Annotated in this window: 105 protein-coding genes, 4 tRNA genes and 1 riboswitch (1 of these 110 running past the window's edge); of the genes, 42 read left to right on the top strand and 67 right to left on the bottom strand. The window is 62.9% G+C overall.

Going from position 1 to position 113282, the window contains the following annotated elements; genetic code table 11:
* Positions 1-2: 2 nt before the first annotated feature.
* The 4 genes from tuf (PCJ21_RS02550) to rpsL form a co-directional block, all read right to left on the bottom strand.
* Positions 3-1178, bottom strand: coding sequence for an elongation factor Tu (tuf, locus tag PCJ21_RS02550; protein WP_269929822.1), 1176 nt, complete (start codon positions 1176-1178; stop codon positions 3-5).
* A 67-nt stretch (positions 1179-1245) separates the two neighbouring features.
* Complete coding sequence (gene fusA / locus PCJ21_RS02555; protein ID WP_269929823.1) at positions 1246-3336, bottom strand: elongation factor G; 2091 nt, start codon at positions 3334-3336, stop codon at positions 1246-1248.
* Positions 3337-3368: 32 nt separating this feature from the next.
* Positions 3369-3839: a 30S ribosomal protein S7 gene (rpsG, locus tag PCJ21_RS02560; protein ID WP_269929824.1), complete on the bottom strand. Its 471-nt coding sequence runs from the start codon at positions 3837-3839 to the stop codon at positions 3369-3371.
* Positions 3840-3917: 78 nt separating this feature from the next.
* Positions 3918-4289 carry a 30S ribosomal protein S12 gene (rpsL, locus tag PCJ21_RS02565; protein WP_008837709.1) on the bottom strand — a complete coding sequence of 124 codons (372 nt, stop codon included), beginning with the start codon at positions 4287-4289 and terminating at the stop codon, positions 3918-3920.
* A 475-nt stretch (positions 4290-4764) separates the two neighbouring features.
* Here rpsL and PCJ21_RS02570 point away from each other — a divergent pair, with 475 nt between their 5' ends.
* On the top strand, positions 4765-5046 hold the full coding sequence (locus PCJ21_RS02570; RefSeq protein WP_269929825.1) for a transcriptional regulator: 282 nt from the start codon (positions 4765-4767) through the stop codon (positions 5044-5046).
* Positions 5047-5161: 115 nt separating this feature from the next.
* On the opposite strand, the gene PCJ21_RS02575 is transcribed toward PCJ21_RS02570, so the two are convergent.
* The 16 genes from PCJ21_RS02575 to PCJ21_RS02650 form a co-directional block, all read right to left on the bottom strand.
* A complete protein-coding gene (locus PCJ21_RS02575; RefSeq protein ID WP_269929826.1) occupies positions 5162-6583 on the bottom strand; it encodes an APC family permease in 1422 nt (473 codons plus the stop codon).
* 220 nt (positions 6584-6803) lie between these two features.
* Entirely contained in the window at positions 6804-7898 is a 1095-nt protein-coding gene (locus PCJ21_RS02580; RefSeq protein WP_269929827.1) for an esterase-like activity of phytase family protein, read from the bottom strand.
* Positions 7899-8032: 134 nt separating this feature from the next.
* Complete coding sequence (gene rpoC, locus PCJ21_RS02585; RefSeq protein WP_269929828.1) at positions 8033-12229, bottom strand: DNA-directed RNA polymerase subunit beta'; 4197 nt, start codon at positions 12227-12229, stop codon at positions 8033-8035.
* A gap of 194 nt (positions 12230-12423) precedes the next feature.
* Complete coding sequence (gene rpoB, locus PCJ21_RS02590) at positions 12424-16560, bottom strand: DNA-directed RNA polymerase subunit beta (RefSeq protein WP_269929829.1); 4137 nt, start codon at positions 16558-16560, stop codon at positions 12424-12426.
* Between the two features lie 198 nt (positions 16561-16758).
* Positions 16759-17130 (bottom strand): 50S ribosomal protein L7/L12, encoded by a 372-nt coding sequence (gene rplL, locus PCJ21_RS02595; protein ID WP_269929830.1) that lies wholly within the window; start codon positions 17128-17130, stop codon positions 16759-16761.
* A 54-nt stretch (positions 17131-17184) separates the two neighbouring features.
* Positions 17185-17703, bottom strand: coding sequence for a 50S ribosomal protein L10 (gene rplJ, locus PCJ21_RS02600; protein ID WP_067961867.1), 519 nt, complete (start codon positions 17701-17703; stop codon positions 17185-17187).
* 382 nt (positions 17704-18085) lie between these two features.
* Positions 18086-18784, bottom strand: coding sequence for a 50S ribosomal protein L1 (rplA, locus tag PCJ21_RS02605; protein WP_269929831.1), 699 nt, complete (start codon positions 18782-18784; stop codon positions 18086-18088).
* A gap of 4 nt (positions 18785-18788) precedes the next feature.
* On the bottom strand, positions 18789-19217 hold the full coding sequence (gene rplK / locus PCJ21_RS02610; RefSeq protein ID WP_269929832.1) for a 50S ribosomal protein L11: 429 nt from the start codon (positions 19215-19217) through the stop codon (positions 18789-18791).
* A gap of 155 nt (positions 19218-19372) precedes the next feature.
* Positions 19373-19900 carry a transcription termination/antitermination protein NusG gene (gene nusG, locus PCJ21_RS02615; RefSeq protein WP_269929833.1) on the bottom strand — a complete coding sequence of 176 codons (528 nt, stop codon included), beginning with the start codon at positions 19898-19900 and terminating at the stop codon, positions 19373-19375.
* Between the two features lie 26 nt (positions 19901-19926).
* Positions 19927-20127: a preprotein translocase subunit SecE gene (gene secE / locus PCJ21_RS02620; protein ID WP_269929834.1), complete on the bottom strand. Its 201-nt coding sequence runs from the start codon at positions 20125-20127 to the stop codon at positions 19927-19929.
* Positions 20128-20431: 304 nt separating this feature from the next.
* Positions 20432-20507, bottom strand: a tRNA-Trp gene (locus tag PCJ21_RS02625).
* A gap of 184 nt (positions 20508-20691) precedes the next feature.
* Positions 20692-21198, bottom strand: coding sequence for a metal-dependent hydrolase (locus PCJ21_RS02630; protein ID WP_269929835.1), 507 nt, complete (start codon positions 21196-21198; stop codon positions 20692-20694).
* 141 nt (positions 21199-21339) lie between these two features.
* Positions 21340-22947: a hypothetical protein gene (locus tag PCJ21_RS02635; protein ID WP_269929836.1), complete on the bottom strand. Its 1608-nt coding sequence runs from the start codon at positions 22945-22947 to the stop codon at positions 21340-21342.
* Positions 22948-23073: 126 nt separating this feature from the next.
* A complete protein-coding gene (tuf, locus tag PCJ21_RS02640) occupies positions 23074-24249 on the bottom strand; it encodes an elongation factor Tu (protein ID WP_269929822.1) in 1176 nt (391 codons plus the stop codon).
* Positions 24250-24444: 195 nt separating this feature from the next.
* A tRNA-Gly gene (locus tag PCJ21_RS02645) sits at positions 24445-24518 on the bottom strand.
* A gap of 29 nt (positions 24519-24547) precedes the next feature.
* Positions 24548-24632: transfer RNA gene (locus PCJ21_RS02650), tRNA-Tyr, on the bottom strand.
* A 201-nt stretch (positions 24633-24833) separates the two neighbouring features.
* Between PCJ21_RS02650 and rlmB the strand changes: the two genes are divergently transcribed.
* Both rlmB and PCJ21_RS02660 read left to right on the top strand, forming a co-directional pair.
* Positions 24834-25682 carry a 23S rRNA (guanosine(2251)-2'-O)-methyltransferase RlmB gene (rlmB, locus tag PCJ21_RS02655; protein WP_269929837.1) on the top strand — a complete coding sequence of 283 codons (849 nt, stop codon included), beginning with the start codon at positions 24834-24836 and terminating at the stop codon, positions 25680-25682.
* Between the two features lie 82 nt (positions 25683-25764).
* A complete protein-coding gene (locus PCJ21_RS02660) occupies positions 25765-26640 on the top strand; it encodes a WD40/YVTN/BNR-like repeat-containing protein (RefSeq protein ID WP_269929838.1) in 876 nt (291 codons plus the stop codon).
* A gap of 109 nt (positions 26641-26749) precedes the next feature.
* Here PCJ21_RS02660 and PCJ21_RS02665 read toward each other — a convergent pair whose 3' ends face one another.
* The 3 genes from PCJ21_RS02665 to gcl are packed head-to-tail and all read right to left on the bottom strand — an operon-like array spanning position 26750 to position 30289.
* Complete coding sequence (locus tag PCJ21_RS02665; protein ID WP_269929839.1) at positions 26750-27667, bottom strand: 2-hydroxy-3-oxopropionate reductase; 918 nt, start codon at positions 27665-27667, stop codon at positions 26750-26752.
* A gap of 23 nt (positions 27668-27690) precedes the next feature.
* Entirely contained in the window at positions 27691-28488 is a 798-nt protein-coding gene (gene hyi, locus PCJ21_RS02670) for a hydroxypyruvate isomerase (RefSeq protein WP_269929840.1), read from the bottom strand.
* A 19-nt stretch (positions 28489-28507) separates the two neighbouring features.
* Positions 28508-30289 (bottom strand): glyoxylate carboligase, encoded by a 1782-nt coding sequence (gcl, locus tag PCJ21_RS02675; protein ID WP_269929841.1) that lies wholly within the window; start codon positions 30287-30289, stop codon positions 28508-28510.
* A gap of 27 nt (positions 30290-30316) precedes the next feature.
* On the opposite strand from gcl, the gene PCJ21_RS02680 reads away from it, so the two are divergent.
* Complete coding sequence (locus PCJ21_RS02680; protein ID WP_269929842.1) at positions 30317-30463, top strand: hypothetical protein; 147 nt, start codon at positions 30317-30319, stop codon at positions 30461-30463.
* A gap of 21 nt (positions 30464-30484) precedes the next feature.
* Positions 30485-31321, top strand: coding sequence for an HTH-type transcriptional regulator BhcR (gene bhcR / locus PCJ21_RS02685; protein ID WP_269929843.1), 837 nt, complete (start codon positions 30485-30487; stop codon positions 31319-31321).
* 54 nt (positions 31322-31375) lie between these two features.
* On the opposite strand, the gene PCJ21_RS02690 is transcribed toward bhcR, so the two are convergent.
* Positions 31376-31699 carry a BA14K family protein gene (locus PCJ21_RS02690; RefSeq protein WP_269929844.1) on the bottom strand — a complete coding sequence of 108 codons (324 nt, stop codon included), beginning with the start codon at positions 31697-31699 and terminating at the stop codon, positions 31376-31378.
* Positions 31700-31899: 200 nt separating this feature from the next.
* Here PCJ21_RS02690 and PCJ21_RS02695 point away from each other — a divergent pair, with 200 nt between their 5' ends.
* Both PCJ21_RS02695 and PCJ21_RS02700 read left to right on the top strand, forming a co-directional pair.
* Positions 31900-32388 (top strand): YbaK/EbsC family protein, encoded by a 489-nt coding sequence (locus PCJ21_RS02695; protein ID WP_269929845.1) that lies wholly within the window; start codon positions 31900-31902, stop codon positions 32386-32388.
* Between the two features lie 33 nt (positions 32389-32421).
* Positions 32422-33408: a glycosyl transferase family 90 gene (locus tag PCJ21_RS02700; protein ID WP_269929846.1), complete on the top strand. Its 987-nt coding sequence runs from the start codon at positions 32422-32424 to the stop codon at positions 33406-33408.
* 160 nt (positions 33409-33568) lie between these two features.
* On the opposite strand, the gene PCJ21_RS02705 is transcribed toward PCJ21_RS02700, so the two are convergent.
* The 4 genes from PCJ21_RS02705 to PCJ21_RS02720 form a co-directional block, all read right to left on the bottom strand.
* Positions 33569-34264: an outer membrane protein gene (locus tag PCJ21_RS02705; RefSeq protein WP_269929847.1), complete on the bottom strand. Its 696-nt coding sequence runs from the start codon at positions 34262-34264 to the stop codon at positions 33569-33571.
* A gap of 542 nt (positions 34265-34806) precedes the next feature.
* Positions 34807-35154, bottom strand: coding sequence for a hypothetical protein (locus PCJ21_RS02710; RefSeq protein WP_269929848.1), 348 nt, complete (start codon positions 35152-35154; stop codon positions 34807-34809).
* A gap of 365 nt (positions 35155-35519) precedes the next feature.
* The gene (locus PCJ21_RS02715) at positions 35520-35759 is read right to left on the bottom strand and encodes a hypothetical protein (protein ID WP_269929849.1); all 240 of its coding nucleotides are present in this window, start codon (positions 35757-35759) and stop codon (positions 35520-35522) included.
* A gap of 348 nt (positions 35760-36107) precedes the next feature.
* Positions 36108-36248 carry a hypothetical protein gene (locus PCJ21_RS02720; RefSeq protein ID WP_269929850.1) on the bottom strand — a complete coding sequence of 47 codons (141 nt, stop codon included), beginning with the start codon at positions 36246-36248 and terminating at the stop codon, positions 36108-36110.
* 240 nt (positions 36249-36488) lie between these two features.
* Here PCJ21_RS02720 and PCJ21_RS02725 point away from each other — a divergent pair, with 240 nt between their 5' ends.
* Together PCJ21_RS02725 and PCJ21_RS02730 are read left to right on the top strand one after the other, a co-directional pair.
* Positions 36489-36803, top strand: coding sequence for a hypothetical protein (locus tag PCJ21_RS02725; protein WP_269929851.1), 315 nt, complete (start codon positions 36489-36491; stop codon positions 36801-36803).
* Between the two features lie 94 nt (positions 36804-36897).
* Positions 36898-37110, top strand: coding sequence for a hypothetical protein (locus PCJ21_RS02730; RefSeq protein WP_269929852.1), 213 nt, complete (start codon positions 36898-36900; stop codon positions 37108-37110).
* A gap of 153 nt (positions 37111-37263) precedes the next feature.
* Here PCJ21_RS02730 and PCJ21_RS02735 read toward each other — a convergent pair.
* Positions 37264-37339, bottom strand: a tRNA-Thr gene (locus PCJ21_RS02735).
* 156 nt (positions 37340-37495) lie between these two features.
* Between PCJ21_RS02735 and PCJ21_RS02740 the strand changes: the two genes are divergently transcribed.
* The 3 genes from PCJ21_RS02740 to PCJ21_RS02750 all read left to right on the top strand — a co-directional run bounded on the left by PCJ21_RS02740 (position 37496) and on the right by PCJ21_RS02750 (position 40236).
* Positions 37496-37663: a hypothetical protein gene (locus PCJ21_RS02740; protein WP_269929853.1), complete on the top strand. Its 168-nt coding sequence runs from the start codon at positions 37496-37498 to the stop codon at positions 37661-37663.
* Positions 37664-37747: 84 nt separating this feature from the next.
* Positions 37748-38521 (top strand): NAD kinase, encoded by a 774-nt coding sequence (locus PCJ21_RS02745; protein ID WP_269929854.1) that lies wholly within the window; start codon positions 37748-37750, stop codon positions 38519-38521.
* 140 nt (positions 38522-38661) lie between these two features.
* Positions 38662-40236, top strand: coding sequence for a DEAD/DEAH box helicase (locus PCJ21_RS02750; protein ID WP_269929855.1), 1575 nt, complete (start codon positions 38662-38664; stop codon positions 40234-40236).
* A 72-nt stretch (positions 40237-40308) separates the two neighbouring features.
* Here the strand turns inward: PCJ21_RS02750 and PCJ21_RS02755 are convergent, their stop codons facing one another.
* The 5 genes from PCJ21_RS02755 to PCJ21_RS02775 all read right to left on the bottom strand — a co-directional run bounded on the left by PCJ21_RS02755 (position 40309) and on the right by PCJ21_RS02775 (position 47044).
* Positions 40309-40956: an OmpA family protein gene (locus PCJ21_RS02755; protein ID WP_269929856.1), complete on the bottom strand. Its 648-nt coding sequence runs from the start codon at positions 40954-40956 to the stop codon at positions 40309-40311.
* A 167-nt stretch (positions 40957-41123) separates the two neighbouring features.
* Positions 41124-42255 (bottom strand): peptide chain release factor 2 gene (gene prfB, locus PCJ21_RS02760; protein WP_269929857.1). Its coding sequence is split into 2 segments (ribosomal slippage): positions 41124-42188 and positions 42190-42255, totalling 1131 coding nucleotides; the frame shifts between segments, so codons are not numbered across the junction.
* 145 nt (positions 42256-42400) lie between these two features.
* Positions 42401-42856 carry a VOC family protein gene (locus PCJ21_RS02765; RefSeq protein WP_269929858.1) on the bottom strand — a complete coding sequence of 152 codons (456 nt, stop codon included), beginning with the start codon at positions 42854-42856 and terminating at the stop codon, positions 42401-42403.
* Between the two features lie 251 nt (positions 42857-43107).
* Positions 43108-45561 carry a penicillin-binding protein 1A gene (locus PCJ21_RS02770; RefSeq protein ID WP_269929859.1) on the bottom strand — a complete coding sequence of 818 codons (2454 nt, stop codon included), beginning with the start codon at positions 45559-45561 and terminating at the stop codon, positions 43108-43110.
* 211 nt (positions 45562-45772) lie between these two features.
* Complete coding sequence (locus tag PCJ21_RS02775; protein ID WP_269929860.1) at positions 45773-47044, bottom strand: N-acetylmuramoyl-L-alanine amidase; 1272 nt, start codon at positions 47042-47044, stop codon at positions 45773-45775.
* A 659-nt stretch (positions 47045-47703) separates the two neighbouring features.
* Between PCJ21_RS02775 and PCJ21_RS02780 the strand changes: the two genes are divergently transcribed.
* Together PCJ21_RS02780 and PCJ21_RS02785 are read left to right on the top strand one after the other, a co-directional pair.
* Positions 47704-50619 carry an Rne/Rng family ribonuclease gene (locus PCJ21_RS02780; RefSeq protein ID WP_269929861.1) on the top strand — a complete coding sequence of 972 codons (2916 nt, stop codon included), beginning with the start codon at positions 47704-47706 and terminating at the stop codon, positions 50617-50619.
* Positions 50620-50774: 155 nt separating this feature from the next.
* Complete coding sequence (locus PCJ21_RS02785; protein ID WP_269929862.1) at positions 50775-51215, top strand: MucR family transcriptional regulator; 441 nt, start codon at positions 50775-50777, stop codon at positions 51213-51215.
* A gap of 41 nt (positions 51216-51256) precedes the next feature.
* Here the strand turns inward: PCJ21_RS02785 and PCJ21_RS02790 are convergent, their stop codons facing one another.
* Complete coding sequence (locus PCJ21_RS02790; protein WP_269929863.1) at positions 51257-51547, bottom strand: Dabb family protein; 291 nt, start codon at positions 51545-51547, stop codon at positions 51257-51259.
* A 100-nt stretch (positions 51548-51647) separates the two neighbouring features.
* Entirely contained in the window at positions 51648-51776 is a 129-nt protein-coding gene (locus PCJ21_RS02795; protein ID WP_269929864.1) for a hypothetical protein, read from the bottom strand.
* A gap of 349 nt (positions 51777-52125) precedes the next feature.
* Between PCJ21_RS02795 and PCJ21_RS02800 the strand changes: the two genes are divergently transcribed.
* Complete coding sequence (locus tag PCJ21_RS02800; protein ID WP_269929865.1) at positions 52126-53379, top strand: SAM-dependent methyltransferase; 1254 nt, start codon at positions 52126-52128, stop codon at positions 53377-53379.
* 253 nt (positions 53380-53632) lie between these two features.
* On the opposite strand, the gene PCJ21_RS02805 is transcribed toward PCJ21_RS02800, so the two are convergent.
* Positions 53633-55609, bottom strand: a complete 1977-nt coding sequence (locus PCJ21_RS02805; protein WP_269929866.1) for a bifunctional 2',3'-cyclic-nucleotide 2'-phosphodiesterase/3'-nucleotidase — start codon at positions 55607-55609, stop codon at positions 53633-53635.
* A 237-nt stretch (positions 55610-55846) separates the two neighbouring features.
* On the opposite strand from PCJ21_RS02805, the gene PCJ21_RS02810 reads away from it, so the two are divergent.
* The gene (locus PCJ21_RS02810; RefSeq protein ID WP_269929867.1) at positions 55847-56509 is read left to right on the top strand and encodes a 5-formyltetrahydrofolate cyclo-ligase; all 663 of its coding nucleotides are present in this window, start codon (positions 55847-55849) and stop codon (positions 56507-56509) included.
* Positions 56510-56518: 9 nt separating this feature from the next.
* On the opposite strand, the gene PCJ21_RS02815 is transcribed toward PCJ21_RS02810, so the two are convergent.
* A complete protein-coding gene (locus PCJ21_RS02815) occupies positions 56519-56992 on the bottom strand; it encodes an Lrp/AsnC family transcriptional regulator (RefSeq protein ID WP_269929868.1) in 474 nt (157 codons plus the stop codon).
* A gap of 155 nt (positions 56993-57147) precedes the next feature.
* Here PCJ21_RS02815 and ald point away from each other — a divergent pair, with 155 nt between their 5' ends.
* Together ald and PCJ21_RS02825 are read left to right on the top strand one after the other, a co-directional pair.
* Positions 57148-58263 (top strand): alanine dehydrogenase, encoded by a 1116-nt coding sequence (ald, locus tag PCJ21_RS02820; protein ID WP_269929869.1) that lies wholly within the window; start codon positions 57148-57150, stop codon positions 58261-58263.
* 182 nt (positions 58264-58445) lie between these two features.
* The gene (locus tag PCJ21_RS02825; protein WP_333474379.1) at positions 58446-59810 is read left to right on the top strand and encodes an outer membrane protein; all 1365 of its coding nucleotides are present in this window, start codon (positions 58446-58448) and stop codon (positions 59808-59810) included.
* Positions 59811-59873: 63 nt separating this feature from the next.
* Here PCJ21_RS02825 and PCJ21_RS02830 read toward each other — a convergent pair whose 3' ends face one another.
* The 7 genes from PCJ21_RS02830 to PCJ21_RS02860 all read right to left on the bottom strand — a co-directional run bounded on the left by PCJ21_RS02830 (position 59874) and on the right by PCJ21_RS02860 (position 65242).
* Positions 59874-60374 (bottom strand): DUF1203 domain-containing protein, encoded by a 501-nt coding sequence (locus tag PCJ21_RS02830; RefSeq protein ID WP_269929870.1) that lies wholly within the window; start codon positions 60372-60374, stop codon positions 59874-59876.
* A 67-nt stretch (positions 60375-60441) separates the two neighbouring features.
* The gene (dapB, locus tag PCJ21_RS02835) at positions 60442-61344 is read right to left on the bottom strand and encodes a 4-hydroxy-tetrahydrodipicolinate reductase (RefSeq protein WP_333474380.1); all 903 of its coding nucleotides are present in this window, start codon (positions 61342-61344) and stop codon (positions 60442-60444) included.
* A gap of 23 nt (positions 61345-61367) precedes the next feature.
* Positions 61368-61925 (bottom strand): OmpA family protein, encoded by a 558-nt coding sequence (locus PCJ21_RS02840; protein ID WP_269929872.1) that lies wholly within the window; start codon positions 61923-61925, stop codon positions 61368-61370.
* A gap of 109 nt (positions 61926-62034) precedes the next feature.
* Positions 62035-62598, bottom strand: coding sequence for a GNAT family N-acetyltransferase (locus PCJ21_RS02845; protein WP_269929873.1), 564 nt, complete (start codon positions 62596-62598; stop codon positions 62035-62037).
* A 2-nt stretch (positions 62599-62600) separates the two neighbouring features.
* Complete coding sequence (gene sseA, locus PCJ21_RS02850; protein WP_269929874.1) at positions 62601-63452, bottom strand: 3-mercaptopyruvate sulfurtransferase; 852 nt, start codon at positions 63450-63452, stop codon at positions 62601-62603.
* Between the two features lie 15 nt (positions 63453-63467).
* Positions 63468-64211 (bottom strand): alanyl-tRNA editing protein, encoded by a 744-nt coding sequence (locus tag PCJ21_RS02855; protein WP_269929875.1) that lies wholly within the window; start codon positions 64209-64211, stop codon positions 63468-63470.
* Positions 64211-65242, bottom strand: coding sequence for a cysteine synthase A (locus PCJ21_RS02860; RefSeq protein WP_269929876.1), 1032 nt, complete (start codon positions 65240-65242; stop codon positions 64211-64213). Before PCJ21_RS02860 ends, PCJ21_RS02855 begins: the two co-directional genes overlap by 1 nt.
* A gap of 189 nt (positions 65243-65431) precedes the next feature.
* On the opposite strand from PCJ21_RS02860, the gene PCJ21_RS02865 reads away from it, so the two are divergent.
* On the top strand, positions 65432-66253 hold the full coding sequence (locus PCJ21_RS02865; RefSeq protein WP_269929877.1) for an SDR family NAD(P)-dependent oxidoreductase: 822 nt from the start codon (positions 65432-65434) through the stop codon (positions 66251-66253).
* Between the two features lie 38 nt (positions 66254-66291).
* Here the strand turns inward: PCJ21_RS02865 and PCJ21_RS02870 are convergent, their stop codons facing one another.
* The 5 genes from PCJ21_RS02870 to cckA form a co-directional block, all read right to left on the bottom strand.
* Positions 66292-66456: a hypothetical protein gene (locus PCJ21_RS02870; protein ID WP_269929878.1), complete on the bottom strand. Its 165-nt coding sequence runs from the start codon at positions 66454-66456 to the stop codon at positions 66292-66294.
* A gap of 103 nt (positions 66457-66559) precedes the next feature.
* Positions 66560-67948, bottom strand: coding sequence for a DEAD/DEAH box helicase (locus tag PCJ21_RS02875; RefSeq protein ID WP_442865947.1), 1389 nt, complete (start codon positions 67946-67948; stop codon positions 66560-66562).
* 333 nt (positions 67949-68281) lie between these two features.
* Positions 68282-68461, bottom strand: coding sequence for a hypothetical protein (locus tag PCJ21_RS02880; protein ID WP_269929879.1), 180 nt, complete (start codon positions 68459-68461; stop codon positions 68282-68284).
* A gap of 189 nt (positions 68462-68650) precedes the next feature.
* Complete coding sequence (deoD, locus tag PCJ21_RS02885) at positions 68651-69388, bottom strand: purine-nucleoside phosphorylase (RefSeq protein WP_269929880.1); 738 nt, start codon at positions 69386-69388, stop codon at positions 68651-68653.
* 71 nt (positions 69389-69459) lie between these two features.
* Entirely contained in the window at positions 69460-72060 is a 2601-nt protein-coding gene (gene cckA / locus PCJ21_RS02890) for a cell cycle histidine kinase CckA (protein WP_269929881.1), read from the bottom strand.
* A gap of 209 nt (positions 72061-72269) precedes the next feature.
* Here cckA and PCJ21_RS02895 point away from each other — a divergent pair, with 209 nt between their 5' ends.
* Entirely contained in the window at positions 72270-72989 is a 720-nt protein-coding gene (locus tag PCJ21_RS02895) for a flagellar biosynthetic protein FliO (RefSeq protein WP_269929882.1), read from the top strand.
* Positions 72990-73096: 107 nt separating this feature from the next.
* On the opposite strand, the gene dksA is transcribed toward PCJ21_RS02895, so the two are convergent.
* Positions 73097-73513, bottom strand: coding sequence for an RNA polymerase-binding protein DksA (gene dksA, locus PCJ21_RS02900; protein WP_269929883.1), 417 nt, complete (start codon positions 73511-73513; stop codon positions 73097-73099).
* A 244-nt stretch (positions 73514-73757) separates the two neighbouring features.
* Between dksA and PCJ21_RS02905 the strand changes: the two genes are divergently transcribed.
* The 4 genes from PCJ21_RS02905 (at position 73758) to PCJ21_RS02920 (ending at position 77523) form a co-directional block, all read left to right on the top strand.
* Positions 73758-74261 carry a SixA phosphatase family protein gene (locus tag PCJ21_RS02905; protein ID WP_269929884.1) on the top strand — a complete coding sequence of 168 codons (504 nt, stop codon included), beginning with the start codon at positions 73758-73760 and terminating at the stop codon, positions 74259-74261.
* A gap of 79 nt (positions 74262-74340) precedes the next feature.
* Positions 74341-75816 (top strand): YcjX family protein, encoded by a 1476-nt coding sequence (locus PCJ21_RS02910; RefSeq protein WP_269929885.1) that lies wholly within the window; start codon positions 74341-74343, stop codon positions 75814-75816.
* Positions 75813-76892 (top strand): YcjF family protein, encoded by a 1080-nt coding sequence (locus PCJ21_RS02915; protein WP_269929886.1) that lies wholly within the window; start codon positions 75813-75815, stop codon positions 76890-76892. The genes PCJ21_RS02910 and PCJ21_RS02915 overlap by 4 nt, the downstream gene beginning before the upstream one ends.
* A 73-nt stretch (positions 76893-76965) precedes the next feature.
* Positions 76966-77523, top strand: coding sequence for a hypothetical protein (locus PCJ21_RS02920; RefSeq protein WP_269929887.1), 558 nt, complete (start codon positions 76966-76968; stop codon positions 77521-77523).
* A 64-nt stretch (positions 77524-77587) separates the two neighbouring features.
* Here PCJ21_RS02920 and PCJ21_RS02925 read toward each other — a convergent pair whose 3' ends face one another.
* The gene (locus tag PCJ21_RS02925) at positions 77588-77854 is read right to left on the bottom strand and encodes a hypothetical protein (RefSeq protein ID WP_269929888.1); all 267 of its coding nucleotides are present in this window, start codon (positions 77852-77854) and stop codon (positions 77588-77590) included.
* A gap of 265 nt (positions 77855-78119) precedes the next feature.
* Here PCJ21_RS02925 and PCJ21_RS02930 point away from each other — a divergent pair, with 265 nt between their 5' ends.
* Both PCJ21_RS02930 and PCJ21_RS02935 read left to right on the top strand, forming a co-directional pair.
* A complete protein-coding gene (locus PCJ21_RS02930; protein WP_269929889.1) occupies positions 78120-79976 on the top strand; it encodes a monovalent cation:proton antiporter-2 (CPA2) family protein in 1857 nt (618 codons plus the stop codon).
* 2 nt (positions 79977-79978) lie between these two features.
* Positions 79979-80530: a DUF924 family protein gene (locus tag PCJ21_RS02935; protein WP_269929890.1), complete on the top strand. Its 552-nt coding sequence runs from the start codon at positions 79979-79981 to the stop codon at positions 80528-80530.
* 109 nt (positions 80531-80639) lie between these two features.
* Here the strand turns inward: PCJ21_RS02935 and PCJ21_RS02940 are convergent, their stop codons facing one another.
* Positions 80640-81215, bottom strand: coding sequence for a GNAT family N-acetyltransferase (locus PCJ21_RS02940; RefSeq protein WP_269929891.1), 576 nt, complete (start codon positions 81213-81215; stop codon positions 80640-80642).
* Positions 81216-81282: 67 nt separating this feature from the next.
* Between PCJ21_RS02940 and PCJ21_RS02945 the strand changes: the two genes are divergently transcribed.
* Positions 81283-82611, top strand: coding sequence for a DNA polymerase IV (locus tag PCJ21_RS02945; RefSeq protein WP_269929892.1), 1329 nt, complete (start codon positions 81283-81285; stop codon positions 82609-82611).
* 15 nt (positions 82612-82626) lie between these two features.
* Here PCJ21_RS02945 and PCJ21_RS02950 read toward each other — a convergent pair whose 3' ends face one another.
* The 5 genes from PCJ21_RS02950 to dnaE form a co-directional block, all read right to left on the bottom strand.
* Positions 82627-82935 (bottom strand): hypothetical protein, encoded by a 309-nt coding sequence (locus PCJ21_RS02950; protein ID WP_269929893.1) that lies wholly within the window; start codon positions 82933-82935, stop codon positions 82627-82629.
* Between the two features lie 44 nt (positions 82936-82979).
* A complete protein-coding gene (locus PCJ21_RS02955) occupies positions 82980-83660 on the bottom strand; it encodes a L,D-transpeptidase (RefSeq protein ID WP_269929894.1) in 681 nt (226 codons plus the stop codon).
* A 30-nt stretch (positions 83661-83690) separates the two neighbouring features.
* Positions 83691-84641, bottom strand: a complete 951-nt coding sequence (locus PCJ21_RS02960; protein ID WP_269929981.1) for an ABC transporter substrate-binding protein — start codon at positions 84639-84641, stop codon at positions 83691-83693.
* A gap of 105 nt (positions 84642-84746) precedes the next feature.
* The gene (locus PCJ21_RS02965; RefSeq protein ID WP_269929895.1) at positions 84747-85751 is read right to left on the bottom strand and encodes a methyltransferase; all 1005 of its coding nucleotides are present in this window, start codon (positions 85749-85751) and stop codon (positions 84747-84749) included.
* A 293-nt stretch (positions 85752-86044) separates the two neighbouring features.
* Positions 86045-89575, bottom strand: coding sequence for a DNA polymerase III subunit alpha (gene dnaE, locus PCJ21_RS02970; protein WP_269929896.1), 3531 nt, complete (start codon positions 89573-89575; stop codon positions 86045-86047).
* A 223-nt stretch (positions 89576-89798) separates the two neighbouring features.
* On the opposite strand from dnaE, the gene PCJ21_RS02975 reads away from it, so the two are divergent.
* The 9 genes from PCJ21_RS02975 to gcvP all read left to right on the top strand — a co-directional run bounded on the left by PCJ21_RS02975 (position 89799) and on the right by gcvP (position 99198).
* Positions 89799-90926 carry an S-(hydroxymethyl)glutathione dehydrogenase/class III alcohol dehydrogenase gene (locus PCJ21_RS02975; RefSeq protein ID WP_269929897.1) on the top strand — a complete coding sequence of 376 codons (1128 nt, stop codon included), beginning with the start codon at positions 89799-89801 and terminating at the stop codon, positions 90924-90926.
* On the top strand, positions 90926-91399 hold the full coding sequence (locus PCJ21_RS02980) for a GNAT family N-acetyltransferase (RefSeq protein WP_269929898.1): 474 nt from the start codon (positions 90926-90928) through the stop codon (positions 91397-91399). Before PCJ21_RS02975 ends, PCJ21_RS02980 begins: the two co-directional genes overlap by 1 nt.
* Before the next feature lie 170 nt (positions 91400-91569).
* On the top strand, positions 91570-92043 hold the full coding sequence (locus PCJ21_RS02985; protein WP_269929899.1) for a YaiI/YqxD family protein: 474 nt from the start codon (positions 91570-91572) through the stop codon (positions 92041-92043).
* Positions 92040-92693, top strand: coding sequence for a DUF1345 domain-containing protein (locus PCJ21_RS02990; protein WP_269929900.1), 654 nt, complete (start codon positions 92040-92042; stop codon positions 92691-92693). Before PCJ21_RS02985 ends, PCJ21_RS02990 begins: the two co-directional genes overlap by 4 nt.
* Positions 92694-92858: 165 nt before the next feature.
* Positions 92859-93734 carry a cytochrome b/b6 domain-containing protein gene (locus PCJ21_RS02995; protein ID WP_269929982.1) on the top strand — a complete coding sequence of 292 codons (876 nt, stop codon included), beginning with the start codon at positions 92859-92861 and terminating at the stop codon, positions 93732-93734.
* Between the two features lies 1 nt (position 93735).
* Positions 93736-94527 carry a molybdopterin-binding protein gene (locus PCJ21_RS03000; protein WP_269929901.1) on the top strand — a complete coding sequence of 264 codons (792 nt, stop codon included), beginning with the start codon at positions 93736-93738 and terminating at the stop codon, positions 94525-94527.
* Positions 94528-94663: 136 nt separating this feature from the next.
* A riboswitch (glycine riboswitch) is annotated at positions 94664-94750 on the top strand.
* Between the two features lie 148 nt (positions 94751-94898).
* Positions 94899-95999, top strand: coding sequence for a glycine cleavage system aminomethyltransferase GcvT (gene gcvT / locus PCJ21_RS03005; RefSeq protein ID WP_269929902.1), 1101 nt, complete (start codon positions 94899-94901; stop codon positions 95997-95999).
* A 5-nt stretch (positions 96000-96004) separates the two neighbouring features.
* On the top strand, positions 96005-96373 hold the full coding sequence (gcvH, locus tag PCJ21_RS03010) for a glycine cleavage system protein GcvH (RefSeq protein ID WP_269929903.1): 369 nt from the start codon (positions 96005-96007) through the stop codon (positions 96371-96373).
* Between the two features lie 14 nt (positions 96374-96387).
* Positions 96388-99198 (top strand): aminomethyl-transferring glycine dehydrogenase, encoded by a 2811-nt coding sequence (gene gcvP / locus PCJ21_RS03015; protein ID WP_269929904.1) that lies wholly within the window; start codon positions 96388-96390, stop codon positions 99196-99198.
* Positions 99199-99308: 110 nt separating this feature from the next.
* Here gcvP and PCJ21_RS03020 read toward each other — a convergent pair whose 3' ends face one another.
* Entirely contained in the window at positions 99309-100484 is a 1176-nt protein-coding gene (locus PCJ21_RS03020) for a GGDEF domain-containing protein (RefSeq protein WP_269929905.1), read from the bottom strand.
* Positions 100485-100740: 256 nt separating this feature from the next.
* Here PCJ21_RS03020 and parE point away from each other — a divergent pair, with 256 nt between their 5' ends.
* Complete coding sequence (parE, locus tag PCJ21_RS03025; RefSeq protein WP_269929983.1) at positions 100741-102801, top strand: DNA topoisomerase IV subunit B; 2061 nt, start codon at positions 100741-100743, stop codon at positions 102799-102801.
* Positions 102802-102815: 14 nt separating this feature from the next.
* On the opposite strand, the gene PCJ21_RS03030 is transcribed toward parE, so the two are convergent.
* On the bottom strand, positions 102816-103937 hold the full coding sequence (locus tag PCJ21_RS03030; RefSeq protein ID WP_269929906.1) for a DUF2336 domain-containing protein: 1122 nt from the start codon (positions 103935-103937) through the stop codon (positions 102816-102818).
* Positions 103938-104064: 127 nt separating this feature from the next.
* Here PCJ21_RS03030 and PCJ21_RS03035 point away from each other — a divergent pair, with 127 nt between their 5' ends.
* From PCJ21_RS03035 to PCJ21_RS03045, 3 genes are read left to right on the top strand one after another with little or no spacing between them, the layout of a single operon-like run.
* On the top strand, positions 104065-104538 hold the full coding sequence (locus PCJ21_RS03035; RefSeq protein ID WP_442865948.1) for a MaoC family dehydratase: 474 nt from the start codon (positions 104065-104067) through the stop codon (positions 104536-104538).
* A complete protein-coding gene (locus tag PCJ21_RS03040) occupies positions 104538-105410 on the top strand; it encodes an HpcH/HpaI aldolase/citrate lyase family protein (RefSeq protein ID WP_269929908.1) in 873 nt (290 codons plus the stop codon). Before PCJ21_RS03035 ends, PCJ21_RS03040 begins: the two co-directional genes overlap by 1 nt.
* Before the next feature lie 51 nt (positions 105411-105461).
* Positions 105462-106037, top strand: coding sequence for a hypothetical protein (locus PCJ21_RS03045; RefSeq protein WP_269929909.1), 576 nt, complete (start codon positions 105462-105464; stop codon positions 106035-106037).
* On the opposite strand, the gene PCJ21_RS03050 is transcribed toward PCJ21_RS03045, so the two are convergent.
* Entirely contained in the window at positions 106034-106639 is a 606-nt protein-coding gene (locus tag PCJ21_RS03050) for a flavin reductase family protein (protein WP_269929910.1), read from the bottom strand. The genes PCJ21_RS03045 and PCJ21_RS03050 overlap by 4 nt on opposite strands.
* Positions 106640-106643: 4 nt before the next feature.
* Positions 106644-107228, bottom strand: coding sequence for a nitroreductase family protein (locus PCJ21_RS03055; protein ID WP_269929911.1), 585 nt, complete (start codon positions 107226-107228; stop codon positions 106644-106646).
* Positions 107229-107363: 135 nt separating this feature from the next.
* On the opposite strand from PCJ21_RS03055, the gene PCJ21_RS03060 reads away from it, so the two are divergent.
* Positions 107364-108332, top strand: a complete 969-nt coding sequence (locus PCJ21_RS03060) for a hypothetical protein (protein ID WP_269929912.1) — start codon at positions 107364-107366, stop codon at positions 108330-108332.
* Between the two features lie 86 nt (positions 108333-108418).
* Here PCJ21_RS03060 and thrS read toward each other — a convergent pair whose 3' ends face one another.
* From thrS to PCJ21_RS03080, 4 genes are all read right to left on the bottom strand, one after another.
* Positions 108419-110398 carry a threonine--tRNA ligase gene (thrS, locus tag PCJ21_RS03065; protein ID WP_269929913.1) on the bottom strand — a complete coding sequence of 660 codons (1980 nt, stop codon included), beginning with the start codon at positions 110396-110398 and terminating at the stop codon, positions 108419-108421.
* Positions 110399-110543: 145 nt separating this feature from the next.
* Positions 110544-111374, bottom strand: coding sequence for a class D beta-lactamase (gene blaOXA, locus PCJ21_RS03070; protein WP_269929914.1), 831 nt, complete (start codon positions 111372-111374; stop codon positions 110544-110546).
* Between the two features lie 134 nt (positions 111375-111508).
* On the bottom strand, positions 111509-111874 hold the full coding sequence (gene yidD, locus PCJ21_RS03075) for a membrane protein insertion efficiency factor YidD (protein ID WP_269929915.1): 366 nt from the start codon (positions 111872-111874) through the stop codon (positions 111509-111511).
* Between the two features lie 96 nt (positions 111875-111970).
* Entirely contained in the window at positions 111971-112135 is a 165-nt protein-coding gene (locus PCJ21_RS03080) for a hypothetical protein (protein ID WP_269929916.1), read from the bottom strand.
* A gap of 93 nt (positions 112136-112228) precedes the next feature.
* Between PCJ21_RS03080 and PCJ21_RS03085 the strand changes: the two genes are divergently transcribed.
* Positions 112229-113143 carry a LysR substrate-binding domain-containing protein gene (locus tag PCJ21_RS03085; protein WP_269929917.1) on the top strand — a complete coding sequence of 305 codons (915 nt, stop codon included), beginning with the start codon at positions 112229-112231 and terminating at the stop codon, positions 113141-113143.
* Here the strand turns inward: PCJ21_RS03085 and PCJ21_RS03090 are convergent.
* A protein-coding gene (locus PCJ21_RS03090) for an iron-sulfur cluster assembly scaffold protein (RefSeq protein WP_269929918.1) crosses the window boundary here: on the bottom strand, positions 113140-113282 show its final stretch. Its footprint extends 298 nt past the window's final position; the window shows 143 of its 441 coding nt (coding positions 299-441); its start codon lies off the right edge, out of view; it ends in the stop codon at positions 113140-113142. The two genes, PCJ21_RS03085 and PCJ21_RS03090, sit on opposite strands and share 4 nt — an antisense overlap.

Here is a 113282-nt window from a genome sequence, read left to right on the forward strand (position 1 = left end):
GATTATTCTTTGATCGAAGCGACGATGCCGGCGCCGACGGTGCGGCCGCCTTCACGGATAGCGAAGCGCAGCTTCTCTTCCATGGCGATCGGCACGATCAGCTCGACGTCGACGGTGATGTTGTCGCCGGGCATGACCATCTCGGTGCCTTCCGGCAGCGTGACGATGCCGGTCACGTCAGTCGTACGGAAGTAGAACTGCGGACGGTAGTTGGTGAAGAACGGCGTGTGACGGCCACCTTCTTCCTTGGTCAGGATGTAGGCTTCGGCAACGAACTTCTTGTGCGGCTTGACGGTGCCCGGCTTGGCCAGAACCTGGCCGCGCTCGACGTCTTCACGGCCAACGCCACGGATCAGCGCGCCGATGTTGTCGCCGGCCTGGCCCTGGTCGAGCAGCTTGCGGAACATTTCAACGCCGGTGCAGGTCGTCTTCGAGGTCGGGCGGATGCCGACGATCTCGAGTTCTTCGCCGACCTTGACCACGCCGCGCTCGACGCGGCCGGTGACGACCGTGCCGCGGCCCGAGATCGAGAACACGTCCTCGATCGGCATCAGGAACGGCTTGTCGATCGGACGCTCAGGCGTCGGGATGTAGGAATCGACGGCTTCCATCAGCGCGCGGATCGCGTCTTCGCCGATCTTCTTATCCGAATCATTGAGCGCAGCGACAGCCGAACCCTTGATCATCGGGATGTCGTCGCCGGGGAACTCGTACTTCGACAGAAGTTCGCGAACCTCAAGCTCAACCAGCTCGAGCAGCTCTTCGTCGTCGACCAGGTCGACCTTGTTGAGGAACACCACCAGGGCCGGAACGCCGACCTGACGGGCGAGCAGGATGTGCTCGCGGGTCTGCGGCATCGGGCCGTCGGCAGCCGAAACCACCAGGATCGCGCCGTCCATCTGGGCAGCGCCGGTGATCATGTTCTTCACATAGTCGGCGTGGCCGGGGCAGTCGACGTGAGCGTAGTGGCGCGCAGGCGTCTCGTATTCGACGTGCGCCGTCGAAATCGTGATGCCGCGGGCCTTTTCTTCCGGCGCTGCGTCGATCTGGTCGTAGGCCTTGAACTCGCCGAAATACTTCGTGATCGCCGCCGTCAGCGACGTCTTGCCGTGGTCGACGTGACCAATCGTGCCAATGTTCACATGAGGCTTATTACGCTCGAATTTACCTTTTGCCATGTGACGTCTCCATTCCTGCTAGCCCAATAAGGGCGTTGAATTAATAAAACGCTGCAATTCCTTGGAATTACGCGTATTTCTTCTGAACTTCCTGGGCCACGGCGGTCGGGACCGGCTCGTAGTGGTCGAACTGCATCGTGTACTGGGCGCGGCCCTGCGACATCGAGCGCAGGCTGTCCACGTACTTGAACATGTTGGCCAGCGGAACCATCGCGTTGACGACGACGGCGATACCGCGGCTTTCCTGGCCCTGGATCTGGCCACGACGGCTGTTCAGATCGCCGATGACGTTGCCGACGTAGTCTTCCGGCGTAACGACCTCGACCTTCATGATCGGCTCGAGCAGCTGGACACCCAGCTTCGGAGCTGCTTCGCGAAGGCAGGCGCGGCCGGCGATTTCGAAGGCCAGAACCGACGAGTCGACGTCGTGGTATGCACCGTCGATCAGGGTCGCCTTGACACCGATCATCGGGAAGCCGGCGAACGGACCCGAAGAAAGAACGCTGCGCAGCCCCTTGTCGACGCCCGGGATGTATTCCTTCGGAACAGCACCACCGACGATCTTCGACTCGAACACGAAATCTTCGCCCTCGGGGTTCGGCTCGAACACGATCTTGACGCGAGCGAACTGGCCCGTACCACCCGACTGCTTCTTGTGGGTGTAGTCCTGCTCGTGGGTGCGGGTGATCGTCTCGCGATACGCAACCTGCGGCGCGCCGACGTTGGCCTCAACCTTGAACTCGCGACGCATGCGGTCGACGATGATGTCGAGATGCAGCTCGCCCATGCCGGCGATGATCGTCTGACCCGATTCTTCGTCCGACTTGACGCGGAAGGAAGGATCTTCGGCAGCCAGGCGGTTGAGCGCGAGGCCCATCTTTTCCTGGTCGCCCTTGGTCTTCGGTTCGATCGCGATCTGGATCACCGGCTCGGGGAACTCCATGCGCTCGAGGATGACCGGGTGCAGCGGATCGCAGAGCGTGTCGCCGGTGGTCGTTTCCTTGAGGCCAGCCAGAGCGACGATGTCGCCAGCATATGCCTCTTCGATGTCGGCACGGGAATTCGAGTGCATCTGCAGCATGCGGCCGAGACGCTCTTTCTTGCCCTTGACGGTGTTTTCGAGCGAAGCGCCCTTGACCACCTTGCCCGAATAGATGCGGCAGAAGGTGAGCGAGCCGACGAACGGATCGTTCATGATCTTGAACGCAAGCATCGACAGCGGCTCGTTGTCGTCAGCGTGACGCTCGATCTCGGCTTCGGTCTTGGCGTCGATGCCCTTGATGGCCGGAACGTCGATCGGCGACGGCAGGAATTCAACGACGCCGTCGAGCAGCGGCTGAACGCCCTTGTTCTTGAAGGCCGAGCCGCAGAACATCGGGAAGAACTTGACGGCGATGGTGCCCTTGCGGATCAGCGCGCGCAGTTCGTCGTTCGACGGCATCTTGCCTTCGAGGTAGTTCTCGAGGGCCTGCTCGTCCATTTCGACGGCGGACTCGATCATCTTGTCGCGGAATTCGGCGGCCTTTTCCTTCAGGTCATCCGGGATCTCGACGACGTCCCAGGCAGCACCCAGGCTTTCGTCGCGCCAGACCAGCGCGTTCATTTCGATCAGGTCGACAACGCCCTTGAACTCGGACTCGGCGCCGATCGGCAGCTGGACGGCAACGGCGGTGGCACCGAGGCGCGACTTGATCATCTCATACGAGCGATAGAAGTCAGCGCCGATCTTGTCCATCTTGTTGCAGAAGATCATGCGCGGGACGTGGTACTTGTCCGCCTGGCGCCACACGGTCTCGGTCTGCGGCTCAACACCGGCGTTGGCGTCGAGCAGCGCGATGGCGCCGTCGAGAACGCGCAGCGAACGCTCGACTTCGATGGTGAAGTCGACGTGGCCGGGGGTGTCGATGATGTTGAAGCGGCGCTGCTTGCCGTCACGGCCCTTCCAGAAGGTCGTGGTGGCAGCGGAGGTGATCGTGATGCCACGCTCCTGCTCCTGCTCCATCCAGTCCATGGTGGCCGCGCCATCGTGGACTTCGCCGATCTTATGCGACTTGCCCGTGTAGTACAGGATGCGCTCGGTCGTCGTCGTCTTGCCGGCGTCGATATGCGCCATGATACCGAAATTGCGGTAGTCTTCGATTTTGTATTCGCGGGCCATGGAAGGTGCCTCTCAGTCGTTCGTTCGCGCTGTTACCAGCGGTAATGCGCGAAGGCGCGGTTGGCTTCCGCCATCTTGTGGGTGTCTTCACGTTTCTTCACGGCGGTGCCGCGGTTGTTGGCCGCGTCCATCAGCTCACCGGAGAGGCGATCGACCATGGTGGTCTCATTGCGGTTGCGGGCTGCAGTGATCAGCCAGCGAATGGCCAGAGCCTGACGGCGCTCGGGGCGCACATCGACCGGAACCTGGTAGGTCGCACCGCCGACGCGACGCGAACGGACTTCCACGTGCGGCGCGACATTGTCGAGCGCCTGATGGAAGACAGAGACCGGCTCCTGCTTGGTCTTAGCCTGGACCTGGTCGAGAGCACCGTAGACGATCGTTTCAGCGATCGACTTCTTTCCGTCATACATGACGGCATTCATGAACTTGGTGACGACCAGATCGCCAAACTTGGGATCCGGGTTGATTTCGCGCTTGTCTGCACTGTGACGACGGGACATGGTTCTTGTCTCTCAAACTTTGACCGGCACTCTATTACGCGGAGAACCTCGCGCAGTGCCTAAATTGCAGAACCCGAATTACTTCGGACGCTTCGCACCGTACTTCGAACGGCGCTGCTTGCGGTTCTTCACACCCTGCGTGTCGAGCACGCCGCGGATGATGTGATAGCGCACGCCCGGAAGATCCTTCACGCGACCGCCGCGGATCATAACCACGGAGTGCTCCTGAAGGTTGTGACCTTCGCCGGGGATGTAGCCAATCACTTCGAAGCCATTGGTCAGGCGAATCTTCGCGACCTTACGCAGAGCCGAGTTCGGCTTCTTCGGCGTCGTCGTGTAGACGCGCGTGCAAACGCCCCGCTTCTGCGGGTTGGCCTGCATGGCCGGAACCTTGTTGCGCTTCACCGGCGCAATGCGCGGCTTGCGGATCAGCTGGTTGACGGTAGGCATTAAACCCTCTTGTCTCTCAAATTCCGTGTCTCAAGCCCGTTCGGGGCGGCTTAAAGCGCGATTTCCATACGCAAATTCGGGCCACGAACCGCGTAAGCGGTCTTGCCCGAACAAACCGCAGAGGAAGCGTTTCCGCTTCATGCACGACAGAAATGTCATTTCGCTCGTAAAACGAACCCTGTTTGAGGTGAACTCCAGAGCGTGTCGCTCTGAAAAAGCCAACCTCACATCGGCTCAGACGAGGCGGTATCTACTCGCAAGCCCTGGAACCGTCAAGCCCGTCCGTCCAAAAACCTTAACGAAACAGGGGCTCTGCCCGCCTGGACGGGCGCAGCGCAATTTTATTGCGCTGCAACAGAGGTTAACGGGGGATTTATAACAGTGTTTACGCTGTCGTGGCCCCCTCCTTCGTGCGAAAGTCGGGGAAACAGGCACGAATCTCCGTGTCTTGCGAATCTAGCGCAAGGAATCACTGATGAACGACAATGACGAACGCCCGGTGACAATCATCACGGGGCGAGTCTGGAGACGCAAGGGCGGTGTTTCCGAGGGCGTCCACATCATGCTTGTAGCCCCCGACGACGACTCGGCGGTCCGCCAGGCGCTCGAGGCCCTGGCCAAGGAAGGTTACGCCGAAGCCGAGCTCGACCAGATCGGCGACCTGCAGGGCGAGCCGGACGAGGAACCGCATGTCTCCGCCTATCAAGGCGCGCTCGAAGGTGAAGTCTCGATCGTTACCTTCGACGAACCCAAATAGTCCAGGCGCTGCCTAGCGCACCGGCCCGAAATTCGGACCCGATTTTCGGAAAGCACGATGCGCCAACTCAATAAGTTAGAGCGTCCTTTGTGCGTCCATTCGGACGCACGGCGCTCTAGTTGACCGGCCCCATCCCGCCGATGTCGGCCATGGTGGGTTCGGCCGGCTTCTGGCCGGTGGCCCGGTTGACCAGCACGGTCACGAACCACAACACCACGCCAATCGCGATCAAGATGCCGGCGATCTTGTATTGGACAAGGTCGCGGCCCGTCCACGGTCCGGCGAAGAACGCGCAGGCCAGTCCTCCCACGATCGGCAGCACCGTCGGCGTGCGAAAGTGATCGTGCCCTACCCTGTCCTTGCGCAGCGCCAGCACGGCGATGTTGACGACGGTAAAGACGCACAGCAGCAGCAGCGCCGTCGTGCCGCCGAGCGCCGGCACTTCACCGACAAAGGTGATCAGGGCAAAGGCCAGCAAGGTGGTGAAGCCGATTGCGACATAGGGCGTGCGACGGGTCGCATGGACCTTGCCGAGGACGTTCGGCAACACATGCTCGCGGCTCATGCCATAGACCAGCCGGCTGGCCATCAGCATGTTGATGAGCGCGCTGTTGGCGACCGCAAACATGGTGATGAAACCGAATATCCAGACGGGAAAGTTCGGCGCGCCAGCCTGGACCACCTTGAGCAGCGGCGTCTCGCCCTCGCCCAGTTGATCCGGCGGCACCAGCGTGATCGCCGAGATCGACACCAGTACGTAGATAATGCCGGTTATCAGCAACCCCGCCAGCAACACCTTGGGAAAGATGCGCGTCGGGTCCTTGCACTCCTCGGCCATGTTGACCGAGTCCTCGAAGCCGACCATGGCGAAGAAGGCGAGCGTCGTCGCCGCGATCACCGACCAGAAGGCGGTGCGGTCGGGCGACGAATGGAACTGGGTGATGCGGGATACATCGCCCTCGCCCGCGCCGATCGCCCACAACCCGATGACGATGATGATCATCAGGCCGGTAAACTCGACGCATGTCAGCACGACATTGGCTTTCAGGCTCTCGCCGACACCGCGGAAGTTAACGGCCGCCACCAACGCCATGAAAGCAAGGCCGATCAGAGTGATGCCATAGGTTCCGGAAAGCCCGAGGTCGAAGGCGCTGGAAAGGTTGGCGGCAAAAGCACGAGATGCGGTCGACGCCGAGGTAATACCCGAGCACATGACCGCAAAGGCCACGATGAATGTGACGAAGTGGATGCCGAACGCCTTGTGGGCATAAAGCGCGGCTCCCGCCGCCTTCGGGTATTTGGTGACCAGCTCGAGATAGCTGAAGGCCGTGATGACCGCGACGATGAAGGCGACAAGAAACGGCAGCCAGACCACGCCGCCGACCTGCCTGGCGACCTGGCCGGTCAGGGCGTAGATGCCCGTTCCGAGGATATCGCCGACGATGAAGAGCAACAGCAGCCACGGGCCCATGACACGATGGAGGCTGGGCTCGACCGATACCGCCTGTCCTTTCACATCGGAGGGGACGTCGGTCATCGGGCACTCCTCTCAGGGCTGATGAGCTTCAAGGAGAAGGCTATTTTCGTACGTTCACGATGTCAAACGTCCCGATACATTAGCTAGCCTTATGTTGCGGAAGGCGGAACAACCCGCCAATCGGCTCAAGACCGGCGGGATTGAAAAGAAGCCGCCGGATCACTCCGGCGGCATTCTGTAAAGGATCGACACGTTTGCAGCCAACAGGGCCACGGCCAGATCAATTCGTGGCAGGGTCCAGCTTCAGCACAACGAACTGCGTGAACTGCTCCGGGCTGAAGTTGTTGTCGGAGGCAATGACCAACGTGCGCTGGCCGTCTACTTCGGGTCCCCATGTCATCGACTCGATGTTGTCGATGTCGAGACCGAAGTCGCCCTCGCCGATCTTAAGTACCTTGCGCTTGGACATCGCCTTTGCCGCAATGTCCTTGAGCGAGGCAGTTCCCTTGACGTCTGTCGCACCGGCGAAGCTCGCCAGGTAGAAATTGATCTCGCTGCCGATACCAAGCGCGAAGGAACGTTCGATCGTCAGAAGCTCGTCAGGTCCCAAAAACAGGAATTCGGAGAGGCCGTTGTCGTTGTAATACGGGTCCTTGGTCGCCTTGGTGAAGATCGGACCGTTGTCATAGACGTATTCCGCCGAGACAGTGCCGCTGGCGATATCGAAGCCGACGATGCGCGATGGGCTGCCAGCCTCCAACGTCGCCTTTTCGCCGTCTTGCGTCAGCGCGTTTTCGGTCCCCGCCCAAAGGGTCTTGCCGTCAGGTGAAATGGCGAGGCTTTCAAACGAAAGGTTGCCGCGCACGCCGCGCGTCTTGTCGGCATTGGGAAGATAGGCTTCGGGAATGGCGAAGCTCCTGATGTGGCTGCCATCGGGCTTGGCTTCGTAAATCGCCGGCCGGCTATCTGCATCGCCCTCACTCGACCAGAAGACCCGGCTTGCCGAAGCATCGAAGCGGATCGCCTCAGGGTCGACGTCCTTCTTGGCAAAGGCAGCCCCTTCAGCGTTACGCAACTCAGAACTCGACACGATATCGATGCCGTGGACGCCTTTGCCGTCGATCGCAAGCTTGAGCGTGTAAAGCCGCGCTGGCGCTCGCTCCGAGCGGTCGTCCGAAATGGCGTAGAACAGCCCGCTCGCCGCATCGTGGTCGAGGCCGGAAATGCCGCCGAACTCAGTTCCCGCAATTTTCAGTCCGGTCGGCAGAACGACCTGGCCGAACAACGTTGCCTTGAACGGCGCGGCATCCTGCGCATGCGCGCAGATCACTGACGATGCCAGCACGGCAGCGATTGGGGAGAGAACAAACTTCATGATGCGGTCACCTGTGATGCACGTTGGACCCCAATTGCTACCGGCCGCATGTGACGGCGCCATGAAACTTAGGTGGCACCCAAATGAAAAAAGGGGGCCGAAGCCCCCTTTCCCAGTTCTTTCCGACGACGCCCTTACTGAGCGGCGTTGACCATGTCGGTCAGGATCGGCTCTGCCACTTCCGCGCCCGAGAGCTTGCGGCGCTCGTCGAGGATCAGTTCGTCGCGCGAGGTGGCGATGCGCCGGATCTGGCTCATCATGCCGCCCGTGCCGGCCGGGATCAGGCGACCGACGATGACGTTTTCCTTCAGGCCCTGCAGCATGTCGGTCTTGCCGGCAACTGCTGCTTCGGTGAGCACGCGGGTCGTCTCCTGGAAGGAGGCGGCCGAGATGAAGGAAGGCGTCTGCAGCGATGCCTTGGTGATGCCGAGCAGAACCGGCTGACCTTCGGCAGGCTTCTTGCCTTCCTCGATCAGACGATCGTTGATCTCGTCGAACTCGATGACGTCGACGTGGTCGCCCGGGATGTAGACCGAGTCACCCTGAGCGGTGATTTCGATCTTCTGCAGCATCTGGCGAACGATGACCTCGATGTGCTTGTCGTTGATCGACACGCCCTGCAGTCGGTAGACTTCCTGGATTTCGTTGACGAGGTAGGAAGCAAGCGCTTCCACGCCCTTGATCGCCAGGATGTCGTGCGGCGCAGGATTGCCGTCGAGGATGTAGTCGCCCTTCTCGATCGCGTCGCCGTCCTGGAGGTGGAACGGCTTGCCCTTCGGGATCAGGTATTCGACCGGCTCAAGCGTCGAGTCATGCGGCTCGATGATGATGCGACGCTTGTTCTTGTAGTCGCGACCGAAGCGAACCGTACCGTCGATCTCGGCGATGATGGCGTGATCCTTCGGGCGGCGGGCTTCGAAGAGCTCGGCAACACGCGGCAGACCGCCGGTGATGTCCTTGGTCTTCGCGCTTTCCATCGGGATACGCGCCAGCACGTCGCCAGGACGGACCGTGGCACCCGGTTCCACCGACAAGATCGCCTCGACCGAGAGCAGGAAGCGTGCGTCGCCGCCCTTGGCGAGCTTGCCAACCTTGCCCTTGGCATCGTGGACCGCCAGCGCCGGCTTGAGATCGTTGCCGCGCGGCGTCGAACGCCAGTCGATGACCTCACGCTTGGTGATACCGGTCGACTCGTCGGCAGTTTCCTGAACGGATATGCCATCGACCAGATCTTCGAAGACCACGCGGCCTTCGATTTCGGTGAGGATCGGACGGGTGTACGGGTCCCACTCGGCGATACGCTGGCCGCGCTTCACCTTGTCGCCATCGTCCACGAAGATACGCGAACCATAGGTGACGCGGTGCGTGGCCCGTTCCTTGCCGGCTTCATCGAGGATCAGGATCGCCATGTTGCGGCCCATGACCACGAGGTTGCCGTCGGAGTTGCGAACCACGTTGCGGTTGCGGATCTCGACCTTGCCCTCATAGGAGGCTTCGAGGAACGAGCTGTCGACCACCTGCGCGGTACCACCCATGTGGAACGTACGCATGGTAAGCTGCGTGCCCGGCTCGCCGATCGACTGCGCGGCGATGACGCCGACAGCCTCGCCCTGGTTGACGGGAGTACCGCGCGCCAGGTCGCGACCGTAGCAGACCGCGCAGACGCCGACCTTGACTTCGCAGGTCAGCGCTGAACGGATGCGGACCGACTGAACGCCAGCCTTCTCGATCACCTCGATGTCGCGCTCGTCCATCAGCGTGCCGCCCTTGACCAGCAGGTCGCCGGTGACCGGGTGGTTGATGTCGTCGAGCGCGGTACGGCCGAGGATACGCTGGCCGAGCGAGGCAACCACCTGGCCGGCATCGACGATCGGCTGCATGGTGAGGCCCTTGTCGGTGCCGCAATCAACCGAGTTGACGATGCAATCCTGCGCCACGTCGACGAGACGACGGGTCAGGTAGCCGGAGTTTGCCGTCTTCAGAGCCGTATCCGCGAGACCCTTGCGGGCGCCGTGGGTCGAGTTGAAGTACTCAAGAACGGTCAGACCTTCCTTGAAGTTCGAGATGATCGGCGTCTCGATGATTTCGCCCGACGGCTTGGCCATCAGGCCGCGCATGCCGGCGAGCTGACGCATCTGGGTGGGCGAACCTCGCGCACCGGAGTGCGACATCATGTAGATCGAATTCATCGGCTTCTGACGGCCGTTGTCTTCGAACTCCACCGCCTTGATGCGGGCCATCATTTCGTCGGCGACCTTTTCCGAGCACTTGGCCCAGGCGTCGACGACCTTGTTGTACTTCTCGCCCTGGGTGATCAGGCCGTCATTGTACTGCTGCTCGTATTCCTTGGCGAGCGCTTCGGTCTGCTCGACCAGGCCGTGCTTGGTGTCCGGGATCAGCATGTCGTCCTTGCCGAACGAAATGCCGGCGCGGCAGGCGTGAGCGAAGCCGAGAGCCATGATGCGATCGCAGAAGATGACCGTCTCTTTCTGACCGCAGTGGCGGTAGACGGTGTCGATCATCTTGGAGATGTTCTTCTTGGTCATCTCCTGGTTTGCGGTCTCGAACGGCACATTGACGTTCTTCGGCAGCAGTTCGCCGAGGATCATGCGGCCAGGCGTCGTGTCGTAGATCTTCGACACTTCGTTGCCTTCGGCGTCGACCGTCTTGAAGCGGCCCTTGATCTTGGCGTGCAGCGTGACGGCCTTGGTCTCAAGCGCATGCTGGAGTTCGCCCATGTCGGCAAACACCATGCCCTCGCCCGGCTCGTTCTGGTTGACGATCGAGAGATAGTAGAGACCGAGAACCATGTCCTGCGACGGCACGATGATCGGCGCGCCGGAAGCCGGGTGCAGGATGTTGTTGGTCGACATCATCAGCACGCGCGCTTCGAGCTGAGCCTCGAGCGACAGCGGAACGTGGACAGCCATCTGGTCGCCGTCGAAGTCGGCGTTGAAGGCCGTGCAGACGAGCGGGTGCAGCTGGATTGCCTTGCCTTCGATCAGGGTGGGTTCGAAGGCCTGGATGCCCAGGCGGTGCAGCGTCGGTGCGCGGTTGAGCAGAACCGGATGCTCGCGGATGACCTCGTCGAGGATATCCCAGACTTCCGGCTTTTCCTTCTCGACCAGCTTCTTGGCCTGCTTGACGGTCGAGGAATACCCCTTGGCGTCGAGGCGGGCGTAGATGAACGGCTTGAACAGCTCAAGCGCCATCTTCTTGGGCAGACCGCACTGGTGCAGCTTCAGCTCCGGACCGGTCACGATGACCGAACGGCCGGAGTAGTCGACGCGCTTGCCGAGCAGGTTCTGACGGAACCGACCCTGCTTGCCCTTGAGCATATCGGACAGCGACTTCAGCGGACGCTTGTTGGCGCCGGTGATGACGCGGCCACGGCGGCCGTTGTCGAACAGAGCGTCGACGGCCTCCTGCAGCATGCGCTTTTCGTTGCGGATGATGATGCCGGGCGCGCGGAGTTCGATCAGGCGCTTCAAGCGGTTGTTGCGGTTGATGACGCGACGGTAGAGATCGTTCAGGTCGGAGGTCGCGAAGCGGCCGCCGTCGAGCGGGACGAGCGGACGCAGGTCGGGCGGGATCACCGGCACGACCTTCATGATCATCCACTCGGGACGGTTGCCCGATTCCATGAAGTTCTCAACCACCTTGAGGCGCTTGAGATACTTCTTCTGCTTGAGCTCGGACGTCGTGGTGGCCAGTTCCGAACGCAGGTCGCCCGCGATCTTCTCCAGGTCCATGCTGGCGAGCAGATCGTGGATCGCCTCCGCACCGATCATGGCGGTGAAGCTGTCTTCGCCATACTCGTCGACGGCGAGCATGTACTCTTCCTCGCTCAGGAGCTGGTGCTCCTTGAGCGCGGTCAGGCCCGGCTCGGTGACGATGTAGTTCTCGAAGTACAGGACGCGCTCGATATCCTTGAGCGTCATGTCGAGCAGCGTGCCGATGCGGCTCGGCAGCGACTTCAGGAACCAGATGTGGGCGACGGGCGCTGCCAGCTCGATGTGGCCCATGCGCTCGCGGCGAACGCGCGACAGCGTGACTTCAACGCCGCACTTTTCGCAGATGACGCCCTTGTACTTCATGCGCTTGTACTTGCCGCACAAGCATTCGTAGTCCTTGATCGGGCCGAAGATGCGGGCGCAGAACAGCCCGTCGCGCTCCGGCTTGAAGGTACGATAGTTGATCGTCTCCGGCTTTTTGATTTCGCCGAACGACCAGGACAGAATCTTCTCAGGGCTGGCGAGCGAAATCCGGATGGAATCGAACACCTGCGCAGGCGCCTGGGGGTTGAAGAGATTCATGACCTCTTGGTTCATGCCGTTCTCCTTTTCGGGGCCCTCGAAAGCCCCTTTGCATCTTGTGCGGGCCAGAGCGCCCGCCAGCTGTGCCGGCCAGTAACCGGCGGAATTTCATCGCTTGGCTTGATCAGCACCAAAACGCACCGGGGTGCGCATCGGGATCAGGCCTTGTGGCGCGCCGCAGGTTCGATCCCGCGGCGCGCCATCGGTACTTACTCGGCCGCGTCGGGCAGCCGCTGCTGGTGCTCGTCGACCTTGGTGTTTTCCAATTCGACGTTGAGGCCCAGAGAGCGCATTTCCTTGACGAGAACGTTGAAGCTCTCGGGGATGCCCGCTTCGAACGTGTCGTCGCCGCGCACGATGGCCTCGTAGACCTTGGTACGGCCAGCCACGTCGTCCGACTTCACGGTCAGCATTTCCTGCAGCGTGTAGGCGGCACCATAGGCTTCGAGTGCCCAGACCTCCATTTCGCCGAAGCGCTGACCGCCGAACTGCGCCTTACCGCCCAACGGCTGCTGGGTGACAAGCGAGTACGGGCCGATCGAACGGGCGTGGATCTTATCGTCGACCAGGTGGTGAAGCTTGAGCATATAGATATAGCCCATGGTCACCTTGCGATCGAACGGCTCACCCGTACGTCCGTCATAGAGCTGCGACTGGCCGGATGTGTGCAGGCCAGCCTGCGACAGCATCTCGTTGATGTCGGCCTCATGCGCACCGTCGAACACCGGGGTCGCAATCGAGACGCCGCGGCGCATCTGTTCGCCGAGGCGAACAACGCTTTCGTCGTCATAGTTGCGGACCGGCTCGTTGCGGTCGTTCGCCGGAATGATGCTCTCGATGGTCTCACGCAGCGGCTTGATATCGCCCGCTGCCTTGTAGGCATCGATCATCTCGCCGATCTTCCGGCCCATGCCGGCGCAAGCCCAGCCGAGATGGGTTTCGAGAATCTGTCCGACGTTCATGCGCGAAGGCACGCCCAGCGGGTTCAGCACGATGTCAGCATGCGTACCGTCTTCGAGGAACGGCATGTCCTCGACCGGAACGATGCGCGACACGACACCCTTGTTGCCGTGACGGCCGGCCATCTTGTCGCCGGGCTGCATCTTGCGCTTCACCGCGACGAAGACCTTGACCATCTTCATCACGCCGGGGGGCATCTCGTCGCCGCGCTGTACCTTTTCGACCTTGTCCATGAAGCGCTGCTCGAGCTGCTTCTTGGAATCGTCGTACTGGCCGCGCAGAGCTTCGAGTTCGCCCTGCATCTTCTCGTCTTCGACAGCGAACTGCCACCACTGCGAACGCGGATAGTCGTCCAGCGTCTCCTTGGCGATGTTCGAGCCCTTCTTGAAGCCCTTAGGCCCGGCAATCGCGTCCTTGCCGATGAGCATGTCGCTCAGGCGGCTGTAGACGTTGCGGTCGAGGATCGCCTGCTCGTCGTCGCGGTCCTTGGCGAGACGCTCGATTTCCTCGCGCTCGATCGCCATGGCGCGTTCGTCCTTCTCCACGCCGTGGCGGTTGAAGACGCGAACTTCGACGATGGTGCCGTAGGTTCCGGGCGGCATGCGCATGGAGGTGTCACGGACGTCCGACGCCTTTTCACCGAAGATCGCGCGCAGAAGCTTCTCTTCCGGCGTCATCGGGCTTTCGCCCTTCGGCGTGATCTTGCCGACCAGGATGTCTCCCGGCTGAACTTCGGCGCCGATGTAGACGATGCCTGCTTCGTCGAGGTTCTTCAGCGCTTCTTCCGAAACGTTCGGAATGTCGCGGGTGATTTCCTCCGGCCCGAGCTTGGTGTCGCGGGCCATGACCTCGAACTCCTCGATGTGGATCGAGGTGAAGACGTCGTCGGCCACGATACGCTCGGAGAGCAGGATCGAGTCCTCGTAGTTGTAGCCGTTCCACGGCATGAACGCGACGAGCACGTTGCGGCCGAGCGCCAGATCACCGAGTTCCGTGGACGGACCGTCGGCAATGATGTCGCCCTTGTTGACCCGGTCGCCCATACGCACCAGCGGACGCTGGTTGATGCAGGTGTTCTGGTTCGAACGCTGGAACTTCATCAGGCGGTAGATGTCGACGCCGGACTTGCCCGGATCGAGATCTTCGGTCGCACGGATAACGATACGGGTCGCGTCGACCTGGTCCACGATACCGCCGCGGCGAGCGCCGATGGCAGCGCCCGAGTCACGAGCAACGATCGGCTCCATGCCGGTACCGACGAACGGAGCCTCGGCGCGCACCAGAGGCACGGCCTGACGCTGCATGTTCGAGCCCATCAGAGCGCGGTTGGCGTCGTCGTTTTCAAGGAACGGGATCAGCGCTGCGGCGACCGACACCATCTGCTTGGGCGAAACGTCCATAAGGTCGACGTTTTCGCGCGGCGCCATCATCACTTCGCCAGCGTTACGGCAAATGACGAATTCGTCGACGAAATGGCCGTTGGCGTCGAGCTCGGCGTTGGCCTGAGCAACGAAGTGCTTGGCCTCTTCCATAGCCGACAGATAGACCACTTCGTTGGTCAGCTTGCCGTCAACGATCTTGCGGTACGGGCTCTCGATGAAGCCGTACTTGTTGACGCGGGCAAACGTCGCCAGCGAATTGATCAGGCCGATGTTCGGGCCTTCCGGCGTTTCAATCGGGCAGATACGGCCGTAATGGGTCGGATGCACGTCGCGGACTTCGAAGCCGGCGCGCTCGCGGGTCAGACCACCGGGTCCAAGCGCCGAAAGACGACGCTTGTGGGTGATTTCCGACAGCGGGTTGGTCTGGTCCATGAACTGCGACAGCTGCGAGGAACCGAAGAACTCGCGAACGGCGGCAGCCGCCGGCTTGGCGTTGATCAGATCCTGCGGCATGACCGTGTCGATCTCGATCGAGGACATACGTTCCTTGATCGCGCGCTCCATGCGGAGCAGACCGACGCGGTACTGGTTCTCCATCAATTCGCCGACCGAACGGACACGGCGGTTGCCGAGGTTGTCGATGTCGTCGATTTCGCCCTTGCCGTCACGCAGTTCGACCAGCGTGCGGACCACGGCAAGGATGTCTTCCTTGCGCAGCACGCGAACCGTATCGGCAGCGTCGAGCTCGAGACGCATGTTCATCTTGACGCGGCCGACGGCCGAAAGGTCGTAGCGCTCCGCGTCGAAGAACAGCGAATTGAACATCGCATCGGCGGTGTCGATGGTGGGCGGCTCACCCGGGCGCATGACGCGGTAGATGTCGAACAGGGCGTCCTGACGGCTCTCGTTCTTGTCCACGGCCAGCGTGTTGCGGATGTAGCCACCGACGTTGATGTGGTCGATGTCGAGGATGTTGATTTCTTCCTCGCCAGCCGCCAGCAGCGTCTTGAGCGTCTTTTCGTCGATCTCGTCGCCGGCTTCGAGATAAATCTCGCCGGTAGCGTAGTTGACGACGTCTTCGGCGAGATAGGAACCGTAGAGATCGTCCTCGGTCGCCTTGATCGCCTTGAGGCCCTTTTCGGCCAACTGCTTGGCCTGGCGCGCGGTGATCTTCTTGCCAGCTTCGACAACGATCTCGCCGGTGTCGGCGTCAACCAGGTCGCCGACAGCCTTCAGGCCGCGGAAACGGTCGACCGAGAACGGAATGCGCCAGTGATCGCCCGACTTCTTGTAGGTGATCTTGTTGTAGAACGTCGACAGGATCTCTTCGCCGTCCATGCCCAGCGCCATCAGCAGCGACGTCACCGGAATCTTGCGGCGACGGTCGATACGGGCGTGGACGATGTCCTTGGAGTCGAACTCGATGTCGAGCCAGGAACCGCGATAGGGAATGACGCGGGCAGCAAACAGCAGCTTGCCCGACGAGTGCGACTTGCCCTTGTCGTGATCGAAAAAGACGCCCGGCGACCGGTGCATCTGCGAAACGATGACGCGCTCGGTGCCGTTGACGATGAAGGTGCCGTTGGACGTCATGAGCGGCATGTCGCCCATGTAGACGTCCTGCTCCTTGATGTCCTTGATCGACTTCGCGCCGGTATCCTCGTCGATATCGAACACGATGAGGCGCAGCGTCACCTTGAGCGGCGCGGCAAAAGTCAGGTCGCGCTGACGGCACTCGTCAACGTCGAACTTCGGTGCTTCGAACTCGTACTTGACGAACTCCAGCATCGACGCGCCAGAGAAGTCCGAGATCGGGAAGACCGACTTGAAAACGGCCTGCAGTCCTTCGTCCGGACGACCGCCCTTCGGCTCGTCGACCATCAGAAACTGGTCATAGGATGCCTTTTGAACCTCGATGAGGTTCGGCATCTCCGCAACTTCGGGGATCTTTCCGAAGAACTTGCGTACGCGTCTGCGGCCATTGAAAGTCTGGGTCTGGGCCATCGTCGCTCCTTGCTGCCTTCTTGGGATGAGCTTCGCTACTGCTCACCTTGCATACGAGCCGCCTCGGCGGCCTATCCAAAACGGGCGAAAACCCGTTTCCTGAAAGCCGCCTGGCGGCACTCAGGAAATAGGTTCCCTCTATCCCCCGATCACGGGAGCCGGTGGGCGACGCTAGCGCCGCCCACCGAAACCGTGAGCTTACTTAAGCTCGACCTTAGCGCCAGCTGCTTCCAGCTGAGCCTTGAGCTTCTCGGCGTCAGCCTTCGAGACGCCTTCCTTGATCGGCTTCGGAGCGCCTTCGACGAGGTCCTTGGCTTCCTTGAGGCCCAGGCCGGTGATGGCGCGGACTTCCTTGATGACTTCGATCTTCTTGTCGCCGGCCGAAGCCAGGATGACGTCGAATTCGGTCTTCTCTTCAGCCGGAGCAGCGGCAGCGCCAGCAGCAGCAGCAACTGCAACCGGAGCAGCAGCCGAAACGCCCCACTTCTCTTCGAGGAGCTTCGACAGCTCAGCCGCCTCGAGGACGGTCAGGGCCGACAGGTCGTCAACGATCTTTGCGAGATCAGCCATTTTTCTATTCCTTCAATCAGTTCGAACGTGTGTTGATGATAGCGAGGAACGGCCTCATGCCGCCTCGTCCTTCCGGGCATAAGCGCCAATGACGCGCGCGACCGAAGCCGCCGGCGCATTGACGATCTGGGCGATCCGGGTAGCCGGGGTGGCGATCATGCCAACCAGCTTTGCACGCAGCTCGTCGAGCGACGGGAGCGAGGCGAGAGCCTTCACACCGTCGGCGTTGAGCAAGGTCGTGCCCATCGAACCACCAAGGATGACAAGCTTGTCATTGGTCTTGGCGAATTCGGACGCGACCTTCGGCGCTGCAATCGGATCTTCCGAATAAGCAACCAGCGTCTGTCCCTTGAACAGATCGATGATGTTTTCGGATTCCGTGCCCTGAAGAGCGATTTTGGCGAGACGGTTCTTCGCGACTTTGACGGTGCCGCCGGCCTGACGCATCTTCACACGAAGATCGTTCATCTGCGCGACGGTGATACCGGCATAGTGGGCCACTACGACTGAACCTGCGTTCGAGAACGCGTCATTCAGGCCGGTGACGAGTTCGCGTTTTTCCGCTCTGTCCACTGCCTATCTCCAGTTGACCGCCTCCCATTTGCGGGGTGAGCGGTCGGGTTGCCTTTTGCCGGGCGGCCAATCCAGAAGTTCCAGATCACCCGAACGGCGCTCGAGGATCCTGCCCCCTTTCGCCACACCTGACGGACTTGCGATCCGGCGCGGTGCGCAGACAAAAGGCAAACACGGTTCGAACCTTTCATTGGAGCCCAGGCTCCTTTGTCTGGTCTTCACCCGTCTCATGCAGGCCCATAAGAATTAAGGACCAAGGGTCGCTTGGACCGCCTGCAATCTCGGACAGGATTTCGGAAGCTGCTTCCAACTTCCGAGTTCCGGGCCCGGAGGCCCGGAATTCTTCCCGGATCAGGCCGTTGCCGGCCGATCCGAATTCAACTTACGACGCAGCGACCGTCGACAGATCGAGCTTGAGGCCCGGGCCCATCGTCGAGGAAACCGAGACCTTGCGGACATAGACGCCCTTGGCGCCAGCCGGCTTGGCCTTGTTCACCGCATCGGTGAAGGCGCGGACGTTCTCTTCCAGCGCCTTGACGTCGAAGGAGACCTTGCCGACGCCGGCATGGATGATGCCGGCCTTCTCGACGCGGAACTCAACGGCGCCGCCCTTGGAAGCCTTGACGGCTCCGGCGATGTCGGTGGTGACGGTGCCGACCTTCGGGTTCGGCATCATGCCGCGCGGACCGAGAACCTTACCGAGACGGCCGACCAGCGGCATCATGTCGGGAGTCGCGATGCAGCGGTCAAAGTCGATCTGGCCCTTCTGGACGATGTCGACGAGGTCTTCCGCACCAACGATGTCGGCGCCGGCCGCGCGGGCTTCGTCAGCCTTCGCATCCTTGGCGAACACGGCGACGCGGACGGTACGGCCCGTGCCGTTCGGCAGGTTGACCACACCGCGGACCATCTGGTCTGCGTGACGCGGGTCGACGCCGAGGTTCATGGCGACTTCGATGGTCTCGTCGAACTTGACCGACGAACGGGACTTCAGCAGCTCGAGAGCTTCCGACAGACCGTAGGCCTTGTTCGCATCGATGCCCTCGCGGGACTTGGCAACACGCTTTGCAATCTTAGCCATGATCTCAGCCCACCACTTCCAGACCCATCGAACGGGCGGAGCCCTCAACCATCTTGATGGCTGCCTCGACGTCGTTGGCGTTCAGGTCCTTCATCTTGGCCTGGGCAATTTCACGCACCTTGGCGGCGCTGATTTCACCGGCCTTGACCTTGCCCGGCTCCTTCGAGCCCGACTTCAGGTTGGCAGCCTTCTTCAGGAAGTAGGACACCGGCGGCGTCTTCATGACGAAGGTGAACGACTTGTCCTGATAGTAGGTGATCACGACCGGGATCGGCGACCCCTTCTCGAGTTCCTGGGTCTGCGCGTTGAACGCCTTGCAGAATTCCATGATGTTGATGCCACGCTGACCAAGCGCAGGACCGATCGGGGGCGACGGCGTCGCCGAACCCGCGGAAACCTGGAGCTTGAGCTGGCCCGCTACTTTCTTAGCCATCTCTTACCTGCCTTTGTTGTGCCGATATATTCCGGCGGTTGCAGTTCGGTGGTGCGATATCGGCGACCGGCTAAGCCGCTTCCTCTCCCACCATGCTTGCGCCAGGCATGCGCCCGGCGCCGCCATCGCCCGAAACAGGGCGACGGACCCTTCGATCAGCCCTTTTCGACCTGACCGAATTCCAGATCGACAGGCACAGCGCGCCCGAAGATCGAAACTTCCACCTTGAGACGCGCCCGCTCCTCGTCGACTTCCTGGACGAAACCATTGAAGGACGCAAAGGGACCGTCGGAGACGCGAACCGCCTCGCCGATCTCGAAGGTAACCGACGGCTTTGGCCGCTCAACGCCCTCCTGAACCTGATTCAGGATGCGCTGCGCCTCGGATTCGGTAATCGGCACCGGCTTCGAATCACCAAGGAAACCAGTGACTTTCGGGGTGTTCTTGACCAGCGAGAACACGGCGTCGGTGAGATTAGCCTTCATCAGCACGTAGCCCGGGAAGAACTTGCGCTCGGCATCGACCTTGCGGCCGCGACGAATCTCAACAACCTTCTCGGTCGGAACCACGATCTGCTCGATCTGGTCGCTCAGGCCCTTCTGCTTGGCCTTGTGCTCGATATCCTCGGCAACCTTCTTTTCGAAGTTCGAATAGGCGTGGACGATGTACCAGCGCGAAGTCATCTCAGGTCGTCTCCGTAGTCGCAGCCTTAACGGCCCATGCCCAGGATCTGCTCGACGGCGAATGCCATGAGCTGGTCGGCGGCGAAGAAGAAGATCATCGCAACAACAGCAAAAGCGAGAACCATGACGGTGGAAATCATCGTCTCGCGCCGCGACGGCCACGTAACCTTCGCCGTTTCCGACCTTACCTGCTGCAGAAAGGTGAAGGGGTTCGTGGTTTTCGCCATGTGCCGCTCTGCTTTCAACGTCCGTTGACCGGACTTCTGGATGATCCCGTGACCGGGAGATGCCGCTGCATGATCTCAAATCCGCGCCGAATCAGCGCAACATTTCGCCCATGCAATTCGGACGCGTAAAGCCGGCTACCCAGCTCCACGCGCCGCGTGTCTGTTTCGCTTACATAAAACCGATTCTCTTTCCACGCAAGTGGCTGAAACCCGCTTCATGCTTAAACGCCGTATCGGAACCATCCAGTCGTTCCGTTCCGGCTATAGAAGTCTGTATGCCTGAATTAGCGCCTTCTGGCAAGACTGGCACGGGCAGCAGGGCTCGAACCTACGACCTGCGGTTTTGGAGACCGCCGCTCTACCAACTGAGCTATGCCCGTACACGTGTGCCGCGTCACGTCCGCAGCACCGGCTTCCTAAGGGCTTCGGCGCCGTCTGTAAAGAGCGGATTGCGCGATGTTGTGAACAATCGAACGAACGGTGCCGCAAGCCGCGAACGCATTGTGTATCGGCGCTTGAGTGCGCACCGACGGCTCGTTAGCCGGGTGCCGTCATCCTGTGCCTTCAAGGCGCGCCCTTCAATAATTCACGCCGCGCGGCATTCTTCACTGCCATCCATATGGCGACCGCGCAGACGCCGATCTCCAGGGCAAAGGACCAATGCAGCACAAAGCTCAGCACCCAATGCGAATGGGCCGGCGGGATGGGAACGAGTTCGACCGCCCTGCCATCGAAAGGCATCAGCCAGAACATAGGCGCGGTGACCGAATCGAGGACCATGTGCGAGAACACAGCGAGGAAGAAGACCGCGCTCGCTGCGCTCCAGCGCCTCGCCGTCGCCGCGACAAGCGGCATTGCGACGATCGCCACAACGGCCCAGAACAGCGGCCAATGCGTCGGATAGGTGCTGTGATGGACGGCGCCATTGTCGGCCAGCCAGAACCAGGCAATGTCAAAATCGGGGGCAACGCTGCCCGCAAGGGCAGCGAACATCACGCCGGGCGCCACGGGAACGGCTTTTCGGGCCACGGAGCCGATGATGTAGCCGGCAGGCAGGTGAGCGATCAGCATGGTCCCCTCCTCCACGCAACCTACTCTTCTCTGCGAGACTGGCAGAAGGAAGGCGAGAGTTGGGCCTTTCGCGACCAGACAGCAAAGGGACTCGACTCAAGGATGCCGCCTAGCGCGGCGCCGTCAGGCTACATCGAGCCGTCACTGCGCCCACTCGCCACCTGCAACCCGGCAGTTCCTGGGGACCCAATCAAACTTGCAGATATCGCCATCAACTACGAACGCCACGGAACCACCCTGGCTGAGCAGCCTGGACTGGATCAGGAGCACTTGGCCCTTGGCATCCAGCAGGGCATTCGGTCGTGCCTGCGCAAACTCCATATCCACAGCAACCTGGCGCGCATAGTCGGGCAGAGCCTCGCCCGTTGGCAAGGCATCCCAGCCAAACAAGGCGCCGCCGCCCGCAAGCCTGAGGCGCCCCGCCGCGAGAACCAACACACAGTTGCCTGCACATTCAGCGCCGGCCGAAACGGCATTGCCAAGGTAGGGCATGCCACCCGCCCTTTTGTCCGGGCAGGCTTCACGAGGTTTGCAGCCAACGAAGATTGTACTCCCTATGGCGACATCCAATCCGTTTTCGCGGACGATCCGTCCCATCTTCATCGCTGCCGGGAGGTCGCCGCCAGTCGTCGACAAGACCAGTGGCAGCTTGCGATCGCCTAGTGCATCCACAATCGAAGCCAGGCGCTCCGCAGCTTTGGCGTCGATCACCCCTTCCGCCGATATCCATTCAGGGCATTTGGGCTCGCAACCTGCCTCCGTGGATCTCACTACGGCAAGCCACATGGCTTCACCGACAGGCACCAACGGCTTCGGATACGGCGAACGCGGCATTTTCGCCCCCGGCGCCAGAATGCAGTTCTGCGCCGGCGCCGCTGTCTTGCAGTTCTCGATGCTCACCAGCACGTCCGCGGCGTCCAGACTGGTGATCAGGTTCATATTGAGCATCTCGACCGGCGCCAATTGGCGCATGCTAGTCGCCGGCGTGCTCTGGCTGGCTTCGTACATCGCCTCCTTGACGCCCATGTCCTTGTAGTAGGCCAGCATCTTGGCCTTGAAGGCTTTGCCCATCTTGGTGGTGGTGTAGCTGCCAACGGTCTTGCGGCCGACGACCTTGCGCCCAACGGTCTTCTTCTTGCCTTTCACGACACGATAGGTCTCGCGGTAGGTAATCTTTTGCTGCGTGACATAGGACGTCACCTGATGCACGCCCATGTAGGCCCATTGCCCGACATGCCGGCGAACGCCGCCGGCGAACATCATCGAACAGGCGGAGGCGCAACTGGCGCCGGCCGAATACAACGCCCCTTGGTAGACACCCTTCCTGGCCGGATCGAGCTTGCATCCCTTCTGCTCGGGCGCGCACTCGACGAACCGAGTCAGCCCGACGCCGATGTCCAGCTTGCGGGCGCGCAAGATGCGTCCCAACTCCAGAGCGGACTCGACCCGACCACCGGGCGACGTCACGATGACAGGCAAGCGCTTGTTGCCCAGCTTCTTGAGGAATTTCTTGAACGCCGCAGGCGTGGCCAGGGTGATCGCGCCTTCAGCGGATATCCACTCCGGGCAAAACGGCTCGCATCCCGGCGAGGCGCTGCGCACGACGACGAAGCGCATCGGCGGCCCATCATTCTCGGGCGGCTTGCTCTTGGCCGCTTCCGACGCAACGGGCAACGACAGGACGGCCACGGCGACAATGGCAAATGCGAGGACGACTCCCCGCCACACCGCGCAGACGCCCTCACCCATGGCAGATCCCCCAACCGCCCGCTTTGGCCAGATAGTAATGCGGGATCGGCGGCACGCAATGCGCAAGCACAAACAAAAAGGGCGGCCCGAGGGCCGCCCTTGATGCATTCGACGATGGGACGTCGATTATTCTTTGATCGAAGCGACGATGCCGGCGCCGACGGTGCGGCCGCCTTCACGGATAGCGAAGCGCAGCTTCTCTTCCATGGCGATCGGCACGATCAGCTCGACGTCGACGGTGATGTTGTCGCCGGGCATGACCATCTCGGTGCCTTCCGGCAGCGTGACGATGCCGGTCACGTCAGTCGTACGGAAGTAGAACTGCGGACGGTAGTTGGTGAAGAACGGCGTGTGACGGCCACCTTCTTCCTTGGTCAGGATGTAGGCTTCGGCAACGAACTTCTTGTGCGGCTTGACGGTGCCCGGCTTGGCCAGAACCTGGCCGCGCTCGACGTCTTCACGGCCAACGCCACGGATCAGCGCGCCGATGTTGTCGCCGGCCTGGCCCTGGTCGAGCAGCTTGCGGAACATTTCAACGCCGGTGCAGGTCGTCTTCGAGGTCGGGCGGATGCCGACGATCTCGAGTTCTTCGCCGACCTTGACCACGCCGCGCTCGACGCGGCCGGTGACGACCGTGCCGCGGCCCGAGATCGAGAACACGTCCTCGATCGGCATCAGGAACGGCTTGTCGATCGGACGCTCAGGCGTCGGGATGTAGGAATCGACGGCTTCCATCAGCGCGCGGATCGCGTCTTCGCCGATCTTCTTATCCGAATCATTGAGCGCAGCGACAGCCGAACCCTTGATCATCGGGATGTCGTCGCCGGGGAACTCGTACTTCGACAGAAGTTCGCGAACCTCAAGCTCAACCAGCTCGAGCAGCTCTTCGTCGTCGACCAGGTCGACCTTGTTGAGGAACACCACCAGGGCCGGAACGCCGACCTGACGGGCGAGCAGGATGTGCTCGCGGGTCTGCGGCATCGGGCCGTCGGCAGCCGAAACCACCAGGATCGCGCCGTCCATCTGGGCAGCGCCGGTGATCATGTTCTTCACATAGTCGGCGTGGCCGGGGCAGTCGACGTGAGCGTAGTGGCGCGCAGGCGTCTCGTATTCGACGTGCGCCGTCGAAATCGTGATGCCGCGGGCCTTCTCTTCCGGCGCTGCGTCGATCTGGTCGTAGGCCTTGAACTCGCCGAAATACTTCGTGATCGCCGCCGTCAGCGACGTCTTGCCGTGGTCGACGTGACCAATCGTGCCGATGTTCACGTGGGGCTTGTTACGCTCGAATTTACCTTTTGCCATTGTCTCTTTCCTTGAGCATCGGGACCTTGGTTCCGGTCGGATGCGGGGCGATTACCGATAAAGGGCGAAAAAGACAAGCATCTTTTGGCCAAACGCTGAGCTTGGACCAAAAGCAGCGATTCTCTTTCAGTACAGGACGCACATATGGGGGCAACCAGATGCAAATAAAAGGCTTCCCGCGGCGGGCGGGAGCCCTGGAGCGGGTAGCGGGAATCGAACCCGCGTATTCAGCTTGGAAGGCTGCTGCTCTACCATTGAGCTATACCCGCGTCTTCTATCATGGCTTCCCGGCCGGCAGTGGTGGAGGAGGTTGGATTCGAACCAACGTAAGCTGAGCTAACGGATTTACAGTCCGTCCCCTTTAACCACTCGGGCACTCCTCCAACTGCTATGCCGGAGCCATGCAACGAGGCATTTCTTGCGATCCCGGTGCGTGGCGAAGCGCCCTGCCCCGAAATCTGGATGGGCTTATGGCGACAAGGATTTGGCCTGTCAACCGGACAAGATGCGATTTCATGCGGATTATTCAGGGCGCCGACCAGCGAGCGGTATCCAAAGCCCGATGCGGCCGCTATAGCAGGCGCATGAACGATACAAAGAAGCCCGGAACCCCCAAGGACAGCCACTACGCCAAGCTGCGCCGCACATTTCGCGATCAGAAAAGCGGTGGCGCGCCCGCGTTCAGGCCGAAGCGGCCACTGCCGCCCGGCGACAGCGCCCCTGACGGGCTGGTGCGGCTTTATGGCCTGCACACGGTGCGCGCCGCACTCGACAATCCACTGCGCAAGGTCAAGCGCATGCTGGTGACGCGCAACGCCGCCGAGCGGCTGGAGATTGCCGACATCAACGCCCTGCCCTTTGCCACCGAACTGGTCGAGCCCAGGGACATCGACAAGATAACCGGCACCGACGCCGTGCACCAGGGCGTGCTGATCGAAGCAGAGCCGCTGAAGCCCAAGGTGCTTTCGGCGCTCGGCGATTCGCCGCTGATTCTCGTGCTCGACCAGGTGACCGACCCGCACAATGTCGGCGCAATCATGCGTTCGGCCGTGGCTTTCGGCGCCGGCGCGCTGATCACGACGTCGCGCCACAGCCCGCACGAGACCGGCGTGCTCGCCAAGTCAGCCTCCGGCGCGCTCGAACACATCGACCTGATCGAGGTGCGCAACCTCGCCGACGCGCTGGAACAGTTGCACGAGGCGGGATTCCAGACGATCGGCCTCGATTCGGACGGACCGGCAGAGCTGGAAAAGACTTTTTCCGAGAAGAAGGTGGCGCTGGTGCTGGGTGCCGAAGGCAAGGGCCTGCGCCAGAAGACGCGTGAGACCGTGACCTCGCTTGCACGCCTCGACATGCCGGGCGCGATCCGTTCGCTGAACGTCTCGAACGCCGCTGCCGTGTCGCTCTACGCCGCGCGGCTGTGGCTGCGATAGCCGAAGCTTTTTTTCACCTCCAGCCGGCTTGACCTTCCACCTGGCGGAAGCCTTAGTTTCCATGGCGCAACGGAGTTACGCCATGGCCTGCCGCCCCGGACTTTTCGCCTTCCTGTCGGCCCTTATGGCGCTCGGCTCGGCCCTGCCCGTCCCGGCACAGGGAATGAGCGTCGCCGATCTCGCCGGCAAGACGCATATCCATGGGTTGGCCTTCGATCGCGCCGACCCAACCAGCGTGCTGGTCGCCACCCATCACGGGCTGATGAAGGCGGCGGCCGACGGCACGGTTTCACCTGTGTCCGACAGCCGCGACGATTTCATGGGATTTGTGCCGCATCCCAGCGATGCTGCGATCCTGTTCGCCAGCGGGCACCCCCAGTCCGGCGGCAATCTCGGCTTCATCAAGTCGACCGATTCGGGAAAGAGCTGGCAACAGATCGCGCCCGGCATCGACGGGCCGGTCGATTTCCACCAGCTGGCGGTCAGCCCGACAAGCCCCGACGTGCTCTACGGCTCCTACGGCGCGATCCAGACCAGTCGTGACGGCGGCAAGAGCTGGGCGATCGCCGGCGACGGTCCGGCCAAGCTGATCGATCTTGCGGTTTCGCCGGCAGATCCTGACATCGTCTACGCGGCAACCGAAAACGGGTTGATGGTGAGTCGGGATGGCGCCAAAGGCTGGCAACAGCCGATCTTGGCCGGCGAGCCGGTCACCACAGTTGAATTGGCCTCGGACGGCACGATCTATGCTTTCGTGCCGGGGCGCGGCCTGTTGCGCGCTACCGAGGCGGCGCCTGACTTCAAGACGGTGGGCGAAGGTCCCGATCCAGCCGGCTACATCCTGCACCTGGCCCTGGACGCGCAGGCGCCCAACCGCATGGTCGCGGTCACCGGCACCAGCGCCATCGTCGTTTCGAGCGATGCCGGAGCGACATGGTCGGTTCTCGGCAGCAAGTGAAATCGCCCTGCCGAAACGCGGAACGAGCACCAGCGTCGCCGCTGGAGCCCGGTCCTCGACAGTGCTGGGACGATCACGGCGTGGGAACGTTGCGCCGTGGCTTCCCCACCTATGCCGCCTTGCCTTTGGTGTCAGCGGTTTCCGAGCCGACCTCGAAATTCGCCATTCGCTCGAGCGCACGCACCAGCGCCGAGTGATCCTCCTTCGCCCCGCCATTGGCGGCGCAGGAGTTGAACAGCTCCTGCGTCATCGAGGTGTTGGGCAAGGACACGCCGAGCGCCTTGGCGCCCTGAAGCGCCAGGTTGAGGTCTTTCTGGTGCAATTCGATGCGGAAGCCCGGCGCAAAGGTGCGCTTGACCATGCGCTCACCATGCACCTCGAGAATGCGCGAAGCGGCCAGGCCACCCATCAGCGCCTGGCGAACCTTGGCCGGATCCGCACCCGCCTTGGCGGCGAAGACGAGGGCCTCGGCGACAGCCTCGATGGTCAGCGCAACAACGATCTGGTTGGCGACCTTGGTCGTCTGGCCGACGCCATTGGGTCCGACGAGCGTGATGTTCTTGCCCATCTTCTCGAACACTGGGCGGGCGCGCTCGAACGGCTTGTCCTCGCCACCGACCATGATGGTCAGCGACGCGGCCTTGGCGCCGACCTCGCCACCCGACACCGGCGCGTCGAGATAATCGCAGCCGAGCGCATTGATCTTCCTGGCGAACTCCTTGGTCTCGATCGGCGAGATCGAGCTCATGTCAATCACGAGCTTACCCTTGGAAAGGCCTGACGCAACACTGTTTTCGCCGAACAGTACGTCGGCTACCTGCGGCGTATCCGGCACCATCAGGATGACGATGTCAGAAGCCTTGGCCAGCGCCTGGTGTCCGGTGACAGCCTTCAGCCCTTTGCCAACCAGCTCTTTTGGCAGCGCGCCGCGATGGTCGCTGGCAATAACTTCGTAGCCGGCGTCAAGCAGATGGCCAGCCATTGGCGCGCCCATGATACCGAGCCCGACAAATCCGATCTTTTCCATTTTCTCAGTCCTTCAAATTTCGTTCAGGCGGCGGCGCTGCCCTTGTCGGCAAAGCCCGCGAACCAGCCTAGCCCCTCGACCGTACCGGCCTTCGGCTTGTATTCGGCCCCGACCCAGCCGGCGTAGCCGATGCGGTCGAGGTGCTCGTAGAGGAACGGGTAGTTGATCTCGCCGGTGCCCGGCTCGTGGCGGCCGGGATTGTCGGCGAGTTGCACATGGGCGATGCGGGCGAGATTGGCCTCGATGGTGCGGGCCAGATCGCCCTCCATGACCTGCATGTGGTAGATGTCGTATTGCAGGAACAGGTTGTCCGAACCGACCTTGTCGATGATACCAAGCGCCTGGCTGGTGTTGGTCAGGAAGAAGCCCGGAATATCGCGCGTGTTGATCGGCTCGATCAGCAAGCGAATGCCTGCTGCCTTGAGCTTTTCTGCCGCGAAGGCGAGATTTTCGACAAACACTGCCTCGAGCGCCTCGGGAGCCGTGCCGGCAGGCGCAATGCCAGCCAGGCAATTCACCTGTTCGCAGCCCAGCGCATGGGCAAAGGTGATCGCCTTGGCGACGCCCTGGCGGAACTCGTGGATGCGGTCGGGCAGCACGGCGATGCCGCGCTCGCCTGCCGCCCAATCGCCGGGCGGCAGGTTGAACAGCGCCTGGGTCAGGCCGTTCTTCTTGAGGCGCGCGGCAACGACGTCGGGCGCGTGATCGTAAGGTGCGATGTACTCGACGCCCTTGAAGCCGGCACGCGCTGCGGCATCGAAACGGTCGAGGAAATCATGCTCGCCGAAAAGCATCGACAGATTGGCTGAAAACTTTGGCATTGGTCTGTTCCCTGGAAACTCAATCGAGCAGCATGATTGCGGTCGGTGCGTCTTCGTTGCTCTCGGCAAGCTCTTCGAACTCGACGACATTGTCGATCTCGACGCCCATGGAGATGTTGGTGACGCGTTCGAGGATGAACTCGAGGACGACGGGCACCTGGTGCTCCTTCATCAGTTGCCTGGCCTGCTTGAAGGCGGCGGCGAACTCCTCCGGCTTGCGCACGCGGACCGCCTTGCAGCCCATGGCCTCGGCAACCGCGACGTGGTCGACACCATACCCCGCTTCGAGGTCGCCTGAACGATTGATGTTTTCGAACGACAGGCTGACTTCGAAATCCATCGCGAAGCCGCGCTGCGCCTGGCGGATCAGGCCGAGATAGGCGTTGTTCACGACGACGTGGATGTAGGGCAGCTTGTGCTGGGCGCCGACCGCCAGTTCCTCGATCATGAACTGGAAGTCGTAGTCGCCGGACAGAGCGACGATGTCACGGTCCGGATCGGCGGCACGAACACCGAGCGCTGCCGGCAGCGTCCAGCCGAGCGGGCCGGCCTGGCCGCAGTTGATCCAGTTGCGCGGCTTGTAGACGTGCAGGAACTGCGCGCCGGCGATCTGCGACAGGCCGATGGTGGTGACATAGGTGGTGTCGCGGCCGAACGCCTTGTTCATCTCTTCGTAGACGCGCTGCGGCTTGAGCGGCACCTGCTCGAAATGGGTCTTGCGCTTCATCGTCTTCTTGCGGCCCTGGCATTCCTTGGCCCAACCGGACCAGTCGCGCAGCTTGCCCGCGGTCTTCCACTCGGTGGCGACGTCGAGCAGCATCTTCAACGCCGCACCGGCATCCGAGGTCACGCCGAGATCAGGCGCAAAGACGCGGCCGATCTGGGTCGGCTCGATGTCGATATGGATGAACTTGCGGCCGGCGGTATACTTGTCGACCGAGCCGGTGTGGCGGTTGGCCCAGCGGTTGCCGACGCCAAGGACGAAGTCCGAGGCCAGCATCGTCGCATTGCCATAGCGGTGCGAGGTCTGCAGGCCGCACATGCCGGCCATCAGGCGATGGTCATCGGGGATAGCGCCCCAGCCCATCAGGGTGGGAACGACCGGAACGCCGGTGATCTCGGCAAATTCGATGAGCAGGTCCGACGCGTCGGCATTGATGACGCCACCACCAGCGACGATCAGCGGCCTTTCCGCCTCGTTGAGCATCGACAGCGCCTTTTCGGCCTGGGCGCGCGTCATCGCCGGCTTGTGGACCGCGAGCGGCTCATAGGCGTCGATGTCGAATTCGATTTCCGCCAACTGGACGTCGACGGGCAAATCGACAAGCACCGGACCGGGCCGCCCCGAGCGCATCAGGTGGAATGCCTTCTGCAGCGTCATCGGAACCAGGTATGGCTCCATGACGGTGACGGCCCACTTGGTGACGGGGGCGGCGATCGCTGCGATGTCGACCGCCTGGAAATCCTCCTTGTTCAGCCGGGCACGCGGCGCCTGGCCGGTGATGCACAGAATCGGGATCGAGTCTGCGGACGCCGAATAAAGACCGGTGATCATGTCGGTGCCGGCCGGACCCGAGGTGCCGATGCACAGGCCGATGTTGCCGGCCTTGGCGCGAGTATAGCCCTCGGCCATGTGCGAGGCGGCCTCGACGTGACGGGCCAGAACGTGGCGAACGGTACCGCGCGCCTTCAGCGCCGAATACAACGGGTTGATGGCCGCTCCCGGCACACCGAAGGCGCACGAGATGCCTTCCTTCTCGAGAACGAGAACCGCTGCATCGACAGCGCGCATCCTGGCCATGGTCGTACCTCCAACTGGAAACTGATGTTGGCTGATGGTGTCATCGGAGGCGGTATTTTGCAATTTTTTCAAAATATTTTTTCATTCGCAAATACAGGTGATTACTATCTGATTTTGCTTTGGTTTCCATTTTTCGTTGCAAAGCCAGCCAGCTTGTATGAAAAAGTTTTTTGAAGAAATCGCGGAGCAAACGTCATGGCAACGATGGAAAAGCGACAACGCGGGCGGCCTCGCGCATTCCAGCCCAGCCCGGACGCCGGATCGGTGCAGTCGCTCGACCGGGCGCTGCGCATCCTGGCGATCGTCGCGCATGGCGACGGCCTGTCGCTGAGCGAGATTTCAGCGGCCTCCGACCTCGCCGCGGCAACGGCCTATCGCATGCTGACGACCTTGCAGAACCACGGAATGGTCGAGTTCGACGGCGACGGCCAGCTCTGGTCGATCGGGGTCGAGACCTATCGCATGGGGGCGGCCTTCCTGCGCCGGCGCAAGCTCGTCGACCGCGCCCGCACGGTGATGCAGGAGCTGATGGAAAGAACAGGCGAGACCGCCAATCTCGGCGTCGCCGAGGACGATTGCGTGGTCTTCGTCAGCCAGGTCGAGACGCATCAGGCGATCCGCGCCTTCTTCCGGCCGGGCACGCGCAGCCCCTTCCATGCCTCGGGCATCGGCAAGGCGGTGCTTGCCCATCTCGACCGCGAGCGCGTCAACGCCATCGTCCGCAAGGCCGGGCTCGATGCGTATACGGAAAGGACGCTGTCGGAACCGGCGCTGCTTGCCCGCGACCTCGATCAGATCCGCACCCGTGGCTGGTCGGTCGACGACGAAGAGCGCTATCCCGGCATGCGCTGCATCGCCGCCGCAGTGTTCAACGAATTCGGCGAACCCATTGGTGGCGTTTCGGTTTCCGGACCGACGGTGCGCGTGACATCGGAACGCCTCGGCGAAATCGGCCCGATCGTCCGCGACGCGGCGGCGGAGTTGACCCGAATGATCGGTGGCTCGCCCGAAGGCACTGTGCCTGGCCTCTGAAACGGCTTGTGGGAGAAGGGTTGCCCCCTCTCCCTCAGTGTATTTCGGTCTCGACTACAGGCGGCAGTAGCGCAGACGGCCATCATAGCCGACATAGGTGTCGGTACGCGGATCGTAGCTGCGGTAGCGCGCGAAGCAGCGCTGGACATTCGCGTCGTACGGGTCGGCTTCGTAGTAGACGTCATAGTAGGGCGCAGGCGCCGGTCGCGCGCCGCCGGCAATGATGGCACCGGCGATGAACCCGCCGGCCCCGGCGAGTGCTGCGGCCTCGGCCTTGGTCAGGCTGCCTGCCGACGACTGCTGGACGGTGGCAACGAGGCCGGTCGCGACCACGGCGGCGGCAATCAGTCCTGATATCATCTTGCTCTTGAACGACATGGTGCTCTCCTTCGATTGACAAGGGAGGCGATCCATCCGCCTCTTGACCGTCAGTCGCGGCCGCTGGCCAAATGGTTCACGCCGTGGCGAAGAAAGCTCATGGCGCAGCGCCATGAGGCGCGCCGCGGCGCTTGGCTTGACTCGCGCCGCGCAAAATCCGAAGTCAGTTCCATTGGAACGACACGATCGAGCACGCGAACATGAGCCTGCAGTCCGTCAAAGCATTCTTCGCTGAACACGCCCCAGACATCGTGGTGATCGAGACCGCGACCAGCTCGGCAACGGTGGCGCTGGCCGCCGAAGCCCATGGCGTCGAGACCGGCCAGATCGCCAAGACGATCTGCCTGCGCGCCGGCGACCGGGTGATTCTGATCGTCGCCGGCGGTGACGCCCGCATCGACAACCGCAAGTTCCGCGAGGCATTCGGCGGCAAGGCCCGCATGCTCGAGGCCGAACAGGTGGTCGAACTGACCAGCCATCCGATCGGCGGGGTCTGCCCCTTCGGCCTGCCGGCGCCGCTGCCGATCTACTGCGACGCATCGCTGCGCGCCTATGACGAAGTGGTTCCGGCGGCGGGCGCGACAAACGCCGCGGTCAGGATCGGCGTCGGCCGGATGGCGGCGCTCGTTGCTGCCGAATGGTGCGACGTCTGCCAGGACAGCCAGCCCGGCTCGCAAGCAGCGGAATAACAGTCAGCCCTCGCCTGCCCTCGAGGACCGTTGATGTACATGTCCGATATCGAGCGTGCCGCTCGACGCCTTCACTACTATTTCCGCAACATCGCCCGCGATGGCGCACCCCAGGCCTATTTTCGGAGCCGGCTCGAACGCCTCCTCGCCGATTTTTCCGCGGCGGAGGCGCCGGCGCTGTCGCGTCGGCTCAACTACTACAACAAGCTGACGCATGTCCGGCTGCCCGATGGCCTCGCTTCTACCGTCGCCGGCATCCCGATGCGCAGCAGCCGCTACTACTATGATCTCAAGGAGCACGCCCGATACTTTCCGCGGGATTTTCGCCTGAACCATCTGTTCGGCGACATCACCCTGGTTCCCGACGTGCCCGCGATCGTCAAGAGCCGGCCGATTGGCGATGCCAACGAAAACTCGGTGCTGATGAAACTCGACAAGTTTCGACATTTTCGACTGTATCGAGATGACATTGCGTTTGGCGACAAACTTCCCAAGGCCGTATGGCGCGGAAGCGACAACAACCCCAAACGCACGGCCTTGATAGAGCGGTACCAGGGTCACCCCCTCTGCGATGTCGGCCTGAACGGCAGCGACGCATCAGATAGAAGGAGCAGGCCGTTCCTCTCGCCTGTCGACCAGATGCGCTATCGCTACATCATTTCGATCGAAGGCATCGACGTTGCAACCAATCTCAAATGGGTGATGGCAAGCAATTCGCTGTGCATGATGCCCGAACCGGTCTTCGAAACATGGTTCATGGAAGGGGCGCTCGAGCCTGGCAGCCACTATGTCCGGCTCAGGCCGGATTGCGCCGACCTGGAGGAAAAGATCCTCTACTATGAAGCTCATCAGGACGAAGCCAGGGCCATCGTTCAACAAGCCAATGCCCATGTCGCGCAATTCGCCGACGAGACGCGCGAGCGGCAACTTTCGCTTCTGGTGCTTGCCAAATACTTCGCCTTGACCGGACAGCTTGCGCCCGAGGCCAAGATCGCCGCATTGTGGCAGCCGCAAAAGTAGCTTTCGCGCCGGGGCACTCGAAGGAGAGACAAACGGGCTTGGAGATCGCAAAAGCTAGCTAAACGCCTGTGTACTAAGGGACATCGCCTTCTCTCTTCGCAAGAAACGAAAAACCCCGGCGCGAGGCCGGGGTCTATAGTTCGTATCGGATACGCGCCGATTAGAACTTGTAACTCACGCCCACCCGCACGGCGTGGAACTTGGGGTCGTGATCGTAGGTGAAGCCGGGGAATGCCACGGCCGAGAGATTGGAGACATCCCCGAAGTCCGTGTAGCGATACTCCAGCCGGGCCGTCAGGTTGTCGGTGAACGCGTATTCGGCACCGGCACCAACCGTCCAACCGACTTCCGTCGAACTAAAGCTTTCGAAGATCGTTTCAGCCTGCACGTAGGTGTATTCGAGATCGCCGAATGCCACACCGGCGGTGCCATAGATAAGCAGACGCTCGGTCGGAACATAGCCGAGGCGACCCCTGATGGACCCCTGCCAGTTCAAGTCGAAATCGGTGCCGTCAGGTCCAGCGACCCGATAACTCCCGTCAACTGTCGAGAACTCAAGATCGGCTTCCGCGCCGTAGACGAATTGGCCGTTCTGCCAGTTGTAGCCAACGTGAACGCCGCCGATGAAGCCATCGCTGTCAAGGTCTTCATCGAAGCCGGTCGGCACACCGCCGGTGCTCTCGGCCGTGTGGTCGCGGCCCCACTGCCAGCCGCCTTGAAGGCCGATATAGCCGCCGGTCCAGTTGAAGCCAGCGGGAGCAATTTCGGGAGCAGATTCCGTCACGATCACATCGGCCGCGAATGCCGCGCCTGTGGCCGCTACGAGTATGGTGGATGCGAGCAGAAGTGATTTCATGACCATCCCCTAGTCAAAGACGTACAGACGGTAACCCGTTCGCCCTGTGCGGTGAAGTTTCTAAATATCGCTAAAGTTGCAATTTGGGCGCACCGTCACTTTCCTGCAACTGTGCCGCCGCCTTATGGCCGCGAGGGTGCCCGGATAGGGTTAACGCACCGTTTTGACGGCAGTCTCGAAATACCCTGCGGCTCTGGCTGGTCGTACCTGCTGCCTTTGATCGCCGCCTAGGCTAGCTGCGCACTATCCGCATACCCGGACACCGCCCCGATGTCGATTGTCATCGCCGAAGGCTTGGAAGGCCCAGAACCATTTGCCGGCAGTGGGGCCGTGGTCGTGCCGATAGATGCGTCCAACAGAGCCTTTGTAGGACGTGACCTCGGCCGCGAACTCGTTCTCTCGCGGTCCGGTCACGTCTGTCGCCAACAAAGCCGCAGCGGGATCGTTTCGGAGGTGTCGGGTGCGTCAGAAGGCGTGTCAGTGGCCATCCCCGAACGGCATCATCGTCATCAGAATGAAACAAGAACACGTCCTATTGCCGGCTAGACACGACGGAACCCTTTCGCGACCCAGCCTACGATGACGCCAACCACCAACAAGATAGTCGGCAACATGACCATGGCTGTTAGTGCGTTTCGTGCGTCATTGCCTCGCCATATGCGTTTGACTAAGCGATCTGCTTCCTCAAGGCCTTTGTAATAGGCGTCGGGATTTTTCGGATCGTAGGGCTGGACGCCCCCGCCAGAAGCTATCTCGCGGCGGGCCTCCCAGCCATCCGCCATTTCAAACCAAAGAGCAGTTGGTCCCTTCTGCTGCTCCATAACCAGCAACCCCACCCAAAACAGCGAGACCACGATCCATAGCCGCCAGAAACCGCGCCGAAAATTCATGCCATCACCCCGCCTAAGGCTACGGCCGGTCCCTCCAGCGTCGCCGTGGATTTCGCTCCCAAGCTAGCTGTCGCCGCAAATCACCCCAACTGCCATCCAGAGCAAAGCAGCTACGGCAATGATGGCGTGATGCTGTTCGTCCAGCCGCCTAACGCAGGAGGCCCGAGTTCGAACAAGAATGCCCCTGAGGGCAGCCATTTCATCAGTGCAATGACAGCATAGTCACCCGGCAGCATAGCACACACTACGCCCGGCTCCTGCTCCCTACTAATCCGCAGCCGCCTGTCCCACCACCACCCAACTCGGACCCCTTACGCTCTCGTGTAAGAGGACCCCTTTATATCAGAGCGTAGTGGGTAGAGTGGTTACTGGGGGGCGGGCGAGCGGCCACCGGGCCGATCAATGTTCAGGGTCCATTCCACATGACGATGGTCGTAGTTCGGTTGTTCCGCGCTGCTATCGCTGGAGAGCATTGGCAGCTTGCGGTATTTCCCGTCGTTCCAACCATCAATCAAATCATCGATGGCTGCTCTTAGGGCCTCCAGCGCCCGCTTCGCGTTAATGTGGTTCCGTGAGTAGACATCGACCTTGAGGGTCGTAGACATGTTGTCAATCTCGCTAACGCAAACCATCGTCTCTATGTTCCGGTCATCTTGGAAAACTGCTGCTGGGGACGCCATCAATCGTTCCTCCCGTTGATGGCGGGCAGCTTAGCGTCAACGGCATTCCCGATCCATCGGGCCTTGCCCTGACGACCAGTTTGTTTTTGGGAAGGAAGCCAAGCATAGCCGGTCTCTTGGAGCTTGGCCCCCTTGGCACTCTTCCAGATATCCTGAAGGGGCCCGGTCTTCTTCGAAGAAGGCCAAGAGAAACCCCAAAAAGTCAAAAGAGTGCCAAAAAATAGTGTGAGGGGGTCTCCTTCGGGGGGGGGGTGGCCCGCTTCCGCTAGCGGATCAATGGACTGTCGGTCCGCTGTCCGGCAGTTCCCACGACCAATGCCCAGCCATGGTCTTGGTCTCCTTTTTGGGCTGGACGCCCAGTTGCTCCTTGGCGCGCTTGAGGGTCCGCGAGCTGATACCTTCGTCTTCTGCCATCTGCTCGATCTCCCTAGCCGGCACCGGGCCGTCCTTCAGGGTTGCGCGCAAGAAGGCAGTTGCGCGCCCCAATTTGCTCGAACCCTCGGCGTGGCCCTCCTCGACCTCGTGCCGGGGCGTCACCCGCTCCCAACAACTCGCCAGTGCGCGCCGGATGCTATCGGCCGGGCTGGAACGCTACCTGTCGGCTGCGGAGCGTCGTTGGCTCCAAGAAGCCGAAGACGAGAAGGAACCAGACAAATGGCTGTGACAGTCTCAACCAGCATCAGCAACAACGGAACCCAGATCGCCCGATGGGTCGGGGACGCCGGAGCCGGAAACGGACCGGGCGTCATGTTCGGCGCGAACAGCAAGAAGACCGTCCAGCGAGTTTCCGGGTCGGGCACCTTTACGGTCGAGGGCTCGCTTGATGGGGCTACATGGGGCGCGCTCGCCACGGCCATTTCTGCCGTCAACGACGACAACTGCCGCGCGATCCCCGAAAACACGCTCTTCCTCCGCGTGGTCACGGCTTCGGCTGCGGCCACTGTCGTAATCGTCGGGGATCGCGGGTGAGGCCGAGCGCCGCATCCTGCAGAGCTTCCCCAGCGTAACCACCTGATTTGGGATAGCACCGCATGGTGCGGTGCTCTTCACAGGAGTTACGGCAATGGCCGATACTTCCCATACTATGTCCCTGCATCGCATGCGGTTTGGCTACACCGATAAAGCTGGCAATGAGCATCCGCCAGCACGCAATTTTCCCAAACCACTCAATTTCGGAACCGAAAAGCACCCCAAGCCGATGTGGCGTTTGAGCGAGCTTGTAGCTTGGGAAAATAGCCGGCTGAGAATGCTTTTCTGCCTGACACTCGCCACCTAGCAGGCAGTTTTTCTCCCCCACTGATACCGCAAATGGCCCTGCTTCGCCACGAAGCGGGGCTTTTGCTTTGCGCCACGCGCGTTACCCCAGCGCTACCCGTGAAGCGCAGAGTTAAGGTACTACTTTATTATCCATGCATAAGACTTTGGGAAGTGGTGCCCCCGGCAGGAATCGAACCCGCGACCTTCGGTTTACAAAACCGCTGCTCTACCAGCTGAGCTACAAGGGCAATGCGCTCCGGTTAGCATATTTTCGGGCGCAGTAAAGACAATTTCGGACCTGTTTCTTGCGCATTCCCCACCTCTGGCGTGCGAAAGGCCTAAAACTCGCTGTTGCGCTCACTACATCATTGACGAGAGCCGATCAGGCTTGGGGAGGACGATGGATGATCAGGTTTGTCATCTTGGCGGTGGTGGTCCTGGTGGGCTGGCTTGTGATGCTCAAGCTGTACCGCCAGGTGAAGCAACCGCGGCTCGACTGGACCGGCATTGCAGCGATCATCGGCTTCATCGCGCTCGCTTTTTATTTGCGTTACGCCACGGGCTTCGGCTGAGGCTGGTTCTTTGCTTCGCAGGACCATCATGCTAACCCGTTGCCGACGGCCGACATCGGCGTTCGGATCGCTGGCAGGGAATACATGGACGCCAAGTCGCTGACATTTTCATTCGTCTCCTCCGGCACCGCGGAAGCAGATGCCGCAGCCAAGCGTCTGACCAAACGTTATGGCCAGATGCCGGCCGGCCAGGCCGATGTCGTGGTTGCCCTCGGCGGCGACGGCTTTCTTTTGCAGACGCTGCGCGAAACGATGAGCACAGGCAAGCGCGTCTACGGCATGAACCGCGGCACGGTCGGCTTCCTGATGAACGAGTACCGTGAAGACGCCCTGCCCGAGAGGCTGGCGGCTGCGATGGCCGAAACGATCCGCCCGCTCGAGATGGAAACCACGGACAATGCCGGCGAAACCACCCAGGCATTGGCCATCAACGAGGTCTCGCTGCTGCGCCAATCCTACCAGGCGGCGCGCCTGCGCATCACCATCGACGACAAAGTGCGCCTCGACGAGCTGATCTGCGACGGCGTCATGGTGGCGACCCCCGCCGGATCGACAGCCTACAACCTGTCGGCGCATGGCCCGATCCTGCCGCTCGATGCTCCCCTGCTGGCACTGACCCCGGTCAGTCCCTTCCGCCCCCGCCGCTGGCGCGGTGCCTTGCTGCCCAAGACCGCGGTGGTGCGCTTCGACGTGCTGGAGGAGCCCAAGCGACCGGTCAACGCCGTTGCAGACCACACCGAGGTCAAGTCGGTGGTGTCGGTGGTGGTCAAGGAATCGGCCTCGCACACCGCCACGCTGCTGTTCGACGCGGGCCATTCGTGGAGCGAACGCATCCTGGCCGAGCAATTCAAGTACTGACCATCGCGCCACGGGCGCAAGTAATCGGCCGCAATGTCCCGATGAGTGCCAGTTTGAGTTGACAAATCGCAGACTTACGCCTATCGCGTTGCGGCATATTGCAGGCGGTTTGCGCCTGTCGTGGCTAGATCGCCGCGCCCATGAACGAGCAAAGACAGCCAACACACTTGTCCGAAGACATTCAGACCGCTCCAGAAGCGTTGACCTTCGCAGACCTCGGCCTGTCGCCGAAGGTCCTTTCCGCAGTCACCGACGCGGGCTACACCCAGCCCACGCCGATCCAGGCTGGCGCCATTCCGCACGCCTTGCAGGGCAAGGATGTGCTAGGCATCGCCCAAACCGGCACCGGCAAGACGGCCTCATTCGTTCTGCCGATGCTGACGCGACTCGAAAAGGGCCGCGCCCGGGCACGCATGCCGCGTACGCTGATCCTTGAGCCGACGCGCGAACTCGCCGCACAGGTCGAAGAGAACTTCGTCAAGTACGGCAAGAACCATCGCCTCAACATTGCACTGCTGATCGGCGGCGTATCGTTCGACGAACAGGAAAAAAAGCTGGAACGCGGCGCCGATGTGCTGATCGCGACGCCCGGACGCCTGCTCGATCATTTCGAACGTGGCAAGCTCCTGCTTTCGGCCGTCGAGATCCTTGTCATCGACGAAGCGGACCGCATGCTCGACATGGGCTTCATTCCCGACATCGAGCGTATCTGCAAGCTGATCCCGTTCACCCGGCAGACGCTGTTCTTCTCGGCGACCATGCCGCCCGAGATCACCAAGCTGACAGAGCAGTTCCTGCACGCACCGGTTCGCGTCGAGGTCGCCAAGGCCGCTTCCACCGCCACCAACATCACCCAGCGGCTGGCCAAGTCAGGCCCCAAGCCCTGGGACAAGCGTGAGACGCTGCGACGCCTGATCCGCGCCGAGGGCGACGAGATCAAGAACGCGATCATCTTCTGCAACCGCAAGGTCGACGTCTCGGAGCTGTTCCGCTCCCTGGTCAAGCACGACTTCAATGCGGGTGCCCTGCATGGCGACATGGACCAGCGCGCGCGCATGACCATGCTGTCCAACTTCCGCGACGGCAAGCTGCAGTTGCTGGTGGCCTCCGACGTCGCCGCGCGCGGCCTCGACATCCCCGATGTCAGCCACGTATTCAACTACGACGTGCCGATCCACTCGGAAGACTATGTCCACCGCATCGGCCGCACCGGTCGCGCCGGCCGCTCGGGCAAGTCGTTCACCATCGCGACGCGCTCCGACACCAAATATGTCGACGCGATCGAGAAACTGATCGGCCAGAAGATCGAATGGCATGACGGCGATCTTTCCACGGTCGTTGCCAGCGAAGGCGACGACGAGGCGCCGCGTCATGGCCGTGGCAATTCGCGCCGCGGCGGCAAGGAACGTCACGGCAGGGATCGCGACCGCAAGCCGCGTGAAGACACTGCTCCGGTGGCTGAAGCGCAGGCGGCTGCCGAAACCCCTGCTCCTGTCGACAATGTCGTAGCCGACATCGACGAGCGCCGTGTGCGCAAGGAAGCGATCAGGAGCGGCAACGCGGATCGCAAGCCGCGTACCGAGCACGACGACAAGCCGCGTCGCGACGATCGTGGCAACCGCCGCAACAATCGTGACCGCGACGAAGACAACGACCGCACGGTTGGCTTTGGCGACGACATGCCTGCCTTCATGCTGATCGCCACCAACGTCTAGGCGATCTGCTGTCCCTTAAACGAAAAACGGCCCCTTGCGGGGCCGTTTTCTTTTGTGCCGGCAAGCTTGCGATCAGGTCAGCGGCGACAGCTGGATTTCGACGCGGCGGTTCTGGGCGCGCCCTTCAGGCGTCGCGTTCGATGCGATCGGGCGGTCTGCACCAAAGCCGGTCACTGCAAAGCGGCGCGCATCCACGCCCTGACCTTCGAGATAATTGGCGACCGACAGCGCACGGCGCTGCGACAGGTCGAAATTGTGCTGCGCCGAGCCGGTCGAATCGGTGTGGCCGAACACGTCGACGGTGGTCTGCTTGTACTTCTGCAGAACCAGGGCGACCGAATTGAGAGTCTGGTAGAAGGCCGACTTCACCGCGTCCTGGTCGGTGGCAAAGGTGATGTTGGACGGCATGTTCAGGATGATCTGGTCGCCGGCGCGGGTAACGCTGACGCCTGTACCCTGGAGCTGCGCGCGCAGTTCCGATTCCTGCCTGTCCATGTAGCCGCCAGCCAGGCCGCCGGCGAGCGCGCCGACACCGGCGCCAATCAACGCGTTGCGGCGATCGTTGCCGCCGGCGAGCAGGCCAAGGCCCGCACCGGCAAGAGCGCCGATACCCGCGCCGGCTGCAGTATTCGAAACCTTCTGCTGGCCGGTAAACGGATCGGTCGTGCAGGCGCCGACAAACATGCTGGCGGCCAGCACGCCGATTACAGTCTTCTTCATAGGATATTCCCTCTCCGTAGCCGCGAAGCGCAACAATGCTTCGCCCAAATCCCGAGCCCGCCTTGTAGCACGAAATACGGCGAAAAACGGAACAATGCAGCCTGCCGGCGCCCGCCCGGTCGCCAGCCGAAATCGGCTGAAGACCGGGGGCATGCTTGGCGGCTGGATCAGTCGAGATCGGCGACGGCCTGCCCTGCCCCGCCATCGATGCGCTGCGACAGCGATGCTTCCATGAAGTCATCGAGATCGCCGTCGAGAACGTCGGACGGGCTCGTGCTTTCGACGCCGGTGCGCAGATCCTTGACCAGCTGATAGGGCTGGAGAACGTAGGACCGGATCTGGTGGCCCCAACCGATGTCGGTCTTGGCCGATTCCGTTGCGTTGGCGACGGCTTCGCGCTTCTTCAGCTCTTCCTCGTAGAGGCGCGAGCGCAGCATTTCCCAGGCCTTGGCCTTGTTCTTGTGCTGCGAGCGTTCAGCCTGGCAGGCAACGGCAATGCCGGTTGCGATGTGGGTGATGCGAACCGCCGAGTCGGTGGTATTGACGTGCTGTCCACCGGCTCCCGACGAGCGATAGGTATCGATGCGGACATCCGATTCCGAGACGTCGATCTCGATCGAATCGTCGACCACGGGGTAGACCCAGATGCTCGAGAACGAGGTGTGGCGGCGCGCATTGCTGTCGTAAGGCGAGATTCGTACGAGGCGATGCACGCCCGATTCCGTCTTCAGCCAGCCATAGGCGTTGTGGCCCTTGATCAGCAGCGTCGCCGACTTGATGCCAGCTTCTTCGCCGTCATGGACCTCCAGCACCTCGACCTTGAAGCGGCGGCGTTCGGCCCAGCGCGTGTACATGCGCAGCAGCATGTTCGCCCAGTCCTGGCTCTCGGTGCCACCGGCGCCGGCGTGCACTTCGAGATAGGTGTCATTCTGGTCGGCTTCGCCCGACAGCAGCGACTCGATCTGGCGCGCGCGGATCTCGCCCGAAAGCGAGCGAATGGCGGTTTCCGCTTCGCTGATGATGTCAGCGTCGCCTTCTTCCTCGCCCATCTCGATCAGGCCGATGTTGTCGTCGAGCGCCTGGCTCAGGCCCTTGATGGCCTTGATGCTGTCATCGAGCGACTGGCGCTCGCGCATCAATTTCTGGGCTTCCTGCGGGTCGTTCCAAAGGGTTGGATCCTCAGCCCGCATGTTCAGGTAATCAAGTCGTTTTACCGCTTGATCCCAGTCAAAGATGCCTCCTCAGCAGGCTTATGGCCTGCCTGATTTCGTCGACGATGTTCTGCGTTTCCGCGCGCATGGAGATTGCTTCTTTTTGCTTGTTTCGCGCCCGAAGGCGGCTTGTTGAATCCGGGCGGAACATAGGGATGGGGCCGGCCCCTGTAAAGCAAAATGGGCAGGCGCCGCAGCACCCGCCCATCACATTCCGCCGTGTCGCCGCACGGTTAGCCGGCGCAGGCCTGTTCGAGCCTGTCGACCTCTATCTTCGTCATCTGCATCATCGCCTGCATGACCCTGCTGGCCTTGGCGGCATCGGGGTCGTTCAGCAGGCGAGGCAGAGCTTCCGGCACGATCTGCCAGGACAGCCCGAACTTGTCCTTCAGCCAGCCGCACTGCCCGGGCTGGCCGCCGCCGCTGGTCAACCTCTCCCAGTAGTAGTCGACCTCGGCCTGGTCCTTGCAGTCGACTGACATCGAGATCGCCTCGGTGAATTTGAAATGCGGTCCACCATTGAGAGCGATGAAGTGCAGCCCCTCAAGCTCGAACTCGGCGACCATGACCTTGCCGCCCGGCCCCGGCGTCATGCGCCTGACCTTGGAGTTCTTGAACACCGATGCGTAGAAATTGACGGCCTCCTCGGCCTGGCTGTCGAACCACAGGAACGGGCTGATCTTCTGCATCTGTCTCTCCCCTTTTGCCGGTTTCGCCGACGCGAACGTGCCGGCACTGCTGCAAGGACGTACGGCGAACGGCAATCCCGACACGCCGGACAACTATGAAGCAATTTCCATAACAGATACTCTATATAACTTATTGGCTATATACAAGGCAAGCTCCGGCAAAGGCTGCGCTACGGCGGAACCCGGTTGCAACGAAAATGCGCGCGGCCAGGCCGCGCGCATCCGACAGTTTACGGGGATTTCGGCTTGGCCTAGTAGAGGCCGCCGCCGCCTTCGCTGATGGCCTTGCTGGCCTGCGGCGACAGCGCTTCGCCATAACCGTTGCTGCCGTCCTCGCCCATGCCGATGACCCAGTAGCTGTCAGCCGGGCCGGTGCCGGGCTTGAAGGCCTCGAGGATCGTGCCGGGCGCACCTTCCCCGGCCTGCATGCCGGTCTTGCGGTCGATGGAGATCAGCTTCATGCCCTCCGGCACGACGAAATCGGCCTTCGGTACGCCCTGCATGGCAATCGTCATGAAGTCCTTGAACACCGGAGCCGCGAGACCGCCACCGGTCGTGCCCTTGCCCAGGCCTTGCGGCTTGTCGTAGCCGAGATAGAGGCCGACGACGAGGTTCGGCGTGTAGCCGACGAACCAGGCGTCCTTTTCGTCGTTGGTCGTGCCGGTCTTGCCGGCAACCGGGCGGCCAAGCTCCTGCAACGTCGTGGCGGTGCCGCGCAAGACAACCCCTTCCAGCATCGAAGTGATCTGATAGGCAGTCATGGGATCGAGCACCTGCTCGGAATTGTCGACCAGTTCCGGTTCGGGCTGATTGGCCCATTCGGTGGCGACGCAACCTTCACAGCCGCGCTCGTCATGCTTGAACACGGTCTTGCCGTAGCGGTCCTGGATACGATCGATCAGCGACGGCTTGATCTGCCGGCCGCCATTGGCCATCACGGAATAGGCCGAGACCATGCGCATGACGGTGGTTTCGCCCGCGCCCAGCGCCATCGGCAGATAGGGCGCCAGCTTGTCGTAGACGCCAAAGCGCTCGGCATATTCGGCAACCGTCTTCATGCCCATGTCGTTGGCGAGGCGCACTGTCATCAGGTTGCGCGAGCGCTCGATGCCGGCGCGCAGCGTCGAGGGACCGGCTGCCTTGCCGTCATAGTTCTTGGGCGACCATGTGGTGTTGCCCGACTGGATGGTGATCGGGCCGTCCATGATGACAGAAGCCGGAGTGTAGCCATTGTCGAGAGCAGCCGCGTAGACGAACGGCTTGAACGCCGAGCCGGGCTGGCGCATCGCCTGGGTCGCGCGGTTGAACTCCGACTGCGAGAAGGAGAAGCCGCCGACCATGGCGAGCACGCGGCCGGTGTGCGGATCCATGGCGATCATGCCACCGGAAACCTCGGGCACCTGGCGGAGCGCATAACCGCCGCCCTCTGCATTCTTTTCGACGAAGACAACGTCGCCGGGCTTCAGTACTTCGGAAGGCGAGTTGGCCTTGACGCGCTTGCCGTCGACGACATGGCGCATGGCGAAACTCATGTCATCCTTGGAAACGGAGGCTTCGTCGCGATCCTTGGACAGCGCGCCGGAAACCTCACGCCTGGGCTGCAGGCCGATGCGCAGACCGGTCTTGGAGCTGTCGAGAACAACCGCGAGCTGCCACTCGGGCACGTCGTCCAGCCCCTTGACCTCGCCCAACTGGACGCCCCAGTCGCCGGAAACGTCGATGCTCTTGACCGGGCCACGATAGCCGCGCAGGCGGTCGTATTTCAGCAGGCCCGACTGCATCGACTTGCGCGCCATCGCCTGCATCTTGGGATCGAGCGTGGTACGCACCGACAGGCCGCCCTCGTAGAGCGCGTTCTGGCCATAGCGCGCGATCAGTTCGCGACGAACTTCTTCGGTGAAGTATTCGCCGGCGAAGACATAGTTGCCGGTGCGGCGCGGGGTGACGCCGAGCGGCGAAGCCTTGGCCTTGTCGCCTTCCTCGCGCGACACGTAGCCGTTCACCACCATCTGGTCGATGACCCAGTTGCGGCGCTCGATCGCGCGATCGGCATAGCGGAACGGATGGTAGTTGGACGGACCCTTGGGCAGCGAAGCGAGATAGGCGGCTTCCGCAACGGTCAGTTCGTTGACCGACTTGTCATAATAGGTCAGGGCCGCGCCGGCGATGCCGTAGGCGCCGAGACCGAAGAAAATCTCATTGAGATAGAGCTCGAGGATACGATCCTTCGAATAGGCCTGCTCGATGCGGAAGGCCAGGATCATTTCCTTGATCTTGCGCTCGTAGGTCTGGTCGGCGGTCAACAGGAAGTTCTTCGCCACCTGCTGGGTGATCGTCGAGGCGCCAACCTGGCGGCGGCCCGAGCCGGCGTTCTGGAAATTGGTCAGAACGGCGCGACCGAGACCGGTCACATCGATGCCGGGATGGTTGTAGAAATTCTTGTCTTCGGCCGAAAGGAAGGCCGCCTTGACCCGGTCGGGAACGGCCTGGATCGGCAGATAAAGCCGGCGCTCGCGGGCGAACTCGCCCATCAGCGCGCCATCGGAAGCATGAATGCGGGTGGTGACCGGGGGCTCGTATTTGGCGAGCACCTCGTAGTCGGGAAGCTCCTTGGTCAGCTGGCCGACATAGATCGCCACGCCCGCCGCCACAATCAGCGCAAGGGTCGTGCCGATGCCGAAGAAATAGCCGATAAGACGAATCATGCCCGCTCCAGTCGTAGGTTCGGGGATTCCCTAAACAAACCCGCCACCTTCGCAAGCCGCAGGAACCGTCCCGATCCGCAATCGGCCACCCATGTCGTGCGGTTGTGGGCAAAATACGGCAACAGGCCAGATGCGCCAAAGATTTTGGCCAGAACAACCACAATTGCCTGGAGCGTGGCGTGACGGCAACGCCGACGTCCCTCAGGTTCCATCAGCCGCCTGTGCCACCGCGCTGGGCGACAAACGCACCGATCGCCTTGGCGATGCTGGAGGCAGCCTTCTCGCGCCACTCGGCACTGCGCAGTTGCTCCTCGTCCTTGGCGTTGGACAGATAGCCCAGTTCGACGAGCACCGAAGGCACATCCGGCGCCTTGAGTACCCGGAAGCCAGCCGAACGATGCGGATTGTTGATCATGCCGACCGTCGGCGACAGTTCGCTGACCAGCGAACGGGCAAAGCGGGTCGAGAAGCCGTGCGTTTCACGCCGGATCAGATCGACCAGGATGTCAGAAACCTCATGATTTTCTTCGGCGACATCGACGCCGGCCAGTTGGTCGGAAAGGTTTTCACGGTCAGCGAGTGCCTGCGCGTCGGCATCGGATGCCTTGTCGGACACGGTATAGACCGTGGCGCCGCGAATCCCTTTCAGCCTGATGGTGTCGGCATGGATGGAAATGAACAAATCGGCGGCATTCTGCCGGGCGATGCGGACCCGGTCGTCGAGCCGGAGGAAGTCGTCGCCTTCGCGGGTCAGCACCACCTTGTAGGCGCCGCCATCGTCGAGCTTTGACTTGAGTTCCTTGGCGAAAGCGAGCGTGACCGACTTCTCCACCGTGCCGTTCAAACCTTCAGCGCCTCCATCGACGCCGCCATGCCCCGGATCGATGACGATCGTGAAGGGGTGGTCGCCGCGCTGCGCGGTTTTGCCGATCCGGTCGCTCTTCGGGGTCGACACCGTCGAGGCGGTTGTTGCCGCCTGCTCGGCAAGGGCCGCATCGAATTCGCGTTCCGACGCTGCCGAAATGTCGACGACGGCGCGGTAGCCCTTGCCGTCGCTATTCTCGAGAATGTCGACCTTGTCTACGTTGAACGGCCCCTTGGAGGTAACCATCAGCCGCGACCCGCCCTCGCCCGAAGCGCCGTACCTGACGTTCGCGATCAGGCCGCGCGGCTTGAGGTCCCTGGCGTCAAACATCAGCGCAGTATCCGGCAGGTCGATGACGAGCCGATGCGGCGCGCGCAGCAGGAACCACTTCGGCTCCGGCTCGCGATCGAAATTCAGGACGATTCGCATATGCGTGGCATCGCCGGCCATCTTGTAATCGAGCGCCTTGACCGTGCCCGCAGTCGCGGCCGAACCGCGCCCGATACCGGCGAACACGGCAATGGCTGCCAACAAGACGACAACTGCCCGGAATGCCAGGCCTTTGCGCTGACTGCCCCCTGTCGGGAAGCACTTGTCAGTGAACGCCGCGAGCACCATCTCTGTCTTGTCGCTCCAAAAAAGTGGCGCGTGACACCACGCGTCTGCGGTCAAATTGCGACCCGCGTATTCGGGCCCTTATCGATTAACGACTGGTAACCAGAGAAGGTTAACCAAGTCTTTGCCCTGACATCCCCCGCAGGTTGCAGACCGGCTTTTGCCGGCGTCGGAAATCGGGGTTGCCATCACCCCCGCCAAATCATAAAAGCGACGTTGGATCACTGCAATCCAGGGCCCGCGCCCCCAGCGCCTTTCCGCTAGGGAACCACGCGACGAGCGATGGCCCGACTCGCAAAGAGAGAAGATCTCAGTGATCGCGTCGAATTTCGCAGGCGCCGGCTCGTGGCGGGGCCGCGACTGCGTCTAGAAAACGGCCGGACATTCCAATCCGCGCCGGCTCTGTAAGAGCAAAGTAGCTGGTCCGGTTCTCCGGGCTTAGGTCTTTAACAACGTTCTGCGAGGTCACGCATTGGCTTCAGGCGAATTCATGGACAGGTCCGCAACGAACCGCGCCAAAATGGCAGCGGGCGGCTCCGCCATGTCGCTTGGGCAGCGACCGGCGGACGCAATATCATCCGGCCCCCCAACATCAGCAGACACACGGCGGCGGACAAGTCTCCGCAGGCCGCGGCTGACGGGGTCCGAGAGGACACCAAATAATGCCCAACAAGATGCTAATAGACGCCTCCCACCCGGAGGAAACACGGGTTGTCGTAGTTCGCGGTAACCGCATTGAAGAATTTGATTTTGAATCCCAGGACAAAAAGCAGCTCAAAGGTAACATCTATCTCGCCCGCGTAACGCGGGTTGAACCTTCCCTTCAGGCTGCCTTCGTCGAGTATGGCGGGAACCGTCACGGCTTCCTTGCATTCAGCGAAATTCATCCCGACTACTACCAGATCCCGGTTGCCGACCGGCAGGCGCTGCTGCGCGCCGAGGCCGAAGAGGCCGAAGACGAGGACGAGGACGAGGACGGCGGCGAGGAGCGACAGGATCGCAATCGCGGCCGGCGTCGCCGTCGCGGCGGAAAAAGCCGTGGACGAAATGGCGAAGAAGGCAAGTCCGAAGGCGCCAGCGACGATGAAAACGCGTCCGGTTCCGGCGACGAGACCGAATCAGCCTCGTCCGACGACACAACCGAAGCGAGCAGCGACGAACAGGCCGGCGACCACAACAGCGCCGACGACGCCAGCGACGCGAACGCCGAGCCGACCACGATGGCAGCTTCGATCGAGGCCGACGTCGTTTCGGAGAAGGCCCCCGAGCCAACCGTCACCGAAAATGAGAATGGTGGGGTGATCGAAGAAGTTCATTCCAACCAGAACGACGACCACGAGATCGAGTCCGTCGGCGCCGAAGACGCGCTCGAGGAAGCGCGCGACCGCCGCAAGCCGGTCCGCCGTCACTACAAGATCCAGGAAGTCATCAAGCGCCGCCAGATTCTGCTGGTGCAGGTGGTCAAGGAAGAGCGCGGCAACAAGGGCGCTGCCCTGACGACCTACCTGTCGCTCGCCGGCCGCTATTCGGTGCTGATGCCAAACACCGCCCGTGGCGGCGGCATCTCGCGCAAGATCACCAACGCCCAGGACCGCAAGCGCCTGAAGGAAGTGGTTGCCGATCTCGAGGTGCCGAAGGGCATGGGCGTCATCCTGCGCACCGCAGGCGAGAGCCGCACCAAAGCCGAAATCAAGCGCGACTACGAATACCTGATGCGCCTGTGGGAGAACGTTCGCTCGTTGACCTTGCAGTCGACCGCACCCGCCCTCGTCTACGAGGAAGGCAGCCTGATCAAGCGTTCGGTGCGCGATCTCTACAACAAGGAGATCGACGAAATCCTTGTCGCTGGCGAAGACGGCTACCGCGAAGCCAAGGACTTCATGCGCATGCTCATGCCGAGCCATGCAAAGTCCGTGCAGCCCTATCGCGACAGCTCGCCGATCTTTGCCCGCAACGGCATCGAGGCGCAGCTCGACCGCATGCTGCAGCCGCAAGTGACGCTGAAGTCGGGCGGCTACATCATCATCAACCAGACCGAAGCGCTGGTTTCGATCGACGTCAACTCCGGCCGCTCCACCAAGGAGCATTCGATCGAGGAGACGGCGCTCCACACCAATCTCGAGGCAGCCGAGGAAGTGGCGCGCCAGCTCAGGCTGCGCGACCTTGCCGGCCTGATCGTCATCGACTTCATCGACATGGAGGAGAACCGCAACAACCGTGCGGTCGAAAAGAAGCTCAAGGATTGCCTGAAGAACGACCGCGCCCGCATCCAGGTCGGCCGTATCTCGCATTTCGGCCTCATGGAGATGTCGCGTCAGCGCATTCGCGCCAGCGTGCTCGAATCGACGATGAAGCCCTGCCAGCATTGCGGCGGCACCGGCCATGTCCGGTCGGATTCGTCCATCGGCCTGCAGGTGGTCCGCGCCATCGAAGAGTTCCTGCTCAAGGACTCGCGCAGCCACATCACCGTCAAGACGCCGATGGCGACCGCGCTGTACGTGCTCAACCACAAGCGTACGACGCTGGTCGAGCTCGAAACCCGTTTCGGCGTGACGATCACGCTCGAAGCGGACGAAAGCGTCGGCTCGCAGAACTACGCGATCTTCCGTGGTGCGATTGCCGAAAAGCCGGCGAACTTCGCCCTTCCCGCGCCGGCACCGGCCTATGAAGAGCCCGAAGACATCGACGACGAGATCGTCGAAGAGGAGATCGAAGAAGCCGAGGTCGTCGAACAGCCGGCACGGCCGCAGCAGCAGCAGCCGCAACAGGCTTCCCCTGAAGGCGATCAGCACGACCGCAAGCGCCGCAAGCGCCGCCGCCGCCGTGGCGGCCGTGACCGCGATCAGGCGGCATCGGGCGCAGCTGAAACCGTCAGCGCCAATGCTTCCGACGCCGACTCAGGCAGCCAGGCAACCGAAGGCACAGTTGAAGACAGCGACGTCGACGCAGTCGCCGAAGCAACTGTCCCCGAAGTCGCTGCATCCGAAGACGCCGCTGCCAAGAAGCGCCGGCGCGGCAAGCGTGGCGGCAAGCGCAACCGCAAGGAAGATGGCGATCAGGCCGAGGGCGATGAGGTCGCAACCGCCGCGGACGACAGCGCCGCTGGCGAGGCAATAGCCGAAGAGGTGATTGTCGAAGCGGTCGTGGCCGAAGCAGTCGTGGAAGCGCCTGCCGAAGCCGAGCCGGCTGCGGAAACCAAGGCCAAGAAGCCTCGCCGGTCGACCAAGGCCAAGAAGGCGGCCGAGCAGCCGGCGGAAGAGGCTGCCAGCGAAGCTGTCGAAGAGGCCGCCGCTCCTGCAGCCGAACCAAAGGCCAAGCCGGAAAAGAAGGCCGCCAAGCCGCGCGCCCCGCGCCGCAAGGCGGCTGCCGCAGCGGTCGAGGATGCGGCGGCGGTCGAGACAGTCGCCGTCGAAAATGTCCCCGCCGGCGAGCCTGCGCCTGTTGCGCCGCCAGTTCCCGCCGCGCCGGCTGCGCCGGCCGAGCCGGTGGTGACCTCCGTTGTCGAGGCGGATTCCGAAGAAGCCGCCGAAGCCAAGCCCAAAAAGGGCGGCTGGTGGCAGCGCAAAGGTTTCTTCTAATAAGCTAATATAAAAGACCCCGGTCGGCAGTATGCGGACCGGGGTCACTGGTTCTTGATATTATTTTGCTTGCCGTAAGGCCTCGTTTGCATCGATATACGGCGCGGTGAACGACTAGACTCATATTTTCTGTATACTGCCCGGAGAAATGGCCGATGACGACCGACAGCAAGATAGACGTATTGGGACTGACCGCGCACATCGTCAGCGCATATGTGGAGAACAACAAGGTTCCCGCAAACGGCCTTCCTGAACTGATCGCGAGCATCAACAATTCGATCACGTCGCTTGGCCAACAGGTCGCCGAGCCGGTCGAAGTGCAGCAGCCGGCGGTCAACCCCAAGCGCTCGGTCCATCCCGACTACATCATCTGCCTGGAGGACGGGAAGAAGTTCAAGTCGCTGAAGCGTCACCTTGCGGTTCACTTCGACCTGACGCCCGAGGAATATCGCGCCAAGTGGGGCCTGCCGGCGGACTATCCGATGGTGGCGCCCAACTATGCTGCTGCTCGTTCGGAACTGGCAAAGACCCTGGGGCTCGGCCGCAAGGCTGCCGCCGAGCCGGTCAAGACGCGCGGCCGCGCGAGGAAAGCCTGAACCGATCATTAGCAGCGCTCCGGTTCGCCGGAGCGCGATACCTACCTGGCCGCCACCACGTCGGCCGAAAAGCGCAGCTCCCGCATCGGACGGACACGCAATGTCGTCTGATTGTAAAGCGGATGGGCCTTGTAGGCGGCAAGCGCCGCCTGATCGGCAAACTCCCCATAGACAACGATGTCGATCTCGTCGGAGAGAGGGTCCACCTTGGTGTTGATCGTCACTTCGAAATGGGTCGAATGCGGAATGCCGCCGAGAGCTGATAGCTCGTCGCGGATCAGTTCGACGTCCTCGTGGCGGCGCGCACTGAAAAAGACGATGTGCCGGATCAAGCCGCGACTCCTTTGGATGGCTAACGGCAGCCTTTTCGGTCGGCTTTGCCCCCGCGTCAATCCGACAAAAGGAAAGCGCCGCGACTCATTTGGCGCAAGATCAGCCCGTGACCATGCGGACGACCCGATGCGCCTCGCGCACGCTCGAACTGAGCACCTTGCCGCCATTGTACATTCCGTCCCAAATCAGGAAGAAGGTGATGCTCATGATGACGATGACGTATCTCATCGCTTGCCTCGTTTCTCTGACCGACTCGACAAGCCGTTGAATCAGATCTGCTTGCGCCGAGAATCGGCCAAAATCATTAGCGTCTCCTAAACTTCATGAAAGGTGACGGCACTTTGTATTGGGCGAAACGCTGATATCCGCCTGGCATATCGCCACTTGCCACATGTCACTTGAAGTTCCTGAATTTGCCGGCGAAGATTGTGACAGCATTTCACCGCGACGGGTGGAAGTCCTGCAAGTCTAGCATTGCCTGCGGCTTGCATGCGCTCGTTCACCATCAAGCCGGTGAACTCGCTTTGATCAATGGCCTGGCAATGCTGCGCCGGGCGACAGAGCTTGGGACGGCAAGATGGCCCAGTTGGATGGTACGGTTGAACAACGGGACGTGACGAGGCTGCACGAAGGCAATCTCGCCGACTTTGCCCGCGGCCTGCCTGCGCGGGTGCGCATGGCCCTTTCGGCGGCGCTGCATCTGCCGCGCGGTTCGCTCACCGTCAGAATGCCCGATGGCCGCAAGGTGCTGGTCGGCGGCAAGGCGCCCGGCCCTGACGCCGAAATCGTTCTGCACAACTGGAACCTGCCAGGCCGCGCGCTGAGCGGCGGCACAATCGGGCTCGCCGAATCCTACATGGACGGCGACTGGGAGAGCCCCGACGTCACCAGCTTCCTCGAATTGTTCGTGGTCAACACGGAAACCGGCGAAAAGGTCGCCGGCGGCGCCAACTGGCTGCTGACGACGCTCCAACGCGTTCGCCACTGGCTCAACGACAACACGCGCACGGGCTCCAAACGCAACATTTCGGCGCATTACGACCTCGGCAACACCTTCTACAGCCAATGGCTCGATCCGAGCATGACCTATTCGTCGGGGCTTTATGCAACGGGCGCGAACGACCTGGCTGGCGCGCAAGCGGAGAAGTATCGCGCCCTGGCGCGCGACACCGGAATAGGCCCGAACGATCACGTGCTCGAGATCGGCTGCGGCTGGGGCGGCTTCGCGGAGTTTGCGGCGCGCGAGATCGGCTGCAAGGTGACGGGCCTGACCATCAGCCGCGAGCAATATGAATTCGCGCAGAAGCGCATCCGGGACGGCGGGCTTGCCGACAAGGTTGAATTCAAGCTTCAGGACTACCGGGACGAAACCGGCAAGTACGATCGCATCGCGTCCATCGAGATGTTCGAGGCGGTCGGCGAGAAGCATTGGCCGACCTTCTTTTCCAAGATGAAGGACAGCTTGCGCCCCGGCGGAACGGCTGGGCTGCAGATCATCACCATCAATGAAGCCGCCTACCCGCTCTATCGCAAGCGCCCCGACTTCATCCAGCGATACGTCTTTCCAGGCGGCATGCTGCCGACGCCTTCACGACTGAAGTCGCTCGGCGCTGAACACGGGCTCGACTATCTGGCCGAACGTGTGTTCCCGCAGGACTACGCACGCACCCTCGCGGAGTGGCGCTTGCGCTTTTGGGCCTCGTGGGAACGTATCGTGCCGCTCGGGTTCGACGATCGTTTCAAGAAACTCTGGGAGTTCTACCTCCACTACTGCGAGGCAGGATTTCGCGCGGAATATATCGACGTCAGGCAAGTCGTCTACAAAGCTTGAGGCCCATTGTCTCTGACCGCAGGCTCCGCAATAGCCTCGCGTTGGCTGGTCCATCAATCGACATCTTTCCGTCGCGAAAGTACCGGATGGCCATCAAAGTATAGCTCCGGGTCGAATCTCGGAGCGCCGGCAGGCCATGGTGTCGAGATATCGACGGACCAGATCGACATCATCGCCCCGGTGGTCGCCAATCGCGCGATGTGGCCGAGACAGGCGCAGGCGGCCGAAATGTCCGGCCGCCTGCGCCTGTCCGCTAAAGCGTGATGCGATACTTGGCAAAACCTTCGGCGCCGTCGCCGGCCGGTTCGATCTTCACCGCCTTGACCTCTGAAATATGGTCCTTGGCCTTGGGTCCGGTCTCGAAGATGACAGACGCACCTTCCACCGGGGCAAACGACCAGTTGGCGTCGGCAGAGGGATTGATCGTACCCTGGTCGACGATGTAGCGCACAATCACGTCGCGGTTGGTGTCCGGCGCTTCGAAGACCAGCTTGGAGGCATTGATCTCGGGGAAATTCCCGCCGCCGCCGGCGCGGTAGTTGTTGGTGGCGACGACGAAGCTGGCGGCCGGATCGATCGGCTTGCCGTCGAACATCAGGTCGACGATGCGGTTGGATCCGGCATTCAGCACCGCGCCCTTGGCGTCGTATTTCGGCGGCTGCGACAGGTCGATCTTGTAGGTGACGCCGTCGATGACATCATAGTTGTAGGATGGGAACTCTGCATTGATCAGCACCTGGTCGGCCTTGCCCGGCTCGACCTTGTTGAAGATGCCGGCCGACATCTCCAGCCATTCCTTGACCTGGGCACCGGTAATGGCGACCGCCTGCACGGTGTTGGGATAGAGATAGAGATCGGCGACGTTCTTGATGGCGATGTCGCCGGCCGGGACGTCAGTGTAGTACTCCGAACCGCCGCGTCCACCCGCCTTGAACGGCGCCGCTGCCGAAAGCACGGGCAGATCCTTGTGCTCGGTCTCCTTCAGCATGTCCTTGATGTACCAGATCTGCGCCTGACTGACGATTTGCACCGAAGGATCGTCGGCCACCAGCGCGAAATAGGAATAGAGCGGAGCCGACGTCTTGCCGACCGGCGTGCGGACATAGGCGAGCGTCGCCTCGTGCTCCTGCTTGGCGGCAGCCTCGACCTCCGCCTTGCTCTCGACGTTCGGCACGACCTTCTTGTCGACGCGCTTGGAGATCGGCCGCGCCTCGCTGGTCGAGCTCACCACCTTCCAGGCATTGCCGTCGCGCTCCAGGAGCAGATCGATGAGGCCGAGATGCGAGCCCCAGAAGCCGCCCATGACACCGGGCTTGCCGTTGATCGTGCCCTTGGCATTGTCGAGGCCTTCGATGCCATCGAATTTCGCACCGGGGAAATCGAGGTGGCTGTGACCAGTAACGACCGCGTCGATGCCGTCGACGCCGGCCAGCAGGATCGAGGCGTTTTCGAGGTTTTCGCCCGGCTGCAGCGTGCCCATGCCGGAGTGCGACATCGCCACGATGATCTCGGCACCCTCTTCCTTCATCTGCGGCACCCAGGCCTGAGCGGTCTTGACGATGTCGCGAGTCATCGCCTTGCCGTTGAGGTGACGGGAATCCCAGGTCATGACCTGCGGCGGTACGAAGCCGATCAGGCCGATGCGGACCGGATGTTCCGCGCCCGAACCATCCTTCACCTTCTTGTCGAGAATGACATAGGGTTTGAGGAACAACTCGTCCTTGGTGGCATCGGCGGCGAGCTGGCCCTTGGTGAGGTTGGCGCAGATGAACGGGAAGTTGGCGCCGTTCAGCACCTTGAACATGTAGTCGAGGCCGTAGTTGAACTCATGATTGCCGAGCGTCGAGCAATCGTAGCCGAGCGTATTCATCGCCTTGATGATCGGATGGACGTCGCCGTCCTTCATGCCGCGCTGATAGGCCATATAGTCGCCCATCGGGTTGCCCTGCAGGAAGTCGCCATTGTCGATAAGGATCGAATTTGTCGCCTCGGCACGGATGCCGTCGACGATCGAGGCGGTGCGCGCCAGGCCCATCGTGTCGTTCGGCTTGTCGCCATAGTAATCGTAGGGGAAGACGTGAACATGCAGGTCGGTCGTCTCCATGATGCGCAGATGCGCCTGATTGGCCTGCGCGCGGGCCGAAAACGGATGCAGCATGACGAGCGCGCTTGCCGCAGCCGAGCCGGCCAGGAAGGAACGTCGCGATATAGGATGAAGCATGTTGGACATTTTCATTCTCCAGGAAATGAACTGACAGTATTTAGCCGGCGTCCGAAAGATCAAATCTTGCGCCAAAATTCGCGTGAGTCCAGCCGAGTCGCATGACGGTGTCGCGACAATCTGTGGGTAATGCGTTGGTCCAGTATGGTTGCGACCTGTTCGGCCAGCATGATGTCGCTGGTTGACCGTACCTCGGGAGCATGCAGGACTAGGCGTATCAGTGCTCGAAGCCTCAATAGGTGCGCCATGGGCAATTTCGACGACGACGAACCGGCACAATACGCCTCGCCCCCCTGCTTCATGCATGAGCTCGACCCTGCGTTCCGCACTGTTGCGACGCCGGAGTGGGCCGATGTCAGGCGATGGCGCAAGGCGGAACGCGAGAGGCTGATCGAACAACGGCTGGCCATCTCAGCCGATGCTCGCAACGCCATGGCCGGGTTGATCGCGCAGGGTCTCGATCAGGTCATCGGCGACATGTCGGGCAAGCTGGTCAGCCTCTACTGGCCATTTCGCGGCGAGCCCGACCTCCGGCCGTGGCTGGCGACTGTCCATGCGCGCGGCGGCAATACGGCGCTGCCGATCGCCATCGAACTGGGCAAGCCGTTGATTTTCCGCGCCTACGCACCAGGCGACAAGCTCGAACGCGGCGTCTGGAACATTCCGATACCCGCAGCCGGACCCGAGGTGATCCCCGATGTGGTCATCGCGCCCCTGGTCGGATTCGACGCCGCAGGCTATCGGCTCGGCTATGGCGGCGGCTTCTTCGACCGCACGCTCGCAGCCTTGCCGCGCAAGGCGCTGGTGATCGGCATCGGCTACGAGATTTCGCAGTTGCCGACGATCTATCCGCAAGCGCACGACATCGCCATGGACAGGATCGTAACCGAAGCCGGTGTCATCCGCTGACCGGACGGATCAGGCGAGTTCGGGACGGATCCCCATCGTCGTGCGGTCGACGACTTCGCGCAGCGCAAAGGACGAGTTGATCTTCGTCACATGCGGCATGGCCGAAAGCCATTCCTTGTGGATGCGCTCATAGTCGGGCAGATCCTTGGCCGCGATGCGCAGGATGTAGTCGTATTCGCCCGACATCAAATGGCATGACAGCACATTCGGGCAGCGTTTGACCGCGATTTCGAATTCGGTCAGCGACTTTTCGAACTGACCCGACAACGAAATGTGGACGATGACAGTCATCTGATGGCCAAGTGCTGCATTCGACAGACGCGCGTGATAGCCGCTGACGACGCCGGATTTCTCGAGATTGTCGAGGCGGCGCGAACAGGCCGACTGTGAGAGGCCGACCTTCTCCGCCAGCGCGGCGTTGGGTATGCGGCCATCCTTCTGAAGCGTGTCGAGGATGGCGATATCGATCCTATCCAATGGCATTCTTCGAATTTCCTTCGATTATTATGCCGTACTGCGCAACAATAATCGAGCTCAACCCTGGCGCGCAACCGTCTTCGCAAACATATTCGGAACGATTCGTGATTGACTTCATCATTAGGGAGACAAGCCACAACGGCTGCGGAGGAGTAGAAAAGATGCGCGTAGGTTGCCCGAAAGAAATCAAGAATCATGAATACCGCGTCGGCCTGACGCCCGGCTCGGTACGCGAATACGTCGCCCATGGCCACGAAGTGCTGGTCGAGACCGGCGCGGGCGCCGGCATCGGCGCCGACGACAACGCCTATCGCGCCGCCGGTGCGCAGATTGCGCGGACCGCCGAGGAAGTCTTCACGCGTTCGGACATGATCGTGAAGGTCAAGGAACCGCAGCCCAACGAATGGGCGCAGCTGCGCGAAGGCCAGATCCTTTATACCTATCTGCACCTTGCACCGGACCCTGACCAGACCAGGGGCCTGCTCGCCTCTGGCGTTACCGCCGTTGCCTATGAGACAGTGACCGACGACCGCGGCGGCCTGCCGCTGCTTGCGCCGATGTCGGAGGTCGCGGGTCGTCTGTCGATCCAGGCGGGTGCAACCGCGTTGCAGAAGGCCCATGGCGGCCGCGGCGTGCTGCTCGGCGGCGTGCCGGGCGTGTTGCCGGGCAAGGTTGCCGTCATCGGCGGCGGCGTGGTGGGCCTGCATGCGGCCCGCATGGCGGCGGGCCTCGGTGCCGACGTGTCCATCATCGACCGTTCGATCCCGCGCCTGCGCCAACTCGACGACCTGTTCGCCGGCCGCGTCCATACCCGCTATTCGACGGTCGAGGCGCTCGAGGAAGAGTGCTTTTCGGCCGACCTCGTCATCGGCGCGGTGCTCATCCCCGGTGCAGCTGCGCCCAAGCTGGTCAGCCGCGAAATGCTGTCGGGCATGAAGAAAGGCGCGGTCCTTGTCGACGTCGCCATCGACCAGGGCGGCTGCTTCGAGACATCGCATGCGACGACCCATGCCGACCCGACCTACGAGGTCGACGGCATTATCCACTATTGCGTCGCCAACATGCCGGGCGCGGTGCCGGTTACCTCGGCGCACGCGCTCAACAACGCCACCCTGCACTATGGCCTGGCCTTGGCGGATCGCGGCCTCAAGGCACTGGCAGACGAGCCGCATTTGCGCAACGGCCTCAACGTCCACCACGGCCGCATCACAAACCGTGCTGTCGCCGAAGCGCTCGGCTATGAGATGACCGAGGCCAAGGCCGCGCTCGCAGCCTGAGCAGGGCTCAATTCGATGGCCGACTGAGCGGGCGCGATTCGGTCCAACACAGCCCGCCGCAGCGATGCGGCGGGCCTTTTCGCTCCGTTGAAGCCGCCCGCCTGCGCGGCACATTGCTTATGTTCTCAAGCATTTGCTTGCATATGCGCAAGTGCTAAGCAAATTGCTGCAAGTGATGCAAATTGGCTACATCAAACATCCCGACGCCATGCCATTCAGGTGGGATTGGTAGCAGGATAGTAATCATGACTTTTGGAAAGACTTTTGCCGCGCTTTTGCTCGGAGCCACTTCGGCTGCGGCCCTCGCCTCGGCCTCCCATGCCGCAGATGCTCAAGCAGAACAGGCGCCGGCAGGCTTCAACTGGAGCGGCGTCTATGTCGGCTTCGGCGGCGGCGTCGGTGCTGTTGAACGCGGCACCGAGATGGCTTCCGGTGGCGTCAGCGTTGGCGTGATGGACCTGGGTGGACAGGGCGTTTTTGCCGAAGTGACGGCTGGTTACGATTATTTGGTTTCGGAGCGCGTTTTGCTCGGCGGCTTTATTGACGCACATGCTGGCAATATCGCCTTTGCGGTCGAAAACGCTTTCGGGCCCGGAGAGCTGTCGCTCAAGAACAAGTACGGCTTCGACGTGGCTGCGCGCGCAGGCTACCTGCTGACGCCCTCCACGCTCGGCTATGTGCTCGGCGGCTATAGCTGGCAGCATATTGCACTCGAGGTCCCCGTTCCTGTCCCGTTTGATACCGAGAAGGATCGCAGCGGCTACGTGCTCGGCGTCGGCATGGAAACGGCCGTCAGCAGCAACTGGACCGTGAAATCGGAATACCGCTACGCCAACTACGGCAACAATGTCGCGATTGAGGATGTCGGTGTCGGCGCATTGATGTTCGAGCCGACCACGCATACGTTCCATGTCGGCGCAAACTATCGTTTCGGCGCCCAGAATGGTGGTGGCGCTTCCTTTGCGGCACCGGCCTACAGCTGGACAGGCTTTTACGTCGGCGGCGCGATCGGCGCTGGTGCTATCGTCGACGAGATTCGTGACACTAGCGGAATCGCCAGTATCAACGGTATCGGCGGCGAAGGCGTATTCGGCGAATTGAGCGTCGGCTATGATCACGAGTTCAACGACATATGGGTGGCCGGCATCCAGCTCGGCGGCCGATACTCCGGCATGACCACGCAGTTGATGGATTACTCCGCATTTGGCGGCCCCAAGTACGAAGGCAAGGCCGACTACGGTTTCGACGTGATCGCCCGCGTCGGTGCAAAGCTCAACCCAACCACCCTCGCTTACGTGCTCGGCGGCTATAGCTGGCAGCATGTCGAGGAAGAGATGTCCGTGCCTGGCTATAGCGAGACCAGGGATTGGAATGTCGACGGCTACTCGATCGGTGGCGGCCTGGAAACAGCTGTGACGAACAACCTGTCGGTCAACCTCGAATACCGCTTCTCGCAGTTTGACGGGCACGTCTACGAGGACATCGGTTCGGAAACGATCCCCGCTTTCCATACCGTTCGCATCGGCACCAAGTACAAGTTCAACTAAGAACTGCCTCAGTGTCCAAGATCAGGCCCGCCGCAGCGATGCGGCGGGCCTTTTCTTTGGCTTTCACATGCCTGTGCCTGCGACTTCCGGTTGCCCATCGCTGACGATCCGGCACTGGTAGCAGTTGTTCCTGGCTGAGCGCATGTGCACATAGGCGACGTCAGGGCGCTGCAACAACGCGCCGGCCCTTGCGACGATTTCCGGCGTAGGCGTCACGGCACCCGTGCCATAGACAATGCGGTCGTCGGCGCTGTAGCCGCGCAGGATGTAGTCACGGGTCTTGCCGAAAAGCTCAGGCAACTCCGCAGCTTCCACGGCGCGCGGACATTCCTCGGCATGCAGGAAGATCGGGCCGGTTTCGGCGTAGGGCTGCAATTCGGGAAACGGCCGGTAGGCGAGGATCAGATAGGGCTCGCCCTCGCCCACATTGGTCAGGCAATGGCGGCATGGCACGCCGTCACCATCCGATATCTTCCGCTCAGGCGTCATTCCGTAGGCGTCGGGTGCGCCATATTGCAATGCCCTCACCTGGTCAGTCGGCAGCGCCTGGAAACGAATGGTCATAGCGGCAATCCTCGTTGGTCGATTGCCGCAAGCTATGACGCTGCGTTCGGCGCGCCCACCCGATTTGCTACACAGACAGCGTCTCGTCCATCAGCGCGTCAAGGACCCTCACCAGGCCGGTGAACTCCCGCACCCGGCGGATGGCAAGCAAGGTGCCCGCCACGTAGGGCACAGCGGAGGTTCCGGCATCATGACGGATAACCAGGCGTTCCTCGGGCAAGCCGAACACCGCCTCGCAGGACAGCTGATAGGACGGCAGGCGCAGCGAATGCACCTGCACCGCCGTGCCCTCGCCCAGCATCGCTCCGCGTGCTTCGGGATGGCCGTAGACTTCGGAGGTTGGCAAGGCAGTCGGCGCGCCGCGCACCTCGGACAGCGTTTCCGCCAACTCGAGCGCGGTTCCTGACGGTGCGTCGGGCTTTCTCGCACTGGCATAGTCGATGATCTCGACGTCGGGCACATACTGCGCGGCCATCAGCGCGAACTTCTTCATCAGAGTGGCCGTAATGGAATAGTTGCCGGCGGCAACGACGCCGACGCCATTGGCCCGCGCGGCTGCATTGATCTCGCGGTAGTCGGCAGCGCGCAATCCCGAAGTTCCGATGACGACATGACGACCGCGCGCGATCGCCAGCATCACGTGGTCCCTGACTGCCACAGGCTTGGTGTAGTCGACCAACACATCGGAGGGCGTGTTCAGGGCGTCGGCCACAGAGCCGCTAATCGCCAGGCCGATAGGCTGTGAACCGGTTGCAACCCCAACGTCGTGGCCCGCTGCCCTGCGCGCAACGGCGCCCACGAGTTGCATATCGCCCTGCGCCAAAATCGCTGGAACAAGCGCCTTTCCGACCCAGCCGGTAGCTCCGGCCATTACCACCCTCGTCATAACTATCGATCCTCCGCGTTTAGTATACTGTATACCACGCAGCCGGATGCGAATAAAGCCCGACTCTTGCGAGCCGGGCTCCATAGTTGTGGCCAAGCTGACAGGCGTCAGCGAATGAAGGCGTCGTAACGGCGCAATGTAACGCGGCGGTTGCGCCAGTTCTCGTTCTGGGTGGGGACGAGCAGGAACTCCTCGCCGTAGCCGACAGTCTCCAGGGCATAGCGCGGGATGCCGAACTCACGCACAAGCGTCTGCTTGAGCGAGGCCGCACGGCGCTCAGACAGCGCCTGGTTTGCGGCAAACGAACCGACGGCATCGGTATGACCTTCGATCAGCACCCGCGCGTTGGGATCGCGACGCAGGATACGTTCGAGAGCGTCGGCAATGTTTTCGACCTTGCCGTATTGAGAGTTCGGGATTTCCGCCGAGCCGAAGGCAAAGTTGATCGACTGGATGTCGATCGACGGTGCCATGCGGCGCAGGTCCGGGCGGCGCTTGAACTCCCGCACCGTCACGCGCTGGTTGGGCTTCAGCTTGACCGTCGGTGCAGCCTGCAGCTGGCGCTCGATCTGCGCTGACGAGGGCGTCGTCGCCTGGGCGGCAGCAAAACTCGGCACGGCAATCAAGGCAATCAACGCGACAGCAAGGCTACGCATGTTCAGCATTGGCATTCTCCAGACGTTACGGCCGTTCGGCCAGATTTGATGCTGCGGAAAATACCGGAACCAAGCTGAAGATGCGATGAACAACAGGTTCAGGCCGGGTTGTTGTTCGTCAGGGCCGCATCACGCTTGCCGAACGCTCGGCAAAAGTCATGGTCCTGACGTTCTCACCTTTTTGAGCGACGGGCGAAAAACCCATCTTCTGATAAAGCGGCAGCGCTGCCGGATGGTCGAGCGTGCATGTCTGCACGGTCACCTTGTTCGGCTTGTATGACCAGGCAGCCGAGATCGCGGCTCCCAGGAACCAGCGTCCGATGCCCTGCCCCATGGCATGGTCCATCATGCCGAAATAGGCCAATTCGACCTCGTCGGGCAGGTGCGGCTTGAGGTCGAAGAAACCTGCCGGTGCGCCATCGAGATAAAGCACCCTGATGTCGCGGTCCTCGCGATGCAGACCAGCGGCGAGTTCCTCGTCGTCGAGACGCAGAACATTGACCCAATGCCATTTCCGGCCGACGCGGTCCGTCAGATAGCGATAAAAGTGCAGCGGGATGTTGCGGGTCCTGAGCAGCGCGATCTGCCGGTTGACCGGCAGCGGCGGCTGGTAGGCCGGCGGCACGTGCATTTCCAGAAACGTTACGGTGACGGGAATGGTCTCGCTGCGATCAGCCGCCATGTTCATGCTTTCCCGGTTGCCACGGGCGTGTCCGACATTGCGCCCCATTCCGTCCAGGAGCCGTCATAAAGCTTGTTCTCACCGTGGCCGAGGGACTGCAGCGCAAGGGTGATGACGGCGGCAGTGACGCCCGAACCGCAGGAGGTAACCACCGGCTTCGCGAGGTCAAGGCCCGCGCCCTCCAGCACCGCCTTCAGCCGGTCAAGGGACAGGAGTTCGCCGTTCTCCGACAACGAAGTCGACGGAACGCTGCGCGCGCCCGGCATGTGGCCCGACCGCAAACCCGGCCGCGGCTCGGGATCAGTGCCTTCGAAACGACCGGCAGAACGCGCATCAGCGATCTGGGCGCTGCCCGAATCGACGATTCTTCGCATCTCGGCCAGCGAGGCAACCTTTGAGGCGTCGTAGTCGACATGGAAGACGTTCGGCGCCGTCTTGGTCGGCTCGGCCGTCACCGGCCGGCCGGCGGCCTTCCAGCGCTCGAAGCCACCATCGAGGATGTAGACCTGGAAAACGCCCATGATGCGGAACATCCACCAGACGCGCGGTGCGGCCATGAACCCCGGACCGTCGTAGATGACGATCGTATCGTCGGCGGAAATGCCCATCGAGCCGGCAAAGCGAGCGAATAGCTGCGGCGACGGCAAGGCATGCGGCAGCGTCGACTCCGGATCGACGACGAGGTCCTGATCGAAGAACACGGCGCCCGGTATGTGCGCCGCGTCATATTCGGCGCGGGCATCGCGCTTTTGCGCCGGCATGTGCCAGGAGGCGTCGACAATCGACAGCCCCGGCGTGCCCAGCCGCTGCTCCAGCCAGTCGGCGTCGATGACGAAGGCGCTTTTGTCGCCCATGATTGGCTCTCCCGTTCAGTTGGCCGGCATTGCGCCGAAACGAATACGAAAGCGACGGTTTTCCCGCCCCTTCTTTTCGATCTTGCCGATATGGATGTCACCGATCTCGGCTGTGCTCGCAACGTGGGTGCCGCCGCAGGGCTGGCTGTCCACCGAGGCATTGTCGCCGATGCAGACGAGCCTGATCTTGCCGGTGCCGGAAGGCGGCCGGACGTTTTTCGACTTCACCAGCGTGGGATTGGCGCCGAGCTCGTCGTCGGAGATCCAGCGCGTGTAGATGGGGTAGTCGGCGCGCACCAGTTCCATCAGGCGGGCGGTTACCTCTTCCTTGGTGAAACCGGCGTCGGGGATGTCGAAATCGACGCGCGAATCGTCTTCGCTGACCGAAGCGCCGGTGATCGGATAGGGGCAGACGACGGTCAGCAGATGGCAGGCGGCATGCATGCGCATCAGCAGATGCCGACGCGGCCAATCGATTGCGAGCTGAATCGTCTCGCCGACCGACGGCACAGGCTGCTCGAGCGCCGGCACGTGAATGATCTCGTCCTTGGTCTCGCCCGTGACGGTGGCGGCAACGGCGATGCGGCCGCCGTCGCTTCGAACCAGAGATCCCGTATCGCCGGGCTGACCGCCTGAAGTCGCATAAAAGATCGTCCGGTCGAGGATGATGCCGCCGCGGTCATTGACCGCCACCACCTTCGCCTCGGTTTCGCGCAGATAGGAATCGTCGCGAAACACCGCCTCGGTGACAAAGGCCATCACGGCACCTGCTCAAACGGAACCGAAATCTCGGGCGCGAGTTCCATCCAGCCCGGAACTGGCAGATTCTTTTCGCGGAGGAACTCCGGATTGAACAGCTTCGACTGATAGCGCGTGCCGTAGTCCGCCAGGATGGTGACGATGGTGTGGCCCGGGCCGAGGTCGCGCGCCAGCCGAATTGCGCCAGCGATATTGATGCCCGACGAGCCGCCGACGCAGATGCCTTCTTCCTGGATCAGGTCGAACACCAGGGGCAGCGCCTCCTCATCCGGAACCTGATAGGAGAAATCAGGCGACAGACCCTCGAGATTGGCGGTGATGCGGCCCTGGCCGATGCCCTCGGTGATCGAGCTGCCTTCGGCCTTGAGTTCCCCGGTCGTGTAGTAGCTGTAGAGCGCGGCACCAAGCGGATCGGCGAGCGCGATCTTGACGTCCTTGCTCTTGCCCTTGAGGCCGACGGCGACGCCGGCCAGCGTGCCGCCGGTGCCAACGGCGGAAACGAAGCCGTCGACCTTGCCGTCGGTCTGACGCCAGATCTCCTCGGCTGTGGTGTGGATATGACCATCGCGATTGGCGACGTTGTCGAACTGGTTGGCCCAGATCGCGCCGTTCGGCTCGGTCCTGGCCAACTGTTCGGCGAGCCGGCCCGAGACCTTCACATAGTTGTTCGGGTTCTTGTAGGGCACAGCGGGAACCTCGATCAGCTCGGCGCCGAGCAGGCGAAGCGCATCCTTCTTTTCCTGGCTCTGAGTATCGGGAATGACGATCACGGTGCGATAGCCAAGCGCCTTGGCGACGACGGTCAGGCCAATGCCGGTGTTGCCGGCAGTGCCCTCCACGATAACGCCGCCCGGGCGCAGCAGGCCGCGCTTTTCAGCGTCGCGAATGATGAAAAGGCCGGCGCGGTCCTTGACCGACTGGCCGGGATTCATGAATTCGGCCTTGCCGAGGATTTCGCAACCTGTTTCCTCCGAAGCCCGCCGCAAGCGGATGAGAGGCGTATTGCCGATGGCATCGATCACCGAGCGCATGAAGATTCCTTCCTAATTCGCCGAAGAACCCTAGAAATGTGAGCCTCCTGATTCAAGGGATGAAATTCTCTGGACCAGCCTTCGGCCCACCATTTGCTTCATCTGGAAAGGCTGTTTCTAAAACAGCCTTTCCAGATGAAGCCTGCCTCGCTAGAGCTATTGCGACAATGACTGCCCAGGGGTTTTGGAGTGAGCACATACCGGGCCGACCCGAAGGACGGAGTCGCGTGGATTACGGGCGGCAGCACCGGCATAGGGCGCTCGGTGGCGCGGCTGCTCGCCAAGCAGGGCTATACCGTTGCGGTGACGGTTCGCCCCAACGATCCCCTGGACACGTTGATCGCGGAGACAGAGGGCATGGTCGGCAAGGTACTCGCCTTCCCGTCCGATGTCACCGACCAAGCCGGCATGGCCGCAGCGGTGGCGGCGATCGAAGCCGAAGCCGGGCCGATCGTGCTCGCCATCTTCAATGCCGGTGCCTACCTGCCGGTGACCGGCGACAATCTGCGCATGGAGGCGTTTCGACAGAGCTTCGACGTCAACGTCTTCGGCGTCATGAACGGGCTGGTTCCGGTCACAACGCGCATGCGCAACCGAGGACGCGGCCATATCGTGTTCATGGGCTCGATCAGCGCCTATTTCGGCTGGCCGACGACCGCCGCCTACGGCGCCACCAAGGCAGCCGTCAACATCATTGCCGAAGCGCTCAAATTCGACTTCGACAAGATGAACATCAGAAGCCAGGTGATGAACCCCGGCTTCATCGACACGCCGCTGACGGAAAAAAGCTCCTTTTCCATGCCGGCGATGATGCCGGTGGAAAAAGCTGCCGAACGGATTTGCCTCGCCATCCGCAAGGGAGGCTTCGAGGTTACCTTTCCTAGGCGGCTGACATGGGTGATGAAACTGCTGTTCCTTTTGCCGCGTCCGTTGCGCGAGAAGGCCTTGCGGCTTTCGACCCGGTGGAAGGCCGAGCCGCTGGTCTACGCCCGGCGATCTACCTTCGAATGACCTGATTTGCCGCGGCCCATGGCGGTCGAGCGACACACCTATTGCAAACCGGGCGAGCGCGAAGGCGATGAAGAACGCGCCCGAGGCAACAACAGCTGCGCCTTGGTGACACCGAGCGTGAGCGCAGGCGTCAGCACCGCCATGAACGAGCGATAGAGCTGCGACAGCACATAGGCACTTGCGGGCGCAGCGATCCCGGCCATGGGGTCCCTCAAAACTAAGGGCGGCCGAAGCACCGCCTCGACCGCCCTGGCCTATTCAACCTGTCGCAGCATATGGACCAGACCGGCCGATATGCTGCACGGACTACGCTGCGCGCGTCGTCTGCTTGCGGCCGCCGAAGCCGCGACGCTTGCCACGGAACGGACGGTCGCCCTTGGGCGCGCCGCCGGGCGCACGATCGCCGCCGGCGAAATGCCCCTTGGACTTGCCACCATTGTTGCCGCGCGGCTTCTGGCCCTGCGGGCGGCGCTCGTCGCGGTCGCCCCGGTCGTTGGCCGGCTCATAGCGCGGCTCGCCTGCCGGACGCTGCGGATCGGGCAGAGCCAGATGGTCGGCGTCGACCGGCAACTTCATGCGGATGATCCGCTCGACCTGCTTGAGCTTGGCGTTCTCGCTCGGGTCGACCAGCGTGACGGCGATGCCGTCGGCGCCGTTGCGGCCGGTGCGGCCGATGCGGTGGACGTAGCTTTCGGCTTCGTCGGGCAGGTCGAAGTTCACGACATGGCTGATGCCGGGCACGTCGATGCCGCGAGCGGCAATGTCGGTTGCAACCAGGATGCGCACGGAACCGTCACGGAAGCCGTTGAGCGCCTTCTGGCGGGCATTCTGCGACTTGTTGCCATGGATGACCGCTGCTTCGAAGCCATCGCGCTCGAGATCGCGGGTGACGCGGTCAGCGCCGTGCTTGGTGCGGGCGAACACGATCACCGAACGCATCGCCTCGTCGGCCAGCATGTCCGACAGGATCTTGCGCTTCTGCTTGGTGCGGGCGAGAACGATGCTCTGACGGATCTCGGCGGCGGTGGTGCCCTGAGGGGCAACTTCGACGCGCAGCGGATCGCGCAGCAGGCCCTTGGCCAGCTCAGCGATTTCAGCCGGCATCGTTGCCGAGAAAAGCGCGGTCTGGCGAGCCTTCGACGTCGCCTTGGCAATACGCTTGACGTCGTTGATGAAACCCATGTCGAGCATGCGGTCGGCTTCGTCGAGGACGAGCCACTGCGTGTCGGCAAGCACCAGGTCGCCTTCGCGGACCAGATCGGTCAGACGGCCGGGCGTGGCGATCAGCACGTCGACGCCGGGGCTGATCTTCTTGACCTGCGAGAAGCGCGACACGCCGCCCAGCACGAGCGCCGTCGAGATGTGTGCTCCCTTGGCGAGGATCTTGATGGTGTCTTCGATCTGCACGGCAAGTTCGCGCGTCGGCGCAAGGATCAGCGCACGGGCCGTCTTGGGCCGGCGCTTGGTGCCGAGCGTGATGATCTTGGACAGGATGGGAAGCGCGAAGGCAGCGGTCTTGCCCGAGCCCGTCTGGGCGATACCGAGAATGTCCCGGCCTTCAAGCTGCGCGGGGATCGATTCGACCTGAATCGGCTTGGGCTCGGTGTAGCCAGCCGCGAGGGTGGCCTTGAGCAGAGCGCCAGTAATACCGAGTTTGGCGAAGCCGTTCAGCTCCGCATTGTTTTCGTTCGTCAATATCTTCTTCTTTCGTGCGACGAATATTCGCCGCAAACAACAAATGGCGGCAGGGCGCAACCTGCCGGCCTGAATCTCTCGTGAAACGACAAGGCGGCGGACGGACGTCCGCTCGGCTGCGCTGTCGTGCCCGCAAGCCTCATGCCCGCGGGTCTATTTCGCCACACACCGTTGCCGGGAGGGTGAAAACAGACGCAACCAGTCTCTCTGTAGAGAAAGCCGTTAGCCCGGCTCAAGCGCCTATGGGGCTGCATATGGATGATTTGGCCGCAAATAGCAAGCAGCACGTGCTGCGATGCAGCATGAGCCTTCATCCAATCATCCTGAAATGGCTCAGGCGGCGTCCCGAACCACCTCGTTCAGGGCGTCGAGATCGACGTAGAAAATCCTGGTTATCGCGACGATCAGCTCATCGTCCCAATAGCCGTAGGATTTCAGGATACCAACGGCGGTCAGGATATCCACCCGCTCCGTCAGACGCCGCTTCATGCTTTCCTCGACAAACTGTTCCATCGGGCTGTCCCTATGTCCTGTTGTCCAACGCAAGGAACACGGACCGCAAACACCACCTGACCGAAACTATGGAGCGTCGCTTGCGCGAAACTTGCCTGCGGAAGGCTTTCGTCAGGCAACCAATGCAACGCGGGAAAAGCAGCCGACTCACCGAGGCCACAGTTATTTTAGCACAAGCCCATATGGGCGCTACGCGCGGTCGGTGCGGGCTTCGGCCGACATCTCGCAAACAACATCCAGGGCAAGCCTGGTCATGTCGGTGAACAGCTTCTGCCGTTCACCGGGAGCGGTGTCCTCGCCCGTGACGAGATTGTCGACGACGGTGCATATCGACAGCGCCCTCGCCCCGAACCGGGCCGCGACCGTATACAGCGCATTGGTTTCCATATCGACGGCCACGGCGCCATGGGCACGGAGTCCGGCGAAGCGGCCGAGGACGTCGGGATGGTAGAAGACATCGCTCGACGCGGTCTGGCCGAGGTGATGCTCGATGCCCAGCTCGGCAGCCCGGCGCACCGCACATTGCAGCAGGCCGAAATCGGCGCTCGGCGCATAATCATAGACACCGAACAGCTGGCGGTTGATGGCGCTGTCGCTGCTCGACGACTGCGAAATGACCAGGCTGCGCAGTCCGACATGTTCGGCCAGCCCGCCGCAGGTGCCGACACGGATCAAGGTGCGAACCCCATAGAACTCCATCAGCTCATGCGCATAGATGGCCAGCGACGGCGCGCCAATGCCAGACGTCTGGACGCTGACCGGCACACCGCGAAAGCGCCCGGTAAAACCGAGCGCGCCGCGCAGGCGGTTCACGCATCTGACATCATCGAGAAAAGTCTCGGCAATCCACTCGGCGCGCTGAGGATCGCCAGGTAGCAATGCCACTCCGGCATAGTCGCCTCGTTGCGCCTCGTTGTGCGGTGTCATTGGATCAATCCCGCGATGCGATGATCCGTATCATGCCACCGCACCGGCCGATCGCAAAGCGCTACGGACGACTATCCTTCCAGCACTTCCTTGACGACTGTCGCCAGTTGCTTGAGCGAGAACGGCTTGGGCAGGAAACCGAACTGCGCGTCGGCGGGCAGGTTCTTGGCGAAAGCGTCCTCGGCGTAGCCCGATACGAAGATGAACTTGATGTCGGGCTGACGCTTGCGCAATTCGCCGAGCAGCGTCGGACCGTCCATTTCCGGCATGACCACGTCGGACACCACGATGTCGACCTTGCCTTCCAGTTCCTCGAACACCTCGAGCGCCTCTACGCCCGACGACGCCTCGTGCACCGTGTAGCCGCGCGAGGTCAAAGCCCTCACGCCGCCCATGCGAACGGCATCCTCGTCCTCGACCAGCAGCACCGTCGCGGACCCGGACAGGTCGCGGGCCGGGCTCGGAGCCTCGGGCCCCTTGGCGGGCGCCGGCGCCGTACCTTCGGCGACCGTCCTTGCGTCGCCTTCAAGCACAGGCTGCGGCTTGGCGATGTGGCGCGGCAGGAAAATGCGGAACACCGTGCCCTTGCCGACCTCGGAGTCGCAATAGATGAAGCCGCCGGTCTGCTTGATGATGCCGTAGACCATCGACAGGCCGAGGCCCGTGCCCTTGCCCACTTCCTTGGTGGTGAAGAACGGCTCGAATATCTTCTTGAGCACCTCCGGGGGAATGCCCGTACCTGAGTCCTCGACCTCGAGCACGACATAGTCGGCCGGCACCAGCTCACGGTAGCCGTAGGCCTTGACCTCTTCGGCCGGCACGTTCTTGGTCCGCACCAGCAGGTCGCCGCCATCGGGCATGGCATCACGGGCATTGACGGCGAGGTTGACCACGACCTGCTCGAACTGGCCGATATCGGCGCGGATAGGCCAAAGGTCGCGCCCGTGATCGATCTTGAGCTTGATGCTGTTGCCGACAAGGCGTGCCAGAAGCGTACGCAGGTCGGCCAGAACGTCGGTCAGGCTCAACACTTCGGGGCGCAGCGTCTGCTTGCGCGAGAATGCCAGCAGCTGCCGCACCAGCGATGCGGCGCGGTTGGCGTTCTGCTTGATGTTCATGATGTCGGGGAAGGACGGATCCGACGGGCGGTGGTTGGTCAGAAGCAGGTCCGAGGCCATGATGATGGCCGTCAGGACGTTGTTGAAATCGTGCGCGATGCCGCCGGCAAGCTGGCCAACTGCCTGCATCTTCTGGCTCTGCGCCATCTGGCTTTCGAGCGCCTTCTGCTCGGTCGTCTCGACGGCGTAGACGATGGCCGCCTCTTCCGCGCCCTCGGCATCAGAGCCGTCGGCCACGGCGTTGACGTAGAAGCGCATGTGGCGCTCCTCGTTGTCCGGCAGCACGGTGTCGATCGGCGCGATGTCAGCCTGACGCTGGCGCGCCCGCTCAAGCGCTGCAGCGAAGGCGGCCCGGTCGCGTTCGTGAATGACAGTGTCGAGCCTGACGCGGCGATCGACGGCGTCGCGGTCGACGACGGTCGAAAACAGCGACAGGAACGGGGCATTGGTGCGCAGGATGCGGCCATTGAGGTCGACGCCGGCAATCGCCATCGGCGTCGAATTGAAGAAGCGCGTGAAGCGCACCTCGGAGGCGCGCAGCTGGGCGGACGAATCCTCGCCCTGCGTGCGGTTCAGCACGATCGTGCGCGTCGGCCCGTTGATGCCTTCGCGGCTCGCCGACACGCGGTGCATGAAACGCACCGGCAGGGCCTCGCCGTTGACGGTGGCGAGATCGAGATCGATGACCGCGTTGCGCGTGGTGCCGGCATCGGCCTTGACCGAACGAACGAGCGCCATGCCGTCGCCGGCCACAACCTCGTCGAGACTGATGGCGCCGGGCGTAAAGCTCGCCAGATCGATGCCCAGCCAGTTCGCCAGCGTGGCGTTGACATAGGTGATGCGACCGTCCTGATCGGCGGAAAAGAAACCGGCCGGGGCATGGTCGAGATGATCGATGGCCTGCTGCAGATCGAGGAAGAAACGCTCCTGCTCGGCCCGTTCGGGAGAAATGTCGGCAAGTTGCCAGGCGTTCAGCGGCTGGCGCTGGTCCGGCACTGAAAAGGCTCGCGCCCTGACGCGATACCAGCGCGCACCGGGCGCGGCACCGGGGCGGATCGACTGGGCGAGACGAAACTCGCCGTCGCCGACCTGACCGTCGCGCAGGCCCGATGCGAGTTCGGAAATGGTCGCGGACGCCTCAGGCACGTCCGAAAGCAGGCCCTCGACGGTCTTCACATCGGCGGCCGTGGTGGCGCCGGTCATGTCGGCATAAGCGCGGTTGGCGTAGACGACGCGTCCCTTCGCGTCGGTGACGATGAGGCCTTGCGTCATCGAATCGACAAACGCCTTGGAAAGGCCGTCAGCGGGCGATCGCGGCGCGATCTGGATGAAGCCGATTGCGGTTGCGAACAGATAGCCGACGCCGATCATGGCGAGGACGCCGAGCATGCCCAGCAGGAACGGGTCGCCGAGACGCTCGCGAAAAATGCCGAAGACGATGGCTGCGCCGGTCAGCACGACGATGAAGATGATCAGCCGGGTGATGGCATCGGGGCGCGCTGCCTGATCCACGATCGGAACCGGATAAAAGTCGTTGCGCGATTGCTTGGCCATGCCCCTGCGAGTCTCTCCGGCTCCCTCGTACCGAAGCGGTTGAATCACATTCTCCTTACCGGGAAAAGGCCCCGACATAAAAAGCCGCGTAAGTTCGGGGCAAGATCATGCTCTTAGCCTCAATCCCGCCAGCAACGCACGAATGGCAACTTGCCGTGTGGCCGCGCGTGGCGTTAGTGTCGCGCGCGGCGTGACGACGGGGGAAGCAAATGTTCGAATGGCTGGATAACGTGGCGGGACCCGGATACACGGCGGCGATACTGTGGACGTTTGCCGCACTTGTGCTGCTCGTCATCGTTCTGGTCATCGTCAAGCTGATCCGCAGCCTGACCTTCGGAACTTTCGTGGCCGGCGGCAGAAACCGCAAGACGCGCCTTGCCGTGATGGACGCGACCGCCGTCGACAGCCAGAGACGTCTGGTGCTGGTGCGGCGCGACGATATCGAACATCTTCTGCTGATCGGTGGCCCGACCGATGTGGTTGTCGAGCGCGACATCAGGCTTTCGGCTTCGCGCCGCCCAGCCCCATCAGCGGATGCCGCACACGAAGCCCAGCACGCGCTCCGCCCGCAGGCGCAGCGCCTTGAGCCGGCTCCCCAGCAGGCCACCCCTCGCCCTGCCCCACCGGCCCAGCCAAGGCCCCAGCCGCAGCCAGCGGCACCGGCAGCACGACCGGCACCGCCGAAACTGCCCGTCGCGACAATCCCGCTCTCGCCTCCGCCACCCAGGCCGACGGTTTCCGCCACCTATGGGGCGGCAGTCCGGCCCGCACCGGCACCCGTACGGCGCGAGGAGATCGACGAGACCCTGATGAAGGAGTTGGAGGTGTCGCTCGACGAACCACAGCCGAAAAAGGCTTCTGCGCCGGATACTTCGCTCGACGACGAAATGGCGAAGCTGCTTGGCGAGTTGTCGAGCCACAAGCGCTGAATGAGTCATCTGCAGGCCAGCGTCCTGCAAGATTTGGCTTTCGACTGGAGAAACGATGCAAAAAAAGGCGGCCGAAGCCGCCTTTTTTGTTGTCCTGGTAACAGCGATCAGTCGTCGCGGTAGACCTTTTCACGGCGCTCGTGACGTTCCTGTGCTTCGATCGACAGCGTGGCGATCGGACGCGCGTCCAGCCGCTTCAGCGAGATCGGTTCACCGGTCTCTTCGCAATAACCGTAGGTACCCTCGTCAATCCTCTGCAGCGCCGAGTCGATCTTGGAGATCAACTTGCGTTGACGATCCCGCGCCCTCAACTCGATGGCGCGATCCGTCTCGGACGAAGCACGATCGGCAAGGTCCGGATGATTGGCGTTTTCCTGCTGAAGTATTTCGAGGGTCTCGCGCGCCTCGCGAAGGATGTCGTTCTTCCAGGCAATCAGCTTAGCCTTGAAGTACGACTTCTGCCGTTCATTCATGAACGGCTCCTCCTCGGAGGGAACGTAGCCAAGTGTAACGGTATCGTTCATTCGACTCACCCAACAACCCCGTTTTGGCGCCTATATATTCGCGGGCCAACCCTCACACAAGCGTATTCATCGAAAAGTTTACGACTGGCCCGAACGCTTGTGATTCGGCGTGGCATGCGTGCAACTCCATATCCATGCAACGCACAGCCGCATCGCCCGGTTGCAAGGCGACGAGGGCTTGGATACATGCTGGAATGACAGTTTGTGCGGGCTCGCCGGGACGCCTGCCCTTGGGGAGCAATATTTGAGCAAGCTCTTTCTTCTCAGGCACGCAAAGGCAGGCTGGGCGCTTCCGGGCATGAGGGATTTCGACCGCCCGTTGGACGCAACCGGAATAGCCGACGCCGAATCGACCGGAACGGCGATGCGGGCCAACGGCTACGTCCCCGAACTGACGCTCTGCTCCAATGCCCGCCGCGCCCGCGAAACGCTCGAGGGGATCGCCGGCCATTCCGACACCGGACGCGTGATCTTCACGGATGCGCTCTACAGTGCCGACGCCGCCGGTTACCTCGACAGCATCCGCGAGCATGGGCGCCACGGCACGGTGCTCGTTATCGGCCACAACCCAATGATGGAAGACCTGGCGATCGCGGTTGCCGGAAACGGCGAGGAAAACGCGCTGCACACGCTGCACACCGGTTTTCCGACATCCGGGTTGGCCGTCATTCGCTTTGAGGGTAGCCTTTCCGAGGCACAACTCGGCCAGGGCTTCCTCGAAGCATTCCTCACGCCTCCCGACCTTTGAAATCGCTCGCCATTTCAATTCGGCGCGACGGTTCCTATATCGGGGCCGGACCGCATCAGGCCCCAAGGGGATCGGACGATTGGCGTCACTGACCACTTTCACCGACGAGGCGCGCATCGCCCTCGACACGTTTTCCGGGCGCGCGACCGGGTTGTTCTCCCCCTCGCTCAGGCTCGGCGTGACCGGACTGTCGCGCGCCGGCAAGACGGTGTTCATCACCTCATTCGTGCACAACCTGATCCACGGCGGCCGGCTGCCGATGTTCGAGGCACAGAAATCCGGTCGAATCGCGCGCGCCTTCCTCGAGGAGCAGCCCGACGACGCAGTGCCGCGCTTCCAGTACGAGGATCACGTCGCAGCGCTGGTCGACGAGGGCGTCTGGCCCGACTCGACGCGCGCCATCTCCGAACTGCGCCTGACCATAGAATTTGAATCCGCTTCCGGCTGGAACCGCATGTTTTCAGCAGGAAAACTGTCTGTCGACATCGTTGACTATCCGGGCGAATGGCTGCTCGACCTGCCGCTGCTCGGCAAGAGCTACCGCGACTTTTCCCACGAGGCTTTCGAGCTCGCCGGACTGCCCGTGCGGGCGGATTTGTCCGAGGCGTGGCGCGCCCTCTCGGCCACGATCAAACCAGACGCCGATGCCGACGAAATGACGGCGCGGCGTTTGGCGGAGGCATTTGCCACCTATCTCAAGGCCTGCAAGGACGACGAGCGCGCGCTGTCCACGCTGCCCCCCGGCCGCTTCCTGATGCCGGGCGACCTTGAGGGCTCGCCGGCGCTGACCTTTGCGCCGCTTGCCGCGCTGGGCGACGCCCGGGCCAAGCCCGGCTCGCTGCATGCGATGATGGAGCGCCGCTACGAGGCCTACAAGACGCATGTCGTGAAGCCGTTCTTTCGCGAGCACATCGCGCGGCTTGACCGGCAGATCGTGCTGATCGACGCCATGCAGGCGCTGAACGCCGGGCCCGGTGCCATCGCCGACCTCGAACGCGCTGTCACGGAAATCCTCGCCTGCTTCAGGCAGGGACGCGGTAGCGTACTCACCGACCTGTTCTCGCGCCGCATCGACCGCATTCTGGTCGCAGCGACCAAGGCCGACCACCTCCACCACGAAAGCCACGACCGGCTGCAGGCAATCGTGCGGCGGCTGACCGAGCGCGCCGTCTCCCGCGCCAATCTGTCAGGGGCGGAAGTCGACGTTCTTGCACTCGCAGCCGTGCGGGCGACCCGGGAAGGCACCGTCAAGCAAGGCCGGGATACGCTGCCTGTCATCATCGGAACGCCGATCAAGGGCGAGCGGATCGGCAAGGAATGCTTCGACGGAAACACCGAAACTGCGATATTTCCCGGTGACTTGCCGGACAAGGCGGAAGTCGTCTTCCAGGATTTCGGTATCAACCACCGCCAGGACGCCAACGATCCGACCATCCGTTTCGTGCGCTTTCGTCCGCCGAGGCTGGAACGCACCGCCGAGGGCGTGACGCTGTCGCTGCCGCACATCCGGCTCGACCGCGCGTTGCAGTTCCTGATTGGAGACCATCTCGCATGAGCGCTCCCCGCAAGCCCGCTGCGTTTCACATCGAAAGCGGGCCGTCGCTCCACCCCGCGGGCAAGCCGCCATTGCGCGAACAAGAACAGCGCAAGCCGCGCGCGCTGGCTGTCGAAACGGCAATCGTTACCCCAGCCGAGATCGACGTCTTTGACGCTGGCGACATCGCCGCCGCCCTGCCCGCGCCGGCAACGCCGCCGAAACGCCGGTCGCGTATCGGCGCGCTCTTTCTCGGCGCCGCCGGCGTCCTGGTTTCCCTTGGCATCGGCTTGTGGACCGACAGCCTGATCCGCGATCTTTTTGCCCGCTCGGACTGGCTGGGCTGGCTGGCAGTGGGCGCGACCGGCGTCGCGGCCGCCGCATTGCTCGTCATGCTCGCCCGGGAGCTACTGGCGCTAACAAGGCTGACCTCGGTAGAACGCCTCAGGGAACGCGCCGCCGACGCCATCGAGCGCGACGATCCAAGGGCGGCGCGCGCCGTGACCGACGAGCTGTCACGCTTTGTCAGGTCCAAGGCCGAGACCGCCGCGGGCCGCCGCGCGCTCGAGGAACTGCGCGGCGAAGTGATCGACGGCGGCGACCTCGTGCGCCTGGCGGAAACCGAGATACTCGCCCCGCTCGACGCCCAGGCCAAGATCCTGATCCTGGACGCGGCAAAGCGCGTCTCGCTGGTGACCGCGGTCAGCCCGCGCGCCCTCGTCGACATCGCCTATGTCGTGTTCGAGGCCGGCAGGCTGATCCGACGGCTGTCCGAGCTCTACGGCGGCAGGCCGGGCACGCTCGGCTTCTTCCGCCTGGCGCGCAGCGTGCTGGCGCATCTTGCCATCACCGGCTCGATGGCGGTCGGCGACAGCTTTGTCCAGCAGATCGTCGGCCAGGGGCTGGCCGCCAAGCTGTCGGCAAAGCTCGGCGAGGGAGTCGTCAACGGCATGATGACGGCACGCATCGGGCTCGCCGCCATGGAGGCCGCTCGCCCCCTACCCTTTGCTGCCCTGAAACGCCCAGGCATGGGCGACTTTCTCGCCGCGCTCACGACTTTTGCGAGCAAGGACAAGGCTCCGCAGACACCGAAATAGACAAAGCGTTAACCATTTTTCGCCATGGTCCAGACAGCAAATCGTTCCCAGTTTCCTGTTGTCGGGTGTCTCCATGAAGCGCTTGTTGAAGTCCGCCGTGCTGCCAGTCGTCGCGGCCATCGCCCTGCCGGGCGCCGCGGTCGCCGGCTCGGCGAAGGCACCGGAGCGCGACCAGAAATTCTTCAAGGCGGTCGAAGGCGAATGGGTTGGCCCGGGCGAGATCGTCGCCGGCAAATACAAGGGCACCAAGTTTACCTGCACCTTCACCGGCTCGACGCCTGACGGCAAGCTCGGCATGGCGCTGGACGGCGGCTGCCGCGTCGGCATGTTCACCCAGAAAATGTCGGCCCAGATCGAGCAGAAGGGCCGCAGCGGCTACAAGGGCACTTTCCTCGACGGCTCGGCCGGCAAGGGCATGGACATCATCTCGGGCAGTGTCGTCGACGGCCGCAAGGTGGTGCTGTCACTCAACCGCAACCAGCTCAACGGCGTGATGCAGGCGCGTGTGCCCGACGAGAATTCGATGCATGTCACCGTCTCGGTGCGCGTCGAAAAGCAGCTGGTGCCGGTCATTGGCATGAAGCTGACCCGCGTCGATGGTTCCGCCGTTGGCGCCATCGCCAAGAACTGATCTCTTCTTCCGACAGCAAAAAGGGCGGCGCCTCCAGGACGCCGCCCTTTGTCTATCTGTCGCCTCAGCCCTTGATGGCCGCGAGCAGCTCATCATAGGCCTTGCAGGCGTCGTCCGACGTGGTCGAACCCTGATACTTGCTGGTGACTTCCGCGACCTTGGCGGTCAGTTCGCCCGCCTTGGCCGGATCCTTCGTCACCGCGTCCTGAAGCGCAGCCACCACTTCCTGGCCCTTCTTGGCCATGACATCAGCGGTGCATTCCGGCGCCTTTGAGCAGGCCGAAAGGCCAAGTGCTGCAACGCCCAGCAGCGCGAATACGATCTTGTTCATGTCAATCCTCTCCTCGTGGCCAACGCAATGTCGGCGGCAGTTCAGCCCCTCGCTGGGCGAAACCGTGCCCGCCTTAGCCTCACTCCCTGTCGCACGCAATGACGGGTTGTAGAGCCACGGATGCCGCAGCCACATCCACGATGAGCAACGTAGCGTCATGGCAACGATTCGATGTTGACGGTGGGCTGTTCGCCAGCCACCGAAGCACCTATCTTGAACTTCCCAGACGGCGTTGGCCGCGCAACCACAAGACACGGGAGCACACATGGCGGCTGAGGCATCGGGCAGCGAACTGATTCAGGTTGTGGCGCTGCTTGCCGCCGGAGTGGTGTCGGTTCCCATATTCAAGAGGCTCGGCCTCGGCTCGATCCTGGGCTACCTGTCGGCAGGCATCGTCATCGGACCGTTCGGGCTCGGTTTTTTTTCGGAAGCGGAAACGATCCTGCACGTCGCCGAACTCGGCGTGGTGATGTTCCTGTTCATCATCGGTCTCGAAATGCAGCCGTCGCGATTGTGGGGCCTTCGCCGTGAAATCTTCGGACTCGGCGCCTTTCAAGTCGGCCTGTGCGCCCTGCTGCTGACCGGTGTGGGCTTTGTCACCGGCTTCCCTGCCTCCCAGTCCTTCGTCGCCGGCGCGGGCTTCGTCTTGACCTCGACGGCCATCGTCATGCAGTTGCTCGAGGAGCGCGGCGAACTCGGCACGCCCAGGGGCCAGCGCATGGTTTCCATCCTCTTGCTCGAAGACCTCGCCATCGTGCCGCTTTTGGCGGCGGTCGCATTCCTGGCGCCGGTCTCGCCCACCGACCATGGCACGGGCTGGACCGAACGGTTGCATGACATCGGCATTGGCGTCGGCGCCATCGTCGGGCTGATCTTCGCCGGCCGCTACCTGCTCAACCCTCTGTTTCGCGTCCTGGCCAATTCGCGAGCCCGCGAAGTCATGACGGCGGCAGCACTGCTCGTTGTGCTGGGATCGGCGTTGGCGATGCAGATGAGCGGACTTTCGATGGCGATGGGCGCGTTCCTCGCGGGCGTTCTGCTGTCCGAATCGACCTTCAGGCACCAACTGGAGGCGGACATCGAGCCCTTCCGCGGCATCCTGCTCGGCATGTTCTTCATCGCGGTGGGCATGTCGCTTGATCTGCAGGTTGTCGCCGCCAACTGGCGGATGATCGCATTCTACGTCGTCGTCTACATGATGATGAAGGGCGCCGGCATCTACGTCGTCGCTCGCATCCTGCACGCCGGGCACCGCGAGGCCCTGGAACGCGCCGTGGTCATGGCCCAGGGCGGCGAATTCGCCTTCGTGCTCTACTCGTCAGCGCTCGCGGTCGGCATCATCGACGGTGAAGCCAACGCCGTCCTGACTGCCATCATCATTATCTCGATGGTGCTCACCCCGCTCGCCATCACGGTGCTGCGCCGTTTCACGCCACGCGACGAGCAATCGCTGGAAGGCGTCGATGTGGCGCAAGAACTGAGCGGAAGCGTGCTGGTCATCGGCTTTGGCCGCTTCGGCCAGATCGCCAGCCAGCCGCTATTGCTGCGCGGCATCGATGTCTCGATCATCGACAACGACGTCGAGATGATCCAAGCGGCGGCCGACTTCGGCTTCAAGGTCTATTATGGCGACGGTACCCGCCTCGACATCCTGCATGCGGCCGGTGCGGGCCGGGCACGCGCGGTCCTGATCTGCGTCGACAAGGAAGAAGTCGCGGTGCGCATTGCCGAGCACATGAAGGCGGAATTTCCGCTGGTGCCGGTGCTGGCGCGCGCATTCGATCGCGGCACCGCGATCCAGTTGATCCGGGCGGGCGTAGCCTACCAGTTGCGCGAGACATTCGAATCGGCGCTGCTGTTCGGCGGCACGACCCTAGAACAGCTCGGCGAAGACCCAAGCACGGTTGCCGAAGTGATCGAAGACGTGCGTGCCCGCGACGCCGCGCGCCTCGATACGCAGATAGCCGGCGACATTCGGTCGGGCCGCGACTACCTGCAGGGCAACATCCCCGCCCCCGTGCCGGCACCGCTCACCCCGCCGCGCCGCAGCGCCAAGGCGCTCAACGAAGAGGCGGCAGACGCGCTCAGCAAGAAGGCGATCGAACAGGCTGAAAGGAAGTGACGATGACCCAAGTGGACAGGAAGCGGGCGACCGAAGTGGTCACCTACTGGCGCGAAGCCGGTGTCGAGAAGTGGTTCTACAAGGACGCGATGTTCGACGACCACTTTCGCGAGACCTTTGGCGACCTGCATATGGCCGCGGCCAAGCGCCAATGCGATGCCTGGGCGGACGACGCCGAAGGCGCGCTGGCGCTGATGATCCTGCTCGACCAGTTTCCGCGCAATTGCTTCCGAGGTTCGGGCCACATGTACGCGACCGACCCGCTGGCCCGGCATTTCGCCCGCAAGGCGGTGGCCGACGGCCATGATCTCGCCACCGAAGGCCCCATCCGCGTCTTCTTCTACCTGCCGTTCTCGCATTCCGAGACGCTGGCGGACCATGACATTCCGCTGGAGCGCTCGACAGCCCTGGGTGGCGATTTCATGAAGCATGCCATCGGGCACCGCGATATCGTCGCCCGGTTCGGCCGCTTCCCGCACCGAAACTTCATCCTGGGGCGCGACTCGACCGAGCAGGAACTGGCGTTCCTGGAAAGCGGCGGCTTTTCCGGCTGATTCTGTCTAGAGCGCCGTGCGTCCGAATGGACGCACAAAGGACGCTCTAACTTACTGAGTTGGCGCATCGTGCTTTCCGAAAATCGGGTCCGATTTTCGGGCCGATCCGCTAAAGCTCGATCCGCATCAGCGGCCGGCCGGGCTTGCGCTCGGCCGCGCGCACGAAGCCGGCTTGCTCGAACACGCGGGTCGAACCGACGAAAAGCCCGACCGAGCGCGAATCCTTGGATTGATCCATGGGGCAGGCTTCCAGCAAGCGCGCGCCTGATCGGCGGGCAAACTCCATGCCGGCGCCAACGAGCCTGTGGGTGAGGCCCGCGCCGCGCGCCTTGGAGCGCACGAAGAAGCACGAGATCGCCCAGACTTCCGGGTCGCCGGCATCCATGGGGTCGAGCGGCGCCGATCCCCTGCCCGCATTGTTGAATTCAGGCACGTCGGCGCGTGGGCCTATCTGCATCCAGCCGACCGCCTGGCCATCCTGGAACGCCAGCAGACCCGGTGGCGGACCGGCCTCTATCCGAGACTTGATGTGGTCCTTGTTGCGCTCGCGGCTGCTTTGCCGGCGCGCTGCCGGCGGCAGGCGAAAATAGGTGCACCAGCAACCGTAGCAAGCACCCTGCTTGCCAAACAGATCCTCGAAATGCGGCCAGAGTTCAGGTGTCACCGGCAAGATGTCATCAGACACGGGACAGCTCCCCAACGCCGCCTTGTCCCGGCGGGCAGGCTGGCATAAAATCACGATTGTTCTCTTTATGTTCGCAGCGAAGGCGATGCCTGTCAACGATCCCAGCCACGGTTTCTGCCGCGACTGCCTTGCCCTTCAACGCGGCGCGGGCCCGCGTTGCCATGCCTGCGGCAGTCCGCGCCTGCTGCGCCACGCCGAACTGTACAGGCTGCACCTCGCCCATATCGATTGCGACGCTTTCTACGCCGCCGTCGAGAAACGCGACAATCCTGAACTGAAGGACAAGCCTGTCATCATCGGCGGCGGCAAGCGCGGCGTGGTCTCGACGGCCTGCTACATCGCGCGCATCCATGGCGTGCGCTCGGCGATGCCGATGTTCAAGGCGCTCGAAGCCTGCCCCGAAGCGGTCGTGGTTAAGCCTGATATGGAGAAATACGTGCGCGTCGGCCGCGAGGTGCGCGCGATGATGCAGGCGCTGACGCCGCTGGTCGAGCCGCTATCGATCGACGAGGCGTTCCTTGACCTCTCCGGCACCGAGCAATTGCACGGGCTGCCGCCGGCGCTGGTGCTCGCCCGCTTCTCGGTGGCGGTGGAGAAGGAAATCGGCATCTCCGTTTCCGCCGGGCTGTCCTACTGCAAATTTCTGGCGAAAGTCGCCTCCGACCTGCGCAAGCCGCGCGGTTTCGCCGTCATCGGCGAGGCCGAAGCCGCGAGCTTTCTCGCGCCGCAGCCGGTGACGATGATCTGGGGCGTCGGCAAGGCTTTTGCCGCGACGCTGGAGCGCGACGGCATTCGCAGCATCGGCCAGTTGCAGCGCATGGACCTGGGCGACCTGATGCGGCGATACGGCACGATGGGCAGCCGACTCTACCATTTGGCGCGCGGACAGGACGAACGCCGGGTGTCGCCGGACCAGGAGGCGAAAAGCGTCTCGGCCGAAACGACCTTCGACACGGACCTGGCGACCTCGGAGGACCTGGTTCCGGTGCTCAGGGCCCTGTCGGAAAAAGTCTCGGCGCGCCTCAAGAAAGCAGGCATCGCTGGCCGCACAGTGGTGTTGAAACTGAAAACCCAGGACTTCAAGCTTCGCACCCGCAACCGCCAGCTGGCTGATCCGACGCGGCTCGCCGACCGCATTTTCCAGACCGGCATGCAACTGCTGTCGAAAGAAACCGACGGCACCAAGTACCGCCTGCTCGGCATCGGCGTGAGCGACCTGTCGGACGACGACCGCGCCGACCCGCCTGACCTCGTCGACCTCCAGTCGCGCAAACGCGCCTTGGCGGAAGGGGCTATGGATGCCCTGCGTGACAAGTTCGGCCGCAAGGCGGTCGAGACCGGCTACACCTTCGGCAAGGGCCGCAACGCCCATCCGCCCGAACCGCTGGACGAATAGCTGCGCCGGGACGCGCTACGCGGCCTTCTGGACGGAAGACACGGCGCCCATGTTGTCGACGATGCAGACGTAGCGCTGGCCGGACGCATTGAGCTCGACCTGGTAGCGTGTGGCGTCAAGTTGCTGGGATCCGACGGGCAGCACCTTGTTGGCGTCGACACCGGCCGAGGTGGCTGCCGCGCTGGCGCAGGTCAGCTGCAGGTCGGCCGGTGCTGTCTGAACGGTGGTCCGCGCCATGTCCTGCGGCTCTGGCGCGGTCGAACTGCACCCGACAAGTGCTGCGCCTGCCACCAGAAAAGTCACAGAAAGAAAAATCGCTCGCATGTCGTCCCCTCGATCGTTGCGCCGGATTTTCGGAACCTCCGCGGTCACACTCCCTTGTAGAGCGCGGCCCCCTGCATCAGCACGACAACCTTGGCGCCGACCTGCACCTGGGCGTGCAAGTCGACAATGTCGTCGTTGTTCATGCGAATGCAGCCCGACGAGACATCGAGACCGATCGTCCAGGGCTCGGGCGTGCCATGGATGCGGTAGATGGTGTCCTGATCGCCCTGGTAGAGATAGAGCGCGCGCGCGCCGAGCGGATTGTCAGGGCCGCCCGGCATGCCGCCGGCGAACTTCGCGGCATTCGGATCGCGCGCCACCATCTCGGCCGGCGGCGTCCAGGTTGGCCATTCCGCGGTCCGCCCGACGCGGACGATGCCAGCCCAGCCAAATCCCTCGCGGCCGACGCCGATGCCGTAGCGCACGGCCTTCAGGCCGGGCAATACGAGATAGAGAAAATGCTGGTTGCCGTCGATGATGATGGTGCCCGGCTTCTCGGCCGTACGGAACGGAACGATCTGGCGGCGGAACGCATCGGGGACCTGGCCATGGGCGGCATAATACTGGCGCGCCTTCTTGCGGTCGTAGTTGATCCATTTGTGCGTCTTGGGATCGAAAATCTGCGTGGTCGGTCCGACCTGCGCCAATGCCACTCCGAGCCCGACCGCCGTGAACAATGCCGCGGCCCAGCCCAGCCTCGCGTTCCGACGCAGCGTCCCTGCCATGCGCGTACCCCTCTCAGGCCCTTGCGGGCGTCACTGCATCCATCCCTTGACGCGATCCGGGTGCGCAGCGACCCATTCGCGCGCGTAGTCCGATGGCGACTTGCCGTCGACCTCGATGGCGTAGCTCATCGCCGTGATCTCGTCGGGCGCAAAGTCGACCTTGTCGAGGAACTTCGCCACCTGCGGCAGGCGGCTGGCCAGCGAACTCGCATAGGCAACGCTGAAGCTCGATGGTTTCCACGCCACCGGCGCACTGGATTTGGACAGCCACATCGGATCGTCGGCCTGGAGCACGACATTCCATTTGGCCGGGTCGAAAGCCGGCTCGGTCAGCCGCTTGATTTCGTGCAGCTGGAATACGTGGTGCGGGCTGTAGCAATAGAAGACGATCGGCCTGTCGGTGGCAACCGCGGCATCGACGCCGGACATGCCGACTTCCTCGGGCATCTCGAGCAGCGTCATGGTGTTGGCGTAGCCGTAGCTCTTGGCGCGGATCTGCTCGACGTCGGTCGACAGCCAGCCGCGCGCGCCGATCCACATCTCGCCCTTGCCGTCGCCATCGGTGTCGAACAGCTTGGCCTTGGCCGGGTCGGTCAGGTCGGCGACGTCGCGCACGCCGAGATCATAGGCCTTCTTGGTGACGCAAAGCCCCTGCGTCGCCGCCACATTGTGAGGCGCGAGATGGATCGTGCCGCGATCGGTGGCGTATTTCTGGACCAGCGGATCGAAGTTCGGCCGCCAGACCTCGGGATAGACGTCGACTGCGCCGCTATCCATGCCGGTGAAGGCGATCAGCGTGCCCATCTCCTGGACATCGACCCTGATTTTCAGCGCATCCTCGAGCGCGACCTTCATGATATTGGCGGACGCCTGGCCCGACGGCCAGCTTGGCATGGCGACGACCAGATCGGCCGAATGTGCGTGGAGGATACCTCCCGCAAGCACAGCCGTAACGCAGACACCTTGCAATAGGGCCTTCATGTTGACCGCCAGTCTCGTTTCCGCTGCAGGCAGGATTTCTGCATAAAGCGGTTGTGTCAAGCGAGCTTCTCGCCAGATGGCCTGGCCGGCGTTACCGGACTCAAGCTAGACAGGCCGACATTCCATTATGCTGATGCGTGGGCCTGTATCGAATACTCGCGCCAGCGCGAACCCGGAAGCTTCGTAGAGCCGGCCATATTCTTCGGTGGTGCGCTCCTGCCCGCCGGGAACGGCCAGCATGTTGAGATCGGCAAATTTGGCCCGGGCGCCCTCGTTACGCGGAGCCAGTATGCTTTCCAGCACGAGCAGCTTGCCGTCCGGCTCAATCGAGCGCCGACTGCTTTTCAGCACCGCAAGGGAACGTTCGTCATCCCAATCGTGCAATATCCATTTCATCAGATGCCCGTCCGCACCTTCGGGCACCGAGGCAAAGAAGTCGCCGGCTACCACCTGGCAACGATCGGCGACAGCCCCGATCGTTGCAGCGGCACCTGCCACCACCTGCGGCTGATCGAACAAAACGCCGTTGAGATGCGGATTGACAGCGAGGATGGCGGCCAGCAACACGCCTTGCCCGCCGCCGACATCCATCAGCGTCTTGAACCCACTGAAATCATAGGCTTCCAGCACCGCGGCCGCGACCGGGGGCGCAAATGACGACATGGCGCTGTCGAAGATCGCCGATTCCTCCGGCTGCCTGGCGCGATAATCCCAGACGCCCATGCCATAGGCGTGATGAAAGGCATTTTCTCCGGTTCGGACGCTGTGCAGCAGATCGCTCCACGCCTGGCGATAGTAGGGCCGCTCGACCATCCGCGCCCATGGCGCGACCGAATGCGGTGCGTCGGAGCGCAGGGCACGGCCCAACGGCGCCAGCGTAAAGCTGCGCCCTTCGCCTTCATGAAACACGCCGACAGACGCCAACGCACGCAGCAGACGGTAGAGCGATTGCGGATGCGCGGCCGTCATTGCGGCCAACTCGTCGCTCGTTCGGGCGCCCTCGCCCAGACAGTCGGCGATGCCGAGCGTCGCAGCGACGCAGATCGCCTGCGACACCTGATACCCGTTGATCATCTGCATGAGTTCTGCGGCTGCGGTCTCCTCGTCCATGACGACGTCCCCGAATGCCAAGATAAGCGCGCTCGAAAATACCAGCATCTTCTTTTGGCAGCAACGCGCCGTATTCGCGTTCAGAAAACTCCCGTTGGCCTGCCTGTCTTGCTCCTCTCCGGCGGTCCCAGAGCAAGACAGGCTGTTCGGTGGCGATTGCCGGCGGCGAACTCATGGGAGACTGGAAATACGCAATTGGCCGCAAAACGCGTCCCTTTCAGCCGATAGAAAGTTCGCGCTTCGAATCCGTATTTCGGCTCAACGTATTGTACAGTAAGACTTTTCCGATCCGACTAGACCAACTCGACCTCGACGACCCCCGGCACGGCGCGCATGGCCGAAGCGATCGAGGGGGTGATGCGGTAGCGGTTGGGCAACTCGATTTCGATCTCGCCCTGGCCCTCGCCCTTGAGCACGATGAAACTGACTTCGCCTTCGCCGCGGGTCGTCAGATGGTTCGACAAGGTGCCGAGCGGGGCAGCGTCGCGGACGAAGATGCGCAGCGTCTTTTGCACCCGGCTGGCCTCCTCCTCCAGGGATTGCACCGTCTGGATGCGCAGGTTGACGCCTTCGGGACGGTTTTCTGCTTGCACCGTGATGACCACCGATTTGCCCGGCTCGAGCAGGTCGCGGTATTGCGCCAGAGCCTCCGAAAACAGCACGGACTCGTACTGTCCGGAAACATCCGAGAACTGGATGACGCCCATCTTGTTGCCGGTCTTGGTCTTGCGCTCCTGCTTGGTGGAAACCGTTCCGGCCAGACGCCCGGCCGTAGCGCCGCGCTTCACGGCGGCCTCGAAATCGGTCCAGTTCTGGACGCGCATCTTCTCCAGCGCTGCCTTGTACTCGTCGAGCGGGTGGGCCGAGAGATAGAAGCCCACCACCTGGAACTCACGGTGCAGGCGATCGGCCGGCAGCCACGCATCGGCCTGGGGCAAATGCAGCACAGGGGCCTGGCCGGAGAAGGCGCTGCCGAAGATGTCGGACTGGCCGAGCGTGGCGTTCTCATGCGCCAGCGACGCCAGACCCATCATGCGCTCGATGCCGGCCATCAGCGATGCCCGCTCGTAACCGAAGCAATCGAATGCGCCCGCCATGATCAGGCTTTCGAAGACGCGCTTGCCGACGATCTTCGGATCGATGCGCTCGCAGAAATCGGCAAGGCTGGCAAAGGGCTTCTCGGTGCGTTTGGCAACGATGTGCTGGACTGCTGCCTCGCCGACACCCTTGATGGCGGCAAGCGAATAGAAGATCTTCTTCTCGCCGACCTCGAAGTCGCGGAAGCTTGTCATCACCGACGGCGGTACGACTTCGATGCCAAGGCGCATGGCGTCCAGGCGGAAGTCGTTGAGCTTGTCGGTGTTCGCCATATCGTAGGTCATCGAGGCCGCGAGGAACTCGACCGGGTAATGCGCCTTCAGATAGGCGGTCTGGTAGGAGACGATGGCGTAGGCGGCGGCGTGCGACTTGTTGAAGCCGTAGTCGGCGAACTTGGCCAGCAGATCGAAAATGGCGTTGGACTGGGGCTTGGAGACGCCCTTTTCGATCGCACCGGTGACGAAGCGCTCGCGCTGCTTGTCCATCTCGGCGCGGATCTTCTTGCCCATGGCGCGGCGAAGAAGGTCGGCTTCGCCAAGCGAATAGCCCGACAGCTCCTGCGCGATCTGCATGACCTGCTCCTGGTAGACGATGACCCCTTGGGTCTCCTTCACCAGATGGTCGATCATCGGATGGATCGAGGCGATTTCCTCCTCGCCGTGCTTACGGTTGTTGTAGGTCGGAATGTTCTCCATCGGGCCCGGGCGGTAGAGCGCCACCAGCGCGATGATGTCCTCGACGCGGTCGGGCTTCATACCGATCAGCGCCTTGCGCATGCCGGCACTTTCAACCTGGAAGATGCCGACGGTCTCACCGCGCGACAGCATGGCGTAGGTCAAGGGGTCGTCGAGCGGGATCAGCGCCAGGTCGATGTCGACGCCGCGTCGGCTGATGAAATACAGCGCCTTTTGCAGCACCGTCAGCGTCTTCAGGCCGAGGAAGTCGAACTTCACCAGGCCGGCCTGCTCGACATATTTCATGTTGAACTGGGTGACCGGCATGTCCGAGCGCGGGTCGCGGTACATCGGCACCAGTTCCGACAGCGGCCGGTCGCCGATGACGATGCCGGCGGCGTGGGTCGAGGCGTGGCGATAGAGCCCTTCCAGCTTCTGCGCCATTTCGAGCAGAGTCTGGACGATCGGCTCGCGCTCGGCCTCCTCAGCGAAACGCGGCTCGCCTTCGATCGCCTGGGCCAGCGTCACCGGATTGGCCGGGTTCTGCGGCACCATCTTGGTGAGCTTGTCGACCTGGCCGTAGGGCATCTGCAAGACGCGGCCGACGTCGCGCAGCACGGCGCGCGCCTGCAGCGTTCCAAAGGTAATGATCTGGCCGACCTGTTCGCGGCCATACTTGCCCTGGACGTAGCGGATAACCTCTTCGCGCCGGTCCTGGCAGAAGTCGATGTCGAAGTCGGGCATCGAAACGCGATCAGGGTTGAGGAAGCGCTCGAACAGCAGCGAAAAGCGCAGCGGGTCGACGTCGGTGATGGTCAGCGCATAGGCGACCAGCGAGCCCGCGCCCGAGCCGCGGCCCGGCCCGACGGGAATGCCCTGCTGCTTGCCCCATTTGATGAAGTCGGCAACGATCAGGAAATAGCCCGGAAATTTCATGCGCTCGATGATGCCGAGCTCGTATTCCAGCCGTTCCCTGTATTGCTCCGGCGTATAGCCTTCGGCCAGGCCGCGCGTCGCCAGGCGCATGGCGAGACCGTCATGGGCTTGCCGGGTCAACTCGGCGGCTTCGGCCGCCACCGCTGCATCGGCGTCGGCGATGTCGCCGCCGGTGAAGCGCGGCAGGATAGGGTTGCGGTTCCTGGGGTAGTAGGAGCAACGCCGGGCGATCTCGACCGTATTGTCGATCGCTTCGGGCAGATCGGCAAAAAGCTCCGACATCTCCTTTTGCGACTTGAGGAAATTGTCCGGCGTCAACCTGCGCCTGTTGTCTTCGGCCACGACCGAGCCCTCGGCAATGGCGATGAGCGCGTCATGTGCCTCATAGTCGCCGCGCGACGGGAAGAACGCCTCGTTTGTCGCCACCAGCGGCAGGCGGTGGCGGTAGGCCAGTTCGAGGGTCGCAGCCTCGATGCCTCGATCATAACCGGCCAGCCGTTCGATCTCGACATAAAGCCGGTCACCAAAGATCTCCTGCAGGCTGAGCAGGCGGCTCTCGGCAACGGCCGCATGATCGCTCTTGATGGCCGAGCCGATCGGCCCACGCGGGCCGCCCGTCAGGCAGATGATGCCCTCCGCCGATGCCCCAAGCCAGTCGAGGGTCGCATGCACGGGGTCGCCCGGCGGCGTTTCGAGATAGAGCCGACTGACCAGCCGGACCAGATTGGCGTAGCCCACCTCCGTCGCGGCGATCAGTGCAACGGGCAAAAGCTCAAGCGCCGCCTTGAATACCGGCCCACGCTGCGCGGGGTCGGCAGCTTCGGCGAAGTCGATGTCGACCTGGCAGCCGATCAGCGGCTGCACGCCATCCTTGGTCGCCTTCTGGGCGAACTCCAGCGCCCCGAACAGGTTGTTGCTGTCGGTGACCGCAATCGCTGGCGCTTCGTCCTTGACGGCATGGCCGACGACCTTGCCGAGCGGCAGCGCGCCTTCCAGCAGCGAATAAGCGGAGTGAACGCGCAGATGAATGAACGTTCGCTCGGAAGCCTCTGGCTTTTCAGCTGCTTTTAACGCTTCGCGCTTGAGTGGATCGCGCGGGAGCCTGTCACTCGCCATCGAATCGTTCGCCTCGGTAAGGGGTATTTCGGTGCCATGTTCGGCCACGCCCACCGGCATGTCCATCCCGCAAGGGGTCGCGCCGGCAACGGCTTGTGGAGTACCATGGCGTCCGCCGCATGGCGACACCGCAGCGTCGCCTTGGCGGTTGATCGCCGGCGCAAAACCTGAAACCTTGCCGGCGGAGTTTTGCCCCCCTGAAATCTAGTGAAGGACGTTCATCATGAAAACCCGCGCCGCTGTCGCCGTCGGAGCCGGAAAGCCGCTCGAGATCATGGAGGTCGACCTTGAAGGGCCGCGCGAGGGCGAGGTGCTGGTCGAGATCAAGGCGACCGGCATCTGCCACACCGACGAGTTCACGCTGTCGGGCGCCGATCCCGAAGGCATCTTTCCGGCGATCCTCGGTCATGAGGGCGCTGGCGTGGTCGTCGACGTCGGCAAGGGCGTAACCTCGCTCAAGAAGGGCGACCACGTCATCCCGCTCTACACGCCCGAATGCCGCTCCTGCCCGTCCTGCCTGTCGCGCAAGACCAACCTGTGCACCGCGATCCGCTCGACGCAAGGGCAAGGCCTGATGCCGGATGGCTCCAGCCGCTTCTCGATCGGCAAGGACAAGATTTTCCACTACATGGGCTGCTCGACCTTCTCGAACTTCACCGTGCTGCCGGAGATCGCGCTCGCCAAGGTCAACCCGGACGCGCCCTTCGACAAGATCTGCTACATCGGCTGCGGGGTGACGACCGGCATTGGCGCCGTCATCAACACGGCCAAGGTCGAGATCGGCGCAACCGCGATCGTCTTCGGTCTCGGCGGCATCGGCTTGAACGTCATCCAGGGGCTCAGGCTCGCGGGTGCCGACATGATCATCGGCGTCGATCTCAACAACGACAAGAAGGCGTGGGGCGAGCGCTTCGGCATGACCCATTTCGTCAACCCGAAGGAGGTCGACGGCGACATCGTTCCCTATCTCGTCAACATGACCAAGCGGGGTGCCGACCAGATCGGCGGCGCCGACTACACCTTCGACTGCACCGGCAACGTCAAGGTGATGCGCCAGGCGCTCGAAGCCAGCCATCGCGGCTGGGGCGAGTCGATCGTCATCGGTGTCGCCGGTGCCGGCCAGGAGATCTCGACGCGGCCGTTCCAGCTGGTCACCGGCCGGACCTGGAAGGGCACCGCCTTCGGCGGCGCGCGCGGCCGCACCGACGTGCCGAAGATCGTCGACTGGTACATGGAGGGCAAGATCCAGATCGACCCGATGATCACGCATACGCTCAAGCTCGAAGACATCAACAAGGGTTTCGACCTGATGCATGCCGGCGAGAGCATCCGGAGCGTGGTGGTCTACTGATGCGTGATATCGCATACGAGGTCGACGTCAGGCGCCTGGACGAACTGTCTCCACGCGACCTCTATGCGATGTTGAAGATGCGCATCGAAGTCTTTGTCGTCGAACAGAAATGCGCGTTTCCCGAACTGGACGGCAAGGATCCCGAGGCGCTGCACCTCAGGCTGCTTGCCGGCAGCGAACTGCTGGCAAGCACGCGCATCATCGCCCCGTCAGGCACAGACGATCCGGCCTATATCGGCCGGGTCGTGGTCTCTCCCGATCATCGCGGCAAGCGGCTCGGCGACAGGCTGATGGCCGAATCCATCGCCGCCTGCGAGCGGCTGTTTCCGGCTCGTCCGATCGCGTTGTCGGCGCAGAGCCATCTCGAAAAGTTCTATGGCGCCTTCGGCTTCGACACGGTGTCGGAAGAATATCTCGAGGACGACATCCCGCATATCGACATGCTCAGGCTGGCACCAGGTAGCGGCGCGTAGGGTGAAGGAGACCGCCGAGACGTCAGCGCCATAGGTGCCACCCCGGAGTTCACCATGCCTGGCATCGACCTTCTCCTCCCATTTACCGCGGTTGATGGCATGTGCCATGCTTGACCCCGCTCTCGTTGGACGGGACCGACCTTGGCCAACGCCTCAGGGACAGTGACTGAATGAGCCCTACGCATCCTGTCATCTACGTCGACGCCGACGCCTGCCCGGTGAAAAACGAGGTGGTGAAGGTGGCCGAGCGGCTGGAACTCGTCGTCACCTTTGTGTCCAATGGCGGCCTGAGACCGTCACGCGACCCGATGATCCGCAACGTCGTTGTGTCGAAGGGGGCCGATGCAGCAGACGACTGGATCGTCGAAAACGCCAAGGCCAACGACATCGTCATCACCGCCGACATTCCGCTGGCAAGCCGTGCGGTCCAGCTCGGCGCCCATGTGCTCGGCCCGACCGGCAAGCCGTTCACCCCTGAAAACATCGGCATGGCCGTCGCCATGCGCGACCTCAAGCAGCATCTGCGCGAGACAGGCGAGAGCAAGGGCTACAACGCCAGCTTTTCGGCGCAGGACCGCTCGCGCTTTCTCGGGGCGCTCGACCTGATGGCGCGGCGCGCGCTCAAGACGGCGCCAGCCGCATGAAGCCGTTCAAGCGTCACGTCATATTCCTGATCAGCGCAGCAGTCGGCTTTTCCGCCCTCGTCATTGCCTTGCTGCTCAAGCAGCCGCTGGTCTACGCCATCGGCCCGAACGTGTTCTTCATCACCTATGCGGCGCTGATGCTGCATCAGATTCCGCTGCTCGACGCCAACTATCTGAGCCGGCGCGCGCAGGAAGCGGACGAGCCGCTGGCGCTGATCTACGCGATCACGCTGGTCATCGTGGCGGTGGCCGTCGGCTCGCTGTTCATGCTGATCAACGCCAAGGAAGTGGCCAGCCCGACGGCGCTGGTGTTTTCGATGATCTCGCTGCCGCTCGGCTGGTTCACCATCCATGCGATGGCAGCACTGCACTACGCGCACCTGTTCTGGCGCGGCGACGCCAAGGACGCTGCCTCGACCCGCGCCCACAAGCCCGTCGGCGGGCTGCTGTTTCCGTTGACCGATCGCCCCATTGGCTGGGACTTTCTCTACTTCGCGGTGGTGATCGGCATGACCGCGCAGACCGCCGATACGAACATTTCCAGCACTGCGATGCGCAAGGCCGTTCTTGCCCACTCGATCCTGTCGTTCTTCTTCAACACCGCCATCGTGGCCGCCGCCGTCAACCTGATCGTATCGCTTCCGAACTAGGCGGTTGTTTCGACGTGCCGTTCCCGCGGCAAGCCGTGTCCTCATTCACGAGATTATCATCTGCCACCGCGAAACCGATTCGGCATGCTGCACGTAATTTGACCAAGGCAGGCGCATTGCGGCCAAACGAGCCGCAGCCCAGCCTGGAGGTCAGCGACGATGACGATGCAGGCACTCAACGTGCGCGACGACGCCAGTACGCCGGCGGACGCATCGTCTGACACGCTCGTCTACCGCCAGACGCGCTGGACGCGGCTGACCCACTGGCTGTGGGCCACTTGCCTGTTCTTCCTGCTGCTCAGCGGCCTGCAGATCTTCAACGCGCACCCATCGCTCTACATCGGCAAGCAATCCGGTTTCCAGTTCGACAACAGTGTGCTCGTCATCGGCGCTGCGGATGAGGAAACAGGAACAATCGGTTACACCGAGATATTCGGGTATCGATTCAACACGTCGGGCGTGCTCGGCCTGTCGGGATCGACCGCCAATCCACGCGCCCGCGCCTTCCCGGCATGGGCAACGATCCCGTCCGGCCAGGATCTCGCCACCGGCCGCGTCGTGCACTTCTTCTTTGCCTGGGTCCTGTCAGGCACGCTGCTCGTCTGGCTCGCTGCGAGCCTCTGGAGCGGCCATCTGCGCCGCGACCTTGCGCCAACCGTCGAAGACCTGCGCCGGCTACCGGCTGATATCGCCGACCACGCCAGGCTGCGACTTCACCACAGCCGCGACTACAACACGCTGCAGAAGCTCGCCTATGGCGGCGTGCTGTTCGTGCTGCTGCCGCTGATGATCGTCACGGGACTGGCCATGTCACCGAGCATGAACGCGGCGGTACCGTTCCTGACCGACATGCTCGGCGGGCGGCAGACGGCGCGCACGATCCATTTTGCCATCATGCTGCTGCTGGTCGGCTTCTTCGTCATCCACATGCTGATGATCCTGGCCGCAGGCCCGATCAACGAACTGCGCTCGATCATAACCGGCTGGTACCGCATCGATCCCGCCGAAGATCGCGACGACCAGGCCAGGGGAGGCAACTGACATGGCCGGCTTCCAACTCACACGCCGGCGCTTCCTGACAGCGACGTCGCTTGGCCTCTCAGGTGCCGTGCTGTCGGGATGCGATGCGTTCGACTTTCTCCAGGATCGCGACAGCGCGGCCCGCAGCGTGCTGGAAAGCGCCAACGACCTCACCTATCGCGCCCAGCGGTTGATCGCCGGGCGCAACAGCCTGGCACAGGAATACACAGAGGCGGATATCCGCCAGCCGCAAAGGCCGAATGGCATCACCGCGCCCGACGATTCCACCTACAAGTCGCTGCTGTCCAACGACTTCGCGGACTGGCGCCTGGAAGTGAGCGGGCTGGTCGAAAGGCCGCTGTCGCTGTCCCGCGATCTGCTCATCAACATGCCGTCGCGCACCCAGATCACGCGTCACGACTGCGTCGAGGGCTGGAGTTGCATCGCCAAATGGACCGGCGTGCCAATGGCCCTGCTGCTCGACGCCGCCGTGGTCAAGCCGAATGCCCGCTATGTCGTCTTCCACTGCCTCGACACGATCGAGCGCAGCCTCTCCGGCGACGTCAAATATTATGGCTCGATCGACCTGATCGACGCCCGCCATCCGCAGACGATCCTCGCCTACGGCCTGAACGGCAAGCCGCTGCCGGTCGAGAACGGCGCACCGCTCAGGGTGCGGGTCGAGCGCCAGCTCGGCTACAAGATGCCGAAATACATCCACAAGATCGAGCTGGTTGATAGTTTCGGCGCCATGGGGCTGGGCAAGGGCGGTTATTGGGAAGATCGGGGCTATGACTGGTACGGTGGTATCTAGCATGACCACGGGTAGGCAATCGACTACCCAATAGTGTGGGGATCAGCCTTCCAACCAGCGAATAAGCGCTATGCTTACAGGTGACAAAGGCTTGTGCTTGGGATATTGACGACTCGTCGAGGGCCTTTACCGGCTCTACCTGTTTGCGGGAGAGAACAGCGAAAGCTGTCGCCGAAGGGGAAATCGCCCGAAATCTCTCAGGCAAAAGAACCGTAGACGGGAAAGACACTCTGGAAAGTCGGGACTTTGATCCCGCGCCGAAGGTGTAAGCGCTGCCGACAGAGATCCGGGGCGCGAGTCTCTCAGGCTTCAGACAGAGGGGCACGGAATGGCCGCCGCAGCGGCTGGACACGTGCGACTCTGGAGAAGACATGACGGGCGACAATACCAATCAACTACCCCTTGCAGACCTGCATTCCGCTGCCGGTGCGCGCTTTGGCGCCTTTGCCGGCTGGAACATGCCACTGACCTATCCCGCCGGCGTGATGAAGGAGCACCTTCATACCCGCGAGCATGTCGGCCTGTTCGACATTTCGCACATGAAGCTGTTCGTGGTCAGCGGACGCGGCGCCGCCGACCTGCTCAACCGCGCCTGCCCGCTCGATGCGCGTGCTCTTGAGCTGCGTCAGTCGAAGTACACATTCTTCCTGACCGACGCTGCCGGCATCATCGACGACCTGATCATCACCCGCCTCGGCGACGAGCGCTTCATGGTGGTGGCAAATGCCGGCAATGCCGCAACCGACGAGGCGCATCTGCGCGCACTCGCCAAGGACTTCGACGCCACCATCGAGCCGCTCGACCGCGTCTTCATTGCGATCCAGGGCCCTGAATCGGCAGACGTGCTCGAAAAGGCCGGCATAACCACCAATGAGTTGTTCTTCATGCAGGGCTTCGAGCCTCGCGCCAACTGGTTCATGAGCCGCTCCGGCTACACCGGCGAGGACGGTTTCGAGATCGGCCTGCCGGAAGCCGATGCGCGCCAACTGCTCGGCAAGCTGCTTTCCGACGAGCGCACCATGTGGGTCGGCCTTGCCGCCCGCGACAGCCTGCGCCTCGAAGCAGGGCTCTGCCTGCATGGCAACGACATCACCCCCGACAACGACCCGGCAAGCGCCGGCCTGATGTGGGCGATCCCCAAGGACCTGCGCGCCGACGGCAACTTCATCGGCCGCGCCGCCCTTGCGACGATCCTCGCCGACGGCGCCAAGGAAAAGCGCGTCGGCCTGAAGCCCGAGGGTCGCCAGCCGGTTCGCTCTGGTGCTGAACTGTTCGACGCCGACGGCCAGCTGATCGGCCGCGTTACCTCGGGCGGTTTCGGTCCGTCGGCAGGTTTCCCCGTCGCCATGGGTTACGTCTCCGCGTCGCTGGCCAAGGCCGGCACCCGCGTCTTCGCCGACGTCCGCGGCACGAAGGTGCCTGTCGACGTCCATTCCCTTCCCTTCACGCAGCATCGCTACCGCAAAGGATAATTTCCATGACCAAGACCTATTTCACCGAAGACCACGAGTGGATCCGCGTTGAAGGCGACATCGCCACTGTCGGCATCACCGACTACGCCCAGGAACAGCTTGGCGACCTGGTCTTCGTCGACCTGCCGGAAACCGGCCGCAAGCTCGCCAAGGGCGACGTCGCCGTGGTCGTCGAGTCGGTCAAGGCCGCTTCGGACGTCTATGCGCCGATCGACGGCGACATCACCGAAGCCAACGCAACCCTCTCGTCTGACCCGGCCCTCGTCAACTCGGCGGCCACCGGCGACGGCTGGCTGTGGAAGATGAAGATCGCCAATGCGGGCCAGCTCGACGGCCTGATGGATGAAGCGGGCTACAAAGCCCATATCGGTTGACAGGATCGCCTGAGATGACCACTGCACCCTACCCCTTTTCGGCCCGCCACATCGGGCCCGGCGCGGCCGATACCCGCGCGATGCTCGCCGCCATCGGCGTGCCTTCGGTGGAAACGCTGATTTCGCAAGCCGTGCCGAAGTCGATCCGGCTCGACCGCGCGCTGAACCTGCCTGCGCCGGCGACCGAGCATGAAGCGCTTGCCGAGCTCGGCGAGAAGATGGGCCGCAACAAGGTGCTGAAGAGCTTCATCGGCGCCGGCTATCACGGCGTCAATGTGCCGCCGGTCATCCAGCGCAACCTGTTCGAGAACCCGGCCTGGTACACCGCCTACACGCCCTACCAGGCCGAAATCAGCCAGGGCCGCCTTGAGCTGCTGTTCCACTTCCAGACGCTGGTCGCCGAACTCACCGGCCTGCCGGTGGCGTCAGCATCGCTGCTCGACGAAGCAACTGCCGTTGCCGAGGCCGTCGGCATCGCGCTACGCCATCACCGCGACAAGCGCAGCCGCGTCGCCCTCGCCGGCACCCCGCATCCGCAGACGCTCGATGTCGTGCGCACCCGCGCCGAACCGCTGGGTACCGACATCGACGGCGAGACCATCGACGACAACACCGCTGCCCTGATCGTCTCCTGGCCCGACACCAATGGCGTCTATGGCGACCACAAGGCGGCGATCGAGAAGGCCAAGGCGGTCGGCGCCATCGTCATCTTCGTGTCCGACCCGCTCAGCCTGACCGTCACCGACGCGCCCGCCAGCCTCGGAGCCGACATCGCCGTCGGCTCGATGCAGCGCTTCGGCGTGCCGATGGGCTTCGGCGGCCCGCACGCCGCCTATTGCGCCGTCTCCGACAAGCTGACCCGCCTGATGCCGGGCCGCCTCGTCGGCCAGTCGGTCGACAGCAAGGGCCGTCCCGGCTATCGCCTGGCGCTCCAGACGCGCGAACAGCACATCCGCCGCGACAAGGCGACGTCGAATATCTGCACGGCGCAGGCGCTGCTCGCCAACATGGCGGCATCGTTTGCCATCTGGCACGGCCCGGCCGGCCTGCAGGCGATCGCCGAACGCGTGCATGGTCTGGCTAGCCGCCTGGCCGAAGGCCTGAAGGCATCAGGCGTGACCGTGTCCGGCACCGAGCGATTCGACACCGTGACTGTCGAAGCCAAGGGCAAGGCTGAAGCGATCGCGACAGGGGCCGAAAAGATCGGCCGCCTGCTGCGCGTTATCGACGCCGATCATGTCTCGGTCGCCTTCGACGAGGCCTCTGTAGAGGCCGACCTCGACGCGATTGCCGCGCTGTTCGGCGCAAAGGCGCCCAAGGAAGCCAAGCGCGCACTGCCCGGCAAGCCGCGCGGCAAGGATTTCCTGACCCAGCCGGTGTTCCACGAAAACCGCTCGGAAACGGAAATGATGCGCTTCTTGCGCCGGCTCGCCGACAAGGACCTGGCGCTCGACCGCGCCATGATCCCGCTCGGCTCCTGCACCATGAAGCTCAACGCTGCAGCCGAGATGATGCCGGTCAGCTGGCCGACGGTCGCCAACCTGCACCCCTTCGCGCCGACCAGCCACTCGCTCGGCTATCGCGCGATGACCGACGACCTCGAAGCCTGGCTGTGCGAAATCACCGGATTCGATGCCGTCAGCCTGCAGCCGAACGCCGGCAGCCAGGGTGAATATGCCGGCCTTCTGGCGATCCGCCGCTATCACCACGCGCGTGGCGAGACCCAGCGCAACATCTGCCTGATCCCGTCCTCGGCGCATGGCACCAACCCGGCAAGCGCGGCCATGGCCGGCATGGACGTGGTGGTCGTGCATTGCCTCGAAGATGGCGACATCGACGTCACCGACCTCAAGGTGAAGGCCGAACAGCACGCCGACAAGCTCGCGGCATTGATGTTCACCTATCCGTCGACGCACGGCGTGTTCGAGGAAGGCGCCCGCGACATCTGCGAGATCGTCCATTCCCACGGTGGCCAGGTCTATTTCGACGGCGCCAACCTGAACGCGATGGTCGCACTTTCGCGGCCTGCCGACATCGGCGCCGACGTCTGCCACATGAACCTGCACAAGACGTTCTGCATTCCGCATGGCGGCGGCGGCCCCGGCGTCGGCCCGATCGGTGTGAAGGCGCATCTCGCGCCCTTCGTGCCGGGCCATGTCGAAGCCGGCAGCGCGCATGCCGTCTCGGCTGCGCCCTTCGGCAGCGCCTCGATCCTGCCGATCACCTGGATGTACATCCGGATGATGGGCGCTTCGGGCCTGAAGCAGGCGACCGAACAGGCGATCCTCAACGCCAACTACATCGCCACCAAGCTCGAGGCGCACTATCCGGTGCTGTTCAAGGGCCGCAACGGCCGCGTGGCGCATGAGTGCATCCTCGACACCCGCGTTCTGAAGGACCGCGCCGGCATCACGGTCGAGGACATCGCCAAGCGCCTGATCGACTACGGCTTCCATGCGCCGACCATGTCCTGGCCGGTCGCTGGAACGCTGATGGTCGAGCCGACCGAATCCGAGCCGAAGCGCGAGATCGACCGCTTCATCGAGGCGATGGCGGCTATCGCGGCCGAGGCTGCCAAGGTCGAGAAGGGCGAATGGCCGAAGGATGACAATCCGCTGGTCAACGCCCCGCACACGGCAACCGAGACGCTGGCCAGCGAGTGGAAGCACCCCTACTCGCGCCTCGAGGCCGCCTATCCGGGTGGCGATCCAGACACTGTGGCCAAGTACTGGTCGCCGGTGTCGCGCATCGACAATGTCGCCGGCGACCGCAACCTGGTCTGCTCGTGCCCGCCGCTGACGGCGTATCTCGGCGCCGCCGAGTAATCCGCGCGGCCAACACCCTCATCGGCGGCGTACCTCACGGGCGCCGCCGATTTGACTCCTACCCTTGTTCAAATGCTTCCAGGCCGCACTCGGGCGGTTCGCCGGCGCAGTCAGGCAATCAGCAGCTCCGGCTCCCTGTATGTGTCGCTGCCTGGCGTCTCGGCGGTGGCGACGCGGTTCCTGCCGGCTCGCTTGGCGGCGTAGAGCGCGGCGTCGGCGCCGAGCAGCATTTGCTCGAGTCTCCTGATATCGTCGTCACCCAGGCATACCCCGATGCTGACGGTGCTCCTGAGGAGACCGAGCTTGGTGGCGACGACTTCGGCGCCGAAGGACGCACCGATCTTGCGCAGGATCTCGTAGGCGTCCAGCGCGCTCACGCCGGAAATGACGATGGCGAATTCTTCGCCGCCGAGCCGGAACACCTCAATGCCGTCACCGGCATAGCGCCTGACGACGTCGGCGAACCGCTGCAACACCCGGTCGCCGACCGCATGGCCGAAAACGTCGTTGGTTCGCTTGAAATGATCGAGATCGACCATGGCCAGCGCCATTTGCCGGCCGAACCCGGTGTCGCCATGCAGCGAATTCAGGGCGCGTCGGTTCATCAGCCCTGTCAGCGGATCGGTAAGCGTTTCCTCGGTCAGCCGGTTCTGGGTGCGCAGGTGGTGGAAGGAGATGGTCAGCGCGCCGAGCGCGGTCATACAGGCGACGACGACGACCGTGTTCAAGTCTTCGGCCCAGTTCCTGGGCACGCTGCCAAGCACCCACTGCTTCTGCTGGACGATGACGAAGGCGCACAGCGCGAACGATATGGCGCTGCTGCCGGTGAGCAGCGAGACTGGGGCCAGCACGCGGCGATCGACCTCAGTGCTGGTCCAGAAGGCTGCCGCCGTCATGACAAGAATGCCGGTCACCGCCAGATAAGCGATGACGAAACCGACGCCGTCGAAACCCGCTGCGGTCACCACCACCGTCAAGACGATGACGGCGGCCACCGGCAGGGCCGCAGGCTTCGCCCAGCCACGTTCGATGTACTGGTCGGAAGAGGTGAAAACGACGAAGAAGCCGGCGACAAGAAGCGCCAGCATCGCCTGCGCGAGCCACGGTGAGGCATCGCGTCCGTAAAGCCAAAAGGCGATGACATGGGAGACGAGAAGTAGTATCCCCACGGCCATCGTGAGAACGAAACGGGACTGACGCGCCGTCAGCCAGATCGCGACGAGCGTTCCGCTCAGGCATGCACCCGACAGGGCTGTGGCGAGCAGGAGGGAACCAAAGTCAAGCACGGGGGCGCGGCCTTCCTGATGTCCGAATGTTCGGGCAGCAGTTATTGGGCATTCAGGTTAGCCGCAACCTTACAGACCCGCTTCAATCGCCGTCTGGTCGCAGCGATTTCGGTTAGCGTTTACGAAAGGTTGCGCTGCCCTGGCCAATTTGGGCATATCGAACGGGCCGTGTACGAACAGATCAGGAACTGTTGCCGGAGCGGCAAAACTGGCAAACTCGACAAATGATTCGCAACACGGAAAAACCGTAGTGAGCATGGACGACAGCAACGACCTCTTCGGCAATCTCGACAAGCAGCCCGCGCGCCCGGTTTCACGCCCTGCGGATCCATTGGTCGCGGCGGCTGCTGCAGCCAAGCGCGCGGCGCCGGTCAAGGACGCCAGCGACAGCTACAGCGCTGCCGACATCGAGGTGCTCGAAGGCCTCGAGCCGGTGCGACGCCGTCCGGGCATGTATATCGGCGGCACCGACGAAAAGGCGCTGCACCACCTCTTCGCTGAAGTCATCGACAACTCCATGGACGAGGCCGTGGCCGGCCATGCGACCTTCATCGAAGTCGAACTCGATGCCGAGGGTTTCCTGACCGTCACCGACAACGGTCGCGGCATCCCGGTCGATCCCCACCCGAAGTTCAAGAACAAGTCGGCGCTTGAGGTCATCATGACCACGCTGCATGCCGGCGGCAAGTTCGACTCCAAGGTCTATGAGACCTCGGGCGGCCTGCACGGCGTCGGCGTCTCCGTCGTCAACGCGCTGTCCGACCAGCTCGAAGTCGAGGTAGCGCGCGGCCGACAGCTGTTCCGCCAGCGCTTTTCGCGCGGCGTCCCGCAGGGCGGGCTCGAAAGCCTGGGCGACGTGCATAACAGGCGCGGCACCAAGGTGCGCTTCCATCCCGACCCCGACATCTTCGGCAAGGGCGCGCATTTCGAGCCGGCCCGCATCTACAAGATGGCTCGCTCGAAAGCCTATCTGTTCGGCGGCGTCGAAATCCGCTGGAACTGCGATCCGGCGCTCATCAAGGAAAAGGACGAGACGCCGGCCAAGGCCGTGTTCCATTTCCCCGGTGGCCTCGGCGACTATCTCAAGGCCTATCTCGGCGACGAGATGCAGGTCACCCGCGAAATCTTCTCGGGCAAGAGCGAGAAGCAGAGCGGCCACGGCTCGGTCGAATGGGCCGTCACCTGGTTCGGCGGCGACGGCTTCGTCAACTCCTACTGCAACACCATCCCGACAGGCGACGGCGGCACCCACGAAATGGGCTTCCGCAACGTGCTGACGCGCGGCCTGCGCGCCTATGCCGATCTGGTCGGCAACAAGCGTGCCTCGATTGTCACCAGCGAAGACGTGATGATTTCCGCGGCCGGCATGCTGTCGGTGTTTATCCGCGAACCGGAATTCGTCGGCCAGACCAAGGACAAGCTCGCCACCGTCGAGGCCATGCGCATCGTCGAGACGGCGATCCGCGACCCGTTCGACCACTGGCTCGCCGACAATCCGCAGGAAGCGTCGAAGCTTCTCGACTGGGTGATAGCGCGCGCCGACGAGCGCGTGCGCCGCCGCCAGGAAAAGGAAGTGTCGCGCAAGAGCGCGGTGCGCAAGCTGCGCCTGCCCGGCAAGCTGGCAGATTGCACGCAGAATGCCGCCGCAGGTGCTGAACTGTTCATCGTCGAGGGTGACTCGGCAGGTGGCTCGGCCAAGCAGGCGCGCGACCGGAAGATGCAGGCGATCCTGCCGCTGCGCGGCAAGATCCTCAACGTCGCCAGCGCCGGCAACGACAAGCTGGCTTCAAACCAGCTGATCGGCGACCTGATCCAGGCGCTCGGCTGCGGCACGCGCTCCAAGTACCGTGAAGAAGACCTTCGCTACGACCGCGTCATCATCATGACCGACGCCGATGTCGATGGCGCCCACATCGCCTCGCTGCTCATCACCTTCTTCTACCAGGAGATGCCGCAGCTGATCCGTGGGGGCCATCTGTATATGGCCGTGCCGCCGCTCTACTCGATCAGGCAGGGCGGCAAGGTCGCCTATGCCCGCGACGACGCCCACAAGGATGAGCTGATGCGGACGGTGTTCACCGGCCGCGGCAAGATCGAGATTGGGCGCTTCAAGGGCCTCGGCGAAATGATGGCGGCGCAGCTCAAGGAAACGACGATGGACCCGAAGAAGCGCACGCTGCTGCGCGTCGAAGTCCTCGACGATGCCGAAGAGACCAAGAACGCCGTCGATGCGCTGATGGGTACCAAGCCGGAGCTGCGCTTCCGCTTCATCCAGGACCGCGCCGAATTCGCCGAATCCGAAGCGCTCGATATTTGATCGGAGTGCGGTGATCAGGCCGCCGCTATCGCCAGCGCATGGCCGCGGGCATTCTCGCGCAGCGCGTCGAGATGGATCGACTTGACCAGACCGGCCAGTTCGCCCTCGGTGGCCTGGCCGCCCAATTCCCTTAGCATCAGCCAGCTGACTTCCTGGGCGCCGGCGACACGGCGGCCGTTGGCGACCTCGCGCCAGACCTTCAGCGCGCGCAGTATGATGGCATGGGTCGCCTCGGCAAGACCCGCGGAGCGCAACAGCGCCCGCAAGGCGACATCCTGGCCGCCAGCAAGCAACGCCCTCACCCGCGGCTCGTCTCGGCCAGTAAGCACCACCAGCGCCGCACCGAAGAAATCGATCTTGCCGTGCGCAAGCACGCGAATGATGAAGCTGGCCGTCAGATCGCCGCGCAGGCGCAGATGTTCGACGAGTGCCGCGTGCTCGACGGCATGCGTGCCTTCGATCAGCGTCAGCGAGGCCTTGACGCAGGCGTCGCGGGTGACTCGCTCGGCCCTGGCCGCCCCCATCAACGCAAGCACCAACGGGGCGGTCTTGAGCGCCTCGCCGAGCTTGACCAGCAGAAGATGCCGGCAGTCGGACGGCAGGCGCGGATCGGCTATCAGCGCCTCGCGCACCCCGGCGTCATGGCCGAAACGCTCGGCCATTCGCATGAAGCTGAGCGAGGCGATCCTGGCGCCGTAGTTGCCGATCAGGGCAACGCAGGCCTCCGGCTCGGCGACTTCGGCGATCGCCGCCGCCAGCGACATCGAGACCGCAGGACGATCGGCAATGAGCTTCTGGATGACAACCGGACCTGAAGCGACGCGGTCGATCAGATCGGCATCGGTGAGTAATGGCGAGCGCGCCAGGACCACGCCGGCGACATCCGGCTGATCGGCAGCGAGTGCAGCGATGATCTGCAGCGGCGCATTGGCGCTCAACGACAGCGCTTCGGCCAGCGCGAGGCGCACCTTGGGGGACGGGTCGTCGAGCAGCAGCGTGAGTGCGGCTTCGGCGGCACAGCGGTCCTCGAACGGCAGCTCGCGCCCGACATATGCGCCGGCCAGAGCCGTAGCTGCTGCTGCCCGCTCGCCAACCTTGGCGGTGTCTATCCATCTCAGGAAATGCGAGACCACCATTCGCTTTTCTTCGCCCCCGGCAACACGTGCCCAAACCCGGAATCGACCCTAGGAACAAAAGGTTTACGAACGGTTCACCATATCCGTTAACCCGCTTGCCGCATGGCGTGGCAGCGCCTATCAAACGGTGCAACAGGAGGAATTGCGCATGGCCGGTTTGTATCTTGACGAGTTCGTTGTCGGCCAGGTGATCCGCCACCAGCTCACCAAGACCGTGACCGAGAGCGACAATATGTTCTTCTCGACCATGACGCTCAACCCGCAGCCGCTGCATATCGACTTCGACTTCGCCGCCAGGAGCGAGTGGGGCAAGCCGCTGGTCAATTCGCTGTTCACGCTCGGCCTGATGATCGGCATCTCGGTGCACGACACCACGCTCGGCACGACTGTCGGCAATCTCGGCATGACAGAAACCACCTTCCCTCACCCGGTCTTCCACGGCGACACCATCCGTGTCGAGACCGAGGTCCTGTCAGTGCGCGAATCGAAGTCGAAGCCCGATCGCGGCATCGCCGAATTCGAGCATCGCGCCTACAATCAAGACGGTGCGCTGGTCGCCAAGTGCAGGCGGCAGGCGATGATGTTGAAGAAGGCTGCCTGATGCGTTCGCTGCTGTTCGTTCCGGGAGATTCCGAGAAGAAGCTCGAGCGTGGCTTCGCCTCCGGCGCCGACGTCGTCATCGTCGATCTCGAGGATTCGGTGGCACCGCAAAACAAGGCGCATGCCCGCGCCGTCGCCGCTCAGTTCATCGCGGCCCATCGCGACGCGACCTCGCCCCTGGTCTATGTCCGCGTCAACGATCTCGCCACCGGGATGACCGACGACGATTTGCGCGCCATCATGCCCACGGCACCCCACGGCATCATGTTGCCCAAGTCGAACGCCGGCGTCGACGTCCAGCATCTGTCGACCAAGCTGCGCGTGATCGAGGCAGAGAACGATCTGGCCGATGGGGCGACGCGGATCATAGCCATCATCACCGAAACGGCAGCCGGCGTGCTCGCCACCGGCACCTACGCCGGCGCAAGCGCCCGCCTTGCCGGCCTGACCTGGGGGGCGGAGGACCTGTCCGCCGCGATCGGTGCACGCGCTGCCCGCGACGAGAGCGGCCGCTACACCGACGTCTTCAGGCTGGCACGATCGATGACAATTCTGGGCGCGGCCGCAGCCGACACCGCAGCCGTCGACACGGTCTTCGTCAACTTTCGCGATCCAGAGGCGCTGATGGCCGAGTGCATCGAGGCCGAGCGCGATGGATTCACCGCCAAGATGGCTATCCATCCGGACCAGGTGGCAGTGATCAACGAAGCCTTCACGCCGACCGTCGAAGCGGTAGCGCGCGCGGCATCGGTGGTCGCGGCGTTCGAACAGGCCGGCAATCCCGGCGTCGTCGGCATCGACGGCAAGATGTATGACCGGCCGCATCTCAGGCTCGCCCAGCGCCTGCTGGCCCGGGCGCGCGCCGCCGGATAGTGAACTATAAGAATTTCTGTCAGCTTAGAAGCCGGCTTACGGAGTTCGAATTTGTTTCCGCTAAACATCACTCAGCAGGCGCTGGAAAAAGAAATTCGGGACATGAGCGAGGAGGACTTCGCTCGATTCTTGTATTGTCAGCATATGAGCTCAACATTTATGGCGATACACCAACTGGAGCATACGCTGACTTCGGCAATGCTAATGTGCGATAAGATCAGCGTTGGAAAAGCTCTGCGCGAAGACATGGCTGCCTGGGAACGGCTACTAGCCAAGCAGAACACACTTCAAGACTCCACACTTGGAAGCCTCATCGCCATTCTTGACCGCCATGACATCTCTAAGCAGGACGTAGCATATCTCAAGTGGATTAAGCGCAAGCGCGACCATTTCGTTCATCGTCAATTTCATGATGGTTCCTGGCCGGGAGATTTGTACGCAGAAGACTGCCGGCACGTCACTAGGCGCCTAGTGGCGATACAAATTTGGCTCTCCCGCGCAAACCGTCAGATATGGAAGATTTTCCAGCGCGCTGGTTTCATTGATGTTGAGGACCTCGGAGAAGACGGCCAACTAATCTTCAATACAGGGTTCTGGGAAACGCTTGCTTCGCCGGAGTCGACTTAATCCTCCCAGCGTGGCCGGCGCATCGAGAAGGTGGCGTCGATCGACGAATAATCCATGTAGCCGAGGCGGGCGACGTTGCCGGCCTTGACCGCATCGAACAGGCCTCCGGTGAGGAAAGCCTCGTCGATGTGGACGCCGACCACCTCGCCTATGACGACGACCGCGCCGGTCTCCTGTCCGTTCAGGCCCTTGGGCCGGAATATTTCGGTGACCTTGCATTCCAGCGCCGCCGGCGCCTCGGCGACACGTGGCGGTGCCACCAGCAGCGATGGCGCTGACGTCAGCCCGGCATAATCGAACTCGCTGGTGCCGCGCGGCGCATTGACCGAGCTGCGGTTCATCTTCCCGGCAAGATCGCGGCCGACGATGTTGGCGACGAATTCGCGAGTCTCGCCGGCGAAGGTGGCACTGTCCTTCTCGCTCTCGGAGGAGAACCATACCAGCGGCGGCTTGCCCGACAGTGCGTTGAAGAAGGAATAGGGCGCGAGATTGAGCGCCCCGTCCTTGCTGACAGTCGAAATCCAGCCGATCGGCCGCGGCGACACCAGTGCCTTGAACGGATCATGCGGCAGGCCGTGGCCCTTCGACGGTTCGTAGAACATCGTGTCAGCCCGCCCAGGGGCCGGAATAGTCGGCGTAGAGCTTGGCGACATCGGGGCGCGGCCGTTCCTGCCCGGCGCCTTCGTAAGAGCCAATGTGGACGAAGCCGACGACGCGTTCCTGCGGCGCAAGACCAAGCAAGGCGCGACCTTCCTCGCAGTCGGAATACCAGTTGGTGATCAGGTTGGCGCCATATCCGAGCGCATTGGCCGCGAGGATCAGGTTCATCGCCGCCATGCCACCCGACAGGAACATCTCCCATTCTGGGATCTTGGGGTGCTGCTTGGGACTGGAGATCACACCGATGACCAGTGGCGCGCGCGAGAAACGGCTGAGCTCCTGGTTGCGGCGGCCTTCCGTCAGCGGTCCTTCGCGGCGTTCGGCAAGCACGGCCAGCTTGTTGCCGATCTCGATGCGGGCGTCGCCGCGATAAAGGATGAAGCGCCAAGGCTCAAGGCGGCCATGGTCGGGCACCCGGCTTGCAGCGCGCAGCATTGTCTCTATGTCCGCGTCGGAAGGCGCCGGGTCGCGCAATTCAGGGATCGGTGCGGAATTGCGGGTCAACAAAAGATCGATGATCGGCGATGTCACAGCGCGGGTGCTCCCAGGTTTTTCGGGCTGAAGCGACGCCCGAAAGGCTGCCGCTCTGGCTCGGCGCTTTATTGGAGGATTCCATCACGCCGGAATAGCCTTGAAATTGCCACCGCCTTGGGCTTCAAACAAGGGATGTCTAGGGGACGCTTCCGCTTTTTCGCGCCGATTCTGGGTGCCGCACTGTCACTGGTGCTGGCAAGCTCGACTTTCGCACAGGACGGAGCAGCCGCTATCGACGGGCTCAGCCTTCCCGGCATCTCCGGTTTCGCGCCGCCGCGCAGCGACGAGCCCCTGGCCACCAGCGCGCTCGGCGACGTCACCCTGACGGCCCAGCTGACAGACAAGGGCCAGGACATCAACCGCGGGCTGGTATGGCGTGTCTTCCGCCCGGAAGCCGGGCCTGACGGCAAGCTGCCGCTCGTCGCCTCGGCACAGGGCGGCACCAGCATGTTCCAGCTGCCGCCCGGCAGCTATCTCGTGCACGCCTCCTACGGCCGCGCCGGCGCGACCAAGCGCATCACCGTCGGCAAGCAGGCCAAGCGCGAGAACCTGGTTCTCGACGCCGGTGGCCTGAAGCTCGACGCTGTCCTTTCCGGCGGCGTCCGTATTCCACCGGCAAAGCTCAAATTCTCGATCTTCGAGGCCGACGCCGGCAGCGACGGCGAACGCGCGCTGGTTATTCCGGACGTCGAGCCGAACACCGTGGTTCGCCTGAACTCCGGCACCTATCATATTGTTTCGACTTATGGTTCGGTCAATGCGGTGATCCGCTCCGACATTCGCGTCGAGGCCGGCAAGCTGACCGAAGCCACCGTCGAACACAGGGCCGCCGACGTCACCTTCAAGCTCGTTCGCGAGGCCGGCGGCGAGGCCATCGCCGACACCTCCTGGTCGATCCTGACGGAATCCGGCGATCCGCTGCGCGAAGCCGTCGGCGCCTTCGCCTCCATGGTGCTTTCCGAGGGCGACTACACGATCGTCGCCAAGAACCGCGACCGCATCTACCAGCGCGACCTCACGGTCGTCGCTGGGCGCAACCAGGATGTCGACGTGATTGCCGCCGAGGATGCGGCAATCGACCCCAACGAGGGCGCTGACTGATTTCAGGTGTCATGCCTTCTCGGCAACGCCTTCGAGCAGAAACGGCATAGGAAAAGGGCGGCATCACTGCCGCCCTTTGCTGGTTATCAGGCCGCCTGGATGGCGCGGCGCCGATCCGGCGTCATCGCCTCGTCGACCAGCGAGGCAATCGCCTCGTCGAGGCTCATCGACTGCTGGTCGCGCGAGCCGAGACGGCGGACGTTGACGGAAGCTTCTTCCGCCTCGCGCTTGCCGCAGACGAGAATGACCGGAACCTTGGCCAGCGAGTGTTCGCGGACCTTGTAGTTGATCTTCTCGTTGCGCAAATCCGCCTCGGCCGAGAGACCGGCCGCCTTCAGCTTCGCCACCACCTCGCGCGCATAGTCGTCGGCGTCGGAAGTGATCGTCGCCACCACCACCTGCTGCGGTGCGAACCATAGCGGGAAATGGCCCGAATAGTTCTCGATCAGGATGCCGAGGAAACGCTCCATCGAGCCGCAGATGGCGCGATGGATCATGACCGGCTGCTTCTTCTCCGAGTCCGAGCCGATGTAGAAGGCGCCGAATCGCTCCGGCAGGTTGAAGTCGACCTGGGTCGTACCGCACTGCCATTCGCGGCCGATGGCATCCTTCAGCACATATTCGAACTTGGGCCCGTAGAAGGCACCCTCGCCCGGATTGATCGATGTCTTGATGCGGTTGCCCGAGCGCGCCCGGATCGTCTCCAGCACGTTCGACATGATCTCTTCGGCGTGGTCCCAGGCCTCGTCAGAGCCAACGCGCTTGTCGGGGCGGGTCGACAGCTTGACCGAGATTTCGTCGAAGCCGAAATCGGCATAGGTCGTCAGGATCAGGTCGTTGATGCGCAGGCACTCGGCGGCGAGCTGCTCCTCGGTGCAGAAGATGTGCGCATCGTCCTGCGTGAAGCCGCGCACGCGCATCAGCCCGTGCAGCGCGCCCGACGGCTCGTAGCGGTGGACGTTGCCGAATTCGGCAAGCTTGACCGGCAGGTCGCGATACGACTTCAGGCCGTGCTTGAAGATCTGGACGTGGCCCGGACAGTTCATCGGCTTGAGTGCAAAGACGCGATCGTCGTCAGTGTCGTCGCCGGCGACCGTCACCTTGAACATCGCATCGCGATACCAGCCCCAGTGGCCCGACGTCTCCCACAGGCTCTTGTCGAGCACTTGCGGAGCGTTGACCTCCTGGTAGCCCTGCGTGTCCAGACGGCGGCGCATGTAGCTGACAAGGTTCTGGAACATCTTCCAGCCCTTGGCGTGCCAGAAGACGACGCCCGGGCCTTCTTCCTGGAAGTGGAACAGGTCCATCTCGCGGCCAAGCTTGCGATGGTCGCGCTTCTCAGCTTCCTCCAGCATGTGCAGATACTGGTCGAGCTGGGCCTGGTCGGCCCAGGCGGTGCCGTAGATGCGCGTCAGCATCGGGTTGTTGGCATCGCCGCGCCAATAGGCGCCGGCGACCTTCATCAGCTTGAAGGCGTTGCCGATCTGGCCGGTGGACGCCATGTGCGGGCCGCGGCAGAGGTCGAACCACTCGCCCTGGGCATAGATGTTGAGGTTCTGGTCCTCGGGGATCGCGTCGATCAGTTCGAGCTTGTAGGCCTCGCCCTTGTCGCGGAACACCTGCTTGGCCTTGTCGCGCGACCAGACCTCCTTGGTGAACGGCTTGTTGCGGCCGATGATCTCGCGCATCTTCTTTTCGATGGCGGGGAAGTCTTCGGGCGTAAAGGGCTCGTTGCGTGCAAAATCGTAATAGAAGCCGTTGTCGATGACCGGTCCGATGGTGACCTGGGTTCCCGGCCACAGCTCCTGCACGGCTTCCGCCAGCACGTGGGCGGTGTCGTGGCGGATCAGCTCGAGCGCGCGCGGATCGTCGCGGGTGACGATCTCGACCTTGCCGGACTTGCCCAGCGGGTCGGAGAGGTCGCGCAGCACACCGTCGATCGCGTAGGCGACGGCCTTCTTGGCAAGCGACTTCGAGATCGACTCGGCCAGGCCGGAACCGGTCATCGCCGCGTCGTATTCGCGAACGGAACCATCGGGAAATGTCAGGGAAACGGAATTCAGCAAGATTGTTCTCCTATCCAGTCCCGCAAACGAGCGCGGGTGGTGAAAAAGCCGGATGCGTCCGGCGACGAGCGGTCTTTTAGGGCGAGATTTCAGCGCCGTAAAGACGTTGGCCGAGATGCGACATCGTCGCCCCGGCACTTGGTCGTCAGTTGGACTTGAACGTCATGGCGGGCAACCCGGCGAGAAAGTTCGCGCGCACCTGCGGCCCGAGCAGAACCGGGCTCTTGCCTTCGTTGACGAACAGGTTGGCGAAGACGATCTTGCGGCCGCCCTTTTCGGCCCAGCCGACAAACCAGCCAAGCGGCCTGCTGCGATCGGGCGTACCGTCCTTGCCGGGCAGCCAGCCGGTGCCGGTCTTGCCCGTCACGCGCCACGTGCCGGCCTGGAAATCGGGCAGCACAGCTTCCGTCATCTCGAAAGCCTTGGCCGACAGCGGCAGCGAGCGGTCGGCGATGCCGCGCATCAGGGCGACTTGCTGTTCCGGCGAGATCTTGAGCGACGAACTCAGCCAGGAGTGCGCCAGCCCGTCCTTCTTGCCGCGATTGCCGGAGATGTCCCGGTTGCCGTAGCCGAGGCTGGTGATGTAGGCGGCAAAGCGCTCCTGGCCGAGCTTGCGGGTGATCTGCTGCGAGAACCAGACGACCGAGTCCTTCTCCCAGATCGTCGGATCGACCGGCTTGTGGTCGCGCTTCACCGCCTTGAACTCGGGTTTGTAGTCCCAGCGCGGCGTATGCTCATCGACCAGGATGCCGGCATCGAAGCCCATCAGCGCCAGCGGCACCTTGAAGGTCGAGGCCGGGCTGACCTGCCTGTCGCAGACGCCCTGGCGCGCAAGCGTCGCGCCGCTCGCCGCATCGACGACCAACGTGCATTGCAGGAAAGGCTTGGTGGCGGCGGCCCCGGCCAAGGCCGGAGCTGCACCTGTCAACGTTGCGAGGGTGACGATGGACAGAACGAACTTGCGAGCGAGCAGCATTGCATTCTCCGAGTGGCCGCCGAGGACTATCGAGCGCAGTTGGCTCGAATATGACTGAATTCGGAAAGCCGCCGTTACCCTAAGCAAAGTCGGAATATGCCTGACAGAAAGTTAAGGCAGGTGCAGACGAAGCGTTATGCCTCGGTGGTCTTGCCGCCGATGCGCCAATAGCGCCAGGGCGTGAACCAGACGTAGCGCTGGCCGAGCGCCTCCGGCACCCGGTCGATGCCGTGTGTTCCCCAGGGCCCACAGCGCAGCACGCGAAACAGCCCCATCCACCCGCCGGCCCACAGGCCGTGGCGCGCGATCGCCTCATGTGCGTATTCCGAACAGGTCGGCATGTGGCGGCAGGAATTGCCGATGAAGCCGGACAATGTCAGCTGGTACAGCCGCACCAGCGACGTTCCAAGCACGCGGCCCGGCGTCTTGCGCCATGGCCCCGGCCAGTTGCGGCCGCGCGCAATCGGCTTGTCATGCGAATGGTCGTGACTGTGGCTCATTGGCTCCGCCATCGGGGCAACACCCGACATAGATGTCAATTCCGCCATGCCGACGCAATATCAAGGGCGTGGATGCCGTATTGCTGCGGCGCCGTGTCACGCAAACCAGCCAGGTTTCGCGCGACCGTGAGGGCACGGCCGCTGCGGCGCCTCAAGCTGCCGGGGGCCGGCATCGCAGCGCTTGGCCCGCATCACACCGCTGTCGGTCTGGAACGTCGCTATGCGCAACATGCCTGCGTAGACGTCAAAGATGGTGGACATGGTCTCGTCTCCTCTGCGCAAGGATTAGAGCGCCGCTGGCCGTTCGCCTCAAACGAGTATAACGTCCGCATCGGATAACTTGAGATTATGCGAATGAAGCGCGGGCGCCTGCCTTTGACAGCCCTGAGGAGCTTCGAAGCGGCGGGGCGGCATCTCAGCTTCAGCCGCGCGGCTGAGGAACTGTTCGTCACGCAGGCCGCAATCAGCCGGCAGGTCCGCGAGCTTGAACAGTTGCTGGGCCAGCCGCTATTCCTCAGGCTGCACCGCCGTGTCGAGCTGACAGAAACGGGCCACAAGCTGCTGCAACAGCTGACCAGCAGCTTCGACGACATCGATCAGCAACTGACCGTCCTGACCGCGCATCCGGCGCAAGCCGTCGTGACCGTCAGCGTCGAGCCGTCACTGGCCGCTTCATGGCTGGTGCCACGTCTCAATAAATTCCGTGGCTTGCGACCGGATATCGACATCTCGCTCGAAGTCGACCCCAGACTGGTCGAGTTCCGCCGTGGCCAACCCGAACTCGCGCTGCGCTTCAGCGCGCACAACACGTCGTGGCCGAGATCGGACGCCGAACAGCTTGCACCTGTGATCGACACGCCGGTGATGGCTCCCGCTCTCCTGGCTTCCGGCCCAGAACTCTCCGGCCCTGCCGATCTGCACGGCTACACGTTGCTGCACGAAGAGAACCGCAAGGGCTGGGCGCGTTGGTTCGAGGCGGCGGGGGCGGCAAATCATGCCCTGCCCACCAGAGGCCCGCTCCTTGCCGACGCTTCGCTGGCCAAGCAGGCAGCGATGCTGGGGCATGGCGTGGCGCTTGGCGACCTGTTGCTGGTGCGCGACGAACTCGCCTCCGGAGCCCTGGTCAGGCCGTTTGCGACAAGCGTCGTCAGCGGCGCCTACTGGCTTGTCGCCCGGGACTTGCACACACTTAGCGACGGCGCGCACGCGTTTGCCGACTGGCTGCGGGCAGAGTTCGCCGAAAGCCGCCGCTATCTCGACAATTGCTAGGCGGTAGCTTCCTTGCGCTCGATCTGGCCGATGGCGTCGACCACGGCATCGAAGGTCAGCATCGTCGAATTGTGCCGCGCCTTGTAGTCACGCACGGGCTCGAGATACTTCAGGTCTTCGAACCGGCCTTGCGGCGGCG

Source organism: Aminobacter sp. HY435 (assembly GCF_027568395.1).
Lineage (GTDB): Bacteria > Pseudomonadota > Alphaproteobacteria > Rhizobiales > Rhizobiaceae > Aminobacter.

Bases quoted from the DNA above. Each gene is read 5' to 3' on its own strand.
- PCJ21_RS02965 (WP_269929895.1), bottom strand. From the start codon at position 85,751: ATGGACGAGGAGACCGCAGCCGCAGAACTCATGCAGATGATCAACGGG.
- dapB (WP_333474380.1), bottom strand. From the start codon at position 61,344: ATGGAGCCCGGCTCGCAAGAGTCGGGCTTTATTCGCATCCGGCTGCGT.
- PCJ21_RS02895 (WP_269929882.1), top strand. From the start codon at position 72,270: ATGTTCGAATGGCTGGATAACGTGGCGGGACCCGGATACACGGCGGCG.
- PCJ21_RS02770 (WP_269929859.1), bottom strand. From the start codon at position 45,561: ATGATTCGTCTTATCGGCTATTTCTTCGGCATCGGCACGACCCTTGCG.
- rpoB (WP_269929829.1), bottom strand. From the start codon at position 16,560: ATGGCCCAGACCCAGACTTTCAATGGCCGCAGACGCGTACGCAAGTTC.
- rpsL (WP_008837709.1), bottom strand. From the start codon at position 4,289: ATGCCTACCGTCAACCAGCTGATCCGCAAGCCGCGCATTGCGCCGGTG.
- PCJ21_RS02660 (WP_269929838.1), top strand. From the start codon at position 25,765: ATGGCCTGCCGCCCCGGACTTTTCGCCTTCCTGTCGGCCCTTATGGCG.
- PCJ21_RS02705 (WP_269929847.1), bottom strand. From the start codon at position 34,264: ATGAAATCACTTCTGCTCGCATCCACCATACTCGTAGCGGCCACAGGC.
- PCJ21_RS02635 (WP_269929836.1), bottom strand. From the start codon at position 22,947: ATGGGTGAGGGCGTCTGCGCGGTGTGGCGGGGAGTCGTCCTCGCATTT.
- PCJ21_RS03050 (WP_269929910.1), bottom strand. From the start codon at position 106,639: ATGTTCTACGAACCGTCGAAGGGCCACGGCCTGCCGCATGATCCGTTC.
- secE (WP_269929834.1), bottom strand. From the start codon at position 20,127: ATGGCGAAAACCACGAACCCCTTCACCTTTCTGCAGCAGGTAAGGTCG.
- rlmB (WP_269929837.1), top strand. From the start codon at position 24,834: ATGAACGATACAAAGAAGCCCGGAACCCCCAAGGACAGCCACTACGCC.
- PCJ21_RS02725 (WP_269929851.1), top strand. From the start codon at position 36,489: ATGGCTGTGACAGTCTCAACCAGCATCAGCAACAACGGAACCCAGATC.
- fusA (WP_269929823.1), bottom strand. From the start codon at position 3,336: ATGGCCCGCGAATACAAAATCGAAGACTACCGCAATTTCGGTATCATG.
- gcl (WP_269929841.1), bottom strand. From the start codon at position 30,289: ATGGCCAGGATGCGCGCTGTCGATGCAGCGGTTCTCGTTCTCGAGAAG.
- PCJ21_RS02800 (WP_269929865.1), top strand. From the start codon at position 52,126: ATGGCCCAGTTGGATGGTACGGTTGAACAACGGGACGTGACGAGGCTG.
- PCJ21_RS02730 (WP_269929852.1), top strand. From the start codon at position 36,898: ATGGCCGATACTTCCCATACTATGTCCCTGCATCGCATGCGGTTTGGC.
- PCJ21_RS02975 (WP_269929897.1), top strand. From the start codon at position 89,799: ATGAAAACCCGCGCCGCTGTCGCCGTCGGAGCCGGAAAGCCGCTCGAG.
- blaOXA (WP_269929914.1), bottom strand. From the start codon at position 111,374: ATGCTGCTCGCTCGCAAGTTCGTTCTGTCCATCGTCACCCTCGCAACG.
- dnaE (WP_269929896.1), bottom strand. From the start codon at position 89,575: ATGGCGAGTGACAGGCTCCCGCGCGATCCACTCAAGCGCGAAGCGTTA.
- rplK (WP_269929832.1), bottom strand. From the start codon at position 19,217: ATGGCTAAGAAAGTAGCGGGCCAGCTCAAGCTCCAGGTTTCCGCGGGT.
- PCJ21_RS02715 (WP_269929849.1), bottom strand. From the start codon at position 35,759: ATGTCTACGACCCTCAAGGTCGATGTCTACTCACGGAACCACATTAAC.
- nusG (WP_269929833.1), bottom strand. From the start codon at position 19,900: ATGACTTCGCGCTGGTACATCGTCCACGCCTATTCGAACTTCGAAAAG.
- tuf (WP_269929822.1), bottom strand. From the start codon at position 24,249: ATGGCAAAAGGTAAATTCGAGCGTAACAAGCCCCACGTGAACATCGGC.
- PCJ21_RS02955 (WP_269929894.1), bottom strand. From the start codon at position 83,660: ATGGCAGGGACGCTGCGTCGGAACGCGAGGCTGGGCTGGGCCGCGGCA.
- PCJ21_RS02985 (WP_269929899.1), top strand. From the start codon at position 91,570: ATGAGCCCTACGCATCCTGTCATCTACGTCGACGCCGACGCCTGCCCG.
- PCJ21_RS02570 (WP_269929825.1), top strand. From the start codon at position 4,765: ATGAACGACAATGACGAACGCCCGGTGACAATCATCACGGGGCGAGTC.
- PCJ21_RS02980 (WP_269929898.1), top strand. From the start codon at position 90,926: ATGCGTGATATCGCATACGAGGTCGACGTCAGGCGCCTGGACGAACTG.
- PCJ21_RS02755 (WP_269929856.1), bottom strand. From the start codon at position 40,956: ATGAAGAAGACTGTAATCGGCGTGCTGGCCGCCAGCATGTTTGTCGGC.
- PCJ21_RS02990 (WP_269929900.1), top strand. From the start codon at position 92,040: ATGAAGCCGTTCAAGCGTCACGTCATATTCCTGATCAGCGCAGCAGTC.
- PCJ21_RS02795 (WP_269929864.1), bottom strand. From the start codon at position 51,776: ATGAGATACGTCATCGTCATCATGAGCATCACCTTCTTCCTGATTTGG.
- sseA (WP_269929874.1), bottom strand. From the start codon at position 63,452: ATGGGCGACAAAAGCGCCTTCGTCATCGACGCCGACTGGCTGGAGCAG.
- PCJ21_RS02710 (WP_269929848.1), bottom strand. From the start codon at position 35,154: ATGAATTTTCGGCGCGGTTTCTGGCGGCTATGGATCGTGGTCTCGCTG.
- dksA (WP_269929883.1), bottom strand. From the start codon at position 73,513: ATGAACGATACCGTTACACTTGGCTACGTTCCCTCCGAGGAGGAGCCG.
- PCJ21_RS03000 (WP_269929901.1), top strand. From the start codon at position 93,736: ATGGCCGGCTTCCAACTCACACGCCGGCGCTTCCTGACAGCGACGTCG.
- PCJ21_RS02930 (WP_269929889.1), top strand. From the start codon at position 78,120: ATGGCGGCTGAGGCATCGGGCAGCGAACTGATTCAGGTTGTGGCGCTG.
- rpoC (WP_269929828.1), bottom strand. From the start codon at position 12,229: ATGAACCAAGAGGTCATGAATCTCTTCAACCCCCAGGCGCCTGCGCAG.
- PCJ21_RS02630 (WP_269929835.1), bottom strand. From the start codon at position 21,198: ATGCTGATCGCTCACCTGCCTGCCGGCTACATCATCGGCTCCGTGGCC.
- PCJ21_RS03085 (WP_269929917.1), top strand. From the start codon at position 112,229: ATGAAGCGCGGGCGCCTGCCTTTGACAGCCCTGAGGAGCTTCGAAGCG.
- PCJ21_RS02925 (WP_269929888.1), bottom strand. From the start codon at position 77,854: ATGAACAAGATCGTATTCGCGCTGCTGGGCGTTGCAGCACTTGGCCTT.
- PCJ21_RS02720 (WP_269929850.1), bottom strand. From the start codon at position 36,248: ATGGCAGAAGACGAAGGTATCAGCTCGCGGACCCTCAAGCGCGCCAAG.
- bhcR (WP_269929843.1), top strand. From the start codon at position 30,485: ATGGCAACGATGGAAAAGCGACAACGCGGGCGGCCTCGCGCATTCCAG.
- PCJ21_RS02845 (WP_269929873.1), bottom strand. From the start codon at position 62,598: ATGGCGGCTGATCGCAGCGAGACCATTCCCGTCACCGTAACGTTTCTG.
- tuf (WP_269929822.1), bottom strand. From the start codon at position 1,178: ATGGCAAAAGGTAAATTCGAGCGTAATAAGCCTCATGTGAACATTGGC.
- PCJ21_RS03040 (WP_269929908.1), top strand. From the start codon at position 104,538: ATGCGTTCGCTGCTGTTCGTTCCGGGAGATTCCGAGAAGAAGCTCGAG.
- PCJ21_RS02695 (WP_269929845.1), top strand. From the start codon at position 31,900: ATGAGCCTGCAGTCCGTCAAAGCATTCTTCGCTGAACACGCCCCAGAC.
- gcvH (WP_269929903.1), top strand. From the start codon at position 96,005: ATGACCAAGACCTATTTCACCGAAGACCACGAGTGGATCCGCGTTGAA.
- deoD (WP_269929880.1), bottom strand. From the start codon at position 69,388: ATGACACCGCACAACGAGGCGCAACGAGGCGACTATGCCGGAGTGGCA.
- PCJ21_RS02920 (WP_269929887.1), top strand. From the start codon at position 76,966: ATGAAGCGCTTGTTGAAGTCCGCCGTGCTGCCAGTCGTCGCGGCCATC.
- PCJ21_RS02665 (WP_269929839.1), bottom strand. From the start codon at position 27,667: ATGGAAAAGATCGGATTTGTCGGGCTCGGTATCATGGGCGCGCCAATG.
- PCJ21_RS02830 (WP_269929870.1), bottom strand. From the start codon at position 60,374: ATGACCATTCGTTTCCAGGCGCTGCCGACTGACCAGGTGAGGGCATTG.
- PCJ21_RS03030 (WP_269929906.1), bottom strand. From the start codon at position 103,937: ATGGTGGTCTCGCATTTCCTGAGATGGATAGACACCGCCAAGGTTGGC.
- parE (WP_269929983.1), top strand. From the start codon at position 100,741: ATGGACGACAGCAACGACCTCTTCGGCAATCTCGACAAGCAGCCCGCG.
- cckA (WP_269929881.1), bottom strand. From the start codon at position 72,060: ATGGCCAAGCAATCGCGCAACGACTTTTATCCGGTTCCGATCGTGGAT.
- yidD (WP_269929915.1), bottom strand. From the start codon at position 111,874: ATGAGCCACAGTCACGACCATTCGCATGACAAGCCGATTGCGCGCGGC.
- rplA (WP_269929831.1), bottom strand. From the start codon at position 18,784: ATGGCTAAGATTGCAAAGCGTGTTGCCAAGTCCCGCGAGGGCATCGAT.
- rpsG (WP_269929824.1), bottom strand. From the start codon at position 3,839: ATGTCCCGTCGTCACAGTGCAGACAAGCGCGAAATCAACCCGGATCCC.
- PCJ21_RS02575 (WP_269929826.1), bottom strand. From the start codon at position 6,583: ATGACCGACGTCCCCTCCGATGTGAAAGGACAGGCGGTATCGGTCGAG.
- PCJ21_RS02950 (WP_269929893.1), bottom strand. From the start codon at position 82,935: ATGCGAGCGATTTTTCTTTCTGTGACTTTTCTGGTGGCAGGCGCAGCA.
- PCJ21_RS02880 (WP_269929879.1), bottom strand. From the start codon at position 68,461: ATGGAACAGTTTGTCGAGGAAAGCATGAAGCGGCGTCTGACGGAGCGG.
- PCJ21_RS02580 (WP_269929827.1), bottom strand. From the start codon at position 7,898: ATGAAGTTTGTTCTCTCCCCAATCGCTGCCGTGCTGGCATCGTCAGTG.
- PCJ21_RS02810 (WP_269929867.1), top strand. From the start codon at position 55,847: ATGGGCAATTTCGACGACGACGAACCGGCACAATACGCCTCGCCCCCC.
- PCJ21_RS02855 (WP_269929875.1), bottom strand. From the start codon at position 64,211: ATGGCCTTTGTCACCGAGGCGGTGTTTCGCGACGATTCCTATCTGCGC.
- PCJ21_RS02805 (WP_269929866.1), bottom strand. From the start codon at position 55,609: ATGTCCAACATGCTTCATCCTATATCGCGACGTTCCTTCCTGGCCGGC.
- PCJ21_RS02775 (WP_269929860.1), bottom strand. From the start codon at position 47,044: ATGGTGCTCGCGGCGTTCACTGACAAGTGCTTCCCGACAGGGGGCAGT.
- PCJ21_RS02780 (WP_269929861.1), top strand. From the start codon at position 47,704: ATGCCCAACAAGATGCTAATAGACGCCTCCCACCCGGAGGAAACACGG.
- PCJ21_RS02745 (WP_269929854.1), top strand. From the start codon at position 37,748: ATGGACGCCAAGTCGCTGACATTTTCATTCGTCTCCTCCGGCACCGCG.
- PCJ21_RS02945 (WP_269929892.1), top strand. From the start codon at position 81,283: ATGTTCGCAGCGAAGGCGATGCCTGTCAACGATCCCAGCCACGGTTTC.
- PCJ21_RS02815 (WP_269929868.1), bottom strand. From the start codon at position 56,992: ATGCCATTGGATAGGATCGATATCGCCATCCTCGACACGCTTCAGAAG.
- rplL (WP_269929830.1), bottom strand. From the start codon at position 17,130: ATGGCTGATCTCGCAAAGATCGTTGACGACCTGTCGGCCCTGACCGTC.
- ald (WP_269929869.1), top strand. From the start codon at position 57,148: ATGCGCGTAGGTTGCCCGAAAGAAATCAAGAATCATGAATACCGCGTC.
- PCJ21_RS02870 (WP_269929878.1), bottom strand. From the start codon at position 66,456: ATGGCCGGGATCGCTGCGCCCGCAAGTGCCTATGTGCTGTCGCAGCTC.
- PCJ21_RS02995 (WP_269929982.1), top strand. From the start codon at position 92,859: ATGCAGGCACTCAACGTGCGCGACGACGCCAGTACGCCGGCGGACGCA.
- PCJ21_RS02765 (WP_269929858.1), bottom strand. From the start codon at position 42,856: ATGCAGAAGATCAGCCCGTTCCTGTGGTTCGACAGCCAGGCCGAGGAG.
- PCJ21_RS02750 (WP_269929855.1), top strand. From the start codon at position 38,662: ATGAACGAGCAAAGACAGCCAACACACTTGTCCGAAGACATTCAGACC.
- PCJ21_RS02915 (WP_269929886.1), top strand. From the start codon at position 75,813: ATGAGCGCTCCCCGCAAGCCCGCTGCGTTTCACATCGAAAGCGGGCCG.
- PCJ21_RS03080 (WP_269929916.1), bottom strand. From the start codon at position 112,135: ATGTCCACCATCTTTGACGTCTACGCAGGCATGTTGCGCATAGCGACG.
- PCJ21_RS02740 (WP_269929853.1), top strand. From the start codon at position 37,496: ATGATCAGGTTTGTCATCTTGGCGGTGGTGGTCCTGGTGGGCTGGCTT.
- PCJ21_RS03060 (WP_269929912.1), top strand. From the start codon at position 107,364: ATGTCTAGGGGACGCTTCCGCTTTTTCGCGCCGATTCTGGGTGCCGCA.
- gcvP (WP_269929904.1), top strand. From the start codon at position 96,388: ATGACCACTGCACCCTACCCCTTTTCGGCCCGCCACATCGGGCCCGGC.
- PCJ21_RS02785 (WP_269929862.1), top strand. From the start codon at position 50,775: ATGACGACCGACAGCAAGATAGACGTATTGGGACTGACCGCGCACATC.
- PCJ21_RS02690 (WP_269929844.1), bottom strand. From the start codon at position 31,699: ATGTCGTTCAAGAGCAAGATGATATCAGGACTGATTGCCGCCGCCGTG.
- gcvT (WP_269929902.1), top strand. From the start codon at position 94,899: ATGACGGGCGACAATACCAATCAACTACCCCTTGCAGACCTGCATTCC.
- PCJ21_RS02700 (WP_269929846.1), top strand. From the start codon at position 32,422: ATGTACATGTCCGATATCGAGCGTGCCGCTCGACGCCTTCACTACTAT.
- PCJ21_RS02860 (WP_269929876.1), bottom strand. From the start codon at position 65,242: ATGCGCTCGGTGATCGATGCCATCGGCAATACGCCTCTCATCCGCTTG.
- hyi (WP_269929840.1), bottom strand. From the start codon at position 28,488: ATGCCAAAGTTTTCAGCCAATCTGTCGATGCTTTTCGGCGAGCATGAT.
- PCJ21_RS02840 (WP_269929872.1), bottom strand. From the start codon at position 61,925: ATGCTGAACATGCGTAGCCTTGCTGTCGCGTTGATTGCCTTGATTGCC.
- PCJ21_RS02960 (WP_269929981.1), bottom strand. From the start codon at position 84,641: ATGAAGGCCCTATTGCAAGGTGTCTGCGTTACGGCTGTGCTTGCGGGA.
- PCJ21_RS02935 (WP_269929890.1), top strand. From the start codon at position 79,979: ATGACCCAAGTGGACAGGAAGCGGGCGACCGAAGTGGTCACCTACTGG.